This is a genomic window from Bacillus sp. KICET-1, from assembly GCF_027721405.1.
Lineage (GTDB): Bacteria > Bacillota > Bacilli > Bacillales > Bacillaceae > Bacillus > Bacillus velezensis.
The window spans coordinates 175515-277500 of sequence record NZ_CP113515.1 but is presented as its reverse complement, the minus strand read 5'-3'; the positions used below and the strand labels follow the sequence as shown (position 1 = coordinate 277500).

General features: G+C 45.4%; 91 protein-coding genes, 2 pseudogenes and 2 riboswitches (2 of these 95 only partly in view). Of the genes and pseudogenes, 73 read left to right on the top strand and 20 right to left on the bottom strand.

The window, feature by feature from the left end; all coding sequences use genetic code 11:
- The 5 genes in view from thiL to tsaD are tightly spaced (at most 15 nt apart) and all read left to right on the top strand, a layout consistent with a single transcriptional unit that may run on beyond the window.
- On the top strand, positions 1–162 hold the 3' end of the coding sequence (gene thiL / locus OVA33_RS01345; RefSeq protein ID WP_063637037.1) for a thiamine-phosphate kinase. 816 nt of this gene lie to the left of the window's left edge; the window shows 162 of its 978 coding nt (coding positions 817–978); the start codon falls outside the window, past its left edge; its stop codon occupies positions 160–162.
- A gap of 15 nt (positions 163–177) precedes the next feature.
- Positions 178–654 (top strand): tRNA (adenosine(37)-N6)-threonylcarbamoyltransferase complex ATPase subunit type 1 TsaE, encoded by a 477-nt coding sequence (tsaE, locus tag OVA33_RS01340; protein WP_014417064.1) that lies wholly within the window; start codon positions 178–180, stop codon positions 652–654.
- Positions 635–1324 carry a tRNA (adenosine(37)-N6)-threonylcarbamoyltransferase complex dimerization subunit type 1 TsaB gene (tsaB, locus tag OVA33_RS01335; RefSeq protein WP_007408854.1) on the top strand — a complete coding sequence of 230 codons (690 nt, stop codon included), beginning with the start codon at positions 635–637 and terminating at the stop codon, positions 1322–1324. The genes tsaE and tsaB overlap by 20 nt, the downstream gene beginning before the upstream one ends.
- Before the next feature lie 10 nt (positions 1325–1334).
- Positions 1335–1790 carry a ribosomal protein S18-alanine N-acetyltransferase gene (gene rimI / locus OVA33_RS01330; protein ID WP_003155993.1) on the top strand — a complete coding sequence of 152 codons (456 nt, stop codon included), beginning with the start codon at positions 1335–1337 and terminating at the stop codon, positions 1788–1790.
- Positions 1783–2823, top strand: a complete 1041-nt coding sequence (gene tsaD / locus OVA33_RS01325) for a tRNA (adenosine(37)-N6)-threonylcarbamoyltransferase complex transferase subunit TsaD (RefSeq protein ID WP_025649875.1) — start codon at positions 1783–1785, stop codon at positions 2821–2823. The genes rimI and tsaD overlap by 8 nt, the downstream gene beginning before the upstream one ends.
- 222 nt (positions 2824–3045) lie before the next feature.
- Here the strand turns inward: tsaD and OVA33_RS01320 are convergent, their stop codons facing one another.
- Entirely contained in the window at positions 3046–4974 is a 1929-nt protein-coding gene (locus tag OVA33_RS01320) for an ABC-F family ATP-binding cassette domain-containing protein (protein ID WP_017418987.1), read from the bottom strand.
- 139 nt (positions 4975–5113) lie between these two features.
- Between OVA33_RS01320 and moaC the strand changes: the two genes are divergently transcribed.
- From moaC to tatC, 4 genes are read left to right on the top strand one after another with little or no spacing between them, the layout of a single operon-like run.
- Complete coding sequence (moaC, locus tag OVA33_RS01315) at positions 5114–5626, top strand: cyclic pyranopterin monophosphate synthase MoaC (protein ID WP_003155986.1); 513 nt, start codon at positions 5114–5116, stop codon at positions 5624–5626.
- Complete coding sequence (locus tag OVA33_RS01310; RefSeq protein WP_003155984.1) at positions 5623–6270, top strand: redox-sensing transcriptional repressor Rex; 648 nt, start codon at positions 5623–5625, stop codon at positions 6268–6270. The genes moaC and OVA33_RS01310 overlap by 4 nt, the downstream gene beginning before the upstream one ends.
- 18 nt (positions 6271–6288) lie before the next feature.
- Positions 6289–6459, top strand: coding sequence for a twin-arginine translocase TatA/TatE family subunit (locus OVA33_RS01305; RefSeq protein WP_003155981.1), 171 nt, complete (start codon positions 6289–6291; stop codon positions 6457–6459).
- A 6-nt stretch (positions 6460–6465) separates the two neighbouring features.
- Positions 6466–7227, top strand: coding sequence for a twin-arginine translocase subunit TatC (gene tatC / locus OVA33_RS01300; RefSeq protein WP_104843133.1), 762 nt, complete (start codon positions 6466–6468; stop codon positions 7225–7227).
- A 37-nt stretch (positions 7228–7264) separates the two neighbouring features.
- On the opposite strand, the gene OVA33_RS01295 is transcribed toward tatC, so the two are convergent.
- Both OVA33_RS01295 and OVA33_RS01290 read right to left on the bottom strand, forming a co-directional pair.
- A complete protein-coding gene (locus OVA33_RS01295; RefSeq protein WP_003155975.1) occupies positions 7265–7456 on the bottom strand; it encodes a YdiK family protein in 192 nt (63 codons plus the stop codon).
- Positions 7453–8187 (bottom strand): CPBP family intramembrane glutamic endopeptidase, encoded by a 735-nt coding sequence (locus OVA33_RS01290; protein ID WP_060963432.1) that lies wholly within the window; start codon positions 8185–8187, stop codon positions 7453–7455. The genes OVA33_RS01295 and OVA33_RS01290 overlap by 4 nt, the downstream gene beginning before the upstream one ends.
- Positions 8188–8423: 236 nt before the next feature.
- Here OVA33_RS01290 and groES point away from each other — a divergent pair, with 236 nt between their 5' ends.
- The 4 genes and pseudogenes from groES to OVA33_RS01270 all read left to right on the top strand — a co-directional run bounded on the left by groES (position 8424) and on the right by OVA33_RS01270 (position 13750).
- Positions 8424–8708 (top strand): co-chaperone GroES, encoded by a 285-nt coding sequence (gene groES / locus OVA33_RS01285; protein ID WP_003155970.1) that lies wholly within the window; start codon positions 8424–8426, stop codon positions 8706–8708.
- 41 nt (positions 8709–8749) lie between these two features.
- Positions 8750–10384 carry a chaperonin GroEL gene (groL, locus tag OVA33_RS01280; RefSeq protein WP_003155941.1) on the top strand — a complete coding sequence of 545 codons (1635 nt, stop codon included), beginning with the start codon at positions 8750–8752 and terminating at the stop codon, positions 10382–10384.
- Positions 10385–11602: 1218 nt separating this feature from the next.
- Positions 11603–12833 (top strand): annotated as a pseudogene (hemA, locus tag OVA33_RS01275) (5-aminolevulinate synthase).
- Positions 12830–13750, top strand: coding sequence for a DMT family transporter (locus OVA33_RS01270; protein ID WP_017418989.1), 921 nt, complete (start codon positions 12830–12832; stop codon positions 13748–13750). The pseudogene hemA and the gene OVA33_RS01270 overlap by 4 nt, the downstream one beginning before the upstream one ends.
- Before the next feature lie 511 nt (positions 13751–14261).
- On the opposite strand, the gene OVA33_RS01265 is transcribed toward OVA33_RS01270, so the two are convergent.
- Positions 14262–15713: a class I tRNA ligase family protein gene (locus tag OVA33_RS01265; protein ID WP_017418990.1), complete on the bottom strand. Its 1452-nt coding sequence runs from the start codon at positions 15711–15713 to the stop codon at positions 14262–14264.
- Between the two features lie 9 nt (positions 15714–15722).
- The gene (locus OVA33_RS01260; protein ID WP_017418991.1) at positions 15723–16058 is read right to left on the bottom strand and encodes a cupin domain-containing protein; all 336 of its coding nucleotides are present in this window, start codon (positions 16056–16058) and stop codon (positions 15723–15725) included.
- A 95-nt stretch (positions 16059–16153) separates the two neighbouring features.
- On the opposite strand from OVA33_RS01260, the gene OVA33_RS01255 reads away from it, so the two are divergent.
- The 4 genes from OVA33_RS01255 to OVA33_RS01240 are packed head-to-tail and all read left to right on the top strand — an operon-like array spanning position 16154 to position 19775.
- The gene (locus tag OVA33_RS01255) at positions 16154–16888 is read left to right on the top strand and encodes a YqcI/YcgG family protein (RefSeq protein WP_017418992.1); all 735 of its coding nucleotides are present in this window, start codon (positions 16154–16156) and stop codon (positions 16886–16888) included.
- A 32-nt stretch (positions 16889–16920) separates the two neighbouring features.
- Positions 16921–17388 (top strand): GNAT family N-acetyltransferase, encoded by a 468-nt coding sequence (locus tag OVA33_RS01250; RefSeq protein ID WP_017418993.1) that lies wholly within the window; start codon positions 16921–16923, stop codon positions 17386–17388.
- The gene (locus OVA33_RS01245) at positions 17385–18524 is read left to right on the top strand and encodes an NAD(P)/FAD-dependent oxidoreductase (protein WP_017418994.1); all 1140 of its coding nucleotides are present in this window, start codon (positions 17385–17387) and stop codon (positions 18522–18524) included. Before OVA33_RS01250 ends, OVA33_RS01245 begins: the two co-directional genes overlap by 4 nt.
- Positions 18525–18581: 57 nt before the next feature.
- Positions 18582–19775: an MFS transporter gene (locus OVA33_RS01240; RefSeq protein ID WP_017418995.1), complete on the top strand. Its 1194-nt coding sequence runs from the start codon at positions 18582–18584 to the stop codon at positions 19773–19775.
- Positions 19776–20127: 352 nt separating this feature from the next.
- Here the strand turns inward: OVA33_RS01240 and OVA33_RS01235 are convergent, their stop codons facing one another.
- The gene (locus tag OVA33_RS01235; protein ID WP_063637035.1) at positions 20128–22629 is read right to left on the bottom strand and encodes a tetratricopeptide repeat protein; all 2502 of its coding nucleotides are present in this window, start codon (positions 22627–22629) and stop codon (positions 20128–20130) included.
- 200 nt (positions 22630–22829) lie between these two features.
- Here OVA33_RS01235 and gutB point away from each other — a divergent pair, with 200 nt between their 5' ends.
- From gutB to OVA33_RS01195, 8 genes are all read left to right on the top strand, one after another.
- Complete coding sequence (gutB, locus tag OVA33_RS01230) at positions 22830–23891, top strand: sorbitol dehydrogenase (RefSeq protein ID WP_017418997.1); 1062 nt, start codon at positions 22830–22832, stop codon at positions 23889–23891.
- 73 nt (positions 23892–23964) lie between these two features.
- A complete protein-coding gene (locus OVA33_RS01225) occupies positions 23965–25341 on the top strand; it encodes an MFS transporter (RefSeq protein ID WP_032864386.1) in 1377 nt (458 codons plus the stop codon).
- Between the two features lie 101 nt (positions 25342–25442).
- On the top strand, positions 25443–26405 hold the full coding sequence (locus OVA33_RS01220) for a carbohydrate kinase family protein (RefSeq protein ID WP_020955430.1): 963 nt from the start codon (positions 25443–25445) through the stop codon (positions 26403–26405).
- Between the two features lie 232 nt (positions 26406–26637).
- Complete coding sequence (locus tag OVA33_RS01215; RefSeq protein ID WP_017419000.1) at positions 26638–26955, top strand: YjdJ family protein; 318 nt, start codon at positions 26638–26640, stop codon at positions 26953–26955.
- Positions 26956–27069: 114 nt separating this feature from the next.
- Positions 27070–27756, top strand: a complete 687-nt coding sequence (locus tag OVA33_RS01210) for a PspA/IM30 family protein (protein WP_017419001.1) — start codon at positions 27070–27072, stop codon at positions 27754–27756.
- 50 nt (positions 27757–27806) lie between these two features.
- Positions 27807–28832: a TFIIB-type zinc ribbon-containing protein gene (locus OVA33_RS01205; RefSeq protein WP_017419002.1), complete on the top strand. Its 1026-nt coding sequence runs from the start codon at positions 27807–27809 to the stop codon at positions 28830–28832.
- On the top strand, positions 28832–29593 hold the full coding sequence (locus OVA33_RS01200) for a TPM domain-containing protein (RefSeq protein WP_014417077.1): 762 nt from the start codon (positions 28832–28834) through the stop codon (positions 29591–29593). Before OVA33_RS01205 ends, OVA33_RS01200 begins: the two co-directional genes overlap by 1 nt.
- Positions 29594–29619: 26 nt before the next feature.
- On the top strand, positions 29620–30624 hold the full coding sequence (locus OVA33_RS01195; protein ID WP_007609810.1) for an SPFH domain-containing protein: 1005 nt from the start codon (positions 29620–29622) through the stop codon (positions 30622–30624).
- 42 nt (positions 30625–30666) lie between these two features.
- Here OVA33_RS01195 and OVA33_RS01190 read toward each other — a convergent pair whose 3' ends face one another.
- The 4 genes from OVA33_RS01190 to OVA33_RS01175 form a co-directional block, all read right to left on the bottom strand.
- Positions 30667–32598 (bottom strand): acyltransferase family protein, encoded by a 1932-nt coding sequence (locus OVA33_RS01190; RefSeq protein WP_128974188.1) that lies wholly within the window; start codon positions 32596–32598, stop codon positions 30667–30669.
- A gap of 271 nt (positions 32599–32869) precedes the next feature.
- Complete coding sequence (gene rsiV, locus OVA33_RS01185) at positions 32870–33730, bottom strand: anti-sigma-V factor RsiV (protein WP_014417080.1); 861 nt, start codon at positions 33728–33730, stop codon at positions 32870–32872.
- Positions 33730–34227 carry an RNA polymerase sigma factor SigV gene (locus tag OVA33_RS01180; RefSeq protein WP_003155802.1) on the bottom strand — a complete coding sequence of 166 codons (498 nt, stop codon included), beginning with the start codon at positions 34225–34227 and terminating at the stop codon, positions 33730–33732. The genes rsiV and OVA33_RS01180 overlap by 1 nt, the downstream gene beginning before the upstream one ends.
- Before the next feature lie 187 nt (positions 34228–34414).
- Positions 34415–35455: a 2,3-butanediol dehydrogenase gene (locus OVA33_RS01175; RefSeq protein ID WP_003155800.1), complete on the bottom strand. Its 1041-nt coding sequence runs from the start codon at positions 35453–35455 to the stop codon at positions 34415–34417.
- A gap of 363 nt (positions 35456–35818) precedes the next feature.
- Between OVA33_RS01175 and OVA33_RS01170 the strand changes: the two genes are divergently transcribed.
- Positions 35819–36187 (top strand): RlpA-like double-psi beta-barrel domain-containing protein, encoded by a 369-nt coding sequence (locus OVA33_RS01170; RefSeq protein ID WP_007408877.1) that lies wholly within the window; start codon positions 35819–35821, stop codon positions 36185–36187.
- 65 nt (positions 36188–36252) lie between these two features.
- On the top strand, positions 36253–37299 hold the full coding sequence (locus OVA33_RS01165) for a TolB family protein (protein ID WP_012116984.1): 1047 nt from the start codon (positions 36253–36255) through the stop codon (positions 37297–37299).
- Here the strand turns inward: OVA33_RS01165 and OVA33_RS01160 are convergent.
- The 4 genes from OVA33_RS01160 to gabP form a co-directional block, all read right to left on the bottom strand.
- The gene (locus OVA33_RS01160; RefSeq protein WP_017419005.1) at positions 37286–37489 is read right to left on the bottom strand and encodes a hypothetical protein; all 204 of its coding nucleotides are present in this window, start codon (positions 37487–37489) and stop codon (positions 37286–37288) included. The genes OVA33_RS01165 and OVA33_RS01160 overlap by 14 nt on opposite strands.
- 98 nt (positions 37490–37587) lie before the next feature.
- On the bottom strand, positions 37588–37797 hold the full coding sequence (locus tag OVA33_RS01155) for a cold-shock protein (protein WP_007408879.1): 210 nt from the start codon (positions 37795–37797) through the stop codon (positions 37588–37590).
- A gap of 208 nt (positions 37798–38005) precedes the next feature.
- Positions 38006–39544, bottom strand: a complete 1539-nt coding sequence (cotA, locus tag OVA33_RS01150) for an outer spore coat copper-dependent laccase CotA (protein WP_014417082.1) — start codon at positions 39542–39544, stop codon at positions 38006–38008.
- Between the two features lie 108 nt (positions 39545–39652).
- Entirely contained in the window at positions 39653–41038 is a 1386-nt protein-coding gene (gabP, locus tag OVA33_RS01145) for a GABA permease (protein WP_017419007.1), read from the bottom strand.
- 334 nt (positions 41039–41372) lie between these two features.
- Between gabP and OVA33_RS01140 the strand changes: the two genes are divergently transcribed.
- The 28 genes from OVA33_RS01140 to purD all read left to right on the top strand — a co-directional run bounded on the left by OVA33_RS01140 (position 41373) and on the right by purD (position 72928).
- Positions 41373–42335 carry an AAA family ATPase gene (locus OVA33_RS01140; RefSeq protein WP_012116989.1) on the top strand — a complete coding sequence of 321 codons (963 nt, stop codon included), beginning with the start codon at positions 41373–41375 and terminating at the stop codon, positions 42333–42335.
- On the top strand, positions 42335–43519 hold the full coding sequence (locus OVA33_RS01135; RefSeq protein WP_017419010.1) for a DUF58 domain-containing protein: 1185 nt from the start codon (positions 42335–42337) through the stop codon (positions 43517–43519). Before OVA33_RS01140 ends, OVA33_RS01135 begins: the two co-directional genes overlap by 1 nt.
- Positions 43520–43537: 18 nt before the next feature.
- Positions 43538–45745, top strand: coding sequence for a DUF4129 domain-containing transglutaminase family protein (locus tag OVA33_RS01130; protein WP_128974189.1), 2208 nt, complete (start codon positions 43538–43540; stop codon positions 45743–45745).
- 162 nt (positions 45746–45907) lie between these two features.
- Entirely contained in the window at positions 45908–47449 is a 1542-nt protein-coding gene (guaA, locus tag OVA33_RS01125; RefSeq protein WP_065180619.1) for a glutamine-hydrolyzing GMP synthase, read from the top strand.
- 362 nt (positions 47450–47811) lie between these two features.
- Entirely contained in the window at positions 47812–49074 is a 1263-nt protein-coding gene (locus OVA33_RS01120; protein ID WP_025649885.1) for an ATP-grasp domain-containing protein, read from the top strand.
- A complete protein-coding gene (locus tag OVA33_RS01115; RefSeq protein ID WP_025649886.1) occupies positions 49037–50248 on the top strand; it encodes an ATP-grasp domain-containing protein in 1212 nt (403 codons plus the stop codon). Before OVA33_RS01120 ends, OVA33_RS01115 begins: the two co-directional genes overlap by 38 nt.
- A gap of 8 nt (positions 50249–50256) precedes the next feature.
- Positions 50257–51147, top strand: coding sequence for an isocitrate lyase/phosphoenolpyruvate mutase family protein (locus OVA33_RS01110; RefSeq protein WP_014417091.1), 891 nt, complete (start codon positions 50257–50259; stop codon positions 51145–51147).
- Positions 51148–51204: 57 nt separating this feature from the next.
- Entirely contained in the window at positions 51205–52404 is a 1200-nt protein-coding gene (locus OVA33_RS01105) for a pyridoxal phosphate-dependent aminotransferase (RefSeq protein ID WP_128974190.1), read from the top strand.
- A 64-nt stretch (positions 52405–52468) separates the two neighbouring features.
- A complete protein-coding gene (locus tag OVA33_RS01100) occupies positions 52469–53701 on the top strand; it encodes an MDR family MFS transporter (RefSeq protein ID WP_061861925.1) in 1233 nt (410 codons plus the stop codon).
- Between the two features lie 317 nt (positions 53702–54018).
- Positions 54019–54552, top strand: a complete 534-nt coding sequence (locus tag OVA33_RS01095) for a sigma-70 family RNA polymerase sigma factor (protein ID WP_025649887.1) — start codon at positions 54019–54021, stop codon at positions 54550–54552.
- Positions 54534–55976 (top strand): DUF4179 domain-containing protein, encoded by a 1443-nt coding sequence (locus OVA33_RS01090; protein ID WP_128974191.1) that lies wholly within the window; start codon positions 54534–54536, stop codon positions 55974–55976. The genes OVA33_RS01095 and OVA33_RS01090 overlap by 19 nt, the downstream gene beginning before the upstream one ends.
- 123 nt (positions 55977–56099) lie before the next feature.
- Positions 56100–56201: riboswitch (purine riboswitch) on the top strand.
- A 131-nt stretch (positions 56202–56332) separates the two neighbouring features.
- Complete coding sequence (locus OVA33_RS01085; RefSeq protein WP_007408891.1) at positions 56333–57655, top strand: NCS2 family permease; 1323 nt, start codon at positions 56333–56335, stop codon at positions 57653–57655.
- Positions 57656–57852: 197 nt separating this feature from the next.
- Positions 57853–58635, top strand: a complete 783-nt coding sequence (locus OVA33_RS01080; RefSeq protein WP_017419020.1) for a hypothetical protein — start codon at positions 57853–57855, stop codon at positions 58633–58635.
- 138 nt (positions 58636–58773) lie between these two features.
- Positions 58774–58947: a Fur-regulated basic protein FbpA gene (locus tag OVA33_RS01075; protein ID WP_076983410.1), complete on the top strand. Its 174-nt coding sequence runs from the start codon at positions 58774–58776 to the stop codon at positions 58945–58947.
- A 122-nt stretch (positions 58948–59069) separates the two neighbouring features.
- The gene (locus OVA33_RS01070) at positions 59070–59624 is read left to right on the top strand and encodes a DUF2179 domain-containing protein (protein WP_014469850.1); all 555 of its coding nucleotides are present in this window, start codon (positions 59070–59072) and stop codon (positions 59622–59624) included.
- A complete protein-coding gene (locus OVA33_RS01065; protein WP_007609843.1) occupies positions 59621–59818 on the top strand; it encodes an NETI motif-containing protein in 198 nt (65 codons plus the stop codon). Before OVA33_RS01070 ends, OVA33_RS01065 begins: the two co-directional genes overlap by 4 nt.
- A 78-nt stretch (positions 59819–59896) precedes the next feature.
- Positions 59897–59998: riboswitch (purine riboswitch) on the top strand.
- A 132-nt stretch (positions 59999–60130) separates the two neighbouring features.
- Positions 60131–60619 carry a 5-(carboxyamino)imidazole ribonucleotide mutase gene (gene purE, locus OVA33_RS01060; RefSeq protein ID WP_003155768.1) on the top strand — a complete coding sequence of 163 codons (489 nt, stop codon included), beginning with the start codon at positions 60131–60133 and terminating at the stop codon, positions 60617–60619.
- A complete protein-coding gene (gene purK, locus OVA33_RS01055; protein WP_050586600.1) occupies positions 60573–61754 on the top strand; it encodes a 5-(carboxyamino)imidazole ribonucleotide synthase in 1182 nt (393 codons plus the stop codon). Before purE ends, purK begins: the two co-directional genes overlap by 47 nt.
- The gene (gene purB, locus OVA33_RS01050; protein WP_014417100.1) at positions 61754–63046 is read left to right on the top strand and encodes an adenylosuccinate lyase; all 1293 of its coding nucleotides are present in this window, start codon (positions 61754–61756) and stop codon (positions 63044–63046) included. The genes purK and purB overlap by 1 nt, the downstream gene beginning before the upstream one ends.
- 75 nt (positions 63047–63121) lie before the next feature.
- The gene (gene purC, locus OVA33_RS01045) at positions 63122–63841 is read left to right on the top strand and encodes a phosphoribosylaminoimidazolesuccinocarboxamide synthase (RefSeq protein WP_007609852.1); all 720 of its coding nucleotides are present in this window, start codon (positions 63122–63124) and stop codon (positions 63839–63841) included.
- Positions 63841–64095: a phosphoribosylformylglycinamidine synthase subunit PurS gene (gene purS, locus OVA33_RS01040; protein ID WP_017419024.1), complete on the top strand. Its 255-nt coding sequence runs from the start codon at positions 63841–63843 to the stop codon at positions 64093–64095. The genes purC and purS overlap by 1 nt, the downstream gene beginning before the upstream one ends.
- Positions 64092–64775, top strand: coding sequence for a phosphoribosylformylglycinamidine synthase subunit PurQ (gene purQ / locus OVA33_RS01035; protein ID WP_017419025.1), 684 nt, complete (start codon positions 64092–64094; stop codon positions 64773–64775). The genes purS and purQ overlap by 4 nt, the downstream gene beginning before the upstream one ends.
- Positions 64759–66987, top strand: coding sequence for a phosphoribosylformylglycinamidine synthase subunit PurL (purL, locus tag OVA33_RS01030; RefSeq protein WP_128974192.1), 2229 nt, complete (start codon positions 64759–64761; stop codon positions 66985–66987). Before purQ ends, purL begins: the two co-directional genes overlap by 17 nt.
- Positions 66963–68393: an amidophosphoribosyltransferase gene (gene purF, locus OVA33_RS01025; RefSeq protein ID WP_007609856.1), complete on the top strand. Its 1431-nt coding sequence runs from the start codon at positions 66963–66965 to the stop codon at positions 68391–68393. Before purL ends, purF begins: the two co-directional genes overlap by 25 nt.
- Before the next feature lie 91 nt (positions 68394–68484).
- Positions 68485–69525 (top strand): phosphoribosylformylglycinamidine cyclo-ligase, encoded by a 1041-nt coding sequence (gene purM / locus OVA33_RS01020; protein ID WP_007609857.1) that lies wholly within the window; start codon positions 68485–68487, stop codon positions 69523–69525.
- Entirely contained in the window at positions 69522–70109 is a 588-nt protein-coding gene (gene purN, locus OVA33_RS01015; RefSeq protein WP_007408902.1) for a phosphoribosylglycinamide formyltransferase, read from the top strand. The genes purM and purN overlap by 4 nt, the downstream gene beginning before the upstream one ends.
- Positions 70106–71644, top strand: a complete 1539-nt coding sequence (gene purH, locus OVA33_RS01010; RefSeq protein WP_017419028.1) for a bifunctional phosphoribosylaminoimidazolecarboxamide formyltransferase/IMP cyclohydrolase — start codon at positions 70106–70108, stop codon at positions 71642–71644. The genes purN and purH overlap by 4 nt, the downstream gene beginning before the upstream one ends.
- A 15-nt stretch (positions 71645–71659) precedes the next feature.
- The gene (purD, locus tag OVA33_RS01005; protein WP_025649896.1) at positions 71660–72928 is read left to right on the top strand and encodes a phosphoribosylamine--glycine ligase; all 1269 of its coding nucleotides are present in this window, start codon (positions 71660–71662) and stop codon (positions 72926–72928) included.
- Positions 72929–73084: 156 nt separating this feature from the next.
- Here purD and OVA33_RS01000 read toward each other — a convergent pair whose 3' ends face one another.
- Positions 73085–73315: a YgaP family membrane protein gene (locus OVA33_RS01000; RefSeq protein ID WP_032872536.1), complete on the bottom strand. Its 231-nt coding sequence runs from the start codon at positions 73313–73315 to the stop codon at positions 73085–73087.
- Positions 73316–73436: 121 nt separating this feature from the next.
- Between OVA33_RS01000 and OVA33_RS00995 the strand changes: the two genes are divergently transcribed.
- Genes OVA33_RS00995 through OVA33_RS00985 form a run of 3 tightly spaced genes read left to right on the top strand, consistent with a single transcriptional unit; the run spans position 73437 to position 76513 of the window.
- Positions 73437–75179 (top strand): adenine deaminase, encoded by a 1743-nt coding sequence (locus tag OVA33_RS00995; protein ID WP_014417109.1) that lies wholly within the window; start codon positions 73437–73439, stop codon positions 75177–75179.
- A gap of 24 nt (positions 75180–75203) precedes the next feature.
- Positions 75204–76199 carry a DUF3048 domain-containing protein gene (locus OVA33_RS00990; RefSeq protein WP_063637024.1) on the top strand — a complete coding sequence of 332 codons (996 nt, stop codon included), beginning with the start codon at positions 75204–75206 and terminating at the stop codon, positions 76197–76199.
- A gap of 2 nt (positions 76200–76201) precedes the next feature.
- A complete protein-coding gene (locus OVA33_RS00985) occupies positions 76202–76513 on the top strand; it encodes a YerC/YecD family TrpR-related protein (RefSeq protein ID WP_003155745.1) in 312 nt (103 codons plus the stop codon).
- A 41-nt stretch (positions 76514–76554) separates the two neighbouring features.
- Here OVA33_RS00985 and OVA33_RS00980 read toward each other — a convergent pair.
- A pseudogene (locus OVA33_RS00980) lies at positions 76555–78120 on the bottom strand (FMN-binding glutamate synthase family protein); the annotation flags it as partial.
- Positions 78121–78315: 195 nt separating this feature from the next.
- On the opposite strand from OVA33_RS00980, the gene OVA33_RS00975 reads away from it, so the two are divergent.
- The 5 genes from OVA33_RS00975 to OVA33_RS00955 all read left to right on the top strand — a co-directional run bounded on the left by OVA33_RS00975 (position 78316) and on the right by OVA33_RS00955 (position 85757).
- On the top strand, positions 78316–79005 hold the full coding sequence (locus OVA33_RS00975) for a heptaprenylglyceryl phosphate synthase (protein WP_003155740.1): 690 nt from the start codon (positions 78316–78318) through the stop codon (positions 79003–79005).
- Between the two features lie 57 nt (positions 79006–79062).
- Positions 79063–81282, top strand: coding sequence for a DNA helicase PcrA (gene pcrA, locus OVA33_RS00970; protein WP_110085665.1), 2220 nt, complete (start codon positions 79063–79065; stop codon positions 81280–81282).
- Positions 81283–81306: 24 nt separating this feature from the next.
- Positions 81307–83313: an NAD-dependent DNA ligase LigA gene (gene ligA / locus OVA33_RS00965; RefSeq protein WP_029326170.1), complete on the top strand. Its 2007-nt coding sequence runs from the start codon at positions 81307–81309 to the stop codon at positions 83311–83313.
- 15 nt (positions 83314–83328) lie between these two features.
- Entirely contained in the window at positions 83329–84525 is a 1197-nt protein-coding gene (locus tag OVA33_RS00960; RefSeq protein ID WP_094247184.1) for a CamS family sex pheromone protein, read from the top strand.
- Positions 84526–84761: 236 nt separating this feature from the next.
- A complete protein-coding gene (locus OVA33_RS00955; RefSeq protein ID WP_017419036.1) occupies positions 84762–85757 on the top strand; it encodes a phosphotransferase enzyme family protein in 996 nt (331 codons plus the stop codon).
- A gap of 37 nt (positions 85758–85794) precedes the next feature.
- Here OVA33_RS00955 and OVA33_RS00950 read toward each other — a convergent pair whose 3' ends face one another.
- Together OVA33_RS00950 and putP are read right to left on the bottom strand one after the other, a co-directional pair.
- Positions 85795–86487, bottom strand: coding sequence for an MgtC/SapB family protein (locus OVA33_RS00950; protein WP_003155735.1), 693 nt, complete (start codon positions 86485–86487; stop codon positions 85795–85797).
- 120 nt (positions 86488–86607) lie between these two features.
- On the bottom strand, positions 86608–88086 hold the full coding sequence (putP, locus tag OVA33_RS00945) for a sodium/proline symporter PutP (protein ID WP_007408914.1): 1479 nt from the start codon (positions 88084–88086) through the stop codon (positions 86608–86610).
- Positions 88087–88506: 420 nt separating this feature from the next.
- On the opposite strand from putP, the gene gatC reads away from it, so the two are divergent.
- Genes gatC through gatB form a run of 3 tightly spaced genes read left to right on the top strand, consistent with a single transcriptional unit; the run spans position 88507 to position 91713 of the window.
- Positions 88507–88797 (top strand): Asp-tRNA(Asn)/Glu-tRNA(Gln) amidotransferase subunit GatC, encoded by a 291-nt coding sequence (gene gatC, locus OVA33_RS00940; protein WP_003155732.1) that lies wholly within the window; start codon positions 88507–88509, stop codon positions 88795–88797.
- 14 nt (positions 88798–88811) lie between these two features.
- Entirely contained in the window at positions 88812–90269 is a 1458-nt protein-coding gene (gene gatA, locus OVA33_RS00935) for an Asp-tRNA(Asn)/Glu-tRNA(Gln) amidotransferase subunit GatA (protein WP_017419037.1), read from the top strand.
- A 13-nt stretch (positions 90270–90282) separates the two neighbouring features.
- Complete coding sequence (gatB, locus tag OVA33_RS00930) at positions 90283–91713, top strand: Asp-tRNA(Asn)/Glu-tRNA(Gln) amidotransferase subunit GatB (protein WP_003155730.1); 1431 nt, start codon at positions 90283–90285, stop codon at positions 91711–91713.
- Positions 91714–91775: 62 nt separating this feature from the next.
- Here the strand turns inward: gatB and OVA33_RS00925 are convergent, their stop codons facing one another.
- Positions 91776–92624 carry a TetR/AcrR family transcriptional regulator gene (locus tag OVA33_RS00925; protein ID WP_128974193.1) on the bottom strand — a complete coding sequence of 283 codons (849 nt, stop codon included), beginning with the start codon at positions 92622–92624 and terminating at the stop codon, positions 91776–91778.
- A 128-nt stretch (positions 92625–92752) separates the two neighbouring features.
- On the opposite strand from OVA33_RS00925, the gene OVA33_RS00920 reads away from it, so the two are divergent.
- From OVA33_RS00920 to rlmD, 3 genes are all read left to right on the top strand, one after another.
- The gene (locus tag OVA33_RS00920; RefSeq protein ID WP_128974206.1) at positions 92753–95896 is read left to right on the top strand and encodes an efflux RND transporter permease subunit; all 3144 of its coding nucleotides are present in this window, start codon (positions 92753–92755) and stop codon (positions 95894–95896) included.
- 152 nt (positions 95897–96048) lie between these two features.
- Complete coding sequence (locus OVA33_RS00915; protein WP_015239327.1) at positions 96049–96960, top strand: diacylglycerol kinase; 912 nt, start codon at positions 96049–96051, stop codon at positions 96958–96960.
- A 147-nt stretch (positions 96961–97107) separates the two neighbouring features.
- Positions 97108–98496, top strand: a complete 1389-nt coding sequence (gene rlmD / locus OVA33_RS00910; RefSeq protein WP_017419040.1) for a 23S rRNA (uracil(1939)-C(5))-methyltransferase RlmD — start codon at positions 97108–97110, stop codon at positions 98494–98496.
- Between the two features lie 82 nt (positions 98497–98578).
- Here rlmD and OVA33_RS00905 read toward each other — a convergent pair whose 3' ends face one another.
- Entirely contained in the window at positions 98579–99181 is a 603-nt protein-coding gene (locus OVA33_RS00905) for a response regulator transcription factor (protein WP_017419041.1), read from the bottom strand.
- Positions 99182–99792: 611 nt separating this feature from the next.
- Between OVA33_RS00905 and OVA33_RS00900 the strand changes: the two genes are divergently transcribed.
- The 4 genes in view from OVA33_RS00900 to OVA33_RS00885 are tightly spaced (at most 17 nt apart) and all read left to right on the top strand, a layout consistent with a single transcriptional unit that may run on beyond the window.
- Entirely contained in the window at positions 99793–100356 is a 564-nt protein-coding gene (locus OVA33_RS00900) for an N-acyl amino acid synthase FeeM domain-containing protein (RefSeq protein ID WP_017419042.1), read from the top strand.
- Between the two features lie 17 nt (positions 100357–100373).
- Positions 100374–100637 (top strand): acyl carrier protein, encoded by a 264-nt coding sequence (locus OVA33_RS00895; RefSeq protein WP_025853972.1) that lies wholly within the window; start codon positions 100374–100376, stop codon positions 100635–100637.
- 1 nt (position 100638) lies between these two features.
- On the top strand, positions 100639–101079 hold the full coding sequence (gene fabZ / locus OVA33_RS00890; protein ID WP_007609902.1) for a 3-hydroxyacyl-ACP dehydratase FabZ: 441 nt from the start codon (positions 100639–100641) through the stop codon (positions 101077–101079).
- Between the two features lies 1 nt (position 101080).
- A protein-coding gene (locus OVA33_RS00885) for a beta-ketoacyl-[acyl-carrier-protein] synthase family protein (RefSeq protein WP_017419044.1) crosses the window boundary here: on the top strand, positions 101081–101986 show its 5' portion. The gene runs 294 nt beyond the window's last position; 906 of the gene's 1200 nt are visible here — the first part of the coding sequence; the start codon lies at positions 101081–101083; the stop codon falls past the right edge of the window.

Below are 101986 nucleotides of genomic sequence, written 5' to 3'. Positions count from 1 at the left end.
CAGCAAGAGTGGACCTCTCTGCTTGATTACTGCTCTCAGTCAGGCATTCCGATAGCGAAGATAGGGGCGGTGTCTGAACGGAAGGAAGCATGTGTTCTTTTGACAGCCAATGATCAGAGACAAATCGTCCTTGAGAAAAAAGGATACAATCATTTTAAATAAGACGGGTGACTCACTTTGAAGACATTACAATGGAGAACGAAAAACCCCGAAGAAACGAAAGCCGTAGCCAAGCTTGCCGCTTCTTTGGCAAAGCCGGGAGACATTTTGACACTGGAAGGCGACTTAGGCGCGGGAAAAACGACTTTTACAAAGGGTTTTGCCGAAGGACTGGGAATCACGAGAGTGGTAAACAGCCCGACTTTTACAATTATAAAAGAATACCATGACGGTTCGCTTCCTCTATATCATATGGATGTGTATCGTATGGAGGATGAAAGCGAAGACTTAGGGCTTGAAGAATATTTTGAGGGACAAGGCGTCTGTTTAATTGAATGGGCTCATTTAATTCAGGATCAGCTGCCTGCTGAACGGCTGCAGATCGTCATCAAGAGAGCCGGTGATGAGGCAAGGGACATTACCTTTACGGCTTGCGGAACACGGTATGAAACGCTTTGTGAGGAGATAAATAAACATGACAATACTGGCAATTGATACGTCAAATTACACGCTGGGTGCCGCGCTCGTTCGTGACAAAACGGTGATGGCGGAGTATATTACATATTTAAAAAAGAATCATTCCGTGCGGGCCATGCCTGCTGTCAATTCATTGCTGAAGGATTGCGGCCTGACACCGCAGGATCTTACAAAAATAGCGGTGGCGAAAGGACCGGGATCGTATACAGGTGTCAGAATCGGTGTGACGCTGGCAAAAACATTGGCATGGTCGCTGAAGCTTCCGGTTTCCGCTGTCTCGAGCCTGGAGGTGCTGGCGGCTAACGGACGGCACTTTCAAGGACTGATCTGCCCGTTATTTGATGCCCGGCGCGGACAGGTATATACGGGACTTTATGAATATCAGGACGGCCGATTACAATCCGTTCTTCCAGATCAGAATGTCCTTTTGACTGATTGGCTCGGCATGCTGAAAGAAAAAGCGTCTCCGGTTTTATTTTTAGGGCACGATACAGCGATTCATGAAGAAACCATTCTGCATGAGCTGACATCTCAAGCAGTGATAGGAACGGCTGCACAGCATAATCCGCGGCCGTCAGAGCTGGCGTTTTTAGGCTTGGAAAAAGAAGAAGCGGATGTCCACAGCCTTGTTCCGGATTATTTGCGTCTGGCAGAGGCTGAAGCGAAATGGATGGAATCTCAAAAATAGGGTGATAGGGATGAAAACGAAAACGGCGATTCGAAGCATGCGGCCGGAAGATATTGATCAAATTTATGAAATTGAAACAGCATCCTTTACTTCTCCGTGGACGAAGGATTCATTTTATCATGAGCTTTTGGAAAATCCGTATGCCCACTACCTTGTCATTGAAAAGGACGGCTGTCTGGCGGGGTATTGCGGAATCTGGATTATTATAGATGACGCGCAGATTACGAACATAGCCATTAAGCCGGAATATCGGGGCCAATCATTGGGAGAAGCGCTGTTTCGCTCTGCGATAGAATTGTGCAGAGAAAAAAAGGCAAGAAGGCTCTCTCTCGAAGTCAGGGTCTCAAATCATCCCGCCCAATCCTTATATAAAAAATTCGGTCTTCAGGCCGGTGGAATCAGAAAACAATACTATACAGATAACGGGGAAGATGCGTTATTAATGTGGGTGACATTACATGAGTGAAAAACAAGATATTTATGTATTAGGAATCGAAACAAGCTGTGATGAAACAGCGGCCTCAGTCGTAAAAAACGGGAATGAAACTATTTCAAACGTTGTCGCTTCTCAAATTGAAAGCCATAAACGTTTCGGCGGGGTCGTGCCTGAAATAGCGTCCAGACATCATGTGGAGCAGATTACCCTTGTGATTGAGGAAGCTCTTTCAAAAGCGGAGATGGGCTTTGATGATCTTGATGCGATTGCCGTAACGGAAGGACCCGGACTTGTCGGAGCTCTGTTAATCGGAGTTAATGCGGCAAAGGCGTTAAGCTTTGCCCATCAAATACCGCTAGTCGGTGTCCATCACATAGCGGGTCATATTTATGCAAACAGGCTGATAGGAGAGCTTCAGTTCCCGGCGCTTGCTTTGGTTGTGTCAGGCGGACATACGGAATTGGTTTATATGAAAGAGCACGGTTCATTCGAGGTTATCGGTGAAACGCTGGATGATGCCGCAGGCGAAGCTTACGACAAAGTGGCAAGAACGATGGGGCTTCCTTATCCGGGAGGGCCGCAGATTGATAAGCTGGCTGCTGTGGGAACGGATTCCATTCCGCTTCCGCGTGCATGGCTGGAAGAAGGGTCTTACAATTTCAGCTTCAGCGGCCTAAAGTCAGCCGTGATTAACACGCTTCATAACGCCTCGCAAAAAAATGAGGTGATTCCTCCGGAGGATCTTGCAGCAAGCTTTCAGCAGAGTGTCATTGATGTACTGACGGTAAAAACCTCTAAGGCCGCGAAACAATACGGGGTTAAACAAGTGCTGCTGGCAGGGGGCGTAGCCGCTAACAAAGGGCTGAGAGCCGCACTGCAGCAGGAATTCAGCCATTCGGGAGATCCCGAGCTTGTCATCCCGCCGCTTTCTTTATGCACGGACAATGCAGCGATGATTGCGGCTGCCGGAACCGTTGCTTTTGAAAAGGGGATTCGGGGCTCATATGATATGAACGGACAGCCCGGTTTGGAATTAACATCCTTTGATCGTCTCACGTTGTAAAACGTGAGGCTTTTTTTACTTATTAACAGATAATTCTAACATATCCACAGGATTGTGAGTATATCCAGAAATCCAGGCTGGATAAGGGGCTGTAAGTTGTTAGTAAAGTGGATAAAGTCAGAAAATTTTGTGGATAGTGTGTATAAAACGCTTACTTACATGGCTGACAAGGAGGATAGCTGTGGATAAAAAAGCACCCCTTAAAGAGGTGCTTGACGTTTTCTATTCTTCTGAGGAGAGTTCCTCCCATTCTGCTAATAAGTTTTCGAGCTCTTGATTCAGAGTTTCATTCTCCGCGTGAATGGTCTGTACCTTTTCATGATCCTGATACACGTCAGGATCGCACAGCAGCTCCTCATTGGCGCTGATTTTCTCTTCGGCGGATGAGACGGCCGCTTCGATTTCTTCAATGCGTCTCAGGCGCTGCCGTTCTTTCTTCTTCCATTCTTTTTCTTCCTCGTAAGTTCTTTTCGTATCCTGTTTGACCTTGCCGGCAGGCTGAGCCTGCTCCTTTTCCTGCCGCTTCATTTCTTCCAGTTCCAGCTGCTGGGCTTTTTTCTCGGTGTAATAGTCATAGTCTCCCAAATATTCTTCTGCATGATCAGGTGACAGCTCCAGCACTCTTGTGGCGATTCTGTTAATAAAGTAACGGTCATGCGAGACAAATAACAGTGTTCCCGGGTAGTCGATCAGGGCGTTTTCCAGCACCTCTTTACTGTCCAGGTCAAGGTGGTTTGTCGGTTCATCTAGGATGAGAAAGTTTGCTTTTTGAAGCATCAGCTTGGCAAGCGCGACTCTTGCTTTCTCCCCGCCGCTTAACGAACGGACCGGTTTCAGGACATCGTCTCCGCTGAACAGAAAGTTGCCGAGGCATGTCCTGATCTCTTTTTCCGGCATGTCCGGATATTCATCCCACAGCTCGTCCAGCACGCGTTTGGACGAGGTCAGTTCAGCCTGCTCCTGATCATAATAGCCGATTGTGACATTGGAACCGTACGTGATCGATCCGGATTCCGGACTGATTGTATTCATAATGGTTTTCAGCAAGGTTGATTTGCCGATTCCGTTCGGACCGACGAGGGCGGCGCTTTCGCCTCTTGTGATGCCGAAGGTCAGGTTTTTCAAGAGCGGCGGCTGGCCGTCATAGCTGATGGAAACATCCTGTACGCGCAGGACGTCGTTTCCGCTCTGTTTTGTAATGTCAAAACGGAAGGCGGCTGATTTTTCATCCCCGAGCGGTTTTGCCATGACGTCCATCCGTTCAAGCTGTTTTCGTCTGCTTTGAGCTCTTTTCGTTGTAGAAGCTCTGGCCAGATTGCGGTCGACAAAATCTTGAAGCTTGGCGATTTCGTCCTGCTGTTTTTCATACAGCTTCAGGTCTTTCTCATACTGCTCAGCTTTTTTTTCTAAATAGGCGCTGTAGTTGCCGAGGTATTTTTTGCTTTCTGTCCGTGAGACCTCGTACACTTGGCTGACGACTTTATCAAGAAAGTATCTGTCGTGGGAAACGATCAGAATGGCGCCTGAATATCCCTGTAAATAATGCTCAAGCCATGTAAGCGTATCGATGTCGAGATGGTTCGTCGGTTCATCCAGAATAAGCAGATCAGGCTGGGTCAGCAGCAGCTTTCCGAGCGCAAGTCTTGTTTTCTGACCGCCGCTCAGGCTTTGCACTTTCACGGAATCGTCAAATTTTCCGAAGCCGAGGCCGTGAAGGATAGAGCGGACGTCCGCTTCATATTGATAGCCGCCTTTATCCTTGAAATCCTGCTGAAGCCTGTCATAGGTTTTCATCAGCGTCTCAAGCTCCGCCGGGGCGGCCGTGGCCATCTTTTCTTCAATAGAGCGCATCTCTTTTTCCATTGCTTTCAGGAAATCAAAAACGCTCAGCAGTTCTTCTTTTATGGTAAGCTGGGATTCCAAGCCTGTGTGCTGGGCAAGATATCCCATCGTTAATTCTTTCGGTTTGATTAATTCACCCTTTTCATATGAAAGGTGACCTGCGATAATTTTAAGGAGAGTTGATTTGCCGGCTCCGTTTCTGCCTACTATGGCGATGCGATCCCGAGATCTGACTTCAAGCTTTATATTGTTTAAAATAGGATCAGCGCCAAAAGATTTGGATAGCTGATTAATTTGTAAGATCATCATATTATTTCACCTCTGTTATAATAAGTTAAGTGTAGCTTATCAACCTGCTGTCAGCAAACAATACATCAGAATTGGAACATTATAGGATAAGACATCAGGGAGAAAATAGTGTATGATCAGAAGTAAGGAGAGTTTAAATATGAATGGATTTTCTCATTTTAATGAAGAAGGCCGTGCCCGCATGGTGGATATAAGCGATAAATCTTCAACAGTCCGTACTGCCGCTGCGATATCCAGCGTACACATGAAGCATGACGTGTACAGCAGAATCAAAAACCGCGAGATCGGAAAAGGAGACGTGCTGGCTGTCGCACAGGTGGCAGGAATTATGGCCGCAAAGCAGACGTCAGCGATTATCCCGATGTGCCACCCGCTTTCTTTAAGCAGCGTCGACATTTCATTCGGCTGGGAGGAAAAGGATTCCGAAGCCGTTCTTCATATACAGGCAAGCGTAAAAACGAAAGGGAGTACAGGTGTGGAAATGGAAGCGCTAACTTCCGCTTCAGTCTGCGCTTTGACCGTTTATGACATGTGCAAGGCGCTGGATAAAGGAATGGTCATCGGCCCGACCTGCCTCATGGAAAAAACAGGAGGCAAAAACGGTGATTTTAAAAGAGATGCATCTGAGTATAAAGTGGAGGACCAATCATGAACAAGGATCAATCAAAAATTCCACAGGCGACGGCAAAACGGCTGCCGCTTTATTATCGCTTTTTAAAGAATTTACACGCGTCAGGAAAGCAGCGCGTTTCATCAGCTGAACTGAGCGACGCGGTAAAAGTCGATTCGGCCACGATCCGCCGGGATTTTTCCTATTTCGGGGCGCTCGGCAAAAAAGGATACGGCTATAATGTGGATTACCTGCTGTCATTTTTCAGAAAAACACTGGATCAGGATGAAACGACGAATGTCATTTTGATCGGTGTCGGGAATTTAGGGACGGCGTTTCTTCACTATAATTTCACAAAAAATAATAACACCAAAATATCTATGGCTTTTGATGTGAATCAGAGTAAAATAGGAACTGAGGTAGGCGGTGTGCCTGTCTTTGATCTTAATGATTTAGAGCTTCACATTAAGGATGAACCCGTGGCGATTCTTACCGTTCCGGCGGTTGCCGCGCAGTCAATCACCGACCGGCTCGTGTCGCTCGGAATCAAGGGAATCCTTAACTTTACGCCGGCCCGTTTGAATGTGCCGGATCACATTCGAATTCATCATATAGATTTAGCTGTAGAGCTTCAATCATTGGTTTATTTCTTAAAGCATTATTCTGTTTTGGAAGAAATTGAATAGCGAAAGGAGGAGCTGCACATGATCGGTCCTGGAAGCCTGGCGGTTATCGGTGTGGTGGCGGTGATTATTTTCGGTCCGAAGAAGCTTCCCGAATTAGGAAAAGCGGCGGGAGACACGCTTCGTGAATTTAAGAACGCTACTAAGGGATTAGCCGGTGAAGAAGAGGAAAAAAAGAAAGAAGAACAGTAAGATAGGATGACGCGTATGAGAGTGAATCAAATGACGCTTGTGGAGCATATTGCCGAACTTCGGAAACGATTGCTGATTGTGGCGTTATCCTTTACGGTTTTCTTTATTGCCGGCTTTTTTCTGGCAAAACCTATCATTGTGTATCTTCAAAAAGCCGATGAAGTAAAAGAGCTCACCCTTAATGCTTTTAACCTGACGGATCCGCTGTTTATCTTTTTGCAGTTCGCGTTTATCATCGGCATCATTTTGACTTCGCCGATTATTCTCTATCAGATTTGGGCGTTTGTCAGCCCGGGCCTGTATGAGAAGGAGCGCAAAGTAACACTCAGCTATATTCCGATTTCGATCGTGCTGTTTGTCGGCGGTGTGTCGTTTTCTTATTATATTTTATTTCCGCTGGTCGTTGATTTTATGAAGCGGGTTTCGAATGACCTGGATGTCAACCAGGTGATCGGGATTACCGAGTACTTTCATTTTCTGCTGCAGCTGACGATTCCGTTCGGACTGCTGTTTCAGATGCCGGTGCTGATCATGTTTTTAACGAGACTCGGTGTTATCACGCCGAGGTTTTTATCGAAGATCAGGAAGTATGCGTATTTTGTGCTGCTTGTGATCGCCGCGATGATTGCGCCGCCTGAGCTGCTGTCTCACTTGATGATTACCATTCCGCTTTGCATTTTATATGAGATCAGTATCCTGATCTCAAAAGCGGCGTACCGGAAAAGGCAGACCGGCAGCAGCGAATCCGACCAGGACGTATCAGCATAAAAAAAGCCATTTCTCCATGATGAGAAATGGCTTTTCTTTATTTTTGATTTTTCTTCACTTTAAATGAGAAAGCGAACATTTTAAACGAGATGCTGATATTATAAGCGGCGAAAACCATCAGCAGTATGGAATAAAAAGACCACATGCTTCCCGGCGAGCTTGCGGCCAAATACGTAAAGATACAGCCGACTGCGAAATAAATCAAGCCCCAAGTCATTGGGTTCCTCATACAAACAATCCTCCAATAATTAATTGCATTTGTTCACTATGCTGTTCAATATATTTTTGGGCGGGGCCGAGCTGCATGACCACGACAATGGTATTCATCATGACATGGGCGAATATCGGCACAATAATCCGTTTCGTCTGCACATACAAGAACGCAAAGGTAAAGCCCATGGCCGTATACAGCAGCAGGTGTGTGAGGTCCTGATGCACAATGCCGAAAATGACGGAACTGATCAGTCCGGCGAAAAAGAAATTCGTTTTTTCATATAATACACCGAAGATGATCTTCCGGAAAATGATTTCTTCAAGAATCGGCCCGACGATAGAAGAAACGATAATCATGAGCGGCATGGCTTTAATAATGTTGAGAATGGCTTTCGTGTTTTCGGAACCGCTGTTCACGTGAAAGACATACTGCTCAATCATTCCGGCGATACCTTGAGAAAATAAAGCGAGCCATATTCCCGCGACCGCCCAGAGAACGGACATGCCGGCGGATGCTTTCTTCCCGTTTCTTAATGTCTGCTTCGGCGCGGTTCTCAAAATCAAGAGAACGATAATCAGGCAGATAAAAAAGCTTACGACGGAATAAATCCCTTGAGCCATGGTGAGATTCGCATTCGTAGGATGCCCGCCCGCATAGCCGAATTTGTACATTAAAGGAATGCCGATCAATGCGGAAAGCTGCATGATAACGTATGTCAAAATGATATACCAATACTGTTTTCTCAAATGATATGTACTCCTTTATCCTATAAAATCAACTTATTTGTTCTTATTGTAACACAAGTGAACCAGACGTGAAAAAAGGAGAAAATCGGTGTAAGAGAGAATGATGTAAGCGTGAAAATTTTTTATTCTTATGACTTGAAATTGGAAGTGAGATTCTTTATTATAATAATTGTGTTAGCACTCTTTAGAGCTGAGTGCTAAAATTACATATTCATACTATTGAGGAGGTTATTACATTGTTAAAGCCATTAGGTGATCGCGTTGTCATTGAACTCGTAGAATCTGAAGAAAAAACTGCCAGCGGAATCGTATTACCGGATTCTGCAAAAGAAAAGCCGCAAGAAGGCAAAATCGTGGCAGCCGGTTCAGGTCGCGTGTTGGAAAGCGGAGAGCGCGTTGCTTTAGAAGTAAAAGAGGGCGACCGCATTATCTTCTCAAAATACGCCGGTACTGAAGTGAAATACGAAGGTACTGAATACTTAATCTTACGTGAAAGCGACATTTTAGCTGTTATCGGCTAAGCAAATAAATACTTTTAAAAATTCGAGGAGGTTTCGTTAACATGGCAAAAGATATTAAGTTTAGTGAAGAAGCACGCCGCGCTATGCTTCGCGGTGTCGATGCGCTTGCTGACGCTGTAAAAGTAACTTTAGGGCCAAAAGGACGCAACGTGGTTCTGGAGAAAAAATTCGGTTCTCCGTTAATTACAAATGACGGTGTGACAATCGCAAAAGAAATTGAACTTGAAGACGCGTTTGAAAACATGGGTGCGAAGCTTGTAGCTGAAGTAGCCAGCAAAACAAACGACGTTGCCGGTGACGGTACAACAACTGCAACAGTTCTTGCGCAGGCTATGATCCGTGAAGGCCTGAAAAACGTAACTGCAGGAGCAAACCCTGTCGGCGTGCGTAAAGGTATGGAACAAGCCGTAACCGTTGCAATCGAAAACTTAAAAGAAATTTCTAAGCCGATCGAAGGCAAAGAGTCTATCGCTCAGGTTGCTGCGATCTCTGCTGCTGATGAGGAAGTCGGAAGCCTTATCGCTGAAGCAATGGAGCGCGTAGGAAACGACGGCGTCATCACAATCGAAGAGTCTAAAGGCTTCACAACTGAGCTTGAAGTTGTGGAAGGTATGCAATTCGATCGCGGATATGCGTCTCCTTACATGGTGACTGACTCTGATAAGATGGAAGCGGTTCTTGATAATCCTTACATCTTAATCACAGACAAAAAAATCACAAACATCCAAGAAATCCTTCCTGTGCTTGAGCAAGTTGTACAGCAAGGCAAACCATTGCTTCTGATCGCTGAAGATGTTGAAGGGGAAGCTCTTGCTACACTCGTTGTCAACAAACTTCGCGGCACATTCAACGCTGTTGCCGTTAAAGCTCCTGGCTTCGGTGACCGCCGTAAAGCAATGCTCGAAGACATCTCTGTTCTTACAGGCGGAGAAGTAATCACAGAAGACTTAGGCCTTGACCTGAAATCTACTGAAATCGGACAATTGGGACGCGCTTCTAAAGTTGTGGTAACGAAAGAAAACACAACAATCGTAGAAGGCGCCGGCGACACTGAAAAAATCGCTGCACGCGTCAACCAAATCCGCGCTCAAGTGGAAGAAACAACTTCTGAATTCGACAGAGAAAAATTACAAGAGCGTCTTGCGAAACTTGCCGGCGGCGTAGCTGTCATCAAAGTCGGCGCTGCGACTGAAACTGAGCTGAAAGAGCGTAAACTTCGCATCGAAGACGCCCTCAACTCAACTCGCGCAGCAGTTGAAGAAGGCATCGTATCCGGCGGTGGTACAGCGCTAGTCAACGTATACAACAAAGTCGCTGCAGTGGAAGCTGAAGGCGATGCGCAAACAGGTATCAACATCGTGCTTCGCGCACTTGAAGAGCCGATCCGTCAAATCGCACACAATGCAGGTCTTGAAGGATCTGTCATCGTTGAGCGCCTGAAAAACGAAAAAATCGGCGTAGGCTTCAACGCTGCAACCGGCGAATGGGTAAACATGATCGAAAAAGGTATCGTTGACCCGACAAAAGTTACACGTTCAGCCCTGCAAAACGCAGCTTCTGTAGCAGCAATGCTCTTAACAACTGAAGCCGTTGTCGCTGACAAACCGGAAGAAAACGCCGGCGGCGCAGGAATGCCTGACATGGGCGGCATGGGCGGTATGGGCGGCATGATGTAATTAAACGGCGAAAACCCTTGATATAACAAGGGTTTGTAAGCAGAAAATAATTTAGGTGCCGTAAAGGTTCCTAAAACTTTTAATAAATGGAGGTTTCTCATTAGTTTAGCAAACTTTTGAGAAACCTCTATTTTTTCTTTTGTAATACGTAAATAAACTGTATAGTGGTTTCAGTTTCTGTATGCCCAAGCAGTCCATAATTTGAAGTGATGTCACACTAGCTTCAGCAAACTATAATATGTGAGTATGGACATTATGAACGTAGTGTAACCCTTCTGTTTTTAGATGGTGTTTTCTTGAACTCGCGATGTCTTATTGAAAAAGGATCTTGATTCAGGAGCAAAGATTAGTTAGTTTTATGGATTTGACAATTTTTTTATTATTTCGTGATGTATTCAGCATTGCTTGATAGCACTACATAACAAGGTTATTCCGGCACAATTCTGCTCCATGAATTTTATATAAAAATGGAGGTGGATTTTCAACAAGTGGAGGAAATTGAGTTTGGATAAAGCTTTTATTAGGGAATTACAGGAGTGGTTTTGTTTTACATATTGTTTATATCCTCCTAAGGTCAAACAAACCAGTTTTGTCTCGGTGAAGCAGCTAAGGAATATGAGAATTTTCAAAAATTGAATCATTACTTAGCTCTTTTGAGTTTTTATATCAAGAAATCACAGAGTGCATTTCACTTTTGTTGGGTACATATCAACAACATTTGATAACGCATCTCAACTTAAAGGTCTCTTTTGGAATCCATTGCTGTATTAAATTTTAAAACGTATGTTAAACAGTTAAAGTGATTAATTGAATAAATAATTATTTCATTTTTTGAAAAAGTGTTTTTTCTATAACCGCTAATGCGTTCATTCTCTGAATCAATATTTGATAAATAAAACTCCTTTGACATGAGATATGTATTAGTAGCTAATAAGCTGCAATAAAATAATGTTCAGTATATAGAACCAGTGTATGGAGTTTTTTAATTGGTATTTTAACATTAATATCCAATGATTTTTATGACATTTTTGAAATTTTATGTTATGTTTTATCTGAGTCAAAATTTTAGAAAGGAGAGGGATTCGTTGGAGAAAAAATTAACAGGAAATAAACTTTAATTGGTTATTATGTATCTACTTTGGAAAATTGAGCATCACAATAGCATGAAAACAAAGTCCTTTTTTTAATAAACGATTGTGAAGGATTAAGGAGGAAAAAATGTATACAGAAATCTTTAACAAGAAAATAAATTCCTTAAAAGAAAGTGGTCAATACCGGGAGTTTTTAACAATTAACAGAATTAATGGACAATATCCATCAGCTATATTAAATGGGAAAGAAGATAAAAACTCTGTAGTGGTTTGGTGTAGCAATGACTATTTAGGTATGTCGCAGCATCCCCTTGTTACTGAAGCTATGCATAAGGCAATTAGATTATATGGTGCAGGATCAGGAGGATCTAGAAACATTGGGGGTACACATTATCACTATTCTTTACTTGAGTCTTCATTAGCAGATTGGCATGGTAAGGAAGCCGCACTTGTATTTCCAACTGGCTATAGTTCAAATGATGCTACTTTACAATGTTTGTTGCGATTATTACCAGATTGTATTGTTTTTTCGGATGAACTTAATCATGCTTCAATTATTAATGGAATACGTAGTACAAAGGCAGATTGTCAAATTTTTAAACATAATGATGTAGAACACTTAGAGTCATTATTAACTGCTCAACCGTATGAGCGACCAAAAATTATTATTTTTGAATCTGTGTATTCAATGGATGGAGATATCTCCCCAATTGAAAAAATTGCAGATCTTGCTGAAAAATATAATGCGCTAACCTTTCTTGACGAAGTACATGCAATTGGTATGTATGGTCCCCGTGGGGGCTGGAATGGCAGCTTCTTTAGGAGTAGCAAATCGTATAGATTTTATTCAAGGTACTATGGCTAAAGCAATTGGTATAATTGGAGGTTACGTCACTGGGACAAATGTACTTATTGATGCTATCCGGTCATTTGCTACAGGTTTCATATTCACCACTTCTTTACCACCAGGTGTTGTGGCTGCTTGTTATGCAAGTATTGAACATTTAAAAACCTCTGACAAAGAGAGAAATGAACTACATAACAAAACAAAACTATTGAGAAATTTTCTTGCTGAGGCTGGTATCCCAGTTTTGGATTGCAGTGAAACACATATCCTTCCGGTTCTAATTGGTAACGCGAAAAAATGTAAGGATGCGGCGAAAAGATTATTAGAGAAACATCTTATCTATTTACAACCAATAAACTCTCCGACTGTACCCGTAGGGACAGAACGTTTTAGAGTAAATGTAACACCGAATCATTCAGAGGAGCAGTTACTACAACTAACAAACGCATTAGTTGAAACTTTTGATTATTTTGATATCCCTCTTACGGAAAAAGGATTATTGCAAATATGATCCCATTCATGTATGTATTTTGCCTCTTAGCATGGGGATTGAACTTCATTGCAGTCAAAATACAAGGTGCTCCTGTCAGTCCGGCAGTGTCATTAACTTACCGTATTATTGGATCTGCAATTATGTTTGTGATACTTACTTTAATAGTACGCCCAAAAGGACGCCCATCCTTTAAAGATATAGGGCCTCTTGTCACTTTCGGGATATGTAACTTCGCCCTTAGTTACTTATTTTTATATTATGCAACTATTTGGAGTACTGCTGCCTTAGTGACTTTAATATACTCCCTAAAAACTGTTTTAACTCCAGTTGCTCTACGTGTTTTCATAGGAGATCGCCTTCATCCTCGTATTTTAATTGGTGGTTTAATAGGAATTACTGGTGTGTGTATATTAATTTATCCTCTTCTTACAGAGAGCTTGAGCTTGGATAATTTAAAGGGGATAGGGATAGCACTGTTGGGCACAATACTGACAGCAATAGGAGACGCAAGCTCAGCAGTAAATGCCAGAAATAGAATTAATCCTTTATACGCTAACAGTGTTGGGTTTATCGTAGCTTCTTTACTCCTTCTTATAATATGTTTGTTTCAGGGACTGAAGTTTACTTTACCTATATCGGTATCCTATCTGAGCTCCCTTATTTATCTAACAGTAATAGCTTCTTTTTTTGCGTGGTTTTTCTACCTAAAATTAATCGAAAGAATTGGGGCAGCAATAAGCAGTTACATGGTTGCACTTTTTCCAGCAGTAGGTGGAATAGCATCAGTTTGTATTGGAGATTCGAAACCAACAATTTATTTATTTCTTGGCTGCTTATTTAGTTGTGTCGGAGCTGCTATTGCTTTAGGATTTCTCTTTTCTATAAAGAGAGTCAAAAACACATCTACTGACAAAACAACTGAACAACAGACGTAAACGAACCTTTATACTACAGGAGAATATTGTCTGACAGTTTTATGAGAACCTAATGAGGTCTAGGGTAACACATGAAAATTCATTGTAAATAAGGTGATAAATGGGTTGCATTCTTATTTGAAACAGGAAATGATAAAGAGCAATCTGTCATTAAGACTTCATATCTTAAAGATAGCAGCTCTAGCCACCTGCTAGTCAATGCCGCATGCTTAGCTAGTGTGCGGTTTAATTAAGGTTATATATGATGTTATCATGTTATCCGAAATCTGTGGATAGAATAATGGAAATCAACGAAAAAGCATTATTAAGTCTGTTATAAACTTCAGAGGCTTCTCTCTTAGTGAAAAGCCTCTTTCGACTGTTGTAGTGCATAAAAAATTGAATTAGTATAGCTTAACCATCCATCTAGTCTATGCTGAATTTACTTCGCTTTTTAATTTCTTATTCTAGAAATTTGGTGTGATTTTTTCGAATTGATAGTTAACTGAATTTGAATAAAGAGTATTGTATGTCATAATTGCTGAACAGATCCAAATAATTCATTCCACAGTAAGGCGGTCTTTGTTTTTTCAGTGATGGTTTTGGAGAAATCAGGCATTATCGGGTATGAGAAAACAGCTAAACTTTTTAGAATATGAAAATTATCCAGTGCATTCAGGTTTTTAATTTCAGTAATAAATTCTTTTATTAAGGTAGCAATAGTCTTTAAAGAGAAAACTTCAAGTTGAAATGCCTGATAGAAACGTTCCGTATAGGTTTCCAATAACAAAGCGATAGGCTCAGTGATTTCTCGATTTAAAGATTCAATAGTGCTTATCAGCATATTTAATTCTTTAAAATTTTCGTACTCCTTAGCTACTTCCTTAGGCTGATAACTGGTTTGTTGAGTTTCCGGAGAGGTTAAAGATAAGTAATAACGTACAAAATCACAGGTATATTCATCAATAAAATCTTTTCCCCATATTGCATTTCCTCTACTCGTGGAAAATTTATCTCCATTTATTAAATAAAATTCGTTCGAATAGAAATATTTTGGAATAATCTTATTATTCATTGCATGAAGTAAAGCAGGGTACATCACTAAATAATAAAAAATATTATCAAACCCAAAAAACTGGATAATGTTTGTTTCTGAATTTGATTCCTTATTCCAGAGCGAATCTTGGGAATCAGAATTATTGATATGACCTGGCAATATCTCGAACCAAGCATTTATAACTTGTCCCTCAAATCCCCTTATTGGTACATTAATACCCCAGTCATTCATGTTAGTAAGAATAATATCATTTAAATGTTTGTTTATAATTTCCTTCGTATAATTTTGTGTGTTTTTACGCCATAAATAATTATATTTCCTATAAAAGTTTTTTAAAAAAGGTTTGTATTTTTCAATAGGAAATACAATTACATCTAATTCTTTAAGTTGAGCGTCTCTCCCGCATTTCTTACACTTTGGATACTGAAGAGTTTCAGAATCATTTGGCAGACCACATTTTTCACAGTAGCTCCCCCCGCATTGGTGAGCACAATGCGGACATTCACCAATCACATAAGCTTCATATAGGTATTGGTTACATTGCTCACAGTGATTAATCTTTATTGTTTTCTTAATAAAAACACCTTTTTCATATAAGTCCACAAACAATTTTTGTGTATACTTCTGATGTTCAATTCTAAAAGGATTATAAAAGTCAAGATGTACATTTAATTTTTGTAATGTATTTAATATGTTATTGGTGTTGTCCACACTGACTTGTTTGGGTGATTTCCCTAATTGGAAGGCTTTAAAAGTTACATAACTTTGGAAACTATCTGTGCTAAAAGGATATTGATATTGTTTATTATTTAATTTGAATATTCTAGAAAGCACGTCCGCAGCTAAAAAGGGCCCTGATAAATGGCCAATGTGAAGGTCTCCATTAGGTGTAGGCGGCGGAACTGTTATAAGATATCTTTTATTCATATTTTCCTCCTATTTGTTCCAATAAATTGTTAGAAAAATAAGTTTATTTTCTTTCTTATTTTTAATGGTATGCTCCTTATTAGGAGAGATATAAATGACGTCACCGCTTGTAACTATTTTTTCTTCTCCATCTATATTTAGTATTCCTTCACCTTCAGTTATGAAGAAAACTTCATGGAGATCATGCCGGTGAGGATCAGTAAATTTATTTTTTTCCACTATGACCCATGATGATGAAAAAGGTATATTTGAATCTATACATTGTTCATTTGCTGGAAATAGCCTCCTTAGAATAACGTTATATTCTTCTGTGAAATTCTCTGGATTTCTACTAATGACTTGCAAATAAACTCCCCCTATAAATTTACATATTGTAATTTTCACAATAATCATTATAATGAAAATAGTGGTATTTATCAACATATATGGGGGGCTGTTTTTTGAAAACTAATGAGGCAATTCTTTTTAAAAAGAGTGATTTAGAAGCAGGGATAAACGTCCCAGACTGGTTTACGGAAGAATATCTCAATTACAAAGAGAAGGTATGTAATAAAGATTTTCCTTGCTATTTTGCTACAACGGCTGAAAACAAAGGGGATTTATATTATTCATATGTTGAGGATGACTTGTTAGATGCTGTTAAAGCTTTGAAAACGTTCCTAGAAAAAAGGGATGCAAATAATATATACGAACAGAACATTATTATTTTTTTTAAACCAGAATTACAAAAAAAAAATATTGAATTTTATCGGAAAAGAACGTGGGAAATACTTAATTTTCTTCATGAAAATGATCCATCAGGTTGGCCATCAGATGTACCAAAAGATCCTGAAGATCCCCAGTGGGGATTTTGTTTTGGTGGAGAGGAGTTATTCATTACCTCATGTTTTCCCCCATTATTGAAAAGAAAGAGCAGAAACCTTGGGAATTCACTTGTATTAGTAATACAGCCTAACTCTATTTTTAATGGGATCGAAAGTCATAATCCTAAAGGCAGGAAGGTGCGACAGCTTATTAGAACTAGATTAGGAAAATGGGATGATGTACCTCCGCATCCCGATCTTTCAGAATTGGGGGAAGTTCAAGGCGAGAGATGGAAGAATTATGTTTATGATGATGACAATATTCCATTTAAGGGAAAATGTCCATTCAAAAATACTCTGCAATACAAATAAAATTTAACTAAAAAATAAAGGATGTTGTTCTTATGTCAAAAATTGATTTGAAAATTAGACCTGTTACGAAAAACGATACACTTGAGTTAATCCCTGTGGTTAGATCTTATATTGTTGATTTTTATAAATGCCCAGATCCTACTGATAATGAATTAGAAAATCATATAAATTATTTAGTCGATAACCCCGGATCAGGAAAACAGTTTTTGATGGAGAAAAATGGTGAGATTATTGGTTTTGCTACTTTATATTTCACATTTAGTACTACTAAGGTTAAAGCAATATCTATTCTAAACGATTTATTTATTTCATCAGAATATAGAGGGAAAGGGTTAGGAGAAATGTTGTTTAAATATGCCTTGGAATTTTCTAAAGAAAACGGCTATGCAGTCATGAATTGGAAAACATCTCATGATAATTTGAAAGCTCAGACACTTTACGAAAAAATGGGTGGTGTGAATACTAATAAAAATTGGATAAACTATGAAATAATACTATGAAAATGCATTTTGATGTAGTAATTATTGGTGCAGGTATAATGGGAGCAAGTTTATCATACTATTTAACAAAATTAGGGTTGAAAAATATTGCGTTATGTGAACAAGGTATTCCACCAGGGAATGGAGCAACACACAAATCTGGTGGATTCATAAGAATTTTTCATGAAAACGAATGGTATACTAAAAGGGCTGTTGAAAGTTATGATACTTACGCTGACTGGGGAAATAAAATTGGTGGAAGCTGCGGTTTTAAAAAAACTGGGTTTTCATTTATAACAGATTCTACTCGTTCAGACCAATTAAGAGCAAATGCGAAAAAAGTAAACCGATATTGTTCCCAGGTCTCAGTTTTGTCACCAGATGAGTTCCAACAGTTTCAACCAGATTTTTCTCTTGAGGGAATAGGTGCGATTGTTTACGAGCCTAACGGCGGTTATGCCGATCCTGCAAAAACTGCTTTAACCTTTATTAAACAATCTGAAAAGAAAGGTATGAAGCTTTTAGAAGGGGTCAAAGTCGAGAGGATATTACATCACAGAAAAAAGATTACAGGGATACAAACAAATATCGGGAGTATTCGTGCAGATAAATATGTGGTTGCCAATAATATATGGGCAAATTTTTTGTTGGAAGAACTAGGATTGAGACTGCCTATGTTTAAGAAATCGATTGGCCTTGGTTTTATTGAATGGGATAAAGAAAAATCGGTATCACACTTAACAAGCTGTATTGACGAAACTATAGGTACATACTTTCGAATTTTCTCAAATTACCGTCTTTTATTTGGAGTTCAAATGAGTCACTCAGGTGCTCTGCTTCAAGATCGTTCTTATTTAGACTATGGAGATATGCAGATTGCAAAAGAGAAACTGGTAGGAAGATTACCTTTGCTTCATAAGGCAGAGTATCTTGGGAGCAGACTAAGTTTCGATTCTTATACAAGTGATGGGCTTCCAATTATCGGGGTTCATCCTGAATTTGATGATCTGTATCTTATGGTTGGATTTAATGGCAGCGGCTTTAAAATTGCACCTTCTATAGGATTAATCTTGGCAAGAGAGATTTTCCATAACGAAAGAATGGCTGAATTGAATAATACCAGAATGGAAAGGTTCAATAAACAAAGCCCAATATAGTTTTTTGGGCTTTTTGTGTTTAAAGATATGTTTCTTAATCTTAATAGGAGAGATACTATGGAGGACAAACTATGGACAAATTCGTTTATGGCCTTAATAACAGCCAGTTTTTTTATGTTCTTCAGTTACTATATGTTAATGGCTGTATTACCAATGTATGTAGTTGACATAATGAATAAAAGTTCAATCAGTGCCGGAATTATTTTAACAGTATTTATTATTGGCTCAACAATTGCAAGATTTTTTATTGGAAATTGCCTCGATAGTTTTGATAGAAGAATATTATTACTAATATCCTCTATATTATTTTTAATTGCTAACCTTTTATATTATGGAGCACAGACATTTGAATCTTTGCTATTGCTTAGAATATTTCATGGTTGTACTTATGGTATGATGACTACAACTCTAAGTACAATTACAGCCGAACTTGTTCCAAGCTCAAGAAAGGGAGAAGGCATAGGATACTATGGCACTGGAATGAGCCTTGGAATGGTACTAGGTCCTTTTGTAGGTCTATATATATTCTCAAATTTTGGAGTTCACGAAATGTTTTTAATTGCAACAGTATCTTCATTTTTAACATTTTTGATAGGTATGTTGGTTCAAGTTCCTCGCATGAATAAAGAAGGGAAAATAAAAAGAAAAATTAAGTTTTTTGAGAGAGCTGTTTTGAAAATTTCTTTTATAGCATTTTTATTAGCACTTGGATACTGCTCGATCAGTTCTTTTTTGTCTCTGTATACTGAGGCTATGGATGAGCCCCATGCTGGTGGTTATTTTTTTCTATGTTATGGGGTTGCAATGATTATATCTCGTCCTGTAATTGGAAAAATATTTGATAAGGCTCAAGGGAAAAAAATTATAACTGTTTCATATTTTGTTTATATCTGTGGAATGTTATTGCTTAGTTATTCCTCTTCATATGTAGATTTTTGCATTGCAGGTTTATTATTGGGGATTGGTTTCGGATCTGTATTTTCTTGTTTGCAAACCATTATGGTGAATAGTGTTAATTCCTCGGCTCTAGGGACAGCGAATTCAACCTATTATTTATTTTTCGATAGCGGAATTGCATTAGGTTCTTGTTTATTGGGGCTTTTGGTGAATATTTTGGGATTTCAGTGGATGTTCAGAATTTCAAGTTTAATTATTTTTTATTCATTTCTGTTCTTCTATTTGTTCTTTATTAGACAGACAAATGTTCTACGAATAAATAAAGGTAAAGGAAGAGATAGTTCCTTGAATTAAAATATTTAAAAGGAATGATAACAAATTAATTTGGTTCGATTTAAATTGAAGATTCCTAATATTAACTGAATTCGAAAAATGATCGCAAGTTTTTCTATTTCCCATTTGGAACAGTCCCATTAGAATTATTATCTGACTCATATATTCAGTATGGTCTGTCAATCGTAGCTATAAATGAATAGAACATGGATCGAATTTGCTGTAATTAACTTGAATAACTATTTGATTTTATCTGAAATGCTCATGAGGCCCTATCAGATAGCCCTTATCAGTTTACTCAACTGATAAGGCCTGATTTATTTATAAATAAGGTGTGAGGGGGTTATCTAAGATGGAACTCACACTTTCCTTACTACAATGTGATTTCCTCATTTCCTTCAAGCACCATTCTCAACTGCTCCACCTCACCTCGAATCCCAATCCCCGGCTCCCACGAATCAATCAGACGAATTGCTTTCTGATTCGATTCTATTGCTTTCGTTTTCTCTCCTTTTCGGTACAACAGCTGTGCCATTCCATAATGATAATAGATCAGTTCAACTTGATTGGCGTTGTGTTTGTCATAGAGCATCTGTTCAAAGGCTTTTTCCGCTTTTTCGAGTTGATCACACTTGACGTAAGCCATGCCCAGGTTGAAATAGGCTTCTATCGTTTTTTCGCCGCCGTATGCGGCGCTGGTTGTGTTTGCCGCTTCGTATAATGTGATGGCTTCTTCATAGTGAGAGCGGGCGAAACTCAGGTCGCCGCGGACCAGAAGAACCCTGTGCCGGATAATGGGCGAGACGGGCTGATCTTTGATGCCGTCCAGCATTGCTGCCGCTTTGTCCGGATCTCCGGTTTTTAACAGCAGCCTCGATTGCAGGGCGATTCCCCATACTTTCAAGTCATCGTGATCCGGTGCGCCTGATTGTTCGAGTATCTTCAGGCCGGCTTCTATTTGCCTGAGAGCTCCGTCTGAATCGTTGACTTCCATCAGCGCCCAGCCTGCCGTGTCGATCCTGAAGTAGGCTTCCCGTGTGTGTTCGCCTGATTGATGGGCGGCATCGGCGGCTTTTAATCCGTATTCGATTCGCTGGGGCAGGTTGATTCTGCTTAGAAAATGGCTGATACGGATGATGAGTTTGATCAGGATGTCATGTTGTCCGGTTTCGCCCGACCATTCGATGACCTTTAGGATGTTCGGCCATTCCTTTTTCATTAGCTCTAAATTCCGTCCCAGCAGATAGCTCCAATAGACGGAATTCGGCTTTTCCCGTTTTATATGGGTTTCCGCATAATCCATATAATAATGCGCCCAGCGGCTTCGGGCTTCTTTTGCAAAATCAGGATTTTCGGATAAGTGCTGTTCTCCGTAAGCGACAACGGTTTGATGGGCTGCGTATTGAATTCTTCCTTCGCTTCGTTCCGGCTGTATTAAAGCATATGACCGCATTTGCTCAATCGCGTAATGAAAACGGCGGGCGTCTAATCCGGCCGCTTGAGCCAAGCTTTTTTCGTCAGGGGGCTTAGCGAAAAAGCAAAGCGTCTGCCATAGTTTCCGTGTGTCTTCATGACATCTGTTCCATGTGCGGCCGAAGAGAACCTCAAACAATTCCAATAATGAGTAACCCGCTTGTTTAAGCTCTTGAATGAGCTGGGGAGCGGGGATGTCGTCGTCTGACATGTAAGCGATGCTCAGTGCCATGGCCTTCGGGTTGCCGGCGGCTGCTAAGATGAATTCATTTTTAAGGTCAGGCGATAGCTCCAACAGCTGCTCCAGCTTTTCCCGTTTTTGCGGGAGGTTGCATGTTTGCAGACAGCGGTGCACTTCTTGATGGAAAAATTCAAGGGCATCCGTTTGTTCAAGGCCGCTCAGCTGGATGGCCGCCAGTTCCCCGAGGCCGTCCCGGTATGTCTGTTTTACGTTTTCCCGTGCGGTAAGGAGGACTTTTACGCCTTGCGGAAGGCCGATGATAAATTCGTGAATGTCACGTTCCGCTGTATCGATGCTGTCAACGATCAGCAATACCGGTTTTTTATTTGAATGAGCGGCTAATGCATTGCGGACGACGAACCGTTTTTCGTTGATTGATTTATCGATTTGTTCGGTGCGTCCGAGCTGATAGGCGATCGTGTTTAAAAAATCGCTGAAGCTCAATCCTTTCCAGTCAGCGCTGATCCAGATGATGCTGTTGAATGCTGGCCAGTCTGGTGAACTGCCGGCACAAAGGTAGGCTGCTTCAAGAGCGATCGTTGTTTTCCCCATGCCGGCCCAGCCTGTGATTAAACAGACCGGTGACGGAGACAGCATCCATTGCCGGATCGCCTCTATATCAAAGTCGCGGCCGATAAAGTTTCCCGTCCGGCGTGACGGTAAGTTATGCGTGACGGAGTTTCTTGTAAGCGCATTCGTTTCGTGGCTTGGTCTGTCATGAAACAGCCGCTTTACTGCTTTTTCAACATCGTCATCACTCGGCGCTCCGAATGATCCGTCTTTCCGGAGTATTTTTGCTTTTTTTAGACAAGACGCCGTCCAAACGGGCAATGCGGGTTTGATGACGGGAATGGTGGTGGTTTCCAGAAGATCGGTCAGCCATTCAGAATCCATATCAGTCTTTTCTATAATGATCCAGATCATGCCGAACAGCTTTCCGTCGTCAATTCGTCCGGGAATGTAGTTTCCGCCCATCTGTCCGATCCAGCTTTTGATCGTGTTAGAGGAAACGCCTAATCGGAGTGCGATTTGATCTATATAAGACTGTCCTGTTTTTTCGTTCTTTTTCCTTCTGACTTTATAATCAGGATGAAGTTTCAGCGATTTGACGGCAGGTGCCAGCAGTTCTGCAAAATGTGTCCGGTTTTCAAGTTCAGCCATTAGCCTGCACCTCCTATTAGTACTATTTTATCAATTCAGTGTTTTTTGTATATGAAAAAATAAAAAGTACAGTGCGGCTGTCCTTTTATACAGCAGGAAAGGCTGTTGAACGTATGGAAAAGCAGATAAAATAGGGGCAGTAACAGAGAAAACAAAAATGTATGCACTTACATTTCAAAGCAGAGAAAGGATTTTGCCAAATGACTCACACAGTGCCTCAAAACATGAAAGCGGCGGTTATGCACAACACGAGAGAAATCAAAATCGAAACATTGCCCGTGCCTGACATCAATCATGATGAAGTGTTGATTAAGGTGATGGCTGTCGGAATTTGCGGATCTGATCTGCATTACTATACAAATGGCAGAATCGGCAATTATGTAGTGGAAAAACCATTTATCCTCGGTCATGAATGCGCGGGAGAAATTGCCGCCGTCGGATCGGCTGTCGGTCAATTTAAAATAGGAGACCGTGTCGCCGTCGAACCCGGTGTCACATGCGGACGCTGTGAGGCGTGCAAAGAAGGGCGTTATAATCTTTGCCCGGATGTACAGTTTTTGGCGACACCGCCGGTTGACGGCGCGTTTGTCCAATATATCAAAATGCGTCAGGACTTTGTTTTTTCGATTCCGGATTCACTTTCCTATGAAGATGCGGCTTTGATCGAACCGTTTTCTGTCGGCATTCATGCGGCCGCGAGAACGAAGCTTCAGCCCGGTTCAACGGTTGCGATCATGGGCATGGGTCCTGTGGGGATGATGGCCGTTGCGGCAGCGAAAGCATACGGGGCAGGCACAATTATTGTGACCGACTTGGAGCCGCTGCGGTTAGATGCCGCGAAAAAAATGGGCGCGACGCATGTCATCAATGTCCGGGAACAGGATGCCGGTGAAGAAATCAAAACGATCACGAATGGCAGAGGCGTTGATGCTGCCTGGGAAACAGCGGGGAATCCGGCGGCATTGCAATCCGCACTGGCTTCCGTGCGCCGGGGCGGAAAACTGGCGATTGTCGGTTTGCCTTCTCAGAACGAGATTCCGCTCAATGTGCCGTTTATTGCAGATAACGAGATTGATATATACGGAATCTTCCGTTATGCGAATACGTATCCGAAGGGAATTGAATTTCTCGCTTCCGGCTTAGTGGACACGAAGCATCTTGTAACGGACCAATATCCGCTGGAGAAGACGCAAGAGGCGATGGAACGCGCCTTTCAATACAAAAATGAATGCTTAAAAGTGATGGTGTATCCAAATCGCTGAGTGAACGGGGAGGGTCTTTGCATTCTCCCTCTTGCTTATCAAAAATGAAAACGGATTCTTGGGGTGGGAAAAGATGATTGAAACAGAAAAAGCAGCGGCAGTAAAGACGAAACATCGCGGCCTGTCCTGGATGGAACGGATCGGCTACGGATTCGGCGATATGTCGTACAATATTATCTTTCAGTTTGTAAACGCATACTTATTATTCTACTATACAGATGTCGGCGGCATTAAGCCTGCGGTCATCGCAGCTTTGTTTCTTATCGTAAGGGTGCTGGACGCTATTTTTGACCCGATTATGGGCGTGATTCTAGACAAGACGAATACAAGATGGGGAAAGGCAAGGCCGTATCTTTTGTGGGTGGCGTTTCCTTTTGCGTTATTTACGTTCTTATGCTTTACGACTCCTCATTTCGGCGAGACGGGGAACATGGTTTATGCGTACATCACTTATATTCTGCTTGGGATGTCCTTCAGCATGCAGACGATTCCGGTCAACAGCTTAACGGGTCGGATGACGAATTCCGTGGAGGAACGGACGGTTCTGACGACGACCCGGATGATTTTGGTTTATATCGGAATTCTGTTATCGATTTCCTGTGCGACCCCGCTTGCGGACGCCATCGGCGGGAAAGATCAGGCGTTCGGATTTCAGATGACGGCGCTTATCTATGCGGCGGTGAGCATCGCGTTGAATCTGTTCAGTTTCTTTACTGTGCGGGAACGGATTCAGCCTGAAAAAAGAAAAAAACAAGGAATGAAAAAAACGTTGTCCGTTTTGTTCCGAAACAAGCCTTTGCTCATTTTGGTTTCTGCATTTTTGGCGTTTGCGATTGGGTTTAACATTAAGCTCAGCACGATGGTGTACTATTTTACGTATAACGTCAGCCATAAGGAATTTGTATTTTTAGGAACCGTGTTGTTTTTCGGCGCAGCGCTGATCAGCAATCTGTTTATTCCTTTCTTTTCTGAGAAGCGGGGCCGGAAGCAGGTTATGATCATCACGGCGGCGCTATCGCTGATTTCTTATGCGGGCCTTCAGTTTACATCGTATTCTTCGCTGCCGCTTATTTTCTTTTGGCTTTTCGTTTCGGGATTTTTTACGACGCCTTTAAATACGCTTGCTTGGGGAATGGTTGCCGATTGTGTCGATTATGCGGAATGGAAAACCGGAGTCCGGGCTGATGGCGTGGTGATTTCGAGCATGAGTTTCATCAATAAGCTCGGAGTTGCGTTAGCCGGGTCATTTTCGGCCGTTTATCTCGGAATCGCCGGATATGCCGCGAATACCGATCAGACGGCCTCGTCATTGAATGCGATTAAAAATATGAATGCGCTCATCCCGGGATTGTTCATTCTGCTGTCTATTATTCTTATTTCTTTTTATCCTTTAACTGAAAAAAAATATCAGCAGATGATGTCTGATCTGGAACAAAGGGCTGCCAGATAAGTATACGTAAAATTTAAAATATTCTATGTAAACGGTTGTATTTATGACAGAAAGCACTATACTGAAACTATAATCGAGAATTGATAAATGAGTGTGATAATGTGGGAAGCCAATCTGTTATTTGTATTGGAGAATTGTTAATTGATTTCTTTTGTACCGATGTGGATGTTGATTTGACGGAAGGGCGTAATTTCTTAAAAAGTGCCGGTGGCGCACCGGCGAATGTGTCGGCAGCCATTGCTAAGCTGGGCGGAGACGCGGCTTTCAGCGGAAAAACAGGCAAAGATCCGTTCGGGTATTTTCTGAAGCAGACATTGGACGCCGCACATGTCGATACCTCTATGCTCGTCATGGATGAGAAAGCGCCTACAACGCTTGCGTTTGTTTCATTAAAACAAAATGGGGAGCGCGACTTTGTGTTTAACAGAGGAGCGGACGCTTTGTTCACGCTGGATGATATTGATCTGGAAAAGGTAAACGATGCCAAAATCCTTCATTTCGGGTCAGCGACGGCATTGTTATCTGATCCGTTTTGCTCAGCCTATTTACGGCTGATGTCGATTGCGAAAGACAATGGACAGTTTATTTCCTTCGATCCTAACTACCGTGAGGATTTATGGAAAGGAAGAGTTTCAGAGTTTATAAACACCGCAAAAAAAGCCGTTGCCGTAAGTGATTTTGTGAAAGTCAGTGACGAAGAGCTTGAGATCATCAGCGGTGCGAAGGATCATAAAGAAGGTGTTGCGGTTCTTCATGAGCTCGGGGCCGGCATTGTTGCGGTGACACTCGGGAAAAGCGGTACCCTTCTTTCAAATGGGAAGGATATTGACATCATTCCGAGCATTCCGGTGACATCAATAGACTCAACGGGAGCGGGAGATGCGTTTGTCGGCGCGGCGCTGTATCAGCTGGCGCGCACGGATGAGATTCAGACGGCAGCCGAAGATTTTGCGAAGCTGCGTGATATTGTCTCATTTGCCAATAAGGTGGGGGCGCTCGTGTGCACTAAAATCGGTGCGATTGATGCTTTGCCGAGCTTAAAAGAGGTTGGAGTGACTCTGTAAAATATCGAGGATGCTTCTTGAAAGTCATCGGACTTCGGGAAGCATCCTCTTTATTTAGGTCTGAAACCCTTTTCGATATACGGTATACTTTAGAAAAGCATCCAGTAAATTGAACCGATGTGAAGTACATACAATCACGTTTTTATCAGTTCTGAGTAAAACCAAGTTTCTGCTGCTGCCGTCATGTATAGTGTGACGGCCCATGATATTGAACCGCGGAGGAATGTTTTTCATGAAACATGTTTTTCTTATTGTGCAATGCGCGTTTTCTGTTTTTTGTTTTTTATGTCTCGCCGCTGTGAATTGGTATCAGGGGAGTGAGCTTGTTTCTGATTCGTTTGATTGGAATGATACGGCGAAATTTTCAAAGCTTTTGAATGGGACGGATACGATTACAAGTCCTGAACAGATTTCGCAGCTTGATTTCTTTGTGTATGCTGCGAAACATTATCCGTTAATGAGCGGGTTGATGATCGGGCTGTTTGTTTATTTTTTGTTCTCACTGTATCTGCTCATAAAGAATTTCCGCCGGCACAAATGGGCTGAATGAGACTATTTTCATATAAAAATACATAAATTAAAGAGAAAATGAAACTTTTTTTGAAAAAAACAGTATAGATAACTGTGAACTTGTTACTATTTAATTTTGGGAGGAAAATGAAAAATGAGTATTTTAGGAAGATTTAAAGACATCATGTCAAGCAATATCAATGCGCTGCTGGATAAAGCTGAAAACCCTGAAAAAATGGTTGATCAATATTTGCGGAATCTGAACAGTGATTTAGGAAAAGTGAAAGCGGAGACGGCTTCTGTCATGGCTGAGGAACAGCGGGCGAAAAGAGCGTTAACAGAATGCCAGGCTGATGCCGAAAAGATGGAAAATTATGCGATGAAAGCATTGCAGGCCGGCAATGAAGCTGATGCGCGGACATTTTTGGAAAGGAAAGCGGCTGTTGAATCAAGACTGACCGAGCTGCAAACGGCTTATCAGCTCGCTTCATCCAACGCGTCTCAAATGCGCAAAATGCATGACAAGCTTGTCGCTGATATCGGAGAGCTTGAGTCGCGCCGAAATGCCATCAAAGCGAAGTGGTCTGTGGCAAAAACGCAGGAGAGAATGAACAAATTGGGGTCCTCTGTGTCAAATGCGGGCCAATCGCTGACAGCTTTCGGCAGAATGGAAGACAAGGTCAACCAAGCGCTTGATCACGCCAATGCGATGGCTGAGCTGAACGCGTCTCCGAAAGACGATATTGACGAGCTGACGGCTAAATATGACAGCAATCAAAGCAGTGTCGATGATGAATTGGCGGCGCTCAAGCAGAAAATGCTTTTCAGTAAAGATCAATAGACAGCGGGCTGCAGCTTTGTCCGATATAAAGAGAAAGTGAGAGAAACAGAATGATCATTTCTTATAAATGCCCGAACTGCGGCGATGATATGGTCTTTGACAGTTCATCCGGCATGCTGACATGTCACAGCTGCGGGCGGCAGGATCAGATTGAGAGCCTGCCAAAAGAGTATATAACGACGAGATTTTCCGAAAATGAGGCGAACGAGTACCGCTGTGAGAATTGCGGCGCGGTATTAATGACTGAGGCGGAAACGACGGCCACGACGTGCGGGTTTTGCGGAGGAGCCGCCGTTCTCGCCGACCGATTATCGGGAAATCTCGCGCCTTCGATGGTGATCCCTTTTACGATCAGTAAAGAAGAGGCCATGAGCGCTTTTAAAAAGTGGTGCCGAAACGGCCGTCTGACACCGAAAGGATTTATGTCTGCCGACCGGGTGAAGAGCATAACCGGCATGTACGTGCCGTTTTGGATGTTTGATTTAAACAGCAAGGTTCAGGTCAATGCCGTTTGTACGAGAGTGCATCACTATGATGATGGAGAATACCGGGTGACGGAGACCGAGTATTACAACGCGTACCGCGATATCAATCTTGATTATCTCAAAATTCCGGTCGACGCTTCAGAAAAAATGAATGATGAATTAATGGACAAATTGGAGCCTTACTCATACAGTGAGCTGAAGGAGTTTAATACGGCCTATTTAGCGGGATATATAGCGGAAAAGTACAATTATACCGATGACGATCTCTTTCCGCGCGCGAAGGATAAAATCAGCCATTATATTGATTCTTATATCAGATCCACCTTCTCCGGATATACGACGGCTGACATTACGGATGAGCAGATTCAGACCGATAAAATCAGCAGCTTTTACGTACTGCTTCCGGTCTGGATGGTCAGCTACGACTATGAGCGGGCTGAGCACATTTTTGCGATGAACGGGCAGACGGGCAAGGTTGTCGGCAAACCGCCGATCAGTGCCGGAAAAGTGGCCGCGTGGTTCGGCGGCATAACCGCCGGTGCGTTTGTAGCATTAAGACTCGTCTCACTTATGATAGGAGGCGGTTTTTGATGAAAGTATCCATAAAAAAAGCGTGTCTCTTCTGCTTCGTCCTTTTTCTGATGCTGTCTTTTTCTTTACATACATCGGCGTCTGCCGCGGAACAGAAGCAATATGTTTATGACAATGCTCATTTATTAACGAAGGATGAAACGAAGAAACTTGAGGAATTGGCCGGGAAGCTGGGGGCAAAGCGCCATACCGATTTTATCATTCTTACCGCAAACGGAACGGGCGGTAAGGACATCGAGCAGTACGCCGGTGATTTTTATGACAGTCATTTTAGCGGAAGTACGGCGATATTGACCATTGATATGAAAAATCGGGAAGTATTTATCTCCGGATATAAAAAGGCGGAGACGTATTTGAATAACAGCCGGCTGAATACGATCAGGAATACGATCTCGTCAGATATTTCCGCAGGCCATTATGAAAAGGCGTTTCAGACCTACATCAAGATGGCTTATAAAGATATGGGGAAAAGCCCGGACGACAAGTCTGACAATCTGCTGCTCACATGGTGGTTTCAGCTCATTATTGCCGCAGCCGCGGCCGGAATCGCCGTCACTGTGATGGTGTACAATTCCGGCGGCAAGGTCACCGTCACCGGCAGCACGTATATGGATCACGATACGTCTGAAGTGCTGAGCCAGCACGACACATATATCCGAACCGACGTTACAAGAGAAAAAAAGCCTGATAAAGATAATGACAATGACGGCGGAGTCACGAGGGGCGGCACGAGTTACAGCGGAAGCAAGGGAAGTTTTTAAATTATATGTAAAGGATTTGAGCATACATGGGTTTTTTCAGAAATCAGTTAGCAAATGTGGTGGAGTGGGAAGAATTCAGAGACGACATGGTTTTCTATAAATGGAACAACCGTGAAATTAAAAAAGGCAGCCGTCTGATCATCCGGCCGGGACAGGATGCCATCTTTTTATACAACGGGAAGATTGAAGGGATTTTCCGTGATGACGGCGATTATGATATCGAATCAGAAATCATTCCGTTTCTATCTACACTAAAAGGGTTTAAGTTTGGTTTTAACAGCGGCATGCGGGCTGAAGTGCTGTTTGTGAATACGAAGGAGTTCACCGTGAAGTGGGGCACAAAAAACGCTATCAACATTCCGGCGGCAGGTATGCCGGGCGGTATGCCGATCCGCGCAAACGGCACATTTAACTTCAAGGTCATTGACTACATCGGATTGATTGATAAGATTGCGGGTGTCAAAGACAGCTATTTAGTGGAGGACATTAAAATCCGGATTACGTCTATTCTCGATCAGCTTTTGATGAAATGGATCACCAGAGAAGGAAAAGACATGTTCAATCTGCAGTCGAATTCCTTTGAAATCGGAAAAGGGATTCAAGAAGATCTTGATATGCAGCTGATCGGAGACGGCATGTCGATTACGGGCTTCAATATTATGAGCTTTAACTATCCGCAGGAAGTTCAGGATATGATTACGAAAAACGCTTCTTACGGCATGGTGGGCGATGTGAACCGCTATCAGCAGATTTCCATGACGGACGGAATGTCATCCGGCAAAATGAACGGAAGCGGCGCCGCCTCCGACATGGCGGGCATGATGATGGGAATGAATGTGGCAAATCAAATGATGAACCAAATGAATCAAAATCAGCAGAACCAGCCGCAGCAAGATCAAAGTCAGCAGGATCAGGGGACGGCACCGGCAAACGGCTCGGAAGGAGCGGCTAAGCCGAAATTCTGTCCGAACTGCGGAACGAAAACGGAAGGCGCGAATTTTTGCCCGAATTGCGGACAGAAGCTTGCCTGACGATATACGAAAAAGAGGCCTTTTTGGGGCCTCTTTTTTTTGTCATGATTTCATCGTTTGAACGATGAGGGATGTCAGCGCTTTAGAACCCTCAGGTATGAGATGGACGCCGTCCGGTGTGAAGTATTCAGGGTGCTGCAATGCTTTTGCGTGCCAATCGACAAGCGTCACATTTTTCCGTGACTCGGCCTGCCGGCGCAATGATTCGTTTACTTTGCTTTCCCACTGCCGCGGCACACGTGTGTTGACAAGATAGATATCGGCTTTTGAAAAGGAGCTGATCAGTGATTCAATTTGGCTGTTTGTGAAATAGCCGTTCGTCCCTAACTCGATGATGACCGCTTTGTTCGGCTGATTAAATGACGCATATTCCGAAGTGAGCCGGAGTGCTTGAGAGACTTGTCTTCCTACCTTTCCGTCGATGGTGACATGAGGGAGGGACTGCCGCAGGTATGACGCAATGTCCAGCATCACCGAGTCACCGATGGCCAGCACGTCTTGCTGAGGCTGTGTTTGTTTTGAATCAGCCGTTTTTTGAGATGACCGTTCCTTTTTCTCTTCGTTTTTCTTTGTATTTGATTTGTCTGTTGGTTCTTTCTTGTTTTTGTCTGACGCGGTGTCCGTTTTTTCGCCGCCGTGTTTTTTCTTGCTGTCTTCTTCTTTTGCAGGCTGATCGTGATCGGCCGTTTTGTGCGAAGAGGCGGCGGTTTCTTGCTGATCATTTTGCGCGTACGTCCATTGCGGCTGTTTTTTCTCTTCGGCTATCCCTGACAGCCCGCCCGCAAATACGAGAATGGCGGCAAGAATGAGGCCGAGCGACATTCTGCTGATGACAGAGGACGTCTTCCATTCCAGAAAGCGGTTCAGAAACACGCGGCGTAAAAATGGCCGGAAGCCCGCAGTGCGGATCGGCTGTTCAATGAAATGGTAAGATAGCTCGGCAAGAATGAAAGTGGCGTCGATTCTGACGGCGCAGTGCCAATAAACCGGATTTCCGATTTCCTGTACGGGTGTGCTCAGCACGATAACCGGGTAATGCCAAAGATAGATTCCGTATGATCTCGTTCCGATCCAGCGAAGCGGCTTCCATGAAAGAACATGTCCCAAAAAGCTGCTCGGATGGCATAAACATGCGACAAGAACCGCTGCGGTGATGCTGATCAAAAGCATGCCGCCCTTGTACAGGAAGGGTTCATATTCATCCGTGTAAAAGACGCAAAGCAGCAGCGCGGCAAAAGCGGCAAGCTCCGTCCCGTGAAGCAGGTGTTTCATGCTGCTAGGCAGCCGTTTGGAAGATAATCGTTTCATCGGCCACACTAAAGCTAAAGCGCAGCCGATCAGCAATTCAAATGAGCGGGTATCCGTCCCGTAATAAACGCGGCTCGGATCTCCGCCGGGCACATACATCATACTCATCACGACTGCTGAACATAACGCGAGGAACATGACCGCGGCCGCAAGCCGGGCCCGTGTTTTACATATGTACATTCCCGCAAGCAGCAGGAAGGGCCATATGATATAAAACTGTTCTTCAATCGCCAGCGACCAAAGGTTTTTTAATGGCGAAGGGGAGCCGAAGCTGTCGAAATAAGAAAGTTGATGAAAGATAAACCACCAATTGCTTATGTAAAAAAGTGAGGAGACCGCATCTCCGCGTACGGTATGCAGGAGCTCGCTGTTAAACAATACGACCCAAATGACCGTCGTGATAATCATGAGATAAGCCGCCGGCAGAAGCCGCCTGATCCGGCGCACCCAAAAATCACGCAAATCAAGGGTGATGGCATTGCCTTGGGCAGGCAATATAATAGATGTAATTAAATACCCCGATAAAACAAAAAAGATATCAACACCGATGAAACCGCCGTCGGCCCAGTTAAAATTCAGATGATATGCGATAACTGCGAGGACGGCAAAGGCGCGAAGTCCATCCAGTCCGGGAATATAGCGGTGATGCAGTGACTTGTCTGACATGGTATTCCTCCAATAATGTGCGCGGAAATTCTCGCTGTTTTGCGGATGGCTATGGCAGATTTCTGTACAGTCTTCCATTTGTTCCGTTAATTAGACGCATTCGGAAGGGGATTTTGTTTCAGAAAAAATGAATGAAATGCTGTGATTTTCTTAAACTTTTCAGCCCCCGTCCGGCGTCTGTTATATGAAAAGGGTCCCTTGTGCATCTTGGCTGTTGCGGGACGAAAGAAAAAATCCATGATCTGCGGATATCATGGATTTTTTTCTTTCTTTATCTGATGTAGCGGTCTCCGACAAGCAGCTTGGAGATGACGGAGGTCGGTATTGTAAACTCTGTAACGCCCATATATCCGGGTGCCGCTTCATATTCGTCAAATGAAATAACAAGTTTGTGCTTATCTGTAATATAAAAATTCTGGTCGGCGCGGATGGCTTTAAAAGGCTCCGTCATATCATCATCTTCGACCCAGTATATTTTATTCGGATCTTCTTTCATCTGTTTTTTCATTTGTTCTTTAATATTTTGGCTGATGACTTTAATATAACGGTCATCTTTAAATAAGCTCTTTAACGTAAGTACGGCCTCATTCTTTTTATCAATCGTGATGTAACGGCTTTGTGTATAAGAGGAAGCTTGCGTTTTTTCGATATCACGTCGGATTGAGATCAGATCCGCTGTGTCAGTAACGGTTTCATAATCGCTGTAAATACTGAGGTGGCCTTTTTTGCTTTTTGAGGTCGCCTTCATAAATTCCTGATACAGCTTTTTGCTTTCTTTCATGTAATGCCGGTTGATGCTGTCTTCGAGTTTATGATCGGAAAGTCCGGACAGAGCGGGCGTTTTCACATCAATGCTTGATTGGTTCTTTTCTTCCTTCATCTCCGTGAATGTGATGGCTTGGACGACTTTGCCGATGACGGGGATTTTAGACATGGCTTGTGCGGCATCCGGATTGATATTGACAACGGCGGTAAATAAGACGGCCGCAGCGACTGCCGCGGATGTCGGCCACATCACGATTCGTTTTTTCTTCGGTTTCTGCCGAAGGGCTTTTTCGACAATGCTGTCCAGTTCCTTAGGAATGGGCACACTTTTATACTCTTCTCTTAATTGTTCTAATCTCTTTTCCATTAAGAAAGATCCTCCTTCGTCAGCTGAATGCGCATGAGCTTCAGCCCCCTGTAAAGGCGTGTTTTGACGGTGTTGATGTTTTCCCCCGTGATGTCCGCGATTTCTTCTAATTTCAGGTCTTCAAAGAAACGCAGAATGATAATGGTTTTATATTGATGCGGCAGGTCATCGAGCGCTTCGTGAAGGTCTGTGTCCTTGTAGTGATCTTCCTTTCCGCGGCTTAAAAACTCGATCGTTTCATCGTCCATCACTTTCAGTTTTTTCTGTTTGCGGAGAAAATCAATGGCCGTGCGCACTAAAATTTTATAAAACCAGCTTTTGATCACATCGGGGTTTTTGACGGATTCGACCGATGTCAGCGCTTTTTGAATTGATTCCTGAACAATATCTAACGCGTCATCCTTGTTCTTTACGTAACTGTACGCCAGCCGGTAAAAGTCTTCCTTGCGCTCAGTTATGCACGTCACAAGCGACGCTTTGGCTGTTTCGTTCTTCATTGCTTCAAAGGGCTCCTTTTTTAAAAATACGTATCATAGGCTGCTGCCTAAGGATAGACGGGACAGGGTAAAAAATAGTTTGCGCAGAGGGGATCATTTTTAAAAGGAAAAGGAAGGAAAGACGATGAGATGAAAAAAAGAGCCGGAACGGCTCTTTTTCGGATGTGTCTGATATTCAGCTAACGGTTTAGTTCGGTTTGACTAAGATTTTCACTTGGTTTTTCTCTTTGATTAAAGCGCCGAAGCCTTCTTCAATCAGGTCGTCGAGCACGATTTTTTTCGTGACGAGCTTATCTGCTGAGAAGTAGCCCTCTTTCATCAGTGCAAGAACGGAAGGGAAGATGTCACGGTATCCGATAATGCCTTTTACGGTCCGTTCTTTGATGACGATATCGTTCGGATGAATTTCCGCTCCTTTTTCCCAGATGCTGACGATAACCGTTTCACCGGCAATGTTTGTTGACTGGATCGCCTGGCGGAGAACGACAGGAACGCCTGTTACTTCATAAGAAACATCAACGCCGCCGTTTGTGCGTTTAGCGATTTCTTCAACGACATCGTCCGTTTTTGACGGATCAATGATGATAGCGCCGAGTTCTTTCGCTTTTTCCTGACGTTCCGGTGAAAGTTCAACCGCGTAAATATCTGTGGCGCCGGCCGCTTTCAGGGCTTCAATCACAAGCAGCCCGATCGGTCCGCAGCCAAAAACTGCCGCCTTGTCGCCCGCTTTTAATTTGCTTTGGCGGACGGCGTAAAGCGCTACCGCTGACGGCTCAACAAGCGCGCCCTGTTCGTAAGAAAGCTCTTCAGGAAGCTTAAACAGCAATTCTTCGTCAACGGATACATATTCAGAAAATCCGCCGCCGCCTCCGGCTAAGCCTAAGAATCCCATTTGTTCATCAAGGTTATAGGCTCCCTGATGTCCGTGTGTGGCAAAAATCGGTTCCACGACGACACGGTCGCCGACGCTGTAATTTTTGACGCCTTCGCCCACTTCAACGACTTCTCCTGAGAATTCGTGACCCATCGTGACGGGCGCCATTTCGTTTGTTAACGGATGAGGTTCGCCGACCGGAATAAAGATCGGGCCTCCCAAATATTCATGAAGGTCGCTTCCGCAAATCCCGCACCATTTGACTTTAATTTTGACTTTACCCGGTTCTGCTTTAGGTTCATCAATGTTTTCGATTCGAATGTCTTTTTGATTGTGCCATCTTGCCGCTTTCATTGATTATCACTCCTAGTCTGATTGAAACGAGTATAGGTACATGATCAATATGAACCACGGTTAAAAGGAATAAAGTGCCTGCTTCCTAAAGCCTGATTTCTCAAAATATATCATATTACGCAACTATCAATAGGCCTTATAAAAAGTCCATATTGAATGCAGAAATACTCTATGAATATTATAACGCTAATGAATTAAATTTTGTAGTATAATTTACCATGGAATTATATAGAACAGGAAATTGTGCCGTCGTTATGTGCATGTCTCATCACGTTGTAATGAACATGTAAAGTGATTGAAATATTATAATCGTCTTTCTGGTGTATAATTTTGCCTAGAATAAAGAATCAGGAGGACGAAAGCTTGAAGAAGTTATTCTTAGCCTTATTGATTTTAGCAGGAAGCACGCTGGGAGCGATCAGTTACTCTTCTGATGCAAGTGCTAAAAAAGTGAACGGAAATATTACATGGTATAATGGAGTCGGTAAAAAAGGATCTTCCGGTAAAAAACTGGGACACTGGGATTGCGCGACAAAATTAGGATTTGACGTTCCGAGAAACGGAACGAAAATCAGAGCTTATGCGAAAGCAAAACCGAAAAAGGTTATCACCGTATACAAAAATGATGTAGGCCGTCTGCCGAATGCCGTATTGGATGTCAGCCCGAAAGCGTTCAAAGCGCTCGGATATCCGTTAAGCAAAGGAAGAGTATCCGGACACTACAGCTATTAAAATAGACCATCTTAAAAAGCAAGGACACTGATTCTTGCTTTTTCTGATTGACGGAGAGATTGATAATGAAGAAGAAACGATGGATCTGGATGTTGCTGGCCGCCGTTTTGGCGGCGGCGGTCATCGCGGCCGTTTTACTGATTAAAGGAAAAAGCGACGGCGGCGGGAAAGCCGTTGTCTCCGGCGGTCATGACAAGCTGCTTGTTTCCATTACAGACAAAGATCTGATGACGAAATATTACGAGGACGGCCGCGTGCTGTACGAGGAAAAGCTTTCGGCATATCCGGCGTTTGCGCTGGATGATGCCCATCAGGTGCTCTATTTTGTCGGGAATAATGACCAAAATGAGATGCGTCTGTATAAGCTTGATCTGAAGACGAAAAAGAAGACGGTGCTTTATAAAGGAACGGCAAGCGCTGACAGTCTGTTTTTATCAAAGGATCTGACGCACATTTATTTCCGTCTCGGAAAAGCGGATGAAGATATTTTCCGTCTCGCATCTTTTGATTTGAAAACGAAACGTTATGAAAATCTGTATCCCGCCGCCGATGAGAAAGACGACAGTGTAAGCAGCTTCTTTTATAACCGCAGCCAAAACGATTTTGCGCTTCTGCATTATTCCGTAAAAGAGGATTATCAAAAAACGGATGAGGCAAATGAGAAGGGGATTGACCCTGAACCGACGAATATCCGGTTTGCGGCAGGAGCGGGCGAACACCTTCAGGATCTGACAAACCTTGAACAGTTTATCAGCGACGTGGCGGTGTCACCGGACGGAAAGAACCTTGTCTTTACATCTTATACACAAAAAGGGACGGAACAAAAAGCGTCCATCCGTCTGATGAATGTCAAAACGAAAAAAGATGAAACGATTATCTCAAACGGGAAGGACTTCGCTCCGCTGATTGATGCCCAGCCTCAGTTTTCTAAAGACGGCAGCATCATTTATTTCATGGCGGAAGCAAAAGGCGCTAAGCGTCTGAAGGATGAAACGGGGCGGAATGCGAAGGTCCGGACCATTTATGCTTATCATTTGGATACGAAAAAATGCGAAAAAGTCTGGGAAAATGACAACGGCATTATCAACAGTTTTTCCGTCATCCAATCATGAAAAAAACACTCAGCGCCTGCTGGGTGTTTTTTAAATGAACAAAGCTGGCTGCGGCTGAGGCGAGCCATTTGAAAAAACGGAGAATCGGAACGGCAAAATGGAGCGTTTCGATGAATGACTGTGCGGCAAGGTTCATTTTCCGCCGTTTTGCCATTTCCTTCAGATCTTTCTGCTGCCGATCGTTTTTCATGTTCATTACTCCTTTGCATCATAAAAGGACATGATAACGCAAAGGCCTCTCATGAGACATGGAGGCCTTCTCTATGTTGAGACTCGTAAAAGGGAGGTCTAACTTGATGCCGTTTGATTATTGTTTTGGAGATTTACCAACGAACGGACGCCGTCGATCATTTTACTGCCGCAAAGGGGGCAAGTCGGGGTATCACTGCCGGCAAAATTCTTTCTGCTCCAGCCGATACAGTCCTCTTTTGTGCATTCCCACGTACTGACATCTTCTTTAGGCAGCGGTTCCTGATTACGTTTGTTGTAGTAAGACATAAAGTCACTTCTTCCCTTATGAATTTTCGTGCACTCCTTCATTGTCTCATACTTTTCCCTAATCTCCTAATTCCTTTTTCTATCCAGATTTCCAATGAGGGTGCATCGTCTTCCTGTTATTACAGTATATGCAAATAAGCGCCTTCTTATTTTTTCTTTTTGGATAAATGAAAAAAGCCCCTTCTGGAGAAAAGGGGGAGATGTTTGTTTACTGCTTATCCGTGACGTCCATCGGTCTCATCATGTCGTAATCTTCGTGCTCTAAAATATGACAGTGCCATACGTAGCGTCCGCTGTAAGGAGCGAAGGTCGCCGCGATTCTGATGACCTCTCCCGAGTGCGCCTGCACGGTATCTTTCCAGCCTTTTTCACTTGGAGGAGGCGGGACGGCTGGCCCTGTATACACAATGTCGCCGAATTTGTTATAACGCTCTAAGTCAAAAGGACGCCGGTCAAGGATTTGGAAGGACACAAGGTGCAGGTGTATCGGATGGGTTCCCCCCATCGGATTGATAATCGACCAGATTTCCGTTGTGCCGAGCTTCGGCGCTTCTGTCACAGGATCATGCCATCGCTTGTTATTCAGCGTCAAAACGGGCCGGCCGTATTTGTCTTGCGTATTTGTGAGTTTAAGCGTCCTGATATTGTGTATTCTCTTTGATGTCACATTAGGCATTGTTGAAAGATATTTAGGCTTCCGGCTTGTGTCTTCTCCCTTCAGCGGTTTTGTGACGCGGAATTGCATCACATTGGCGTCTGTATCCGGATCGGCGTCGCCCCCGCAGCCGGTGCCGTTCGTTAAAATGATATGTTCTCCGTCAAAGGCGGAGAAATCGATGAGCACATCATACCGCTCTGCCGGGGCTAAGCTGATAGATTGTGTTTTGACAGAGCGGGGAAGCAGTCCGCCGTCAGAACCGATTTGGATAAACTTCCCGCCGTTATTGAGCGAGAGAGAAAATGTTCTCGTATTGGAGGCATTAAGGATGCGGAAGCGATATGTCCGCGGTTCAACTTCCATATACGGCCACGCTTTACCATTAACGAGAATGGTATTTCCGCAAAAAAACGGGACGATGGAAGGATCGGGCAGCGTTTCGGAAGGGTTAGCAGGTCCGCTCGGATAAGACAAGGAACCGTCGTCATTTAACGTGCGGTCCAAAATCATAAGCGGTACGTCATACTCTCCGGAGGGAAGCTTCAGCTGCTTTTCTTTTCGCTCGCGGATGATATACATCCCGGCAAGCCCGGCGTACACATTGAGCCTCGTAATCGCCATGGCGTGATCGTGATACCATAACAGAGCCCCGCGCTGTTTGTTTGGATAATGGTATACCTCTTTCTCAAAATAAGGACCCGTTTCCTTAAAATCCTTTGTGAACCATGCTTCCGGGTAGCCGTCGCTGTCCGGCGGGGTTGCTCCTCCGTGTAAATGGACGACGGTTTTGACATCGGGTTCCTGATGGCCGCTTTCTGAATGGTGAATGGTATGATCCACGGGCAGAAAATGCTTATCCGGAAGGTCATTCATCCATTTAATATAGACGTTCTCATCTTGGTTCACGTCGATCGTCGGGCCGGGAAATAAACCGTTATACCCCCACAGCCGGGTCGGCGGGAGATCGCGGTGCAGCTTGTGAAAGCATTCCTTCATGGTGACTTCATAATACGTGCTGCCGTCTGATTTCTTCTGCGGCTGGAGTGTTTCGATAATCGGCAGTTCATCTGCAAATTTTTCTAGTGCCATTTTTCATCCTGTCCTTATCATTTATTGAAATCCTGTACTACAGTTAATGCTGCCTGGAACAGGTTGGTTAAAAAAACACCCGCCCTTTTTTGAGGGGGGTGTTTGCGGTTATTGCGCAACCCGGCTTTCGGAAGCGCTCTCTTTCGGTTTTTGTTTTTTGCGGAATACATATGAGGCAAGCACCAGCAGAGTAATAAATCCTGTCAGCAGAAATTCAGACCGCATTGAACTGATAAACAGCATAGATAACAAGATGGCGCAAATGGCGATGATCGTCAGGTAGGTTAAGTACGGATAGAACCACATTTTGATTTTAAGAGATTCAGGGTTTGTCCGTTCGATTTTCTTTCTCATTCTCAGATGTGAGACGGCGATGACGAGATAGACGAGCAGTGCGATCGCCCCTGATGAATTGACCAGAAATAAGAATACGGAGTCGGGAGAAAAGTAGTTCATAACAACGGCAATATAGGAGAAAAAGGTGCCGGCGATAATGGCTTGAACCGGTACGCCTCTTTTACTCAGTTTCATAAAACGCCGCGGCGCTTCATTTCGTTCTGCCAGTGAATACAGCATCCGTGACGTCGTATAAAGCCCGGAGTTCAGGCAGGACAGAACGGCTGTCAGGACGATAAAATTCATGATTTGAGCGGCTGCGGGAACCCCGATATGGCTCAAAACGGCAACGAAGGGGCTTTCCAAAATATTGGCTGAATCCCACGGCAGCAGTGTGACCACAACCGCAATGGAGCCGACGTAAAAAATAATGATCCGCCAAACGACTGAGCGGGTCGCCTTTGTGACGGATTCGACCGGATTTGACGTTTCTCCCGCTGCGATTGCGACGATTTCAGATCCCATGAAAGAAAAAATGACAACGACGATGCCGAGCAGAACGGAACTTGGACCTTTAGGGAAAAATCCGCCGCTGCCCGCCAGATTTTCCAGCCCGACCGGCTTGCTGCCGGGGATGATTCCGAAAATGAACGCAAATCCCGCGATTAAGAAGACAACGATCGTCGCTACCTTCACTAAGGAAAGCCAGTATTCAAATTCGCCGAACGATTTAACTGAATAAATATTCGTCAGTGTTAACAGCACGGTCAGAAGCAGACTCGTCAGCCATAACGGAATGCCCGGGAACCAGTACTGTATGATTCCGGCGCCTGCAATGGCTTCAATGGCAATGACGATGACCCAGAAAAACCAATACAGCCATCCGATCGTAAAACCGGCCCAAGGACCGATGGCGTCATGCGCGTACTGTGAAAACGAACCGCTTGTCGGGTTGACGGAGGACATTTCCCCCAGCATTCTCATAATAAAAATCACTAATAATCCTGCTAAAGCGTAGGAGACAATCGCTCCGGGTCCGGTGGAATGAATGACGGATCCGCTTCCGACAAATAATCCGGCGCCGATCACGCCGGCAATTGAAATCATAGTCATATGCCGGGTTTTTAATCCCTTTGATAAAGAGTTAGGCTGATTCATTCTTTGCCTCCTTTTGGCTTGTTTATGCTGAATATTCCGACAAGTATTATTCTATCATAAATGCCACAGACAGTTGAAAATGATGTAAGAAAATATGACATTTTTTTCTCATCCGTACAGCAGTAGTGCCGGGATGAAAGAGGAACATGCCATTGACCATTCACACGTTCATATGGAGCCTCTCCAGCTGAAATAAAGCTTCCTTTCTAAAGGGAGCTTTTTCCTTTTTCAGACTGGAAACAATTCGCTGGAAACGTTTTTTTATACTGTTTATATTTTGTGGTAAAGTTAGGTTACGATAATTGAAATTTGAGAGATGACTAGGAGGAGAAGAATGGCTTATAAAGAAGAGCTGCATCCGCTGCTGGAGAAAGCCGTTGAGCATATTGAAAACATCATCATAGGAAAACGGGATATCGCCATACTCAGTCTGGCCGCCATTCTTGCAAAAGGGCATGTGCTGCTGGAAGACGTGCCGGGAGTCGGAAAAACGATGATGGTCCGCGCTTTGGCCAAGCTGATCGGAGCTGACTTTAAGAGGATTCAGTTCACGCCGGATCTTCTGCCGTCAGACGTGACGGGTGTCTCTATTTATAATACGAAAACGATGGAATTTGAATACCGCCCGGGACCGATCATGGGGAATATCGTGCTGGCTGATGAAATTAACAGAACCTCTCCGAAAACGCAGTCTTCCCTGCTTGAGGCGATGGAGGAAGGGAATGTCACGATTGACGGAAAGACAATGCGGCTGGCTGAGCCGTTTTTCGTCATGGCCACACAAAACCCGGTTGAATATGAAGGAACGTATCCGCTTCCCGAAGCCCAGCTTGACCGGTTTTTATTTAAGCTGCGCATGGGCTACCCGACTGCCGAGGAAGAGCTTCAAGTTCTGTCTTTGCAGGAAGGGCGCAATCCGCTTGAAACAATCGAGCCCGTCATTTCTAAAGAACAGTTTATCAGCCTTCAGCAAAAACTGGAGCAGGTGCGGGTGGATGATGGAATTAAAGCGTATATCGTCGGCATTACTCAGCATACCCGCCGGCATCCGTCCGTACATCTGGGCGTAAGTCCGCGTGGTTCAATCTCATTAATGAAAGCCGCGCAGGCGTACGCGCTGCTTCATGACCGCGATTACGTCATTCCTGATGACGTCCAGTATTTGGCTCCGTATACGCTGCCGCACAGAATGATCTTGACCGCCGAGGCGAAATTTAACGATGTGACGCCGGAAGCGATTATAGAAGACATCATGCAAACGGAAAAAGTGCCCGTTCAAAGGATGTCGGTCCGCTAATGAGAAAGAAGATGCATTGGCTTCTATATGGCTGGAAGCTGCTTATGTTGGCCGTACTGACGGCGGCTGTCTTCTCTTATGCCATGTTTCAGGGCGGATTTGTGAGCTGGTTTTTATTTTATGCGTTTTTGCCGTTTACCGTTTACGCCGGGCTGGTCGCTGTGTACCCGCTGCGGGCGTTTCAGGTGACGCGTGACGTGTCCTCTGCCCAGTTAACCTCAGGCGACAGGCTGTCTGTCACCATCAGGCTGACGAGGCGCCTGCCGTTTCCGCTGACATATATGGTCATTGAAGATGTGATGCCGGAAACGCTTGGCGAGAGGCGCAGTGCGAAACAGCTCGTGTTTCCGTGGTTTCAAAGGAAGCTGACGTTACAATATGAGCTGCCGCAGGTGCCGCGCGGAGAGCATCATTTACATACGATAAGAGTGCGGACGGGAGATGTTCTCGGGCTTTTGGACAAGACGGCGTCGTTTTCCGTTACGGATACGGTTCTGGTTTTCCCGGCGTACGGGTCTGTTCACTATAAGCCGCAGGCCGCATCCGGAGAAGAGGGTGCGGCTGCCGGCGCTCCGTTTCAGGTACACCGCTCCGCAATGGCTGCGAGCGTCAGAAATTATCAGCCGGGCGACCGGTTTTCCGCACTTGACTGGAAAACATCAGCGCGGCGAAATGAGCTGATGACGAAGGAATTTGACCCGCTGCAGAGTGTGAATATGACTCTCCTTTTGGACTGCAGGCCGTCCCCATCGTTTGAAGCCGCGGTATCAGCTTCGGCATCCCTGCTTTACACGGCGCTTGTGAAGGGCTCTCCCGCAGGATTTATTTCATTGGGGAGCGACCGGACCGTATTTCCCGTCCGGGAGGGAGACCGGCATTTCAGAAAGATGCTGCGTTACCTGGCATCAGCTTCAGAATCGGAAGAAGCTGATGCAGGCGGGCGTTTAGGAAAAGAGCTGGCGGATCCGCGCGTCCGCAAAGCTTCCATTGCCGTCGTGACGGGCAGTCTTACAGAAGACCTTCTCAAACAGGCTGAGCCCGGCCGTGCTGACATGACGGTGTTTTTGGCGAAAGAAACGAATGCCGCGCTTTCAGAGAAAGAACGGAAACTCGCTCTCATCTTCGCTCAAAAAAATATTAAGGTGCAAATGATCAGGGACAAACGGGTGTCCCATGTTGTTTAGAAAGAGAGGTGGCGCGCCATGCCGCATGACGAGAACCAGGGAAGCAGGCTGAGTCTGCTGCTGTTTTATTTTCTCGCTTTTTTATTGTTATGGGAATGGCTCAGGCCGCTGCACAATTTTACAGATACAAAACATACCGGTTTTTTCATCGTTTTTATCGGTTTGGCATTTCTGCTGTCATTCTTCCGGATGAGGTGGTACGTCACCGTGCCGTCCTGCATTCTGTTTACGTTGATCAGTATTCACATCCTGTTTTATAAAGGTTCGGTTTTTCAGCCGGAATGGCTCGTTTCTTTTTTGCGGGACGTGATGCAAAATGCCCGCCACATCGGGTCCGGAAGATGGAATGACATGAATCCGTCATTCCGCACATTGCTGTTTTTTGTGCTTTTATGGCTGCTCGTGTATTTGCTGCATTACTGGGTGATCTATCAGCGGAAAATATTATTCTTTTTTATCATGACGGTGGCGTATATCACCGTGCTTGATACGTTTACTCCTTATGATGCCGCGTACGCCGTCATCCGGATCGTCTTTATCGGCTTTTTGATGATGGGGCTTTTGTATATGGAGCGCATCCGGCTTACGGAACACATAGCGTTTAAAAAAAGATTGATACTCAAATGGTTTCTGCCGCTGATGCTGTTTATCTGCGCTTCCGTCGTGTTCGGGCTGGCGGCTCCGAAATCAGACCCGAACTGGCCGGACCCCGTGCCGTTTCTTAAAAAAATAACAAACCACAAGGAAGTGCCCGCCGCCGAAAGCAAAATCGGCTACGGCAATCATGATGAAACATTGGGCGGCCCTTTTCAGCAGGATGATACGCCGGTTTTTACATGGAAGGGAAAAGAACGGGCGTACTTCCGGGTGGAAACGAAGGATACATACACGGGGAAAGGCTGGGTGGAGACCGATCAGGGCATGTCCTATAAACTGAACGGCGGCAACGTGGAAGATATATGGTTTGACCGGAGTGTGCAGACGAGCCGGTATACGGCACAGGTGTCCATTGATGAGAATTATCTCTATAATCACGTCATGTATCCGATCGGCGTCTCCAATATTAAACCGAAGCACTCGATTCAGCTTGAAATGAACGGAAACACCGAGCAAATTACGCCGGTCAGTGAACAAGTGGGCAACATCCGCAATATGGGACGGTACACGGTGACTTTTCAGGCGCCCGTCTTTAAGCTGAATGATCTCAGAAAAGTGAAAGTGAAACGATACCGTGAGCAGAATCAATTCAATGACCGGTATTTACAGGTCCCCGACAGCCTTCCGAAAAGAGTGAGACAGCTTGCGGACAGACTGACGCGGGATCATCATAATATGTTCGATAAAGCGAAGGCGATCGAGGATTATCTCGGATCTTCCGCATTTTCGTATAATACACAGGATGTCGCGGTTCCGGAGCCCAATCAGGATTATGTCGATCAATTTCTGTTTGAAACGAAAAGAGGATATTGTGATAACTTTTCATCGGCAATGGCTGTGCTGCTCCGCTCTGCGGGAATTCCCGCCCGTTGGGTGAAGGGCTATACATCCGGCGAATATAAAGGGGCAGGCGACCATAACGGCCACATTTATGAAGTCACAAACAATAACGCCCATTCGTGGGTAGAAGTGTATTTTCCCGATCAGGGCTGGGTGACGTTTGAGCCGACAAAAGGCTTCACCAATCCGACGGAGTTTACGTCAGAGCAAAATCATACCGCGGCAAAAGACAGCGGAGGCTCAGCGGGGAATTCGGATTCACCGTCTGACAAGCAGCGTCAGGAAACAAAGCCAGAAAAAGAAGAAACACCGAAAAAGCGGGATCACAGTGCGGCACCGCAGCCTGTGATCCGCAACAAAACCGCGGCACACCTGTGGCCGTATGCAGCCATCGTCATCGTGATTTCAGCCGCGGCGGCACTCGCCTGGCTGCTCCGGGCGCGCTGGATTCCGCACGTTACAGCAGCCAGATTGAAGCGGCGAACGGATGAAGACGTCTTTTTCGACGCATATGCCGCGCTGCTCCGCCAGCTGAAACGAAAAGGATTCAGCAGGGGAGACGGAGAAACACTGCGCGATTTTGCCGCGAGGATTGACGAGGCGTACCATACAAACGACATGTCCGAGCTGACGCTGCTCTATGAGCGGGCCTTATACCGCAGGGATAATGCAGCGGAGCTTTGGAATGAATCGGGACAGTTGTGGGAAAATATAATTAAAAGAAGATAGTCTTGACCGCATATCGTCCTGTTGTTAGAATAAATGAATGTTAAATGGGAGCCCGGGAGCGTTAAAAAGCCGGGCTTCCGGACAAGTCTTGCCGACAGAGGGCTGAACGTGTGTCCTCCGTTTTTTCTGTGTCAAAAACTTAGAGGAGATTAGGTGACAACCATGACGAAGTTAGTGAATGAAATGATTCTTGTTCTTGATTTCGGCAGTCAGTATAACCAGCTGATTACCCGCCGGATCCGTGAATTTGGCGTATATAGCGAGCTGCATCCCCATACGTTGACAGCTGAGGAAATCAAAGAAATGAATCCAAAAGGAATTATCCTTTCAGGCGGACCAAACAGTGTATATGATGAAGGGTCTTTCCGCTGTGATGAAAAAATCTTTGAACTTGATATTCCTGTATTGGGCATCTGCTACGGCATGCAGCTGATGACTCATTACCTCGGAGGGAAAGTCGAGGCGGCAAGCCAGCGCGAATACGGAAAAGCGAGCATTCAGATTCAAGGAACTCCTGACTTGTTCAAAGATCTTCCGGAAGAACAAGTTGTCTGGATGAGCCACGGCGACTTAGTCGTACAAGTGCCGGAAGGGTTTACGGTAGACGCGACAAGCCATCACTGCCCGAACTCGGCGATGAGCAAAAAAGACAAAAAATGGTACGGTGTTCAGTTCCATCCGGAAGTCCGTCATTCAGAATACGGAAATGACCTTCTGAAAAACTTTGTCTTCGGGCCTTGTGAATGTAAAGGCGAATGGTCAATGGAAAACTTTATCGAAATCGAAATGCAAAAAATCCGCGAAACCGTCGGAGACAAACAAGTGCTTTGCGCTTTGAGCGGCGGAGTCGATTCTTCTGTCGTAGCCGTTTTGATTCATAAAGCGATCGGCGACCAGCTGACTTGTATTTTCGTAGATCACGGCCTTCTCCGCAAAGGCGAAGCGGAAGGCGTCATGAAAACGTTCAGCGAAGGCTTTAATATGAATGTCATTAAAGTTGATGCGAAAGACAGATTCTTAAACAAGCTGAAAGGTGTTTCTGATCCTGAGCAAAAACGCAAAATCATCGGCAACGAATTCATTTACGTGTTTGATGATGAAGCGGACAAGCTGAAAGGAATCGACTACCTTGCGCAAGGAACGCTTTACACAGACATTATTGAAAGCGGAACGGCAACTGCGCAAACGATCAAATCGCACCACAATGTCGGCGGACTTCCTGAAGATATGCAGTTTGAACTGATCGAACCGCTGAACACTCTTTTCAAAGATGAAGTGCGCGCGCTCGGCACAGAGCTCGGCATCCCGGATGATATCGTATGGCGTCAGCCGTTCCCGGGCCCTGGACTTGGCATCCGCGTACTCGGCGAAGTAACGGAAGAAAAACTTGAGATCGTTCGTGAATCAGACGCGATTCTGCGTGAAGAAGTGGCGAACCACGGCCTTGAGCGCGACATCTGGCAGTACTTCACGGTTCTTCCTGACATCCGCAGCGTCGGCGTCATGGGAGATGCGAGAACGTATGATTACACAATCGGTATCCGTGCCGTAACATCAATTGACGGCATGACATCTGACTGGGCGCGTATCCCTTGGGATGTGCTTGAAGTGATTTCGACACGGATCGTCAATGAAGTGAAACACATCAACCGCGTCGTGTATGACATTACGAGCAAGCCGCCTGCAACGATTGAGTGGGAATAATGAGAAAAGCCTCAAATCTTTTATTTATAAAGATTTGAGGCTTTTTTAATTTACATGGTTCTAGGAATAATGGGCCTTTTATCATTAACACCGGAGAAGATGTACAGCAGTTTTTTATATATTCGAGTTTTTTAATCAGTTGTATTCCTAATATTCTCCCTATAATTTCATTTTTTCTAATAAAACTGAATTCATAAAATATTCATTTAATAACAAATAATGTATGTTATTATGAATATATACAAATAAAACATATGATGGTTTGAGTTTTCCAAGGGGTTTTTTATCTTCTGCATTCAGTTCTTTAGAAACGCAGAAGGTTTCTAATTTGTAGAAAAAAATGTTGAAAGAGGCTCGGAAGGATGGAAAAACATATTTTATTTTTTAATGCTACTTATATTAAAAAAATTTCTACTTTGGAGACTGCTAAAAATTTGGGCTTGACGGTTTCTGTTGTCGGCCCTGAACTGCCTGAATGGTCGCGGCCGTTCGTTGACCATTACATTTCCGCAAATACTTATCAGATTGATGAGACTATAGCTGTTCTGAAGGAAACTGCCAAAGAAAATCCTTTTGATGGAGTCATTACATTCTGGGATAGAGATGTGGTTCCGGTGGCGGTAACTGCCCGAGAACTTAACTTAAAGGGCAGTCCGGTGGAAGCGGCAGAACGGGCTCGAAACAAATGGAAGATGCGTCAATTTTTGAACCGCGCACAAGTTCCTCATCCAAAATATTGCAAATTTACAAATTGGACCGAATTATATCATGCAAGCATTGAGATGGAATACCCATTGATCGTTAAACCTGTGGGTGCTTCTGCCAGTAAAGGCGTATTCCGAATATCAAAGCCTGAAGATTTAAATCGCGCATATCAGCAGCTGTTAAACGCTGCGGTGCCGGAAAACGATAAAATGTTTTCTTTTTATCAAAACGAGTATATTGTTGAAGAGTTTATGAACGGACAAGAAGTCAGCATTGAGGGAGTGATTTCCGACGGAGTCATTCACTTTGCAGGTGTTACTGAAAAATGGACGGATCAGTATTTCGAAGAATACCAGCATGCATTTCCCGCCAGGCTGCCGGAGGCTGTGGAACGTGAATTATTCCACATCACCAGTGAAGGGATAAAAGCTTTGGAGCTGAACAATTGTGGTTTTCATGCCGAGGTCATGATCACAGAGAAAGGGTGCAAGATTATCGAGATCAACGGTCGTCTGGGCGGCGATTTTATTACTACCCATTTGGTTCCTCTAGCCAAAGGTATAAATATAACGCGCGCAAACCTATTGGCTGTTTTAGGAGAAACAATAAGCTTTGAAGCTTCGAAAAGAAGAGCTGCCTGCGTCAGGTTTTTAATTGCAGACCGTGCTGGTGTGATAGAAAAGTGGGAAGGTGTCGAATCGATCAAAGAAATGCCCGGGGTCGTTGAATTTGTTTTAGAAAAGCAGCCGGGCGATCATGTTGGCCTGCCGCCTGAAAAGTTTCATGATTCCCGGATTGCTTATGTCATCACAGAAGCCGAAGATACAGAAAAAGCGATCGAATATGCTCAAAATGCTTTATCTGAAGTGAGGTGTTTCATCAATGGAGAGGAAAAGACTGTTCCTGATCGGGATTCCTGAAACGCATATTGAGAAGGCCGTTGCGAGGGCAAAACAACTTGGTTTTGACGTCTTATTAGGAGATACAGAAGCTTCATTAAAAAAATATGAGCATTTAATAAAGGAAGCTGACCAAAAAATCGCATTAGATTATACCAATCATGAGAATCTATTCTCAGTTGCTAAAGAAATCCATGACAAAGAGCCTTTAGATGCTATATTTACTTTCAAAGAAGCCGGCTTATTCAATGTATCCAAACTTCAGCAGGCATTTCATTTAAAAGGAAATCCTCCGTCTGTGGTGCAAGCATGCCTTGATAAATATACAACGCGCCGGCTTTTAAAAAAGGCAGGACTAAACTCTCCCGATTTTGGATTGTGCAGGAGCGTGGAAGACGTATACGATTTTTGGAATACATCTCAACATCCTATCATTTTAAAGCCGAGATCTCAGCAAGGCAGTATAGGCGTCATAAAAGTTGAGAAAAAAGAGGACATTGAGGCGTGTTTTAAAGAGTGTTCAAAACATGACGAGGAGAAGTCAGTATTAGCCGAAGAATTTATAGAAGGGCAGGAAATTTCAATAGAAGCCGTTGTCTGCCAAGGCAAGGCCGACATATTTGGTGTGACCGAAAAGTTGCTATACCCCGGGACTTTTGTAGAATCTGGGCATATATCGCCGTATAAACATAAAGAAAAACATCAGGATTTGTATAAGAATCTGGTCAAGGAAGTTGTTCATGCCATGGGGATCGTATTTGGCCCCTTGCATATTGAAGGGTATCACACAAATAAAGGATTTGTGGTTGGCGAGGTACACACCCGCTATGGCGGAGACAACATAGTGACCATTACAGAAATCGCCATGAAATGTGATATGCATACACCTATTTTTGCGGAACTGGCGGGCATCCCATATCAACCGGAAAGGAAACATGCTCAAAGCGAAGTATGCGCCGTTCGTTTTTTAGAAACGAACCAAGGGGTTGTACGCGCAATCAAAGGGATCAGCGATCTCAAAATGATGGGGAATGTAGTAGATTTTCATGTAAATTGCAGTGTCGGTGATAGAATCAGACCGATCAAAAACAGCTACGATAGAGCAGGATGGATGATTGTAAAGGGGAAAAATGAGCGAGAAGTCAATCACGCATTACATGATGCGATTGACAAAATAAAAATAATCATTAGGTGAAGGGGAGAATGATGGTGAAAAACAGAAAATCATCAATTTTTAGAGATGCTTTAAACAGTAAAGGTTTGGTGAAAGTTGCGGGAGCTCATGACGGTTTAAGCGCCAAATTAGCAGAGAAAAACGGATTTAATGCCGTATGGGCAAGCGGTTTGGGAATCTCGGCTGTGCAAACTGTACCTGATGCCAGTATATTAACGATGACTGAATTTCTTGAAGCCGCCGTCATTATGAATGAATCATGCAATTTGCCGGTCATCGCTGACTGTGATTCCGGCTACGGGAACATTCACAATGTCACCCGCATGATCAAAAAATACGAAGCTGCTGGTATTGCCGGAGTTTGTATTGAAGATAAAGTATATCCAAAATTAAACTCATTTGACGACAGACAACAGATCCTTGTCAGTACTGAAGAATTTTGCGCAAAAATTAGAGCCGCAAAGATGGCTCAGCAAAATGACGATTTTGTATTGATTGCCCGTGTCGAAGCTTTAATTGCTAAATTGGGTCAAGAAGAAGCCTATACAAGAGCAAAAGCTTATGTTCATGCTGGAGCAGATGCAATTTTAATTCATTCAAAAGAACAATCGCCTGATGAAATTATTGAGTTTGTTAACAATTGGGACGTGGATGCGCCGTTGGTTGTGGTTCCGACTAAATATCCGACGCTCTCAATGGAACAGCTTGAGAAATTGGGAGTGAAGGTTTCCATCTATGCGAATCAGGCGTTGCGCGCTTCTGTTAAGGCTATAAATGATACATTCGAAAGCATTATAAATAATAAATCGTCTTTGCAGATTGAAAATGACATCGTGAGCGTTAATGAGATATTTGACATTCAAGACGTTCCGGGGATGAAGCAACTGGAGCGTTTGATCCATAGACAGCCGGCTAACTGAGGTTTTTGTATCGTGCTATTTTAAGAATGGCCCATAAAGACATTGGAGGCGTTTGAATTGAATAAAAGATTATCCGATAGAGTCATGAATATAAAACCTTCGGCCACTATGTCATTAAATGCCAAAACGAAGATAATGGTAAAAGAAGGAAAAGACATTATAAATATGAGTGTCGGAGAACCGGATCTTCATCCGCCATTAACAGCCTCATATGCAGGAATTCAGGCAATAGTGAAGGGGAAAACCGGGTATACGCCGGCAGCAGGGCTGATTGAATTAAGAGAATCCATTGTGCGATATCTGCTTAACGAACGAGGTTTAGAATATAAACCAAACCAAATAATTGCATCTGCCGGGGGAAAACAGCCGCTATATAATGTTTTTCAAGCAATTTGTGATCAAGACGACGAAGTTATCCTCCCTTCACCTTACTGGGTATCTTATCCGGAACAAATCAAACTGTCGGGGGCGGTTCCTGTTATTGTAAGCTGTGATGAAACTACAAATTTTAAAATCACACCCGAGAAGCTTGCAGAAGTAATTACCCCTAAGACAAAAGCTGTTGTTATCACATCTCCCAATAATCCGACAGGGTCCGTTTATTCAGAAAATGAACTGAAAGCTTTAGGAAATGTGTTGAAAGATTATTCTGGAATTTTTATCATTTCCGATGAGATTTATGATCAGTTTGTGTATGAGGGCAAGCATATCAGTCTGCCGCTCATTTTTCCCGAATTGCTGAATCGGACCATCATAACGAATGGATTTTCCAAAGTCTTTGCAATGACTGGATGGAGGCTCGGCTATATCGCAGCCCCATCGGATATAGCCGAAGCCATTGCCAGCTTTCAAAGCCATGCTACAGGCAGCCCGTCAACTATTTCTCAATATGCCGGTATTTCTGCTTTAAACGGTTTTGACAAGTCGATGGTCGAAGAATACAAAAAAAGACGCGATATATTAGTCGATGGTTTAAATCAAATTGAGGGCATTCAATGCACCAAACCAAATGGAGCCTTTTATGCGTTTCCGAACGTTTCACAATTTTTCGGAACAATGTTTGAAGATCAACAAATAATTGATGCGGAGACATTTTGTCATCTTCTGTTGGAAAAACAGCACGTGTCAGCTGTTCCCGGCACAGCATTCGGAGAGCCGAAAAACATTCGTTTGAATTTTGCCATCCCAAAGGATCTTATCACAGAGGCTTTGAAAAGAATTAATAATTTTACAACTCAGCTGGCAGTTAAGGTATAACAGAGCGCTGAAAGCTTAAACGAGCCTCTTTATATCTGCATCTAATGTTTAGGCAGATGGTTTTTTGAAAGGCATACGATTAAGAATTCACCCTGTGGGCTGGAATATCATTTTAGGCACCTTGTTTAGCAGAATGTCAGTCTCGATGAGCATTCCCTTCCTTTCTATTTATCTAACACAAGTAAAAGGTGTTTCTCCTGCTTTAACCGGCATCATTGTTTCAGTAAGTTCGCTGGCTGGGATTGTAATGAGCTTTTACGGAGGGTATTTGTCTGATCTTTTTGGCAGGAAAATTGTGATGATAACGTCTGTATTTTGTTGGGCGCTTGTTTTTGTAAGTTTTATGTTTGCAGATAGTGTACTCGCATTTTTTGTCATCAATGCGCTTAACGGGCTGTGTCAATCTATCTTTGAACCGGCGTCAAGAGCATTATTATCCGATATAAGCAAAGAAGAAAATCGTTTGAAGATGTTTAATTTGCGATATACTGCGATTAATATCGGCGTAGTTTTCGGTCCTCTTTTAGGCCTTAGATTGGGAGCTGCCAAGACGGCTCTCCCATTTCTGTTCGCAGGTTTTACATATTTTCTTTATGGTCTATCTCTCGTATTTTCATTCCGAAAATTTAAATTAGACGAGAACAATCGAAAAGAAAATAAAACGACTATTGCTACGGCTTTTAATGTGACAAGGAAAGACAAGGTTTTTCTTATCACATTACTTGGAGTGATATTATCAATATCCGGATATGCGCACTTTTCTACAACATTGCCCCAATATTTTGCCGCCAAAATAGAGGACGGGGTGACCATATTTTCATGGCTTTTAGCTTTGAATGCAATTGTCGTCTTAATTGTTCAATACCCTATTGTGAATATCATGAAAAAGTTCCCGCCGATTCATTCAATCATTCTGGGAAATGCTTTAATTAGTTTCAGTTTATTATTTTTTTCGCTATCGTCCAACCCATTCATATGGGGCTCTATCGTCGTGTTTTTCACAATAGGGGAAGTTTTGATTTTTTCGATGGTTGATATGCTGGTGGATGAAATTGCAAAACCAGGCTTCAAAGGGACATACTTTGGAGCAGCAGGCTTTAACCGTTTAGGAAATGTAATCGGTCCTTGGCTGGGAGGGATTCTTCTTTCCTTTTTTGGTGTAAACGGGTCCTTCTATATGTTTTTGATCATTTTTATAACGACAGCCTCGGGAATTCCGGTTTTATTTTTGGCAAAAAAACATCTTGATAAGAGCGGACATTCAAAAGTTGATGTAACAGAATCTCATAGGAGTTAAATGTTTTAACACAATGAAGAATTAATGGCAAAGTATTTGAACCTCAAAGGTTTAAAGGCTTTTTTCTTTTCAGCAGCGCCCCATCAGAATGGGAAACAAGAGTGTTTATATTTTTGGGGAGAGGAATACAGACTGAACGGCGAACAAAGAAGGTATTAATCTAAGGGACTGACCCCATAAGATGAGACAAATAAAAAACACCTTCAAGTTTGAAAACGGATCGTTGTTATCCGAAATTAGACTTTGAGGCGTTTTTTTTCATCTTTTTGAAACCGTTTTGCCCTGATTCATATCTAACAGCATAGGAGGTGGATAAGGTGAAGGAAGAACGATTGATCAAAAAGGCGAAAAAAGGTGATGCCTCAGCCTTTGAAAAACTGATCACAACCCATCAGGAGACTTTATATAAAACAGCTTATCTCTATTTGCATCACAAGGAAGATACACTGGACGCTGTTCAGGAAACGGCTTACAAGGCTTTTCTTCATATCGCGCAGCTGAAGGAGCCGAAATATTTTAAAACGTGGCTGATCCGGATTCTGCTTCATACGATTTTTGCGATGAGGAAAAAGCACGGAGACGTCATTCCGTTTGAGCCGCAGCATGATACGCGCGCGGAGAATAAGAACATTGAAGAATACATAGATCTTCGGAATGCCCTTGAAACGCTTGACGAACATATACAGCTGACCATTCAGCTTTATTATTTTCAAGATTTCTCGATTGCTATGATCGCTGAACAGACCGGAATGGCCGAAGGCACTGTAAAAACGCATCTCCACAGGGCGAGAAAAGCATTGAAGCAGGAGCTGGAAAAGGAGGATAAACACATATGGAAAAGCATCAAATGAAGCAATTGTATCAGAACATTGACGTGCCGAAAGCTGAATTGAAAAACGTGATACATAGCGCCGCTGTCCGTGCCGGAAAAGAAGGCGCCGTCAGACGGAGATGGGGACGAAAAGTGATAAACGGCCTTGCGGTTGCTGCTGCTTTGTTTATTCTGTATCTGTCCTCAGGCTTGTTCATGCCCTCCGTTAATACGGCTATGGGAAACATTCCTGTTGCCGGACAAATTTACAGTCTGTTTCAGGATAAGGCAGGTTCTGCGCTGTTTAAAAGCAATTTGGTGACAAAACTGAACGAGAAAGCGGAATCACGCGGAATCACGGTGACAGTGAAAAGTGTGTATTACGACAGCGGACAGCTCGTTTACAATTTTATCGTTGATAATTTGAAATCAGATGAGGAGAGCATCTCTTTTCAAGTTGATTATAAAGATCCACGGAATATGTTAGCAGAGGATTATGACAGCAGTGATATGAAAAAAATGAAAGACGGGCGGTACGCGGGGCAGCTTCGCCTGTTCACGGACGGCTCAAAGCTGAAAGACGGTGATAAGCTTCCGCTTGTCATTACACAAATCAAGGATATCCCCGGAAACTGGCGCTTTACACTCCCTATTAAAAAACAAAAGTCCGTTTCTCTTGAAGGAACGAAAGCTGTGAATGTAAATCACGGATTATACCGCTTTTTCGATATCCGGGCGGAAAACGGAACGACGGGATCGGCTCTCCTGTATTCTATCGACTTCTATGATGCAGCCAAAAATGATGCCATCTCGATTTACGAGGCAACGGATGATGCCGGAAACCATTATGAAATGACGGCGTCGAATATTGAACTTGGCGGCAGAAAGAATCTTCCCGGCGGCGGGAAAAGAATACGCGGCCAAACTCAATTCAGCAAACCGATAGACCCGAAAGCGAAAACACTTTTCATAACGGGCGATATAAAAACAGAATCAGAGCCGGGAGAAATCGTGCCTCTGAAAACAAAACTGCCCGTCAGTTATAAAACGAAACATCATCATGTCGGCATTACCATCAAAAAGATCAAACAGCAAGGCAGAACGGTAATCGTCGATTATCAATTCACCGGAATCAATTACAGCAAGGCGGATGAAGATCAGCTGATCAATGTCGGTGAGTCAATCGGTCTCGGCAATACGAAAAAAATGAAAACCTGGCCATCGCTTAATGAGTATGAAAAAGGCTATTATCTGAAAGAGAATAAGGCGAAAGTCACGAACCTTAAAACGGGTGAAATGGAATCCGTTTTTGAATTAGATGATTCAACCGATAAAGACTATTCGTTGCGCGATTTCTCATTCGATTCATACGCTTTGTACGTCAATCAAACGGTTATGAACTTGCTGGCGGATGACAAGGGGATCACATTCGCGGTGCCGGTTCGGCCTGCGGACGGAAAATGATGTCGGGAAGGCGGCTTTTGCCGTCTTCCATTTTTGGTCAATTAACGAATAAACCAAATTTTTTTACCGGGATTGTTCGTTTTTTTTATTGAGTTTTCAAAATTGAATTGATACAATAGACTCAGAAATCAAATATGCAGATATCGTATAATGGCGGGGATATGGCCCGCAAGTTTCTACCAAGCTACCGTAAATGGCTTGACTACGGATCAATCTCAATCGTTTGATATAAATAATCCATTCTTATTTATTCAGACTGAACGTATGTAGTCAAGCGTCCCAAATGTATTTGGGGCGTTTTTTATTTGGCGGATAACGGGCAGAATAAATGGGAGAGAATGAAGGAGGCAATTGGCTTGAAGCAATTTTTTCAGTTTGATGAGCTGGGGACAAGCTATCGTAATGAAATCATCGGCGGTTTAACGACCTTTTTGTCAATGGCGTACATTCTGTTCGTCAATCCGCTGACATTGTCTTTAAACGGTGTGAAGGGATTTCCGGAAGCATTAAAAATTGATCAGGGCGCGGTGTTCACCGCTACAGCCTTGGCGTCTGCGGCCGGCTGTATTTTAATGGGGCTCATTGCAAAGTATCCGATCGCGATTGCGCCGGGTATGGGATTAAATGCGTTTTTTGCTTTCTCTGTCGTCCTCGGCATGGGGATTTCATGGCAGGCTGCGCTTTCCGGCGTCTTGATTTCCGGAATTATCTTCGTGGCGCTTTCGCTGACGGGACTGCGGGAAAAAATCATTAATGCGATTCCGCCTGAGCTGAAATTGGCGGTCGGCGCGGGTATCGGTTTGTTTATCACATTTGTCGGTTTGCAGGGTTCGGGCATTATTGAAGCGAACTCATCGACTCTGGTGTCTATCGGCAATATTCACAGCGGCCCTGTGCTTCTGACGGTTTTCGGTGTTATTGTGACTGTCATTCTGATGGTGCTTCGCGTAAACGGCGGCGTATTTATCGGAATGCTTCTGACGGCGGTTGCCGGCATGGTCTGCGGGCTGATTCCGGTTCCGACGCACATTGTCGGCAGCGTGCCGAGTCTTGCGCCGACTTTCGGACAGGCGTGGATGCATCTTCCGGATATCTTCTCCGTACAAATGCTGATTGTCATTTTAACTTTCTTGTTCGTCGGGTTTTTCGATACGGCCGGAACGCTGGTGGCTGTAGCGACACAGGCCGGGCTGATGAAGGAAAACAAACTTCCGCGTGCGGGAAGAGCGCTTCTGGCAGATTCAACATCAATCGTTATCGGAGCCGTACTCGGTACGTCTACAACGACTTCTTATGTTGAATCCAGCTCAGGCGTTGCGGCGGGGGCGCGCTCCGGCTTCGCGGCTGTTGTGACGGGCATTCTCTTTTTGCTGGCGATGTTTTTCTCGCCGCTTCTGTCAGTTGTCACCACGAATGTGACGGCTCCGGCTTTAATTATTGTCGGCGCGCTGATGGTGGCGCCGCTCGGTAAGATCGCCTGGGATAAATTCGAGGTGGCTGTGCCGGCATTCTTAACGATGATTATGATGCCGCTGACGTACAGCATTGCGACGGGGATTGCGATCGGTTTTATATTCTACCCGATTACAATGATCTGCAAAGGAAAAGGAAAAAGCGTTCACCCGATTATGTACGGGCTGTTCGTCATCTTTATCCTGTATTTCATCTTCTTGAAATAACGGAAAAACCGGCTGAGGAAAGCCGGTTTTTTGTTTTTGTCCTATTCCGTAAAACCAATACATACTATAAAACGTCATGTGGGTGTCCGGGTGAAGAAAACCGCTTGACTGTTGAAGGACGCTTCGGTACCTTATATAAGTGTTTTATTTTCTTGTTTAACAAATTCCGCCGTATTTTTTTGATAGGAGTTGCTGACATGACGGAAGAAAGAAAAGAAACGTTGGAAGAAGAAAAACAGCATCAGGGGACTGATGAAGAACCGCTGTCGAGAATGTCCAGAAATGCGGGACGTTATCAAAAGCAAAAGAAAAAAGAAAAGGAACGGCGCCCGGCTCCGGCTTTTACGGAAAAACTCGCTTCTGCATGGGCCGCGGTCAAACGTTATTGCCGTTTCGCGCTGCGCATTTTGACATCACCGGTGAAGGTCGTTGGGGAAGACGGCTTTTCCCGCTTTAAATATGCTCTTATTTCAATGCTTGTATTCAGTATCTTTTTCTCAATCGGAAATTGGTTTCAGCTGAGGGCAAGCCAGCAAAGGCCTCTCGGATACGGGGAGCGGCATCATACGTTTTTTGACGGCTTTACTGTCGTTCTCGTGTATACGCTCGTCTTTTTTGCCGCTGCGGCGGGCGCGGTCTGGCTTGTATCACGTTATATGATGAAACAGAAAATTACGATGCGGGATGCGGCCGCGGGGGTCGGATCGCTTTTGGTTCCGGCTGTCGCCTGCTCTATCGTGTGGATGATTTTCGCGATATTGAATCTGCCGGTCGTCACCGTGGTGTTTACGGCGCTGACCTTGTTTCTGGCCGCCTCGGCGATGGTGCAGTTTGTGCAGATTCTATACAAATCGGCTGAAAAGCCTGCGGCTGACGTGATGTACTGTATTTCCGCGGCGGTCATCATCATGCTCGTTTTTACGGCTGTGACATGGCCGCTCATTTCCGAGTACTTTACTGCTTCGCTGATCCCTTTATAAGTCGAAATTTGTCTTTCACAATGTTTACAAATTTTTCTAATAAAGCGTATTGTTTTGAGGACCCGGCCGAGATATGATGAGAGCAACAGCAATTCGTAAGCGGCACTACTCTTTATGATTCGGAAAGGGATGATGAAGATGGCCCCGTTGTTGCGAGAAGCCATTAATCGGAAAAAGCAGCACCTGAGGACAAAGCTGATCCGCTCAGGGTTTTATCAAGACCATGTTCAGGAACTGTCCGGGTACACGCTGAGTGAACTTGAGAAGGAATATGAAGCCGTCAAACGATTGAAAAAAGCCGGGCTTCACTGATAAGAGCTTAACAGTCTGCCTTGCGGGGCGGGCTTTTTTTTCTTTTGAAAATGATGAAAAGAGGGTAAACTATCCTTAATTGAAGGATTGATGCTTTTCAAAGTATCAGAGGAGGGGAATCAGTGATGCAGACGATTTTATCCAACAGTATAGGTATGGTTCTCATTATTCTCATCATTAACATTATATATGTCTCTTTCTTTACGATCAGGATGATTCTGACATTAAAGGGACAGCGCTATTTCGCCGCAGGCATCAGTACGATTGAAATCCTTGTGTATGTGACCGGCCTGAGTCTCGTGCTCGGCAATCTGAATCAAATTCAAAACGTCATTGCCTATGCGCTCGGCTACGGCCTCGGCGTCATAGTGGGAATGAAAATTGAAGAGAAACTGGCGCTCGGCTATATTACAGTCAACGTCATTACGAAGGAGCTCGATCTGGACCTGCCGAAACAGCTCCGGGAAAAAGGATACGGGGTTACAAGCTGGGTTGCGGGCGGACTTGAAGGAGACCGGACCGCCATGCAGATTCTGACGCCGCGCAAATATGAGCTTCAGCTTTATGATACGATTAAAACGCTTGATGAAAAAGCGTTTATTATCGCCTTTGAGCCGAAAACGATCCACGGCGGATTCTGGGTGAAAGCAGTGAAGAAGAGGAGAATTAAGGAATGACAAAGCCAAAAAAGAAACGGTTTGAAGTAACGGAAGATGAAACGATTGACACCATTCTCACTTTAATGAAGGAAGAGGGTTATATGCCCGTCCGGCGGATGGAAGAGCCGATCTTTACAGAAAAGAAAGAAAATGGATCAATTCAAGTCGTTCCTTGCGGGAAAAAAATCGTATTTGAAGGGAAATTGATCTAAACACGAACATTAAAAGAAAGAATTTTTATATCGTTCGATAATGTCGTTGACATTATCCAAGTCCGTTGTTAAGATAAACATGAAATCAAAACACGACCTCATATAATCTTGGGAATATGGCCCATAAGTTTCTACCCGGCTGCCGTAAACGGCCGGACTATGCAGGAAAGTGATAAACAGCTGACATGGATATCGCAGAAGCGAACGACTGACGATACGCGCGCCATGCCCGGTTTGTATTGCTTCCTCATAGTTGCAATATAAGCCGGGCTTTTTTTTCTGAAAAACAAAGCATGAGAAGGTGGGAACAGAATGCAGCCGCTAGCAGGAATCATCATGGGAAGCACCTCCGATTGGGAGACAATGAAACATGCATGCGACATACTTGACGAACTTCACATTCCTTATGAAAAACAGGTGGTATCCGCGCACCGGACGCCTGATTTGATGTTTGAATATGCAGAAAGCGCCAGAGACAGGGGCTTAAAAGTCATTATTGCCGGAGCCGGAGGAGCGGCGCATCTGCCGGGAATGACGGCGGCCAAAACGACGCTGCCGGTGATCGGCGTACCGGTTCAGACAAAATCGCTTAACGGGCTTGATTCTCTTCTGTCTATCGTACAGATGCCCGGCGGCGTGCCGGTCGCGACGACGGCGATCGGAAAAGCGGGCGCAGTGAACGCGGGTCTGTTAGCCGCGCAAATTTTGTCGGCATTTGACGGTGATATTGCGGATAAACTAGAGGCGAGAAGAAATGCGACAAAACAAACGGTGCTGGAAAGCAGTGATCAGCTTGTCTGATAAAAAAACGATTTATCCCGGCGCCGTCATCGGCATTATCGGAGGCGGACAGCTCGGAAAAATGATGGCTGTCGCCGCAAAACAGATGGGCTATAAAGTCGCTGTCGTCGATCCCGTGAAAGACTCGCCATGCGGACAGATCGCCGATATTGAGATTACCGCCCAGTACAATGACCGTGAAGCGATTCAAAAATTGGCCGGAGTCAGTGACATCATTACGTACGAATTTGAAAATATCGATTACGAGGCGCTCAACTGGCTCAAAGAACATGCATATCTTCCCCAGGGAAGCGAGCTGCTGCTCATCACCCAAAACAGGGAAACGGAAAAAAAGGCGATCCAGTCAGCAGGCTGTCAAGTCGCTCCTTATCGGATCGTAAACAGCGGACGGGAGCTTGAGGAAGCCGTTCAGGCACTGGGGCTCCCGGCGGTGCTGAAAACATGCCGCGGCGGATATGACGGCAAAGGCCAATTTGTCATTAAGGAAGAAGGACAGACAGATGAAGCGGCTGCGCTGTTAGAAAACGGCACGTGCATACTTGAAAGCTGGGTATCGTTCCGGATGGAGCTTTCCGTTATCGTGACGAGATCGGTGCACGGTGAGATTTCAACCTTTCCGGCTGCTGAAAATATCCACAAAAATAATATTCTGTTCCAAAGCATCGTGCCCGCGAGAGCGGAGGAAACGGTTCAGAAGCGGGCAGAGGCGCTTGCCGTTCAGCTCGCGGAGAAATTGGAACTTGTCGGGCCGCTTGCGGTGGAAATGTTCGTCACGGAAGACGGAGACCTTTTGATTAATGAACTGGCGCCGCGTCCTCACAATTCAGGGCATTATACGCTCGACCTTTGTGAAACGAGCCAATTCGAACAGCACATCAGAGCGGTCTGCGGACTTCCTCTCGGCAGAACCGATCTTCTCAAACCGGGAATGATGGTGAATCTGCTCGGTGATGAAGTGAAGCTTGCGGAGGAGCATACGGAGCTTTTAAAGGAAGCCAAACTGTACCTGTACGGAAAACACGAGATTAAAAAAGGCCGCAAAATGGGGCATATGACATTTTTGCGGAAGCCTGATGAAACATGGATTCAGGACATCACGAACATATGGATGAATAGAGACGGAGGACGAGCATAATGATCGAACGTTATTCAAGACCTGAAATGTCCGCGATCTGGACGGACGAAAACAGATACCAGGCATGGCTGGAAGTCGAGATTTTAGCCTGTGAAGCCTGGGCTGAGCTTGGCGTCATTCCGAAAGAAGACGTCAAGGTCATGCGCGAAAACGCGTCTTTCGACATCAACCGCATTTTGGAAATCGAGCAGGATACGCGCCATGACGTCGTTGCATTCACCCGCGCGGTTTCAGAATCATTAGGCGAAGAAAGAAAATGGGTTCACTACGGCCTGACGTCAACAGATGTCGTGGATACCGCTCTTTCCTATCTATTAAAACAGGCGAATGAGATCTTGCTCAAGGACATTGAGAGATTTGTTGACATTATAAAAGAAAAAGCGAAAGAACATAAATACACGGTCATGATGGGCCGCACGCACGGCGTACACGCGGAACCGACGACATTCGGCCTGAAACTCGCGCTTTGGCATGAAGAAATGAAACGCAACCTTGAACGTTTCAAGCAGGCAAAAGAAGGGATCGAAGTCGGGAAGCTTTCCGGCGCGGTCGGCACATATGCAAATATTGATCCGTTCGTAGAGCAGTATGTCTGTGAAAAACTCGGCCTGAAAGCGGCGCCGATTTCCACTCAGACATTACAGCGCGACCGACATGCGGATTACATGGCGGCACTGGCTTTGATCGCGACGAGCATTGAAAAATTCGCAGTGGAAATCCGCGGTCTGCAAAAGAGTGAAACACGTGAAGTGGAAGAGTTTTTTGCAAAAGGACAAAAAGGCTCATCGGCTATGCCTCATAAACGGAATCCGATCGGGTCGGAAAATATGACGGGCATGGCGCGGGTGATCCGCGGGTACATGCTGACGGCATACGAAAATGTTCCGTTATGGCATGAGCGTGATATTTCTCATTCATCAGCTGAACGCATCATTCTTCCTGACGCGACAATCGCGCTGAATTACATGCTGAACCGATTCAGCAATATCGTCAAAAACTTAACGGTATTCCCGGAAAATATGAAACGCAACATGGACCGCACACTCGGTTTAATCTACTCTCAGCGCGTGCTGCTCGCTTTAATCGACACGGGTCTGCCTCGTGAAGAAGCATATGACACGGTTCAGCCGAAAGCGATGGAAGCGTGGGAAAAACAAGTGCCGTTCCGCCAGCTTGTCGAAGCGGAGGAAAAAATCACGTCCCGTCTCACACCGGAACAGATTGCCGATTGCTTTGACTACAATTATCATCTGAAAAACGTCGACTTGATCTTTGATCGTTTAGGTTTATAGAAGAAGCCAGCCGGAGGCGGCTTCTTCAGCCGCCATAGATTGAATATTCCCAACATTCGGGTTAGGAGGCCTTCCGTGAATATTGTGAACAATAATCTTCTTTATGAAGGAAAAGCGAAACGGATTTATCAAACTGAAGACGAACAGATTCTCCGCGTGGTCTACAAGGATTCCGCAACAGCCTTTAACGGTGAGAAAAAAGCGGAGATCAGCGGAAAGGGCCGTCTGAACAATGAAATTTCAAGCCTGATTTTCAAACATCTGCACGCCAAAGGAATTGACAACCACTTTGTGGAGCGTGTTTCAGAATCAGAGCAGCTTATCAAAAAAGTGAGCATCATTCCGCTTGAAGTCGTGGTCAGAAACATTGCCGCCGGAAGCATGTCGAAACGTCTCGGCATCCCGGAAGGAACAGAGCTTCCGCAGCCGATTATCGAATTTTACTACAAGGATGACGCACTGGGTGATCCGCTCATCACAGAAGATCATATCTGGCTCTTAAAAGCAGCTGCTCCTGAGCAGGTCAAAACGATCAAATCGATTACAAAACAGGTCAATCAAGAGCTGCAGCATATTTTTGAAGACTGCGGCGTCAGATTAATAGATTTTAAGCTGGAATTCGGCTTAGACGCAGAGGGACGGGTGCTTTTAGCGGATGAAATTTCTCCTGACACGTGCCGTCTGTGGGACAAAGACACAAACGAAAAGCTCGATAAAGATTTGTTCAGACGGAACCTGGGAAGCTTAACCGACGCATATGAAGAGATTTTCAAAAGACTGGGAGGCATTTCATAATGTATAAAGTGAAAGTTTATGTCAGCTTAAAAGAAAGTGTGCTCGATCCTCAAGGAAGCGCGGTGCAGCATGCATTGCACAGCATGAGCTACAATGAAGTGCAGGATGTGCGCATCGGAAAATACATGGAGCTGACGATTGAAAAATCTGACCGCGATCTTGACGCGCTCGTGAAAGAAATGTGTGAAAAGCTCCTTGCCAATACAGTCATTGAAGACTACCGATATGAAGTTGAGGAGGTTGTCGCACAGTGAAATTTGCGGTGATTGTGCTACCCGGCTCCAACTGTGATATTGATATGTTCCACGCCGTAAAGGACGAACTCGGCGAAGAAGTCGAGTATGTCTGGCACGAGGAAACAAACCTTGACGGATTTGACGGCGTGCTCATCCCCGGCGGGTTTTCATACGGCGACTACTTGAGATGCGGCGCCATCGCCAGATTCGCAAACATCATGCCGGCTGTGAAAAAAGCGGCTGCCGAAGGAAAACCGGTTCTCGGCGTCTGCAACGGATTCCAGATTCTGCAGGAGCTCGGACTTCTGCCCGGCGCGATGAGACGCAATAAAGATTTAAAGTTCATCTGCCGCCCGGTTGAATTAATCGTGCAGAACAGCGGCACGTTATTCACATCTTCCTATGAAAAAGGACAATCGATTACGATTCCGGTTGCCCACGGCGAAGGCAATTTCTACTGTGATGACGAAACGCTTGAAAGATTAAAAGAAAACAATCAAATCGCCTTCACATACGGCGGCGATATTAACGGAAGCGTCAGCGGCATTGCCGGCGTCGTGAATGAGAAAGGCAACGTATTAGGCATGATGCCTCACCCTGAGCGCGCAGTCGATGAACTGCTCGGCAGCGCAGACGGTCTTACATTGTTCCGGTCTATCGTGAAAAATTGGAGGGAAACTCATGTCGCTACTGCTTGAACCAAGTAAAGAACAAATAAAAGAAGAGAAACTCTATCAGCAAATGGGTGTCAGTGATGACGAGTTCGCACTCATTGAATCTATTATCGGAAGATTGCCGAACTACACGGAAATCGGGATTTTTTCCGTCATGTGGTCAGAGCACTGCAGCTATAAAAACTCAAAACCGGTTTTACGCAAATTCCCGACTAACGGCGAACGCGTGCTGCAGGGTCCCGGAGAAGGCGCGGGAATCGTTGACATCGGTGACAATCAGGCGGTCGTGTTCAAAATTGAATCTCATAATCACCCGTCAGCGATTGAGCCATACCAAGGTGCTGCGACGGGAGTGGGCGGCATCATCCGTGACGTTTTCTCAATGGGCGCCCGTCCGATAGCTGTATTAAACTCTCTTCGATTTGGTGAGCTCACTTCACCTCGTGTGAAGTACTTGTTTGAAGAAGTAGTGGCGGGAATCGCGGGATACGGAAACTGTATCGGCATTCCGACGGTCGGCGGAGAAGTGCAGTTTGACGCAAGCTATGAGGGCAATCCGCTTGTCAATGCAATGTGCGTCGGCTTAATTGATCATAAAGATATTAAAAAAGGCCAGGCGAAAGGTGTCGGCAACACGGTCATGTACGTAGGCGCTAAAACGGGCCGCGACGGCATACACGGCGCTACTTTCGCATCGGAAGAAATGTCAGATTCATCTGAAGAAAAACGTTCCGCGGTGCAGGTCGGCGATCCTTTCATGGAAAAACTTCTCCTGGAAGCATGCCTTGAAGTCATCCAATGCGACGCCTTAGTCGGCATTCAGGATATGGGGGCGGCCGGTCTGACAAGTTCGAGTGCTGAAATGGCAAGCAAAGCCGGCTCCGGCATTGAAATGAACCTTGATCTCATTCCGCAGCGGGAAACAGGTATGACCGCTTACGAAATGATGCTTTCCGAGTCTCAGGAACGCATGCTTCTCGTCATTGAACGCGGACGTGAACAGGAAATTGTCGATATTTTTGATAAATATGATCTTGAAGCGGTTTCCGTAGGTCATGTTACGGATGATAAAATGCTCCGCCTCCGCCATAACGGAGAGGTTGTTTGCGAGCTTCCGGTCGACGCGCTGGCGGAAGAAGCGCCTGTATACCACAAGCCGTCAGCAGAACCCGCGTACTACCGCGAGTTTCAGGAAACGGAAGTTCCCGCGCCTGAAGTAAAAGATGCGACAGAGACGCTTTTTGCCCTGCTGCAGCAGCCGACAATCGCCAGCAAAGAGTGGGTGTACGATCAATATGACTACATGGTGCGCACAAATACGGTGGTCGCTCCGGGCTCTGACGCCGGTGTGCTCAGAATCCGCGGCACGAAAAAAGCGCTGGCGATGACGACGGATTGCAACGCGCGTTATTTATATCTTGATCCAGAAGAAGGCGGGAAAATCGCCGTTGCCGAAGCGGCGCGCAACATCGTATGCTCTGGCGCCGAACCGCTTGCGGTCACGGATAATCTGAATTTCGGGAACCCGGAAAAACCTGAAATTTTCTGGCAGATCGAAAAAGCGGCCGACGGCATCAGCGAGGCGTGCAATGTTCTCAGCACTCCCGTCATCGGCGGTAACGTATCACTTTATAATGAATCGAACGGAACGGCGATCTACCCGACGCCTGTTATCGGCATGGTCGGCTTAATTGAAGATACAGCTCATATTACGACACAGCATTTCAAACAAGCGGGGGATCTTGTATACGTGATCGGCGAAACAAAACCTGAGTTTGCCGGAAGCGAACTGCAAAAAATGACAGAAGGCCGCATTTACGGCAAAGCGCCGCAAATCGATCTTGATATAGAGCTGTCACGCCAAAAAGCATTGCTTGACGCGATTAAAAAAGGCTTCGTTCAATCAGCGCATGATGTGTCTGAAGGCGGCTTAGGCGTAGCGGTTGCAGAAAGCGTCATGACGACGGAAAACCTTGGCGCCAACGTGACTGTAGAAGGGGAAGCGGCATTATTATTCTCTGAATCTCAATCACGCTTCGTCGTTTCGGTGAAAAAAGAACACCAAGCGGCGTTTGAAGCGGCTGCGGCTGATGCGGTTCATATCGGTGAGGTAACGGCTGACGGACTTCTGGCGATTCAAAACCAGGACGGACAACAATTGGTTCACGCGCAAACGAAAGAACTTGAGCGCGCGTGGAAAGGAGCTATTCCATGCTTGCTGAAATCAAAGGCCTGAATGAAGAATGCGGTGTGTTTGGCATCTGGGGACATGAAGAAGCCCCGCAGATCACATATTACGGCCTGCACAGCCTCCAGCACAGAGGACAGGAAGGCGCGGGAATTGTCGCAACTGACGGTGAAAAACTGACGGCGCATAAAGGACAGGGGCTTATTACCGAGGTTTTTCAAAACGGCGAACTGAGCAAAGTGAAGGGAAAGGGCGCGATCGGGCACGTCCGTTATGCGACGGCAGGCGGAGGCGGATATGAAAATGTCCAGCCGCTCCTGTTCCGTTCGCAAAACAACGGCAGCCTCGCGCTTGCTCATAACGGCAACTTGGTCAACGCCACACAGTTGAAGCAGCAGCTTGAAAACCAAGGGAGCATCTTTCAGACTTCCTCCGATACGGAAGTGCTGGCTCATCTGATTAAACGCAGCGGACACTTTTCGCTGAAGGATCAGATCAAAAATTCGCTGTCTATGCTGAAAGGCGCTTATGCCTTTTTAATCATGACTGAAACAGAAATGATCGTAGCGCTTGACCCGAACGGACTCAGACCGCTGTCAATCGGCATGATGGGCGATGCTTACGTCGTGGCATCAGAAACGTGCGCATTCGATGTGGTCGGCGCGACATACCTTCGCGAGGTAGAGCCGGGCGAAATGCTGATCATCAATGATGAAGGCATGAAATCAGAGCGTTTCTCCATGAATATCAACCGTTCCATCTGCAGCATGGAGTACATTTATTTCTCAAGACCTGACAGCAATATCGACGGCATTAACGTGCACAGCGCCCGAAAAAACCTCGGAAAAATGCTTGCCCAGGAGTCCGCGGTTGAAGCGGATGTCGTCACAGGCGTGCCTGATTCCAGTATTTCTGCAGCCATCGGCTATGCCGAGGCAACGGGCATTCCGTACGAACTCGGTCTCATTAAAAACCGTTATGTCGGCAGAACATTTATTCAGCCGTCCCAGGCTCTGCGTGAGCAAGGCGTGAGAATGAAGCTGTCTGCGGTGCGCGGGGTTGTTGAAGGAAAACGGGTCGTCATGGTTGATGATTCCATCGTGCGCGGGACGACAAGCCGCCGGATTGTCACAATGCTCAGAGAAGCGGGAGCGACAGAGGTGCACGTCAAGATCAGTTCACCGCCGATCGCTCATCCGTGCTTCTACGGCATCGACACATCAACCCATGAGGAGCTGATCGCTTCTTCTCATTCCGTGGAAGAAATCCGCCAGATCATCGGTGCCGACACGCTTTCTTTCTTAAGTGTAGACGGATTGTTAAAAGGAGTCGGCCGAAAATTTGAAGACACCAACTGCGGACAATGCCTCGCTTGTTTTACGGGCAAATATCCGACGGAAATTTATCAGGATACAGTGCTTCCTCACGTAAAAGAAGCGGTGCTGACAAAATAAAATGTGAAAATGACATAAAGGCAGCGGGAATTCAGGCTGCCTTTCTCTTTCTGCCTTTTAAGGAGAAACGAATTGACAAGGAGTGATAGGGATGTCTGATGCTTATAAAAATGCCGGAGTTGACATCGAAGCCGGATACGAAGCCGTCAAACGAATGAAAAAACACGTGGAGCGCACGAAAAGGCTCGGCGTTATGGGAAGCCTGGGCGGTTTTGGCGGAATGTTTGATCTGTCAGAGCTTCCGTATCAAAAGCCTGTTTTAATTTCCGGAACAGACGGTGTCGGCACCAAGCTGAAACTCGCATTTTCAATGGATAAACATGACACGATCGGCGTCGATGCGGTCGCGATGTGTGTAAATGATGTGCTTGCCCAAGGAGCGGAGCCGCTGTTTTTCCTTGATTATTTGGCGGTCGGCAAGGCTGATCCGGTAAAAATTGAGCAGATCGTTCAGGGCGTGGCGGACGGATGCGAGCAGTCAGGATCAGCGCTTATCGGCGGTGAGACGGCGGAAATGCCGGGGCTGTATACGGCTGATGAATACGATATTGCGGGCTTTTCAGTCGGCGTCGCGGAAAAAGACGAAATCGTCACCGGTGAACATATCGAAGAGGGGCATCTCTTAATCGGACTTACTTCAAGCGGCCTTCACAGCAACGGATTTTCCCTTGTGAGAAAAGTGCTTCTTGATGACGGCGGACTTGATTTGGATACTGTCTATGAACCGTTTGCGCGTCCTCTCGGAGAAGAATTGCTGGAACCGACGAGAATATATGTGAAGCCGGTGCTCAAGGCGGTGAAAAGCGGTAAGGTGGACGGCATGGCGCATGTGACAGGCGGAGGATTCATCGAGAACATCCCGCGGATGCTGCCGGACGGATTGAGTGCGGAAATTGATCACGGATCATGGCCGATCCCGCCGATTTTTCCGTTTCTGCAGGAGCACGGCAAGCTGAAAGAAGAAGAAATGTTCAATGTTTTTAATATGGGCATAGGTTTTGTCCTTGCCGTTAAAGAAGAAAACCTGACAGACGTCATCGACACGCTTGAAGCTCAGGGCGAGAAGGCTTATCTGATCGGCCGGGTCAAGCGGGGCGAAGGCATTTCTTTCGGCGGTGCGGCTCTTTCATGAAAAAGTTTGCGGTATTTGCTTCAGGAAACGGATCGAACTTCGAGGCCATTGCCAAACGCATGAGAGAAGAGAAGTGGGATGCGGAGCTCTCGCTTCTCGTGACGGATAAGCCTCAGGCAAAGGCGGTGGAAAGGGCGGAGGCTTTACACATTCCGTCATTTGCCTTTGAACCGTCATCTTTTGAAAACAAAGCGGCCTTTGAACGGGCCGTTATTGAACAGCTGCGCCTGCACGGGGCGGAATTAATCGTTCTCGCCGGCTATATGAGACTGATTGGAGATACGCTGCTTGAAGCATACGGGGGCCGCATTATTAATATACATCCCTCGCTTCTTCCGGCATTCCCCGGGATTGACGCTGTCGGACAGGCGTATCGGGCCGGTGTGAAAGTGGCGGGCATTACCGTTCATTACGTCGACGAAGGCATGGACACCGGACCGATTATCGCGCAAAAAGCATTCGAAATACAGGAAAACGATACGCTTGAAGACATAGAGCATACAATACACGAGCTTGAGCACAAATGGTATCCGAGCGTTGTGAAACAGCTGCTGGGACTAAATAACAGAGGAGAAAAGGCATGACAATCAAACGCGCACTAATCAGTGTTTCTGATAAAACAAATCTCGTACCTTTCGTAAAGGAACTGACAGAGCTCGGCGTCGAAGTCATTTCGACCGGAGGAACAAAAAAACTTCTCCAGGAAAACGGTGTGGATGTCATCGGCATTTCAGAAGTGACCGGATTTCCTGAAATTATGGACGGACGGTTAAAAACCCTCCATCCTAATATTCACGGCGGCCTGCTTGCCGTAAGAGACAATGAAGAGCATATGGCGCAGATCAATGAGCACGGCATTGCACCGATTGACCTTGTGGTTGTCAACCTTTATCCGTTTAAAGAAACGATTTCAAAAGAAGATGTAACATACGATGAAGCGATAGAAAACATTGATATCGGCGGCCCCGGCATGCTGCGCGCCGCATCGAAAAACCATCAGGATGTGACGGTCATCACAGATCCGGCCGATTACAGCTCCGTGCTCAATGAGATGAAAGAACACGGCGGCGTTTCACTTAAAAGAAAACGCGAGCTTGCGGCCAAAGTATTCCGCCATACCGCGGCATACGACGCATTAATCGCTGATTACTTAACACGCGAGGCCGGTGAGAAAGACCCTGAACAATTCACCGTTACATTTGAGAAAAAACAATCGCTCCGCTACGGTGAAAACCCTCACCAAGAGGCGGTTTTCTACCAAAGCGCACTTCCTGTCTCCGGTTCCATCGCGGCGGCAAAACAGCTTCACGGCAAAGAGCTTTCTTACAACAATATTAAGGACGCGGATGCGGCCGTTCAAATCGTCCGGGAGTTTACAGAACCCGCGGCTGTCGCCGTTAAACATATGAACCCGTGCGGAGTCGGTACGGGAGCTTCAATTGAGGAAGCATTCAATAAAGCGTATGAAGCTGATAAAACCTCTATTTTCGGCGGCATCATCGCGCTGAACCGTGAAGTTGATCAGGCAACGGCTGAAGCCCTTCACGGCATCTTTTTAGAAATCATTATCGCCCCTTCTTTCAGTGAAGAAGCGCTGAACGTGCTGACGGCGAAGAAAAACCTTCGTCTGCTCACGCTTGACGTGACCGCATCAGGGAAGAAAGAAAAACAGCTGACATCCGTACAGGGCGGCCTTTTGATTCAAGATTTAGACGTCCATGGATTTGATGACGCCGACATCAGCATCCCGACAAAAAGAGAGCCGAACGAGCAGGAATGGGAAGATCTGAAGCTCGCCTGGAAAGTCGTCAAACACGTAAAATCCAACGCGATCGTTCTTGCAAAAGACCATATGACGGTCGGTGTGGGCGCAGGACAGATGAATCGCGTCGGTTCAGCTAAAATCGCCATTGAGCAGGCCGGAGAAAAAGCAAAAGGCAGCGCGCTCGGATCAGACGCGTTTTTCCCGATGCCGGATACAGTCGAAGAAGCCGCAAAAGCCGGTGTCACGGCGATTATCCAGCCAGGCGGATCGGTCCGCGATGAAGATTCGATTAAAAAAGCGGATGAATACGGGATCGCCATGGTATTCACCGGCATCAGACATTTCAAACATTAAGAGGGGGAACGAAGCGTGAATGTATTGATTATCGGAAAAGGCGGCAGAGAGCATACATTGGCTTGGAAAGCGGCGCAAAGCCCGCTTGTTGACACGGTGTACGCCGCGCCCGGAAATGACGGTATGGCAGACTGCGCGACGCTGGCCAACATTGAAGAAAGCGATCATGCCGCACTCATTGCGTTTGCGAAAGAACATCATGTCGGGCTGACGATTATCGGCCCTGAAGTTCCTCTGATTGAAGGAATAGCGGACGAGTTTGAAAAAGCCGGACTGCTTGTTTTCGGACCGTCTGAAAAAGCGGCAATCATTGAAGGAAGCAAACAGTTTGCCAAGGATTTAATGAAAAAATACGGCATTCCGACGGCGGAATATGAGACGTTTACTTCATTTGAAGAGGCGAAAGCATATGTGCAGCAAAAAGGCGCGCCGATTGTCATTAAAGCGGACGGGCTTGCCGCCGGAAAAGGTGTCACGGTCGCGATGACGGAAGAAGAAGCGATTGAATGCCTGCACGATTTTCTTGAGGATGAGAAATTCGGCGAGGCGAGCGCATCTGTTGTCATTGAAGAGTTCCTCGCCGGCGAAGAATTTTCTTTAATGGCGTTTGTAAAAGGGGAGACCGTCTATCCGATGGTAATCGCTCAAGATCATAAACGCGCCTTCGATGGAGACAAAGGGCCGAATACGGGCGGAATGGGCGCCTACTCACCGGTGCCGCACATTTCCGATGATATCGTCAGAAGCGCAGTCGAAACGATTGTGAAGCCGGCGGCAAAAGCAATGGTGAAAGAGGGACGCTCCTTCACGGGCGTGCTGTACGCGGGGCTGATTTTGACGGAAAACGGATCAAAAGTCATTGAATTCAACGCGCGCTTCGGAGATCCGGAAACACAGGTTGTCGTGCCCAGAATGGAATCTGACCTCATCCAGGTGCTTTTGGATCTGCTGCATGAGAAGGATGTTGACCTAAGGTGGAAAGATACGGCCGCCGTCAGCGTTGTGCTGGCTTCTGAAGGCTATCCGGAAGGCTATGCAAAAGGGACGCCGATCGGCAGTTTGACGTCCGCTGAAGACGGGATCGCTGTTTTTCATGCCGGAACGAAAAAAGACGGCGGCCAATTTGTTACAAACGGCGGTCGGGTCGCCAATGTCACCGCATTTGCTGAGACATTTGAAGCGGCGAGAGATAAAGTGTACAGCGCCGTTTCAGGGCTGACAAAACCCGGACTGTTTTACAGAAGCGACATCGGCACCCGTGCGCTGAAAGCTTCTCAACGATAGAAAGCAGAACCCCGCAGCACCCGAGCTGCGGGGTTTTTTACGTAAGCTGAGGACGGCCTAGGTTGTCGGCTTGCCAGTCATCGATGAAGGCGTATAGACGGATTCTTCTCAGACTCGCGGGACAGGAGAAATTAAATAACAAGCCGAAACGGCTTGTTATTTTTCTTGCTGATGGCTGTCATCCTGATTCATTCCGGTTTGGAACATATATGTCACCGGGCAGAAGCGGAGGATGCCGGACGCCGCTTTCATCGCGCCCATTATCATACAGAAGAGATGCATCTTGCACCAAGGTTTTCTCGTGTATTTCGCTGAAGCAGCAGACAAAATGGTGAGGCCGCAAGTGATGCGCATAACGGCATTTAATAAACTGATATTCGGTTTCATCATTTCAGCTCCCTTAGAAAAAGTTTTTCATTCATCTTCAATAATTTGTAACGTTTTAGCCGTGCGATAATTGTGCGGATGTGATACGATGGGTCTAATATAAGCGAAGGAGAGTATGTGAATGTCCGAACGTACCTTTAACTGGAAAAATAAAGACATCAGATCACAGGCGGATGTTGTAGACTCAAAGCTGCTTCCAACGCTACTTTTACGGGATGCTCTCGTATTAAATCCTTTTTTAAAACAATGGCTGAAAAAGAACGTCTGGATTTACGGAGACCGAATTGTATATGTTGGTGATGAGCTTCCTGATGCAGCAGAGCACATTCATACCATAAATTGTGAAGGAAAATACATTGTGCCAGGTTACATTGAACCGCATACACATCCTTTTCAAATATATAATCCCCAAACGCTCGCCGAATATGTGTCTCAATTCGGAACAACGACGTTTGTTAATGATAACTTGTTTTTTCTTTTGCACAGCGGTAAAAAGAAAGCGCTTACTATATTGGAAGAACTGAAAAAACAGCCGGTGCAATATTTCTGGTGGTCCAGATATGATCTGCAGACTGAAGTGCTGAATGAGGATCAGCTTCTTTCTTTTGATGTCCGAAAGCAATGGATTGAGCACCCGGATGTCATTCAAGGCGGAGAATTGACCGGATGGCCGCGCCTCATGGACGGCGATGACCTGATGCTTCATTGCATGCAGGCGACAAAGAAACTGCGCAAGCGGATAGAAGGGCATTTTCCCGGAGCCTCTGAAAAAACACTGACGAAGATGAAACTGTTCGGAGCTGATTCCGACCACGAGGCGATGAATGGCGGCGAGGTAATGAGACGGCTTGAATTGGGCTACTATGTTTCGCTCAGACATTCATCCATCCGCCCTGATTTGAGAACGATTTTGCAGGATCTTCATCAAAAAGGCTTCCGGCATTATGATCATTTCTTCTACACGACGGATGGAGCGACGCCGCATTTTTATAAAGGCGGCATGACGAATGAATTGATCAAAATCGCTTTGGAGGAAGGGGTTCCGGCGATCGATGCCTACAATATGGCGTCCTTTAATATCGCGAAGTATTATCAGATGGACGACTTTCTCGGTGTGATCGGTCCGGGCCGGCTTGCTTCATTGAACATTCTCGATGACCCGATGAATCCTGACCCGGTCACGGTGATCTCCAAAGGCATCCTGCTGAGGGAAGACGGCCGAAATATGAATGCGTTTACAGAAACGGATTGGAAAAAGGGCGGTCTTGTCCCTCTTGAGCTTTCATATGATATGACGATGGATGATTTACAGTTTTCAATGCCGATGGGTGTGTCCATGCGCAACGCGGTCATTATGGAGCCGTATATGATTGCGATTGATAATTCTGTTGACCAGCTTTCTTTTGATCATGATGAATGCTATCTCACGCTTCTCGATAAGCATGGAAAATGGCGGGTTAATACAATGCTGAAAGGTTTTGCCGATCGGGTGCAGGGCTTTGTCAGTTCCTACACGACAACAGGAGATATTATCGCTGCCGGAAAAAATAAGGAAGATATCCTGCTCGCTTTCTCACGGATGAAAGAAATCGGCGGCGGAATCGTGCTTGCCGAAAACGGGAAGATTCTGCATGAGATTCCCCTCGCCTTAAACGGTTCTGCATCTGCGGAGAATTATGAAGAAGTGCTTGAGAAAGAGCAAAAACTGAGGACGTTGCTGGAGGAGCGGGGCTACCGATTCTGCGATCCGATCTATACGCTGCTCTTTTTGCAGAGCACACATCTGCCTTATATCCGCATTACGCCGAGAGGAATATTCGACGTGATGAAAAAAACTGTACTCTTTCCATCGATAATGCGTTAAAATATAAAAGCAGGGAGCCGACATATGAAAAGATGGAAAACCGTTTGTATGCTTTGTTTTGCGTTTTTGCTGCTTGCCGCCTGCCGGCAGAACAATGCCGATCAGGTGCAGCCGAAAGAAGCGGAAGCTCCTTTAACGGGGCTGAAAACTGAGCAGAAGCTTGCAGAACGCCGTCCGATTGCAGTCGCAGTGAACAATCATCCGAAGGCGAGGCCCCAATCCGGGCTGTCAAAGGCGGATGTTGTCATCGAGGCGCTTGCGGAGGGCCGGATTACGCGGTTTCTCGCGATTTTTCAAAGTGAGCTGCCGGAAACGGTCGGGCCTGTGCGGAGCGCGAGGGAATATTTTGTCACGCTCAGCAGCGGGTTTAACAGCATATTTGTCCATCATGGCTGGAGTCCCGGCGCAAAAAAGCAGCTGGAGTCCGGAGCTTACGATTATATAAACGGTTTGGATTTTGACGGAAGCCTGTTTTGGAGAGCCGATTTCAGCAAGCCGCCCCACAATTCCTATACGTCGTATGACAATATCAGGAAGGCGGCGGAACAAAAAGGATACAAGCTGAACGGAAAAACAGAACCGCTCCCATTTCAGACATCAGATGCAAAACCCGGAAACGAAACCTACAATATTCGGATAGATTATGGAACACAAAACATTACAAATCTTGTCGAATACGATTATGATAAAAAAGCTGATGCTTATACAAGAAGCTCTGATGGTGTGAAAGCGACAGACCGGGAGACCGGAAAGCCTTTAGCCATGCACAACATTTTTATTGTTGAAGCCGGCCATCGCATGACAGACAAAGATGGAAGGCGGGCCATCGATATTCAGTCAGGGGGGAAGGGCCTCCTGCTTCAGCACGGCGATGTTATAGAGTCAGACTGGGAATATAAAGACGGCCGTATTCTGCCCGTAAAAGGCGGTGAGATTCTTCCGTTTGTGCCAGGAAAGACATGGATTAATATCGTGCCTGATCTCGATGCAGCTTCCATTAGTAAAGGAGAAGGTGTTTGACGATGCAAATCGATAAATTACGCGGAAAAGAACTGGACCAGTTATTTTTATCTATTTTATCGCTGAAAGATCTGGAGGAATGCTATCGTTTCTTTGACGATCTTTGTACGATTAATGAAATCCAATCGCTGGCGCAGCGTTTGGAAGTGGCGAGAATGCTCCGCGAAGGAAATACGTATCACAAAATTGAAAGCGAAACGGGTGCTTCCACAGCGACGATTTCCCGGGTGAAGCGCTGCTTAAATTACGGGAACGACGCCTATGAAATGGCGCTTGACCGAGTAAACAAAGGAGAATCCTCCTCAGCTACGTAAAAAACCGCTCTGCCGATGACGGCAGGCGGTTTTTTACGTAGCTGATTCAAAAGGCCGGGAAGTTCCCTCAGGCTTCCGTCTTCCTCCCGGTATACGATGTGTTCAGCTGAGAAATGAATCGGCGAGCTGATACCCGCCGCCGCGGCAAGGTGAAACAGCCCTTCACGCAACGAGAGCACGTAGTTGCAGACGCGGTGCTGTTTATCCTCGATACTGAGCGCGCGCTGAAGTTTTGGATCGGTTGTCGCTACTCCGACAGGACAATGATTGGTGTGGCATACTTGAGCGCGGATACAGCCGACTGAAAACATCATTCCCCGGGCAATATTGACAAAATCCGCGCCTAACGCGAGGGCAACGGCAATCTTATCCGGAGTGAGCAGCTTTCCGGATGCGAAAATTTTCAGCTTATCTCTTATACCGTATGTCTTCAAAAGGCCGTCAACAAGGGGGAGGCCGGTCAGAATCGGCAGGCCGACGGAATCCGCCAGTTCATGGAAAGAAGCTCCCGTTCCCCCTTCACTGCCGTCAATCGTAATAAAGTCGGGAAGTTTGCCTGATGAACTCATACAGGAAATAAGGTCTTCAAGGTCTTTGCGGCTGCCCGGGACAATTTTGATGCCGACCGGTTTTTCACCGACAGTCCTTAATTTCTCAATGAAATCAAGCATGTCCGGAGCATTTGAGAATTCGTTGAAGCGGTTTGGGCTGTCAATGGATTGTCCGGGCTGCACATTTCTGATGGCGGCAATTTCTTCGGTCACCTTTGAACCGTCAATATGACCGCCTCTTGCTTTCGCCCCTTGCGCAAGCTTTAATTCAAAGGCTTTAATCTGCTCGAGGCGGCTTTTTTTCTTAAATTCTTCCCATGAAAATTCTCCATCTTCAGTGCGCACGCCGAACAGCCCGGGGCCGATTTGGCAGATAATATCCGCACCGCCTTTCAAGTGATATTCAGACAGACCGCCTTCGCCTGTATTCATCCATGTGCCGCCGGCCTGGTGCAGCCCTTTTGACAGGGCGGTGATTGCCCGGTCGCCAAGTGAGCCGTAGCTCATCGCTGATTGTCCGATTAACCCTTTTACATAAAACGGTTTCTTGCACGTGTCGCGGCCGATCACTTGCACATCGTCCGGATGCAGGTAATAAGGGTCCGCTTTTGCTTTTTCACGGTGTTCGCTGCGTTTCAGCAGGTTGTCTTTGTCAATCTTGTATACCATCGTGTCGATCTTCGGCGTCTGATCTGTGCGCAGCTCCTCCCTTTGTTTCGGGAAGAGGGCGTTACGGATATAATAGCCCGGCTGATCGAAATCCCGTTCTGAGCCGAAGCCCATCATTCTGCTTTTATACTTTCCTGACATGACCGTCTGTTCATATTCTCTCCGGGAAAACGGCTGTTCTTCGTTATCATTGCTGAATAAATACTGCCGCAGCTCAGGTCCGATTTTTTCAAATATATAGCGCAGTTTTCCCGCTGCGGGATAATTGCGCAGCACTGAATGTTCTTCCTGCTTTTCGTCTCTTATGTATATCCAGAGAAACAATGCGGCGGGAACTAAAATAATAAAAATCAATATACAAATCAGTACGATAATGGCTTGTTCCATTGAGACCAGACTCCTTGCCTTTTTTCTCTTTGACATTCCACATATTGTCTGTTTTCAAACATAGACGTTTCCCGTCAGGCGGAGCGCAATCTTTTTTTGTGAATCAGGTGAATGACGTCTTTTTCCGTTTTTCCGGGCCAAACGAATTTGTTATAATGTTTAAATGGCAAGAAACGAATGGAGGAACGAAAACGCATGTACGATGTTAACGAGTGGAAGCATGTTTTTAAACTCGATCCGAATAAAGATTTACCGGATGAACAACTGGAACGGCTTTGTGAATCAGGGACTGACGCCATTGTGATCGGAGGAAGCGACAATATCACCGAGGACAATGTGCTGAGACTGATGTCAAAGGTGCGGCGGTTTTTAGTGCCGTGCGTACTTGAGGTGTCGACGATTGATTCCATTGTGCCCGGGTTTGATCTTTATTTCATTCCGAGTGTGCTCAACAGCAAAAAGGCGGACTGGATTGTCGGCATGCATCATCAGGCGATGAAAGAATACGGAGAGCTCATGTCAATGGAGGAAATCGTGACGGAGGGCTACTGCATCGTCAACCCTGATTGTAAGGCGGCCGCTTTGACGGAGGCGGATACACATATAGAAACAGAAGATATTCTCGCCTATGCGCGGGTTGCGGAGCATTTGCTTCATCTCCCGATTTTTTATCTGGAATACAGCGGGATGCTGGCGGACATAGAAACGGTGGAGAAAACGAAGGCTGTGCTGGACAAGTCCGTCCTGTTTTACGGAGGCGGCATTAAAGACGCGGAAACGGCGGAACGGTTCGGCCGTCATGCCGATGTCATCGTTGTCGGAAATGCCGTATATGAAGATTTTGATCAGGCGCTTAAAACGGTGGCGGCTGTAAAGACAAAGTAGCCAAGCGGACGAAATTGATTTATGATAGAACATATGTTTGATAGGCGGTGAACGGATATGAATTACATTAGCAATCAATTATTAAGCGGATTAAATCCCGTTCAGCAGGAAGCGGTCAAGACGACGGACGGTCCGCTGCTTCTGATGGCGGGCGCGGGAAGCGGAAAAACACGTGTGCTGACGCACAGAATCGCATACTTAATGGCGGAAAAACACGTGGCGCCATGGAACATTCTGGCGATTACATTTACAAATAAAGCCGCCAGAGAAATGAAGGAGCGGGTAGAGAGCATTCTCGGACCCGGCGCGGATGAAATCTGGATATCCACCTTCCACAGCATGTGCGTGCGGATTCTGCGCAGGGATATTGACAGAATCGGCATCAACCGAAATTTCTCCATTCTTGATACGGCTGATCAGCTTTCCGTTATTAAAGGGATTCTGAAAGAGCGGAATATCGATCCGAAAAAGTTTGATCCGAGAAGTATTTTAGGCTCCATCAGCAGCGCAAAAAACGAGCTGATCGAACCTGAGGAATTCGCAAAATCGGCCGGCGGCTACTACGATCAGGTCACGAGTGACGTGTATACCGATTATCAGAAAAAACTGCTGAAAAACCAATCGCTTGATTTTGATGATTTAATCATGACAACGATTAAGCTTTTCGAGCGTGTGCCGGAAGTGCTTGAGTTTTATCAGCGCAAATTCCAGTACATTCACGTAGACGAGTATCAGGATACGAACAGGGCGCAATACCTGCTTGTGAAGCAGCTTGCGGCCCGTCTTGAAAATATCTGCGTCGTCGGTGACTCCGACCAGTCCATTTACAGATGGCGCGGGGCGGATATCGCGAATATCCTTTCCTTTGAAAAAGATTATCCGAGCGCAAACGTGATTCTGCTCGAGCAAAACTACCGCTCAACAAAGCGGATTCTGCAAGCGGCTAACGAAGTGATCAAAAACAACTCAAACCGCAAGCCGAAAAACCTGTGGACGGAAAATGACGAAGGCATCAAGCTTTCTTATTACAGCGGCGACAATGAATTCGGCGAAGGCCAATTCGTCGCGGGCAAAATTTATGAGCTGCACAGCTCGGGGCGGCGGAAGCTTTCCGATATCGCGATTTTATACCGGACAAACGCCCAGTCGCGCGTCATTGAGGAAACCCTTTTAAAATCCGGACTGAACTACAATATCGTCGGCGGAACCAAGTTCTACGACAGGAAAGAAATTAAAGACATTCTCGCATACCTGCGCCTTGTGTCAAACCCGGACGACGACATCAGTTTTACGCGGATCGTCAATGTGCCGAAGCGGGGCGTCGGCGCAACTTCGCTAGAAAAAATCGCTTCATATGCGGCGATGAACGGAATGTCAATGTTCCAGGCGATCAAACAGGTTGATTTCATCGGCGTCAGCGCGAAAGCGGCAAACGCGCTTGACGGTTTTGGCGTAATGATTGAAAATCTGACGAACATGCAGGATTACCTGTCCATTACGGAACTCACGGAAGAAATTCTCGAGAAAACGGAATACAGAGAAATGCTGAAGGCCGAAAAATCAATCGAAGCCCAAAGCCGTCTTGAAAATATCGACGAGTTTCTTTCCGTGACGAAAAACTTCGAACAAAAAAGCGAAGACAAGTCTCTCGTCGCGTTTCTGACTGATTTGGCGCTGATTGCGGATATTGACCAGCTCGACGAGAAGGAAGAGGAATCAGGCGGAAAGGATGCCGTCACTTTAATGACACTGCACGCCGCTAAGGGGCTTGAATTTCCTGTCGTGTTCTTAATGGGCATGGAAGAAGGCGTGTTCCCGCACAGCCGCTCCCTGATGGAAGAAGCCGAGATGGAAGAAGAACGCAGGCTCGCATATGTAGGCATTACGAGGGCGGAAGAAGAACTGTATTTAACGAATGCCAAAATGCGCACCTTATTCGGCCGCACCAATATGAATCCGGAATCCCGCTTTATCAGGGAAATACCTGGCGATTTATTGGAGAACCTAAATGAGAAGAAAACACCTCGCATGCAGCCGGGAAGAAAAGTGCAGCCAAAACGCGGGCCCGTATCCCGTCCCGTTTCCTATGCGAACAAAACAGGCGGCGACTCGCTCAGCTGGGCGGTCGGCGATAAAGCGGGCCATAAAAAATGGGGCACCGGAACGGTTGTCAGCGTAAAAGGAGAAGGCGAAAGCACCGAGCTTGATATCGCATTCCCGAGCCCAGTCGGCGTGAAGCGTCTGCTTGCCGCTTTTGCGCCGATTGAAAAGCAGTAACCTGAAGAGGAAAGGAAGAACATGATGGACAAAGAAACAGCGAAACACCGGGCAGAAGAATTGCGCCGCACCATCGATCAGTACAGTTATGAATATTACACCTTAGATGAACCGAGCGTGCCGGATTCCGAGTACGACAGACTGATGCAGGAGCTGATTGCCATAGAGGAAGAGCACCCGGAACTCAGAACGCCTGATTCGCCCACACAGCGGGTCGGGGGAGCGGTGCTTGAATCGTTTCAAAAGGTGCAGCATGGCACGCCGATGCTCAGTCTCGGCAACGCATTTAACGATGATGATCTCCGCGATTTTGACCGCCGCGTCCGTCAGGCTGTCGGTGACGGCGTCGCTTATAATGTGGAGCTGAAAATAGACGGTCTTGCTGTTTCTCTCCGTTATGAAGACGGCTATTTCGTCAGAGGCGCGACAAGAGGAGACGGAACGACGGGCGAAGATATCACGGAAAACTTAAAAACGATCCGCAACATTCCGCTGAAAATGAAACGGAATCTTTCCATAGAAGTGCGCGGAGAGGCGTACATGCCGAAACAGTCATTTGAAGCGCTCAATGAAGAACGGCTGAAACATGAAGAGGAGCCGTTCGCCAATCCCCGGAACGCGGCTGCGGGCTCACTCAGACAGCTCGATCCGAAAATTGCAGCGAAACGAAATCTTGACATCTTCGTCTACAGTATAGCGGAGCTTGACGAGATGGGTGTGGAAACACAGAGTCAGGGCCTGGATTTTCTGGATGAGCTCGGTTTTAAAACAAACCAGGAACGGAAAAAATGCGCCACGATAGATGAAGTCATTGAAATGATCGAAGAGCTGCAGGCGAAGCGGGCCGATCTCCCTTATGAAATTGACGGAATCGTCATCAAAGTCGATTCGCTCGACCAGCAGGAAGAACTCGGGTATACGGCAAAAAGCCCGCGCTGGGCGATTGCTTATAAATTCCCGGCGGAAGAGGTCGTGACAAAACTGCTCGATATCGAACTGAATGTCGGAAGAACGGGCGTTATTACGCCGACCGCCGTTCTGGAACCGGTAAAAGTCGCGGGAACGACGGTCTCAAGAGCATCCCTTCATAACGAAGATTTAATTAAAGAGAAGGATATCCGCATTCTCGATAAAGTGGTCGTCAAAAAAGCGGGCGACATCATCCCTGAGGTCGTCAATGTCTTAATTGAACAGCGGACCGGGGAAGAAAAAGAATTCAATATGCCGACCAGCTGCCCTGAGTGCGAAAGCGAACTTGTCCGCATTGAAGGGGAAGTCGCGCTGCGCTGCATCAATCCGGAATGTCCGGCGCAGATCAGAGAAGGCCTGATTCACTTTGTCTCACGCAACGCGATGAATATTGACGGACTCGGAGAACGTGTCATCACACAGCTTTTCCGTGAACATCTCGTCCGTAATGTCGCTGATTTGTATAAGCTGACGAAAGAACAGGTTATCCGGCTTGAGCGGATGGGGGAAAAATCAACTGACAATCTGATCAGCTCCATCCAAAAGTCGAAAGAGAATTCGCTGGAACGCCTGCTGTTCGGTCTCGGCATCCGTTTTATCGGCTCAAAAGCGGCCAAAACACTGGCCATGCATTTTGAAAGCCTGGAAAATCTGAAACAAGCCACGGAAGAAGAGCTGCTTGCGGTAGATGAAATCGGCGAAAAGATGGCCGATGCCGTTGTCACCTATTTCCGCAAAGAGGAAATGCTTGAGCTTTTGAATGAACTTGAGGAACTCGGTGTGAACACACTCTACAAAGGCCCGAAAAAAGTAAAAGCGGAGGACAGCGACTCTTATTTTGCCGGCAAAACCATCGTGTTAACCGGAAAGCTTGAAGAGCTGTCCAGAAATGAAGCCAAGGCGCAGATTGAAGCGCTCGGCGGAAAGCTGACGGGATCTGTCAGCAAAAAAACAGACTTGCTGATTGCCGGAGAAGCGGCCGGAAGCAAGCTGACAAAAGCGCAGGAATTAAACATTGAAGTATGGAATGAAGCACAGCTATTGGGAGAGCTAAAGAAATAAGAGGAGTGTTTTCTATTGAAAAAGATGTTGGCATTGGCGGCGACGGCAACGGCGGCAGTACTCATGCTGTCGGCCTGTTCGCCGAGTTTCGGGGGAAAAAAAGAGGAAGAGATCACGCAGAAAACGGCAAAGTCTTCTGAAAAAGCGATCATACCGAAATATAATATCTCTGATTCCTACTATAAAATGGTGCTCCCGTTTAAGGCCGGAAAAGCGCGCGGCCTGACCGCGGACCGGCTGAACACGAGGCTGGACATCGATGAATTCGAGACGGGGCTGATGCGGCTCGCTCAAGACACGTTCCCGACGGATGACTATTTGTATCAGGAAGGCCAGTATTTAGATGAGGACACGGTACTCAGCTGGCTTGACCGCAAAAAAGAGGGCAGTGATCTGAAAAAGGCGAAAAAGGCAGACGCCAATTTCCAGAATCTCGGCTTAAACCCGGTGCTGCCAAGCTCGGGATCGGCAAAAGAGAAAAATGAAAACAGCCCGATTTACTTAGCGTCCATGCTTGAGCAGGATTACTTAGTAAGAAAAGATAAAAATTCCATCCAGCTTGGCGGTGTCATGATCGGTCTCGCTCTCAACTCTGTATACTATTACCGCGAAAACACAGGTGATCCGCAGCAGGAAGTGGAGCTCAGCGACAAAACGATCCGCAGCCACGGTGAAGAAATCGCACAGGAAGTCGTTAACCGTCTTCGGAAAATGGATAACCTGAAAAATGTGCCGATTACCGTCGCCCTTTATAAACAAGCGCCGAAAACATCAATCGTGCCGGGGAATTACATTGCGAAAACAGAAGTCAAGGCCGGCTCATCCACCATTTCAAACTGGGATGATGTCAAAGAAAAGTACGTCTTCTATCCGGCGGATACAGACACGGCAAAGAAATACCCTGATGATTCCGAAGTGTTTAAACGCTTCAAAAACGCCATCGACAGCTACTTCCCGAATTACACCGGAGTTGTCGGAACGGCAATGTACGAAAACGATGAAATGAGAAAAATGAAGATTGAAATCCCGATGCAATTTTACGGGAAAAGCGAAGTTATCGCCTTTACCCAATACTTAACAGGTGAGCTGATGGATTATTATTCAAAAAGCTCAGTTGATGTCGAAATTAACATTACCTCGTCTGACGGGCAGGAAGCGCTGATCGTCCGCAATGCGGGTGACAAAGAACCGACCGTCCATATTTACGATTAACCAAGATGCCCTTGTTCATTTCTGTATGAGCAAGGGTTTTTTATTGTGAATATCGTTGGAGCTAGGAATGAGGTATGTTAAGATATTTGTATAATTAGGAATTAACAGGAAAACACATTTCATTTCTAAGCGGATGTTACGAATCTGCTGTGAAAAAAGAAGGGCAGGAATGTTGATGAATGACATTTGCTGAGTACACACACCGCCTACAAACGTTATGAAAAGGGTGAATCAGCATGCATAAAGATATTAAAGCGATTTTTGAGGAAGAGAAGGTGCTCGCTGAAGCAGGTGAAATATACGGCTTTACCAAGTTTCAATTTATCGCGGACGCAGAGAACTACGTATACGAAATTGTGAAAGATAACGAACCTTATATCTTAAAAATTACGCATACGATCAGAAGAACACCGGAATATATTCTCGGAGAAATGGAATGGCTTCATCATCTGGCAAAGGGCGGGCTTTCAGCAGCGAAACCGATTCCTTCATTAAATGGCAAAGATGTCGAAGAAGTGCCGGATGGAAAAGGCGGAGCATTTTTAGTAAGAGTCTATGAAAAAGCGCCCGGACGCAAAGTGGAGGAATCAGACTGGAACGGAACTCTGTTTTACGAGCTTGGAAAATACACGGGGAACATGCACCGGCTGACGAAAAGCTACTGTCTGAGCGATCCGGCATATAAAAGGCAGGAATGGGATGAAGAGGAGCAGCTGAAGCTGAGAAAATACGTGCCCGCAGATCAGCATCTCGTATTTGAGCGGGCGGATGCTCTAATGGAAAAACTGCGCCGTTTGCCGAAGAATCCTGAAAACTACGGCCTTGTGCACGCCGATCTGCACCACGGCAATTTCAATTGGGACAACGATAAAATCACTGCATTTGATTTTGATGATACCGGCTACAATTGGTTTGTGAATGATATCAGTATTCTGCTGTACAACATGTTGTGGTATCCGGTCATCCCGTATGAAGACAAGGCCGCGTTTACGGGTGAATTCATGACACACTTTATGAAAGGCTACAGGGAAGAAAATGACCTTGACCCCGCCTGGCTTGAACACATCCCGGATTTTCTCCGGCTGCGCCATATGCTGATCTACGGATTATTGCATCAGGCGTTTGACCTCAATGCACTCGGGGACGAGGAACTTGAGATGCTGAAAACCTTCAGGCGCGATATCGAAAACGAAACCCCGATTACGGAGTATAACTTTTCTGCATTCGTATAAATAGAAAAACGCCGGCTGAATCCAGCCCGGCGTTTTTTTATAGCGTATCACACTTCACTCCGACGACACCCTGAATTTCTTTAATATCATAATAGACGTCAGTGGTGTAGCGGTTTTTGTGAACACTGACTTTCACTTCCATAATCGGAAATTCTTTTTCACCCAGATCATCAATCCGGACGGAGTGAATGCGGAGCTGTTTGCTTTTCATTTCTTTTAAAATCTCGGTCATTTTGTCTTTATCGGAAAGAGACATTCTCACGCGGATATCCTTTTCCTTCAAGCGGTTGGGACCGATTTTTCTGATCAGCCACGGAAGAAATTCGACACTGATCAGGATAAACAAGAGGCTTGCGAACGCCTCTTTATAAAAGCCGGCGCCTGTCGCCAGACCGAGCCCGGCCGCGCCCCAGATGATAGCCGATGTCGTCAGGCCGGAAATGACGTCATTGCTTTTGCGCAGGATCACGCCCGCACCGATAAAACCGACGCCGGAAATGATTTGGGCGGGAAGGCGGAGCGGATCCATCATGATACGGTAATATTTTGGGAAATGATATGCCGCATTAATGCTGACGATCGTCAGCATACAGGAGCTGACGGCGATGACGATACAGGTTTTCAGGCCGAGCGGTTTGTTTTTCAGCTCGCGTTCAAGACCGATGATCATGCCGATCAGCGTGGCAATGCCCAGCTTTAATAAAATGTCTGGTTCGATAGGCCAGCTCAATTTGCACAGCACCTCCGCAATTTTTCTTATAATAAATTGATATGATTTTCTCACAGTATTTATAGCAGGACAAGTGCGGAAGAAAAAAGCCGTCAGGGATAAAATCTGACGGCTTTTTGTCTATTTCTTGTTTTTCAAAAGAGCTTCCATCCGGCTGAACAGCTGATAAGAAGCATCGGCCGGTTTTTTGGTCAGCAGGCTGACGGCAATACCGGCAATCAGACTGAGGAAGAACCCCGGAATGATTTCGTATACGCCGGTTGAAGCGGCAAGCCCTGTCGTGATCCAGATTAAAACGGCCGCGGCCCCGGTAATCATCGCCGCAAGCGCTCCCCATTCATTCATCCGTTTCCAGTACAGACTGAGCAAGAGCGCCGGGCCGATAGCCGAACCGAAGCCTGCCCACGCATATCCGACCAGATCAAGAATGGTGCTGTTCGGATTCATGGAAAGCAGGATGGCGATAACGGCCACGATCAATACCGACAGGCGTCCGGTCATGACCAATTCTTTATCGCTCGCTTCCCGTCTGAAAAAGGCGCGGTATAAATCTTCCGTAATGGCGCTTGCCGTTACGAGAAGCTGTGAGGAAATGGAACTCATGATCGCCGCTAAAATTGCGGACAGCAAGAAGCCCGTAATCAGCGGATGGAACAAGATTTTAGAAAAAATAATGAAAATCGTTTCCGGATCTTTTACGGAGACCCCGAAGTGATGAGAATACGCAACCCCGATAATCCCGGTAAGCAATGAACCGACAACTGAAATAACCATCCAGCTCATCCCGATTCTGCGGGCGGGTTTTAAATCTTTCACTTCTTTAATCGCCATAAATCGTACGATGATATGAGGCTGGCCGTAATAGCCCAGTCCCCATGCCAAATAAGAAATAATGCTAATGACGCTCGCGCCTTTAAAGATATCCAATAGTTTCGGGTTAACGGCGTTGATCGAATCAATCGTCGTTGAAACGCTCCCGAGCTGGGTAAAAGCAACGATCGGCACAAGCACTAATGCCGCAAACATGATCGCTCCCTGTACAAAGTCAGTCAGACTGACAGCGAGGAAACCGCCAAACAGCGTGTAAAGCACAACAACACCGGCCGTTAAAAACAAACCGAATTTGTAGTCGGCGCCGAATGCCGATTCAAATAACCTGCCTCCGGATACCATCCCGGACGATGTGTACAGTGTGAAAAAGATCATAATAATCACGGCGGAAACAATTTTCAGCAATGATGACGAGTGGCGGAACCGTTTATCGAAAAAATCGGGAATCGTAATCGCATCATCCGCAACTTCCGTGTAAGCGCGCAGCCTCGGAGCAAGCAGCAGATAATTTGAATACGCGCCGATCGTCAAACCGAGCGCCAGCCATAAGGTCGATAACCCCGTTGCGAACATTGCGCCGGGAACTCCCATCAGCATCCATGCGCTCATATCGGCCGCACCTGCGGACAGCGCCGTTACGAACGGGCCTAGTCCTCTTCCGCCCAGCATGTAATCATTAATATTCGTTGTCTTCCTGAATGCGTACCAGCCGATTAACAGCATGGCAGCAAAGTAAATGCCAAGAGATATAATTAATTCAATACTCACGTTTTTGGACCCTCTCTTCTTTCATGTAAATGTTGCATCACCTCTGTAGATTAGTAGTGCCGGAATATGCGCCGGCGATCCAGCCTTTAGTCATCATTCCATGCGAATCACATATTTAGTGCCGGCTATGGTTACTAAACCTAACAAAGTATCCCCGATCAATCAACTCTCGAAACCTGGCCCGCTCAAGGAAAAAATCCCCGCCAACATAGAACAGCTTAGAGATGAAAACGCTACCAATAAATTATAAAAGTAAAAATTTTCTGACATATAATTCGTTTCTCTTTCTCCCCGATTTAGGATAAAATAGAGAGGGTTTCATCATGCCTCAGAAGGCGGCGTTTTGTTGCTTTAGAGGGCTCGTTTTTGATATGATCAGTATTATATGACGAAACGGAGAATTATGCGGAGGTGGATCTTATGTCACGAATTTCTATAGAAGAAGTAAAGCATGTCGCTCATTTGGCGAGACTCGCCATTACGGATGAAGAAGCTGAAATGTTCACAGAACAGCTTGACAGCATCATCTCGTTTGCCGAGGAGCTTAATGAAGTGGACACGGATAACGTGGAACCGACAACACACGTGCTGAAAATGAAAAACGTAATGAGAGAAGATGAAGCGGGTAAAGGCCTTCCGGTCGAGGATGTCATGAAAAATGCTCCCGATCATAAAGACGGCTATGTCCGTGTGCCATCTATTCTGGATTAAAGGAGGGAGACAGTATGTCATTATTTGATCACAAAATCACAGAACTGAAACAAATGATACATAAAAAAGAAATCAAGATTTCCGATCTTGTTGATGAATCTTACAAACGGATCGCATCCGTGGATGATAAGGTGCAGGCGTTTTTACAGCTTGATGAAGAAAGAGCCCGCGCTTACGCGAAAGAACTTGACGAAGCGGTTGACGGACGGTCTGAACACGGTCTTCTCTTCGGAATGCCGATCGGCGTCAAAGACAACATCGTGACCAAAGGGCTTCGCACAACATGCTCAAGCAAAATCCTCGAAAACTTCGATCCGATTTACGATGCGACGGTCGTGGAGCGCCTTCAAGCCGCTGAAGCCGTCACGATCGGAAAGCTGAATATGGACGAGTTCGCGATGGGTTCTTCTACTGAAAACTCCGCGTACAAAGCGACGAAAAACCCTTGGAATCTCGATACGGTTCCCGGCGGATCAAGCGGCGGTTCCGCAGCTGCGGTTGCCGCGGGCGAAGTGCCGTTTTCACTCGGATCTGATACGGGCGGCTCCATCCGCCAGCCGGCTTCTTTCTGCGGCGTCGTCGGATTAAAGCCCACATACGGACGCGTGTCGCGTTACGGTTTGGTCGCTTTTGCGTCTTCACTGGACCAGATCGGGCCGATCACAAGAACCGTAGAAGATAACGCATTCCTGCTTCAGGCGATTTCAGGCCCGGACAAAATGGACTCTACGAGCGCCAATGTCGAAGTGCCGGATTTTCTTTCTTCATTAACTGGCGATATTAAAGGCTTAAAAATCGCCGTACCGCAAGAATATCTCGGAGAAGGCGTCGGCAAAGAAGCGAAAGAATCGGTTTTAGCCGCTTTAAAAGTGCTTGAAGACCTCGGAGCGACATGGGAAGAAGTATCTCTGCCGCACAGCAAATACGCGCTTGCGACGTATTATCTGCTGTCTTCTTCCGAAGCGTCTGCAAACCTTGCGCGCTTTGACGGCATCCGCTACGGCTACCGCTCAGACAATGCGGACAACCTGATCGACCTTTATAAACAGACACGCTCTGAAGGATTCGGTAATGAAGTGAAGCGCCGCATCATGCTCGGCACCTTCGCGCTCAGCTCCGGCTACTATGATGCATATTACAAAAAAGCGCAAAAAGTGCGCACGCTTATTAAGAAAGATTTTGAAGACGTATTTGAGAAATACGATGTCATCGTCGGACCGACAACGCCGACACCGGCATTCAAAATCGGCGAAAAAACCAGCGATCCGCTCACAATGTACGCCAACGATATTTTAACGATCCCTGTCAACCTCGCGGGTGTGCCGGGAATCAGCGTGCCGTGCGGATTTGCGGACGGGCTGCCGCTCGGATTGCAAATCATCGGAAAACACTTCGATGAAGGCACTGTATACCGCGTCGCTCATGCTTTTGAGCAGGCAACAGATCATCATAAAGCGAAACCTGAACTGTAAGGGGTGAAATGAAGTGAACTTTGAAACGGTAATCGGACTTGAAGTCCATGTGGAATTAAAAACAAAATCTAAAATTTTCTCAAGCTCACCGACGCCATTCGGCGCGGAAGCGAATACCCAAACGAGCGTCATCGACCTCGGCTATCCCGGCGTGCTGCCCGTTTTGAACAAAGAAGCGGTTGAATTCGCGATGAAAGCCGCAATGGCTTTGAACTGTGAAATCGCAACGGATACGAAGTTTGACCGGAAAAACTATTTCTATCCGGACAACCCGAAGGCATATCAAATTTCTCAATTTGACAAGCCGATCGGCGAAAACGGCTGGATCGAAATCGAAGTCGGCGGAAAAACGAAAAAAATCGGCATTACCCGTCTTCACCTTGAAGAAGATGCGGGAAAACTGACGCATACGGGCGACGGCTATTCCCTCGTTGACTTCAACCGCCAGGGCACGCCGCTTGTCGAGATTGTATCTGAGCCGGATATCCGCACACCGGAGGAAGCTTACGCATATCTCGAAAAGCTGAAATCAATTATTCAATACACAGGCGTTTCCGACTGTAAAATGGAAGAAGGTTCACTGCGTTGTGACGCCAACATTTCCCTCCGTCCGATCGGCCAGGAGAAATTCGGCACAAAAACGGAGCTGAAAAACCTGAACTCCTTCGCGTTCGTGCAAAAAGGACTTGAGCATGAAGAAAAACGCCAAGAGCAGGTCCTTCTGTCAGGCGGAGTCATTCAGCAGGAGACGCGACGCTACGATGAAGCGACGAAAAAAACCATTTTGATGCGTGTCAAAGAAGGTTCGGACGACTATCGTTATTTCCCTGAGCCTGACCTTGTCGAGCTCTACATTGATGACGAATGGAAAGAACGCGTAAGAGCAACCATTCCTGAGCTTCCGGACGAGCGCCGCAAGCGTTATATCGAAGAGCTCGGCCTGCCTGCTTATGACGCAATGGTTCTGACGCTGACGAAAGAAATGGCTGATTTCTTCGAAGAAACGGTCAATAAAGGCGCAGAAGCCAAGCAGGCATCAAACTGGCTGATGGGTGAAGTCTCAGCTTACCTGAACGCCGAACAAAAAGAGCTTGAGGATGTCGCGCTGACTCCTGAAGGCCTTGCCGGCATGATTAAGCTGATTGAAAAAGGAACCATCTCGTCCAAAATCGCGAAGAAAGTCTTTAAAGAATTAATTGAAAAAGGCGGCGACGCAGAAAAAATCGTCAAAGAAAAAGGCCTCGTGCAGATTTCTGACGAAAGCGTGCTTCTGAAGCTGGTAACAGATGCGCTTGACAGCAACCCGCAGTCAATTGAAGACTTCAAAAACGGAAAAGACCGCGCGATCGGCTTCCTTGTCGGGCAGATTATGAAAGCCTCAAAAGGACAGGCCAACCCGCCGATGGTCAACAAGATCTTACTTGAAGAAATCAAAAAACGATAAAAAAAGCAGCCGCCTCTAAGGGCGCTGCTGACACGGAGACCGGTAAGCGCCGGTCTCTTTTTTTATAAGCTGAAATAGGTTTCAATGGAAGCCCGCAGCGTTTCAATCTGCTCATTTCCGCTGCCTGCCAAGTTGGACAGCATTCCTTTAATAATCGGTTTTCGCGGCTCTTCCTTTGCGCATTCCTCTTCAATGACTTCAAGCGATACGAGGACGTCCTCAGGCAGCCCCTGCTGTGCTTTTATCTTTTGAATATCCGCCAGCAGCCTTTCTCTGTCCGCCGCCGGCTGAGTGAAGATATCCTCCGGCAGCAGCGGATCGGGATTGTCTCTTATCAGTCCCGTAATCAGATCATCGATTCTGGCAATCAGAAAGGCCGCCACGTTTTCCATCCGGAATGCCGTATGTTCATTAAAAATCAAGAAATGAATATAGGAGCTCACTATTCCTTGCGCCATAACGGACGCATCCGCTATAAACGGTATGACGGCATCTCCGTAAACGGAGAGCAAAGCATCCCGGTACAGCATGTTAAATTGAATATTGGCCTCATGAAAATACTGTTTGACCTTTTGATTTTCAGGAATGACCTTTTCGCTCAGCAAGAGAATGATAAAGTCCTTGTGCTCCATAAATTCCTGGAATTGATAAGCGATTTGTTTTCGGAATACGTCCTTAGGCGATTTATGCTGATGTTCTGTTTTGATTTTCTTTATTTCTTCCATAGACATGCCGATGTAATACTCACATGCTGAGAGCAAAAGGTCTTCTTTTGATTTAAAATGAAGATAGAAGGCCCCTTTTGAAATTCCGCATTCACCGGCGATTTCCTGAATGGTTGTTGAAGAAAACCCTTTTTTGGCAAATAAATGGATGCCTGTTTTTATGATTTTCTCTTTTTTTTCGTTCATGACGTGCTTCCCCTTAATCCTGAAAAATTTAGAAAAATTTACTGCCTTATTAGTTGACGATGTTGAGTTATACCGTTTAGTATTATATAGAATGACCAGTCAGTCAATAAAAATTAACGGAGGACATGATGAACCACATTATTAACTTTGTACTGAAGAACAAATTCGCAGTTTGGCTGATGACGATTATCGTTACTGTAGCAGGGCTGTATGCCGGTATGAATATGAAGCAGGAATCCATACCGGATGTCAACATGCCTTACCTCTCAGTAAATACGACTTATCCCGGCGCTGCTCCGAGTCAAGTTGCGGATGACGTGACAAAACCGATCGAGCAGGCGGTGCAGAATTTAGAAGGAGTGAGCGTTGTAACGTCCACATCCTCTGAAAACGTCTCATCGGTTATGATTGAATATGATTACAACAAGGATATGGACAAGGCGAAAACCGAAGTCGCTGAAGCGCTGGACAGTGTCAGCCTTCCTGATGACGCGAAAAAACCTGACATTTCCCGTTACAGCCTCAACTCTTTCCCGATTTTGACGCTCAGTGTGACAAGCGGCAAAAGCTCGCTTGAAGATCTGACTAAAAATGTGGAAAACACTCTCGTTCCTAAGCTTGAAGGCATTCAGGGCGTTGCGTCCGTACAAGTTTCCGGACAGCAGGAAGAGCAGGTGGAATTCTCTTTCAAAGACAAAAAAATGAAAGAGTACGGACTTGATGAAGATACCGTCAAGAAAGTGATCCAAGGCTCTGACGTCAATACGCCGCTTGGATTGTACACATTCGGCAACAAAGAAAAATCAGTTGTCGTTAACGGAAATATTACGTCAATTAAAGATCTGAAAGAGATGAGAATTCCGGTCACATCTTCTTCTGCCGCTCAAGGTCAAGCGGGCGGAGCCGGTGCGGCATCTGCGGCGGATGCTCAGGCTATGCAGCAGGCACAGCAAAGCGCGTCAGCAGGGGTGCCGACAGTCAAGCTTTCTGACATTGCCGACATTAAAGATGTGAAAAAAGCTGAATCCATTTCCCGCACGAACGGAAAGGACAGCATCGGAATTAATATCGTAAAAGCCAATGACGCCAACACGGTAGAAGTGGCCGATGCGATTAAAGATGAACTGAATCAATACAAAAAAGACCATAAAGGGTTCAAATACAGCTCGACTCTTGATATGGCAGAGCCGATTACAGAGTCAGTGGATACGATGTTAAGCAAAGCGATTTTCGGCGCGATTTTTGCGGTCGTGATCATTCTCTTATTCTTAAGAGATATTAAATCAACGATGATTTCTATCGTTTCCATCCCGCTGTCACTGCTGATTGCGCTTCTCGTGCTGAATCAGCTTGATGTCACATTGAACATAATGACGCTCGGTGCGATGACGGTCGCCATCGGACGGGTAGTCGACGACTCGATTGTCGTGATCGAAAACATTTACCGCCGCATGAGGCTGAAAGATGAACCTTTACGCGGGAAGCAATTGGTGCGTGAAGCGACGAAAGAAATGTTTAAACCGATCATGTCATCAACGATTGTAACCATTGCTGTATTCCTGCCGCTTGCCATGGTCGGCGGACAGATCGGTGAACTGTTTATGCCGTTTGCCTTAACAATCGTCTTCGCGCTTGCCGCATCACTGTTGATTTCGATCACACTGGTGCCGATGCTTGCGCACAGCTTATTCAAAAAATCGCTCACAGGCGCACCTGTTAAAGCGAAAGAGCATAAGCCGGGCAGATTGGCCAATTTCTATAAAAAAGTGCTGAATTGGTCATTAAGCCATAAATGGATTACATCTATCATCGCGGTTCTGATGCTTGTCGGAAGTTTGTTCCTCGTACCTCTGATCGGCGCGAGCTACCTGCCTGCGCAAGCGGACAAAACGATGCAGCTCACATACACGCCTGAACCGGGCGAAACGAAAAGCGAAGCTGAAAAAGCTGCGCAAAAAGCGGAAGACATGCTGCTTAAACGCAAACATGTCGATACCGTTCAGTATTCTTTAGGCTCGCAAAGTCCGCTCGGCGGAAGCTCAAACGGCGCATTGTTCTACGTGAAATACGAGGATGACACGCCTGATTTTGACAAAGAAAAAGACAATGTCTTAAAAGAAATCAAAAAAACATCGAGCCGCGGCGAATGGAAATCACAAAATTTCAGTTCGTCAGGCAACAACAACGAATTAACGTACTATGTGTACGGAGATTCAGAGTCTGATATTAAAGGCACGGTCAAAGACATCGAAGGCATCATGAAAAAGGAGAAGGATCTGAAAGACGTCAACTCAGGCCTTTCCAGCACATATGATGAGTACACGTTCGTCGCTGACCAGGAGAAACTCAGCAAGCAGGGCCTGACGGCTTCGCAAATCTCCCAAGCCCTGATGTCCCAAACGTCACAGTCTCCTTTGACAACGGTGAAAAAAGACGGCAAAGAGCTTGACGTCAACATCAAAACAGAAAAAGACCAGTATAAGAGTGTAAAAGAATTAGAGGATAAAACCATCACATCGCCTGCAGGCCAAGAAGTAAAAATCGGCGATGTGGCGAAAGTGAAAAACGGCACGACGTCTGATACCATTTCCAAACGCGACGGCAAAGTGTACGCTGACGTAACGGCAACCGTCACTTCTGACAACGTCACGAAGGTGTCATCAGCCGTTCAAAAGAAAGTTGACAAACTGGATAAACCGGACAATGTATCGATTGATACCGGTGGTGTATCAGCGGATATTGCTGATTCCTTTACGAAACTCGGCTTAGCAATGCTTGCCGCAATCGCCATCGTATACCTCGTTCTTGTGATCACGTTCGGCGGAGCATTAGCGCCGTTTGCGATTCTGTTCTCGCTTCCGTTTACAGTCATCGGCGCATTAGCCGGACTGTATGTATCCGGAGAGACGATCAGTCTGAATGCCATGATCGGTATGCTGATGCTGATCGGAATCGTCGTCACAAATGCGATTGTCTTAATTGACCGCGTCATCCATAAAGAAGCGGAAGGCTTATCGACGAGAGAAGCGCTCCTGGAAGCCGGCTCTACGAGATTGCGTCCGATTCTGATGACGGCGATCGCGACAATCGGCGCCCTGCTTCCATTGGCATTGGGCTTCGAAGGCGGAAGCCAGGTCATTTCTAAAGGACTCGGTGTCACTGTTATCGGCGGTTTAATCAGTTCGACTCTGCTTACCCTGCTGATTGTGCCGATCGTATATGAAGTATTAGCGAAATTCCGTAAGAAAAAACCTGGAACGGAAGAAGAGTAAGACAGCGGGCCTTGGCTCCTTAAACGGAGCCGGGCCCTTTTTTCTTCTGGCAATTCCTGTACATATTGTTGCGATTTTCTCAAGTCATAGTATAATTAAAGGTTGTTAGTGTTAATAATGGATCGGATACTCTTAAGTAGGATGATGAGATAATGAAACGTGCACGCATAATATACAATCCGACTTCAGGACGGGAGCTTTTTAAGAAAAATCTTGCCCAGGTCCTGCAAAAATTTGAACAAGCCGGTTATGAAACCTCTACCCATGCCACCACATGCGCGGGGGATGCCACCAACGCCGCAAAAGAAGCCGCTTTGCGGGAGTTTGACCTGATTATCGCAGCCGGCGGAGACGGAACGATTAATGAAGTCGTCAACGGCCTTGCACCGTTAGACAAACGCCCGACACTCGGCATCATTCCGGTCGGCACGACAAATGACTTCGCCAGAGCGCTGGGCATTCCGAGAGAGAATATACTGAATGCCGCTGATACCGTCATTAACGGCGTAGCCCGCCCGATCGACATCGGACAGGTGAACGGTCAGTATTTTATCAACATCGCCGGCGGAGGCCGTCTGACGGAGCTGACGTATGATGTGCCAAGCAAACTGAAAACGATGCTCGGCCAGCTTGCTTATTATTTAAAGGGAATGGAAATGCTGCCTTCACTTCGACCGACAGAAGTCGAGATTGAATATGACGGCAAGCTGTTTCAAGGCGAAATTATGCTGTTTTTAGTGACGCTGACCAACTCGGTCGGCGGATTCGAGAAGCTGGCCCCTGATTCCAGCCTGAATGACGGCATGTTTGATTTGATTATTTTGAAAAAAGCCAATCTCGCGGAGTTTATCAGAGTCGCGAGCATGGCGCTCAGAGGCGATCATATTAACGATCAGCACATTATTTACACAAAAGCGAACCGTGTGAAAGTCAATGTATCAGAAAAGATGCAGCTGAACCTGGACGGCGAATACGGCGGCATGCTGCCGGGCGAATTCGTGAACCTGTACCGGCATATTCACGTCATCATGCCGAAGGAGAAAGCGGAACAGCTGGATGATTAATACGCGGACAAAATCCTAAAACAGTATTCGTTTTAGGATTTTGTCATCTTTTCAGCGTGATCGGAAACCTTTGAAGGCTGACATTGAATTTGAAGGTTTGCCAGCACGCTGAAACAAGGCTTTTGGTAAAACGAGAGGTGATTATAGATGAAAATGAAACCCCCGATAGAAAAAAATGAATACTATGACGTGACATTTGAGGATTTGACGCACGAAGGAGCGGGCGTCGCAAAGGTTCAGGGCTTCCCGATCTTCGTGCCGAACGCCCTGCCTGAGGAAAAAGCGCAAATCAAAGTGACACGCGTCAAAAAAGGCTTCGCTTTCGGCCGCTTGATTGAGCTGAAGGAAGAAAGCCCGCACAGAACGGATGCCCCGTGCCCGATCTACAAACAATGCGGCGGCTGCCAGCTTCAGCACATGACCTATGAAGGCCAGCTCTTGTTTAAACAGAAACAAGTTAAAGACGTCTTGGAACGGATCGGCAAGCTGGACCTCTCAAACGTCACCGTCCACCCGACGCTCGGCATGGAAGACCCGTGGAACTACAGAAACAAAGCGCAGGTGCCGGTAGGAGAAAGAGAAGGCGGACTCGTCGCCGGATTCTATCAGCAAAGAAGCCATGACATCATCGACATGAGCGCCTGCCTGATTCAGCAATCCAAAAACGACGAAGCCGTCCAAGCCGTCAAAGACATCTGTGCAGCATACGGTGTCAAAGCCTATAACGAAGAACGCCACAAAGGCTGGCTCCGTCACATTATGGTCAGATACGGCGTCGTCACGGGCGAAATGATGATCGTCTTCATCACAAGAACAAGTGATTTTCCGCACAAAGCGAAAATCATCGAAGACATCACGGCGCAATTCCCGCACGTCAAATCCATCGTGCAAAACATCAATCCAAACAAAACAAACGTCATCTTTGGGAACGAAACAAACGTCATCTGGGGCGAAGAATATATCTACGACCTCATCGGAGACGTCAAATTCGCCATCTCCGCCAGATCGTTCTATCAGGTCAACCCGGAACAGACAAAAGTGCTCTACGACAAAGCGCTTGAGTATGCGGAGCTGCAAGGGGAAGAAACCGTCATCGACGCCTACTGCGGCATCGGAACCATTTCTCTATTTCTGGCAAAGCAGGCGAAAAAAGTGTACGGCGTTGAAATCGTGCCGGAAGCAATTGAGGATGCGAAACGCAACGCTGAGCTGAACGGCATCACAAACGCGGAATTCGCAGTCGGAGAAGCGGAAACAGTCATTCCAAAGTGGTATGAAGAAGGCATCACGGCCGACACCCTCGTCGTCGACCCGCCAAGAAAAGGCTGTGACGAAGCCCTCCTGCGGACAATCATCGACATGAAACCGAAGCGGGTGGTGTACGTGTCCTGCAATCCAGGAACGCTTGCAAGAGACCTGCGGGTGCTTGAGGATGGCGGATATGCGACGCTCGAAGTGCAGCCGGTGGATATGTTCCCGCATACGAATCATGTGGAGTGTGTGGCTGTGCTTTATTCTAAGGGTGCAGTTCATTAACTGTTACTAAGAAGAAGGAGTAAAGATAATATATATCTTTACTCCTCTCATTTAAGAAAGTTGCTATTTTATAATCCTTAAGTTATACATGTAGCAGCCCTCGTTTAATTCCGTTCACAACTGCTCCAACTCTTGAGTTGGCATCCATTTTTTGAATAATAGAAGAAATATGACGTTCTACAGTTCTTTTACTTAACTTTAATGCAGAACTGATTTCCATATTTGTTTTATCCTCTGCTATCAACTTCAGTACCTCCAGTTCCTTATGAGTAAGGCGATCAACAGAAAGGTTTACAGCATGTTGAGGAAATACATGGTTTCCTGCAAAAGTTTGTTTGACTGCAGTTATTAGTTCATTAATTGAATTTTCTTTCCTTACATAAGCAGCAGCTCCGGCATTGTATGCTGCATATATATATTCATCATACTCATAACCGGATAATATTACAATTTTTAACTCCGGAAATGTTTTCTTAATGTTTCTTGTCAAGGAGATTCCATTAAAAGATTTCATCCTAATATCAATAATTAGAATATTCGGACGATGATAGTCAATTTCATCATATATCTCTGCAGGATTTGATAAAGTGCTAACTACTTTAACGACTCTGTCGCGTTCTAGCAATTGTTTAATACCTTGTACCATCATCATATGATCATCTAACAGCAATACTTTGATTTTCAACTGATTTACTCCATTCATTGAAAAAGTAGTTGTAACAATATTGTGTTAAAACGTTTTCTCTTTGGTTATAAATTAAAACAGAAAAGGATCGAATATAAGATATCTGCATTGGGCTTTAGTCATTTCTAAAATGATGTAGATTCTGATCATTGGGAAGAAGGTTTATAAACTTTTTTATAGATATATGTCTATAATATGGTCCTTATGGAATATTATATCATTTCCCTTGTTATTAATCTAGATAAAAGTATAATATACTAACCCTTTTTGTTACATATTTCTTAATAATTCATTTTTTTAATTACTCAAATTTCCTAAATTGATAATTGCCTCAAAAAAACATGCAATTAACAATAATAAGTTGGCGACATCGCGCCATATTTTTGGCGTGATTTACGGATTTCATCTGAGTCAATATTTTGATATTTTTATGTAGAGAAGAAAATATTGGTTAAAAAGAGGCGGAATATACTATTTTCACTGATGTTGTTTTTTGATACACCTCAAAAAATACTGTGATGCACTTCAGCTAAGGTGTAGACAGAGTAAACTTTTTAAAGAGTTACAGAGTCAGGATATAATCTTGAGACGGGACAAAGGGAGGGGTAATAATGTTTAAAGTAAAGATCTTAGAAACCGAAGAAGAGAAAAAAGAACTATATGCAACGAGATATAAAATCTTTGTTGAACAGGAAAAATCAGTACCTGCTGAAAATTATAAGGACGGTTTATTAAAGGACCATTCTGATGATCATGCTTACCAAATCGGTTGTTATGAAGGCAGTTTATTAGTTGGGTTTATGACTTTAATTGTGAAAAAAGATGATGAATTATTAGAGGTTGAACAAACTCATAATTTGAAACCGCAAGCTAATGAAAAATATGCAGAAGTCATGAGATTAGTCGTGTTAGAAACATCTTTTACTAAAACGATTTCAATGAAAGGTAAAGTAATGAACCTTCTATTTGATACAGTGAAAGATATTATTATCTCTGAAAATATTACTCATCTTCTCTTGCAGAGCAGAGAGAAATCTAAAAAAATGTACGAAAAAATAGGGTTTAAACAAATCGGTGATTATAAATTATACAGAGAAAAATCGTACCAATGTCCTATGAAACTTGACGTAATGAAAGTAAGCGAAAAGGTAGTAAATATATCGGAATTTATTTAATGAAAGGGATGGAGCAAATGAGTCTGGAAACATTAATTAGTGTAGAAAAAAAAGAAAAGCTAGTGGGAATGATCGCGGAAATCTTGGAAGTGGAACCAGAAGAAATAAAGGATGATACAGATCTGGTTGAAGAATTAGATGCTGACTCAATGATGGCTTTAGAAATCTTAGCCTGTGTCGAAAAGGAGTTTCAAATAAAAATACCGGAAGAAGAGTTACAAAACTTCACCACAGTAAATAATATTATTTCAATTATTGAAGAAAGAATAACGGAAAAATAATATGAATTCATTGTCGCATGATGAGGTTTTAGAGAAATTACCGCAGAGATACCCTTTTGTAATGATAGATCGAGTGATCGAGGCTAATGAAACTTACATAACAGCTATGAAAAATGTATCAGGAAATGAACCGTGCTTCCAAGGGCATTTCCCTGAAAAGAAAATATTTCCGGGTGTGTATATTACAGAAGCGATTGCTCAAACAGCTATTCTTTTGTTTTCACAGAACGAAAATTCTGCAGAAACAAAACAAACTCTTCCTCTCCTTTACCACACAAATGTGAAATTTAAAAAGCCAATTGTACCTGGAGATCAAATGATTATTACATTAAATATAATAAAGAAAATTAGTAAGGCTGCAATTGTGAAAGCTGAAGTGAAAGTAGATGATTCTAAATGTGCATCGGGAGAATTGACCTTTACACTTGTGGGAGATGAATAATTTGAAAAGAGTTGTAGTAACCGGTACAGGAGCTATTACTTCAATAGGCCTTAATTCAAAAGATTTTTGGAGATCTTGTTTGAGTGGAGAGTCCGGCATTTCACCTATTCAAAAAGACGGACTTCAATTATTGGATCCTAAATATGGCGGTCAAATTCATAACTTCAATGCTTCTGAATGGATTAAAGTTAACGATTATAAGTCAATTGGAAGAGGTTCTCAATTATTAATTGCAAGTATGTATGATGCAATCAAAAATGCTGAATTGAAGCCTGAAACTTATAAAATGGCAGATTTATATGTTGGAACCACTATGGGTGAAATATCCATTGAAAAAACTGACTATAATCGTCATTTGGAAGAAGCTAGCCCTCAACATCTTTTAGACCAAGGATTCTTGCATACGTTATTAGCAAATGCCTGCAGAGAATTTGAGTTGCAGGGAGAGACAATGCTTGTTGCAAACGCTTGTTCTGCAGGTAATTATGCAATTATTCAAGGTTATGAAAAGATAAGAAACGGAGAACAATCTATCTGTTTTACAGCAGGAGAAGATCCTTTCTCGACTATTGCTTATTACGGGTTTAACCGATTAAAGGCTATTGCAGCAAAAGAATGTAAACCATTTGATGCTCACAGAGATGGAATGCTTGTTGCTGAAGGAGCGGGCTGTTTAGTATTAGAAGAATTAGAACACGCCCAACAAAGAGGGGCTAATATCCTGGCAGAAGTTAAAGGGTATGGAGTTTCATGTGATGCCTATCATATCACTGCGCCGCATCCTAATTCGACAGGGATAATACAAGCCATGGAAAAAGCTGTAAAAAAGGCTGGTATTACAACTGATGATGTAGATTACATCAGCGCTCATGGTACAGGTACTCAAGCCAATGATAAAGCGGAGTCG

What these genes read in the sequence shown, in the direction of transcription:
- tsaB (WP_007408854.1), top strand. Translation starts at nt 635, where the DNA reads ATGACAATACTGGCAATTGATACGTCAAATTACACGCTGGGTGCCGCG.
- rimI (WP_003155993.1), top strand. Translation starts at nt 1,335, where the DNA reads ATGAAAACGAAAACGGCGATTCGAAGCATGCGGCCGGAAGATATTGAT.
- tsaD (WP_025649875.1), top strand. Translation starts at nt 1,783, where the DNA reads ATGAGTGAAAAACAAGATATTTATGTATTAGGAATCGAAACAAGCTGT.
- OVA33_RS01320 (WP_017418987.1), bottom strand. Translation starts at nt 4,974, where the DNA reads ATGATGATCTTACAAATTAATCAGCTATCCAAATCTTTTGGCGCTGAT.
- moaC (WP_003155986.1), top strand. Translation starts at nt 5,114, where the DNA reads ATGAATGGATTTTCTCATTTTAATGAAGAAGGCCGTGCCCGCATGGTG.
- OVA33_RS01310 (WP_003155984.1), top strand. Translation starts at nt 5,623, where the DNA reads ATGAACAAGGATCAATCAAAAATTCCACAGGCGACGGCAAAACGGCTG.
- OVA33_RS01305 (WP_003155981.1), top strand. Translation starts at nt 6,289, where the DNA reads ATGATCGGTCCTGGAAGCCTGGCGGTTATCGGTGTGGTGGCGGTGATT.
- tatC (WP_104843133.1), top strand. Translation starts at nt 6,466, where the DNA reads ATGACGCGTATGAGAGTGAATCAAATGACGCTTGTGGAGCATATTGCC.
- OVA33_RS01295 (WP_003155975.1), bottom strand. Translation starts at nt 7,456, where the DNA reads ATGAGGAACCCAATGACTTGGGGCTTGATTTATTTCGCAGTCGGCTGT.
- groL (WP_003155941.1), top strand. Translation starts at nt 8,750, where the DNA reads ATGGCAAAAGATATTAAGTTTAGTGAAGAAGCACGCCGCGCTATGCTT.
- OVA33_RS01270 (WP_017418989.1), top strand. Translation starts at nt 12,830, where the DNA reads ATGATCCCATTCATGTATGTATTTTGCCTCTTAGCATGGGGATTGAAC.
- OVA33_RS01265 (WP_017418990.1), bottom strand. Translation starts at nt 15,713, where the DNA reads ATGAATAAAAGATATCTTATAACAGTTCCGCCGCCTACACCTAATGGA.
- OVA33_RS01250 (WP_017418993.1), top strand. Translation starts at nt 16,921, where the DNA reads ATGTCAAAAATTGATTTGAAAATTAGACCTGTTACGAAAAACGATACA.
- OVA33_RS01245 (WP_017418994.1), top strand. Translation starts at nt 17,385, where the DNA reads ATGAAAATGCATTTTGATGTAGTAATTATTGGTGCAGGTATAATGGGA.
- OVA33_RS01240 (WP_017418995.1), top strand. Translation starts at nt 18,582, where the DNA reads ATGGAGGACAAACTATGGACAAATTCGTTTATGGCCTTAATAACAGCC.
- OVA33_RS01235 (WP_063637035.1), bottom strand. Translation starts at nt 22,629, where the DNA reads ATGGCTGAACTTGAAAACCGGACACATTTTGCAGAACTGCTGGCACCT.
- gutB (WP_017418997.1), top strand. Translation starts at nt 22,830, where the DNA reads ATGACTCACACAGTGCCTCAAAACATGAAAGCGGCGGTTATGCACAAC.
- OVA33_RS01225 (WP_032864386.1), top strand. Translation starts at nt 23,965, where the DNA reads ATGATTGAAACAGAAAAAGCAGCGGCAGTAAAGACGAAACATCGCGGC.
- OVA33_RS01215 (WP_017419000.1), top strand. Translation starts at nt 26,638, where the DNA reads ATGAAACATGTTTTTCTTATTGTGCAATGCGCGTTTTCTGTTTTTTGT.
- OVA33_RS01210 (WP_017419001.1), top strand. Translation starts at nt 27,070, where the DNA reads ATGAGTATTTTAGGAAGATTTAAAGACATCATGTCAAGCAATATCAAT.
- OVA33_RS01205 (WP_017419002.1), top strand. Translation starts at nt 27,807, where the DNA reads ATGATCATTTCTTATAAATGCCCGAACTGCGGCGATGATATGGTCTTT.
- OVA33_RS01200 (WP_014417077.1), top strand. Translation starts at nt 28,832, where the DNA reads ATGAAAGTATCCATAAAAAAAGCGTGTCTCTTCTGCTTCGTCCTTTTT.
- OVA33_RS01195 (WP_007609810.1), top strand. Translation starts at nt 29,620, where the DNA reads ATGGGTTTTTTCAGAAATCAGTTAGCAAATGTGGTGGAGTGGGAAGAA.
- OVA33_RS01190 (WP_128974188.1), bottom strand. Translation starts at nt 32,598, where the DNA reads ATGTCAGACAAGTCACTGCATCACCGCTATATTCCCGGACTGGATGGA.
- rsiV (WP_014417080.1), bottom strand. Translation starts at nt 33,730, where the DNA reads ATGGAAAAGAGATTAGAACAATTAAGAGAAGAGTATAAAAGTGTGCCC.
- OVA33_RS01180 (WP_003155802.1), bottom strand. Translation starts at nt 34,227, where the DNA reads ATGAAGAACGAAACAGCCAAAGCGTCGCTTGTGACGTGCATAACTGAG.
- OVA33_RS01175 (WP_003155800.1), bottom strand. Translation starts at nt 35,455, where the DNA reads ATGAAAGCGGCAAGATGGCACAATCAAAAAGACATTCGAATCGAAAAC.
- OVA33_RS01165 (WP_012116984.1), top strand. Translation starts at nt 36,253, where the DNA reads ATGAAGAAGAAACGATGGATCTGGATGTTGCTGGCCGCCGTTTTGGCG.
- OVA33_RS01160 (WP_017419005.1), bottom strand. Translation starts at nt 37,489, where the DNA reads ATGAAAAACGATCGGCAGCAGAAAGATCTGAAGGAAATGGCAAAACGG.
- OVA33_RS01155 (WP_007408879.1), bottom strand. Translation starts at nt 37,797, where the DNA reads ATGTCTTACTACAACAAACGTAATCAGGAACCGCTGCCTAAAGAAGAT.
- cotA (WP_014417082.1), bottom strand. Translation starts at nt 39,544, where the DNA reads ATGGCACTAGAAAAATTTGCAGATGAACTGCCGATTATCGAAACACTC.
- gabP (WP_017419007.1), bottom strand. Translation starts at nt 41,038, where the DNA reads ATGAATCAGCCTAACTCTTTATCAAAGGGATTAAAAACCCGGCATATG.
- OVA33_RS01140 (WP_012116989.1), top strand. Translation starts at nt 41,373, where the DNA reads ATGGCTTATAAAGAAGAGCTGCATCCGCTGCTGGAGAAAGCCGTTGAG.
- OVA33_RS01135 (WP_017419010.1), top strand. Translation starts at nt 42,335, where the DNA reads ATGAGAAAGAAGATGCATTGGCTTCTATATGGCTGGAAGCTGCTTATG.
- OVA33_RS01130 (WP_128974189.1), top strand. Translation starts at nt 43,538, where the DNA reads ATGCCGCATGACGAGAACCAGGGAAGCAGGCTGAGTCTGCTGCTGTTT.
- guaA (WP_065180619.1), top strand. Translation starts at nt 45,908, where the DNA reads ATGACGAAGTTAGTGAATGAAATGATTCTTGTTCTTGATTTCGGCAGT.
- OVA33_RS01120 (WP_025649885.1), top strand. Translation starts at nt 47,812, where the DNA reads ATGGAAAAACATATTTTATTTTTTAATGCTACTTATATTAAAAAAATT.
- OVA33_RS01115 (WP_025649886.1), top strand. Translation starts at nt 49,037, where the DNA reads ATGGAGAGGAAAAGACTGTTCCTGATCGGGATTCCTGAAACGCATATT.
- OVA33_RS01110 (WP_014417091.1), top strand. Translation starts at nt 50,257, where the DNA reads ATGATGGTGAAAAACAGAAAATCATCAATTTTTAGAGATGCTTTAAAC.
- OVA33_RS01090 (WP_128974191.1), top strand. Translation starts at nt 54,534, where the DNA reads ATGGAAAAGCATCAAATGAAGCAATTGTATCAGAACATTGACGTGCCG.
- OVA33_RS01080 (WP_017419020.1), top strand. Translation starts at nt 57,853, where the DNA reads ATGACGGAAGAAAGAAAAGAAACGTTGGAAGAAGAAAAACAGCATCAG.
- OVA33_RS01075 (WP_076983410.1), top strand. Translation starts at nt 58,774, where the DNA reads ATGGCCCCGTTGTTGCGAGAAGCCATTAATCGGAAAAAGCAGCACCTG.
- OVA33_RS01065 (WP_007609843.1), top strand. Translation starts at nt 59,621, where the DNA reads ATGACAAAGCCAAAAAAGAAACGGTTTGAAGTAACGGAAGATGAAACG.
- purE (WP_003155768.1), top strand. Translation starts at nt 60,131, where the DNA reads ATGCAGCCGCTAGCAGGAATCATCATGGGAAGCACCTCCGATTGGGAG.
- purK (WP_050586600.1), top strand. Translation starts at nt 60,573, where the DNA reads ATGCGACAAAACAAACGGTGCTGGAAAGCAGTGATCAGCTTGTCTGAT.
- purB (WP_014417100.1), top strand. Translation starts at nt 61,754, where the DNA reads ATGATCGAACGTTATTCAAGACCTGAAATGTCCGCGATCTGGACGGAC.
- purS (WP_017419024.1), top strand. Translation starts at nt 63,841, where the DNA reads ATGTATAAAGTGAAAGTTTATGTCAGCTTAAAAGAAAGTGTGCTCGAT.
- purL (WP_128974192.1), top strand. Translation starts at nt 64,759, where the DNA reads ATGTCGCTACTGCTTGAACCAAGTAAAGAACAAATAAAAGAAGAGAAA.
- purF (WP_007609856.1), top strand. Translation starts at nt 66,963, where the DNA reads ATGCTTGCTGAAATCAAAGGCCTGAATGAAGAATGCGGTGTGTTTGGC.
- purM (WP_007609857.1), top strand. Translation starts at nt 68,485, where the DNA reads ATGTCTGATGCTTATAAAAATGCCGGAGTTGACATCGAAGCCGGATAC.
- purN (WP_007408902.1), top strand. Translation starts at nt 69,522, where the DNA reads ATGAAAAAGTTTGCGGTATTTGCTTCAGGAAACGGATCGAACTTCGAG.
- purH (WP_017419028.1), top strand. Translation starts at nt 70,106, where the DNA reads ATGACAATCAAACGCGCACTAATCAGTGTTTCTGATAAAACAAATCTC.
- OVA33_RS01000 (WP_032872536.1), bottom strand. Translation starts at nt 73,315, where the DNA reads ATGAAACCGAATATCAGTTTATTAAATGCCGTTATGCGCATCACTTGC.
- OVA33_RS00995 (WP_014417109.1), top strand. Translation starts at nt 73,437, where the DNA reads ATGTCCGAACGTACCTTTAACTGGAAAAATAAAGACATCAGATCACAG.
- OVA33_RS00990 (WP_063637024.1), top strand. Translation starts at nt 75,204, where the DNA reads ATGAAAAGATGGAAAACCGTTTGTATGCTTTGTTTTGCGTTTTTGCTG.
- OVA33_RS00985 (WP_003155745.1), top strand. Translation starts at nt 76,202, where the DNA reads ATGCAAATCGATAAATTACGCGGAAAAGAACTGGACCAGTTATTTTTA.
- OVA33_RS00975 (WP_003155740.1), top strand. Translation starts at nt 78,316, where the DNA reads ATGTACGATGTTAACGAGTGGAAGCATGTTTTTAAACTCGATCCGAAT.
- pcrA (WP_110085665.1), top strand. Translation starts at nt 79,063, where the DNA reads ATGAATTACATTAGCAATCAATTATTAAGCGGATTAAATCCCGTTCAG.
- ligA (WP_029326170.1), top strand. Translation starts at nt 81,307, where the DNA reads ATGGACAAAGAAACAGCGAAACACCGGGCAGAAGAATTGCGCCGCACC.
- OVA33_RS00955 (WP_017419036.1), top strand. Translation starts at nt 84,762, where the DNA reads ATGCATAAAGATATTAAAGCGATTTTTGAGGAAGAGAAGGTGCTCGCT.
- gatC (WP_003155732.1), top strand. Translation starts at nt 88,507, where the DNA reads ATGTCACGAATTTCTATAGAAGAAGTAAAGCATGTCGCTCATTTGGCG.
- gatA (WP_017419037.1), top strand. Translation starts at nt 88,812, where the DNA reads ATGTCATTATTTGATCACAAAATCACAGAACTGAAACAAATGATACAT.
- OVA33_RS00925 (WP_128974193.1), bottom strand. Translation starts at nt 92,624, where the DNA reads ATGAACGAAAAAAAAGAGAAAATCATAAAAACAGGCATCCATTTATTT.
- OVA33_RS00920 (WP_128974206.1), top strand. Translation starts at nt 92,753, where the DNA reads ATGAACCACATTATTAACTTTGTACTGAAGAACAAATTCGCAGTTTGG.
- OVA33_RS00915 (WP_015239327.1), top strand. Translation starts at nt 96,049, where the DNA reads ATGAAACGTGCACGCATAATATACAATCCGACTTCAGGACGGGAGCTT.
- rlmD (WP_017419040.1), top strand. Translation starts at nt 97,108, where the DNA reads ATGAAAATGAAACCCCCGATAGAAAAAAATGAATACTATGACGTGACA.
- OVA33_RS00900 (WP_017419042.1), top strand. Translation starts at nt 99,793, where the DNA reads ATGTTTAAAGTAAAGATCTTAGAAACCGAAGAAGAGAAAAAAGAACTA.
- OVA33_RS00895 (WP_025853972.1), top strand. Translation starts at nt 100,374, where the DNA reads ATGAGTCTGGAAACATTAATTAGTGTAGAAAAAAAAGAAAAGCTAGTG.
- fabZ (WP_007609902.1), top strand. Translation starts at nt 100,639, where the DNA reads ATGAATTCATTGTCGCATGATGAGGTTTTAGAGAAATTACCGCAGAGA.